The following is a 112860-nucleotide window of genomic DNA, read 5'->3' on the forward strand; positions in this document are numbered from 1 at the left end:
TTTCCCAAGCAGCTGTCGGGCGGCATGCAGCAACGCACCGCGATTGCGCGCGCGCTGGCCAACGACCCCAAGATCCTGCTGATGGACGAGCCCTTCGGCGCGCTCGACAACCAGACCCGCGTGCTCATGCAGGAGCTGCTGCTGAGCATCTGGGAGGCCGAGCGCAAGACCGTGCTTTTCGTCACCCACGACATCGACGAGGCCATCTTCATGGCCAACCGCGTGGCCGTGTTCAGCGCGCGGCCCGGCCGCATCAAGACCGAGCTGGCGGTGGACCTGCCGCACCCGCGCCATTACACGATCAAGACCAGCCCCGAGTTCATGGACCTCAAGGCGCGCCTGACGGAAGAGATCCGCGCCGAATCCATGGCGGCCGATCTGCACTGAACGCCTTCGTCCCATGAGCGCCCGTCCTTCCCGCCGTCCCGCAGCAGCTGCCCCGCGCAGCGCGCCGCTTGCCGCTCCGGCCAGGGCGGTGGCGGCCGTGGCGGCGCCCGCGCAGGCGATGGCGCTGTACGAGCAGATCAAGGACCATATCTCGCGCAAGATCCAGGAAGGCATCTGGCGCGCGGGCGACCGCCTGCCGTCCGAGAACGAGCTGGTCACCCAGTTCGGCATCTCGCGCATGACGGTGAACCGCGCGCTGCGCGAACTGGTGGAGCAGGGCCGCATCGTGCGCGTGGCCGGCGTGGGCAGCTTCGTGGCGGAAGACAAGCCACAGTCCACGTTGCTGCAGATCGCCAACCTCGCGAGCGAAATCCGCCAGCGGGGGCACGACTACCGCTGCGACGTGCTGGCCGTGGAGCGCATCTCGGCCACGCTCGAAGTGGCGGCAGCGCTGGACCTGCGCACGGGGGAGTCGGTGTTCCACTCGCTGTGCGTCCACCGCGAGGACGGCCTGCCCGTGCAGCTGGAAGACCGCCACGTGAATCCGCGCCAGGTGCCCCAGTTCGCCGCGCAGGACTTCACGCTGCTGCAGCCCTCCGAATACCTGGTGCGCAACGTGCCGTTCGACCAGATCGAGCACGTGGTCGATGCCGTCATGCCCACCGCCGAGCAGGCCACGCTGCTGGAGATGTCGCCGCAGGAGCCCTGCCTGCTGCTCACCCGCCGCACCTGGTCGCGCGGGATTCCCATCACCGTGGTGCGTTGTTTGCACCCCGCTACCCGCTACCGCCTGGGCAGCCGCTTTAGAGCCGACGGCAACCCGGTCGCTGGTTGAACGCTTGCCTGAAGAGCACGATTTTTTCCGCTTGTACCTACTTGTATATACAGGATCAACGCCATGACAAAAACCACCGCTTCCTCCCTGATCTTGCACCCCGGCCGGGTCACGCTGGCTGAATTGCGCAGCATCCACGCCGCGCCCGTGCAGCTGTCGCTGGACCCGTCCGCGCGTGCCCTCATGCAGGCGTCGCTGGCCACGGTGCAGCGCATCGTGGACGAAGACCAGGTGGTCTACGGCATCAACACCGGCTTCGGCAAGCTCGCCAGCACCAAGATCGCCCACGAGCGCCTCGCCGAGCTGCAGCGCAACCTGGTGCTGTCGCACAGCGTGGGCACGGGCGATGCGCTGCCCGATCCCGTGGTGCGCCTCATCCTGGCCACCAAGGCCATCAGCCTGGCGCGTGGGCATTCGGGCATCCGTCCCGAGATCGTGGATGCGCTGCTGGCCATGGCCAACGCCAACGTGCTGCCCGTGATTCCGGCCAAGGGTTCGGTGGGCGCGTCGGGCGACCTGGCGCCGCTGGCCCACCTGGCCTGCGTGTTGATCGGCGAAGGGCAGGCCAAGGTCGATGGCGCGGTGGTGTCTGGGGCCGAGGCCATGCGCTCCATCGGCCTTGCGCCGTTCGTGCTGGGCCCCAAGGAAGGGCTGGCGCTGCTCAACGGCACGCAGGTATCCACCTCGCTCGCGCTGGCGGGGCTGTTCGGCGCGGAGAGCGTTTTCGCCGCCGCGCTGGTCGCAGGCTGCCTGTCGCTCGAGGCCATCAAGGGCTCGGTCAAGCCGTTTGACGCACGCATCCACGAGGCGCGCGGCCAGGCGGGGCAGATCGCCGTGGCGGCCGCCGTGCGCGCATTGCTGGATGGCAGCGCCATCGACCCTTCACATCCCCACTGCGGCCGCGTGCAGGACCCGTACTCCATCCGCTGCGTGCCGCAGGTGATGGGCGCGTGCCTCGATAACCTGCACCACGCCGCGCGCGTGCTGGCCATCGAGGCGAACGCCGCGTCCGACAACCCCCTGGTATTCGACAACGGCGACGTGATCTCGGGCGGCAACTTCCACGCTGAGCCCGTGGCCTTCGTGGCGGACATCATCGCGCTGGCCGTGGCCGAGATCGGGGCCATCTCCGAGCGCCGACTGTCGCTGCTGCTCGACCCCGGCCTGTCGGGCCTGCCGGCCTTCCTGATCCGCGACAGCGGCGTGAACTCGGGCTTCATGATCGCCCAGGTCACCGCCGCCGCGCTGGCGGCCGAGAACCAGTGCCTGGCCAACCCCAGCAGCGTGACCAGCCTGCCCACGTCGGCCAACCAGGAAGACCACGTTTCCATGGCCACCTACGGCGCACGCCGCCTGGGCGACATGGTGCGCAATGCGGCGGTGATGGTGGGCATCGAGGCCATGGCCGCCGCGCAGGGCATGGAGTTCGACCGCAGCCTGAAATCTTCTGTGCTCATCGAAGACCAGTTCGCTGCCATCCGCCAGCGCGTGGCCTACCTGGAGCAAGACCGCTTCCTGGCCACCGACATCGAATCCATGCGCGAATGGGCCTCGGAGACGCCATGGCCCGCGCCGCTGCTGCAGTGCCTGCCCAGCCATTCCTGATTTTTTCCTTTCTTTCTCTCTTTGCCACGCCACCCATTCACAGGAGCCCACCATGAACGCCAACGACGCCATCATTGCAGCCGCTTCCAACACCGATCCCCGCCACGACGCCAGCCGCGTGATCCGCGCGCCGCGCGGCAGCCAGCTCACCTGCAAGAGCTGGCTCACCGAAGCCGCCTACCGCATGATCCAGAACAACCTGGACGCCGAAGTCGCCGAGCGCCCGCAGGACCTGGTGGTGTACGGCGGCATCGGCCGCGCCGCGCGCAACTGGGAGTGCTATGACCAGATCCTCGCCTCGCTCAAGGACCTGAACGACGACGAAACCCTGCTCATCCAGTCCGGCAAGCCGGTGGGCGTGTTCAAGACCCATGCCAACGCACCCCGCGTGCTGCTGGCCAACTCCAACCTGGTCCCCAAGTGGGCCAACTGGGAGCACTTCAGCGAGCTGGACCAGAAGGGCCTGTTCATGTACGGCCAGATGACCGCCGGCAGCTGGATCTACATCGGCACGCAAGGCATCGTGCAGGGCACGTACGAGACCTTTGCCGAAGCCGGCCGCAAGCACTATGGCGGCTCGCTCGAGGGCAAGTGGATCCTGACCGCGGGCCTGGGCGGCATGGGCGGCGCGCAGCCGCTGGCCGCCACCTTCGCGGGCGCGGTGTCGCTCAACATCGAATGCCAGCAAAGCAGCATCGACTTTCGCCTGCGCACGCGCTATGTGGACAAGCAGGCGCGCGACATCGACCACGCCATCGAGCTCATTCAGCAGCACACGGCGGCCGGGGAGGCCATCTCCATCGCTCTGCTGGGCAATGCGGCCGACGTGCTGCCTGAACTGGTGAAGCGCGCCCAGGCGGGTGGGTTGAAGCCCGACCTCGTCACCGACCAGACCTCCGCCCACGACCTCGTCAACGGCTACTTGCCCGCAGGTTGGACGGTGGCCCAGTGGCGCGTCGCGCAGCAGGATGTGACGCAGCACGAGGTGCTGAAGAAGGCCGCTGCCAAGTCCTGCGCCGTGCATGTGCAGGCCATGCTCGACTTCCAGCACATGGGCATCCCGGTGGTGGACTACGGCAACAACATTCGCCAGGTGGCGTTTGACGAAGGCGTGAAGGACGCCTTCGACTTTCCCGGCTTTGTGCCCGCCTATATCCGCCCCCTGTTCTGCGAAGGCAAGGGCCCGTTCCGCTGGGTGGCGCTGTCGGGTGACCCGGAAGACATCCGCAAGACCGACGCCAAGATCAAGGAGCTGTTCCCTGAGAACAAGCACGTGCACCGCTGGCTCGACATGGCGGGCGAGCGCATCGCCTTCCAGGGCCTGCCCGCGCGCATCTGCTGGCTGGGCCTGGGCGAGCGCCACATCGCGGGCCTGGCCTTCAACGAGATGGTGAAGAGCGGTGAGCTGAAGGCGCCCATCGTGATCGGCCGTGACCACCTCGATACCGGCAGCGTGGCCAGTCCCAACCGCGAGACCGAAGGCATGAAGGATGGCACGGACGCCGTGAGCGACTGGCCGCTGCTTAACGCCTTGCTCAATACCTCGGGCGGCGCCACCTGGGTCAGCCTGCACCACGGCGGCGGCGTGGGCATGGGCTACTCGCAGCACTCGGGCATGGTCATCGTGGCCGATGGCACCGATGCGGCGGCCGAGCGCCTGGCGCGCGTGCTGGTCAATGACTGCGGCAGCGGCGTGATGCGCCATGCCGACGCAGGCTACGAACTGGCCGTGGAAACGGCGAAGAAGCAGGGCCTGAAGCTGCCCATGGTGAAGTGAAACAGCGTCGGCAAGGAGGTGTGACAGGGATGTGAAAAAAGGGAACGGCATTCCCATTCGGTGGGAATGTTGGGTTTGAATGCCGCTGCAATCCTTTGATACTGAGTCCATGCCCACCCGTGGACCGACCTCCGTTGCCGCCGCCGACCGTGTTCTGCACGTGCTGGCGGTGCTGGCGCAGCATGGCCAACCCATGTCGGCCGCCGAGCTGATGGAGGCCACGGGCCTGGCGCGCAGCACGCTGTACCGGCAGCTCGCGCGGCTCAAGCTGTGGGGCTTCGTGCTGGAGAGCAGCGGGCACTACGCGCCCGGGCCGCTGAGCCTGCAACTGGCCCTGGGCTTTGACATGGCGTCGCACCTGGTGCACCACGCACGGCCGGACATGCAGGCCCTGGCCCGGCAGTCCCACGAAAGCGTGGGGCTGGTGGTGGCCGTCAACGACAGCGTGGTATGCCTGGACATGGTGGACAGCACGCAGGCCCTGCGCTGCTCGTTCGAAAAGGGGCGCAGCGTGCCGCTGCGCGCCGGCGCCTCCGCCAAGTGCCTGCTGGCCCATGTGGCCCCGGCCACGCGCAATGCCATTCTGGACCTGCACTACGGCGCGGGCACCCCCGAGCGCCAGGCGGCGCTGGCCGAGCTGGAAGGCATTGCCAAGGCGGGCTACGCCGTCAGCTCCGGCGAGGTGGATGCCGGTGTCTGGGGTGTCAGCGTGCCCGTGTTCGGCTCTCCCCGGCAGGCCGCGGGGGCCATCACCCTGATGGCCCCGATCTTGCGAGCCCAGGGGCAGGAGGCCGCGCTCACCGGCATGGCCGTCATCGCCGCCGCGCGCATCTCCCGCCAGCTCACTTCTCCCTGATTTCCCTCACCCCTCCCCAGGAGCTTTCCCCATGAACCTTCGTCGCAACCTTCTTCTGGCCAGCCTGGCCGCCGCCGCCTTTTGCACCACGGGTGCGCAGGCCCAGGACAACGTCCTGCGTGTGGGCACCGATGCCACGTTCCCGCCCATGGAGTTCGTCGAGAATGGCAAACGTACGGGCTTTGACGTCGAGCTGGTGGAAGCGATCGCCAAGGCCATGGGCAAGCAGGTCGAATGGGTGGACATCGACTTCAAGGGCCTGATTCCCGGCCTGATCTCCAAGCGCTTCGACATGGCGGTATCGGCCATCTACATCACCGACGAGCGCAAGAAGGTGGTGGACTTCACCGACTCCTACTACGCCGGCGGCCTGGTGGTGATGGTGAAGGCCGACAACAAGACCATCCACAAGCTGGCCGACCTGGACGGCAAGAAAGTCAGCGTGCAGGTGGGCACCAAGTCGGTGGCATACCTGACCGAAAAATTCCCCAAGGTGCAGCGCGTCGAGGTCGAGAAGAACCAGGAGATGTTCAACCTGGTGGACATCGGCCGGGCCGATGCCGCCGTGACCGGCAAGCCCGCCGCGTTCCAGTACGTGCGCACCCGCCCGGGTCTGCGTGTGCTCGATGAGCAGCTCACCACCGAGGAATACGGCATGGCCCTGCGCAAGGACACGCCCGAGCTGACGAAGGCCGTCAACGGCGCCATCACCAGGCTCAAGGCCGACGGTACCTATGCGGCCATCGTCAAGAAGTGGTTCAGCAACAGCGCTGCCAAGTAAGCCACGGACCGTTGCCGGACTGAACCATGGAACTCGATTTTTCTCCTGTCTGGGCCGGGCTGCCCCAGTTGCTGGCGGGCGCGCTGGTCACCGTGGAAATCACGGCCGCCTCGCTGCTGCTGGGCTGCGTCATGGGCCTGCTGGTGGGCATTGGCCGCCTGAACCCCAGGCGCCGCGTGGTCTACGCCCTGTGCACCGCCTACGTGGCCGCGATCCGCGGCACGCCGCTGCTGGTGCAGCTGTTCATCCTGTTCTTTGGCCTGCCGCAGTTCGGCATCCTGCTGCCTGCTTTCGTGTGTGGCGTGATCGGCCTGGGCATCTACTCGGGCGCCTATGTGTCCGAGGTGGTGCGCGGCGCCATCCAGTCCATCGACAAGGGGCAGATGGAGGCGGCGCGCTCCATCGGCATGTCCTCGGGCCTGGCCATGCGCACCGTGGTGCTGCCGCAGGCGGTGGTGCGCATGATTCCTCCGCTGGGCAATGAGTTCATCGCGCTGATCAAGAACTCGGCGCTGGTGTCGCTGCTCACCATCCACGACCTGATGCACGAGGGGCAGAAGATCATCAGCGTGTCGTACCGTTCGCTGGAGGTGTACCTGGCGATCGCGGTGGTGTATTTCATTCTGACCGGGGCCACCACGCTGGTGCTGCGCCGCATGGAACTGCGCCTGCGCGCCGGAGGGATGGTGCAATGAAGACAACGTCTGCAGTGACCGGCGCGAACCCGGCTTCCGAGCCCATCGTGCGCATTCGCAGCCTGCGCAAGTCGTTTGGCAGCCATGTGGTGCTCAGTGGCATCGACTTCGACGTGTTCCCATCGCAGGTTGTGGTGGTCATCGGGCCCAGCGGCTCGGGCAAGAGCACCTTCCTGCGCTGCTGCAACGGCCTGGAGCAGCCCGAGGGCGGCACGGTCGAGATCTGCGGCCGCACGCTGGTGCAGGACGGCCGCATGCTGCCCGACCATGACCTCAACGCGCTGCGCGAGGAGGTCGGCATGGTGTTCCAGTCGTTCAACCTGTTCCCGCACCTGTCGGTGCTCGACAACGTGACGCTGGGCCCACGCAAGCTGCGCGGCCTCTCGCGCAAGGAGGCCGACGAGCGTGCCCAGGCCCTGCTGGCCAAGGTGGGGCTGGCGCACAAGGCGTCGGCCATGCCCGCCAGCCTGTCCGGCGGGCAAAAGCAGCGTGTGGCCATTGCCCGTGCACTGGCCATGGAGCCGCGCGTGATGCTGTTCGACGAACCCACCTCGGCGCTCGATCCGGAGCTGGTGGGCGAGGTGCTGCAGGTCATGAAGCTGCTGGCCAGCGAAGGCATGACCATGATGGTCGTCACCCACGAGATGGACTTCGCGCGCGAGGTGGGCGACGTGGTCGTCGTCATGGACGGCGGTGGCATCATCGAGGCCGGCGCCCCCGCCACCATCTTCACCAACCCCACGCAGGAGCGCACGCGCTCCTTCCTGCAGGCCGTGCTCACCCGCGCCTGAGGCGCTGCGCGGCGCTGTGCACGGTTGCCGTCAACCCCAGAGGAGGAAACCCCGATGTCCCCGCTTTCACCCGTGATGCAGCAGCGCCTGCAAGAGCGCCTGACCCAGGACGACATTGCCCGCTTCGACCGCGACGGCGCGCTGTGCATCAAGCAGTTGCTCACGCCCGGGGAGGTGGCGTTGCTGCGCGAAGGCATCGACGCCAACCTGGCCGCGCCCAGCCCGCGCGCCAAGGTGGCCAGCCGCCCCGACGACCCGGGCCGTTTCTTCGAGGACTTCTGCAACTGGCAGGACATCCCGCAGTTCGGCCGTTTCGTGCGCGAGACGCCGCTGGCCCTGGCCGCGCAGCGCCTCATGCGGTCGCGCACCGTGCGGCTGTACCACGACCATGTGCTGGTGAAGGAGCCCGGCACGCGCCAGCGCACTCCGTGGCATCAGGACCAGCCGTACTACAACATCGAAGGCCTGCAGAACATCAGCATGTGGATTCCGGTCGATCCGGTGTCGCGCGCGGCCACGCTTGAATTCGTGGCCGGTTCGCACAAGGGGCCCTGGCTCATGCCGCGCACCTTCATGGACAACCAGGCCAAGTGGTTCCCTGAAGGCAGCCTGCAGGACCTGCCCGATGTCGAGGCCCGCCGCGAGGCTTTCCCCATCGTCGGCTGGGAGATCGAGCCCGGCGATGTGGTGTGCTTTCACATGCTCACCCTGCACGCCGCGGGCGGGGTGGAGGGCGTGAACCGCCGGCGCGTGTTTTCGGTGCGCTTTCTGGGCGACGACATCCGCCACGCCCCCCGGCCCTGGAAGACCTCGCCCGAGTTTGCGGGCCTGACCGACGTGCTGCCCGCCGGAGCCGAGATGGACCACCCGCTGTTTCCGCTGCTGGTGGCCGAAGCGGTGCAGGCCGGGGAGGGTGCGCGATGAGCGGGGCACCGATGGGGATGCCAGTCTTCTTTGACCTTGCCGCCACCCCCGCCACGCCCTGGAAGAATGGCGGCGGCAGCACGCAGGAACTCGCCTGCTGGCCGCCGGGAGCGGACATGAACGCCTTCGAGTGGCGGGTCAGCCTGGCCACGGTCGACCGGCCCGGCCCGTTCTCGGTCTTTCCGGGCATCGACCGCCAGATCATGCTGCTGGGAGGCGACGGCCTGCACCTGCGCGGCCCGGGCTGGGAGCACGGGCTGGACCAGCGCTGGCAGCCGTTCGCCTTCCCGGGGGACGACGCCGTGGATGGCGCCATGCTGGGCGGCACCTCGAAGGACTTCAACCTCATGCTGCGCCGGGGCGCCTGGCACGGCGCCCTGCAGGTGGCAGGCGAGGCGCGGGCGCCCGCGGGCGTGCACGCCGGCCTGTGCATGGTGCTGCAGGGTGGCTGGCGATGGGTGCCGGGAGAGCAGGGCGGCGAGCCCCGCGTGCTGCACGCAGGGCAGGGCTTCTGGTGGGTGCAGGAGGGTGCTGCCTTGCAGGGGCGCCTGGAGCCCGCCCATGGCGGCAGTGCGGCGGATGCGCCGGCGCTGGCCTGGATCGCGCTGGAGCGTGGTTCCAGCACAGAACTTTGATAAAAATGGCCTCTGGCGCTTGCTGAATAAGCGCTGGAAGCTATTGTTTGCATAGCAATTGATACCATGAACCTTCCGGCAGACAAGCAGATGCAACAGGCGCGGCCCGGTGGCCCTGCCGGCGAGAGCGCCGAGGGCGTGTGGGTGAATCTGAAGCCCGTGGCCGGACTCGTGGCGGCCGATGTGCCCGTGCCCGAGGGCGAACCCACCTGCGTGGTGGTGCAGGACGGCCGCATGGCCTGGATCGGGCCCGAGGCGCACCTGCCGCCGGCCTTCCATCCCCTGCGCCGCTGGGATGGGCAGGGCGCGCTGGCCACGCCCGGTCTCGTAGACTGCCACACCCACCTGGTCTACGGCGGCCAGCGCGCCAACGAGTTCGCGATGCGGCTGGCGGGTGCCACGTACGAAGAAGTGGCCAGGGCGGGTGGCGGCATCGTGTCGTCGGTGAAGGCCACGCGCGGGGCGTCGGAAGACGAGCTCTTTGCCCTGGCCGCTCCGCGCCTCTCGGCCCTGCTGGACGAGGGCGTGTGCGCCATCGAGATCAAGTCCGGCTATGGGCTGGCCCTCGCGCACGAGCGCAAGCAGCTGCGCGTGGCCCGCCGCCTGGGCGAGGCATTCGGCGTGACGGTGCGCACCACCTTTCTGGGCGCGCACGCGCTGCCGCCCGAATACGCAGGGCGCAGCCAGGACTACACCGACCTCGTCTGCAACGAGATGCTGCCCGCGCTGGCGGCAGAAGGCCTGGTGGATGCGGTGGATGTGTTCTGCGAACGCATCGCCTTCACGCTGGCCGAGACCGAGCAGGTGTTCCAGGCCGCGCAAAGGCTGGGCATCCCGGTCAAGCTGCATGCCGAGCAGCTCTCGGACATGGGCGGCGCGGCCCTGGCCGCGCGCTACGGCGCGCTGTCGTGCGACCACATCGAACACCTGTCGCAGGACGGCATCGCCGCCATGAAGGTCGCGGGCACCGTGGCCGTGCTGCTGCCGGGTGCCTACTACACGCTGCGCGACACGCACCTGCCGCCCATTGCGCAGCTGCGCGAGGCCGGCGTGCCCATGGCGGTGTCCACCGACCACAACCCCGGCACCTCGCCCGCGCTCAGCCTGCTGCTCATGGCCAACATGGCGTGCACGCTGTTCCGCCTGACGGTGCCCGAGGCCCTGGCCGGCATCACCACACACGCCGCGCGCGCGCTGGGCTTGCAAGATTCCCACGGCCTGATCGCATCAGGCAGGCCGGCCAATTTTGTGCTGTGGCCGCTGGGCGAGGCGGCCGAGCTGGCCTATTGGTACGGCCACAAGCCCGCTTGCACCGTCGTGCGGCAGGGGCAGGTGGTGGCCGATGGCATGGGCATCCAAACACAGCAGGGGGCCCGCCATGGCGCTTGACGCTTCACACAGCCTTTTTGCGGCCGATGCGCTGCTGCCCACCGGCTGGGCGCGCAATGTGCTGGTGCAGTGGGATGGGGCAGGGCGCATCACCGGCGTGGCCGCCGATGCTGCGGTGCCAGCAGGCACGCCGGTGGCTGCTGGCCCGGTGATCCCCGGCATGCCCAACCTGCATTCGCACGCCTTCCAGCGCGCGTTTGCCGGGCTCACCGAGTACCGGGCAGAAAGCCAGGACAGCTTCTGGAGCTGGCGCAACCTCATGTACCGCTTTGCCGCCCGCATCACGCCCGAATCGCTGGAGGCCATCGCCACCTGGCTGTATGTGGAGATGCTGGAGGCGGGCTACACCTCGGTGTGCGAGTTCCACTACGTGCACCACGACCAGGGTGGCACACCCTATGCCGACGACGCCACGCTGTCGCTGGCCCTGCTGCGCGCCGCCCGCAACGCGGGCATGGGCATCACGCTGCTGCCGGTGCTCTACCAGACCAGCGGCTTTGGCGCCAAGCCACCACGGGCCGACCAGGCGCGCTTCATCCGCAGCACCGGCAATATGCTCTCTTTGTTGGAGCGCCTGGCGCCCGCTGCACGGGCGCAGGGGGCCGTTCTGGGCCTGGCCCCGCACTCGCTGCGTGCCGTGCCGCCCGAGAGCCTGACCGCCGCCGTGCAGGGCCTCGCCGCCCTCGATCCCCACGCACCCATCCACATCCACATCGCCGAGCAGACGCAGGAGGTGGACGACTGCATCGCCTGGAGCGGCCAGCGCCCCGTGCGGTGGCTGCTCGACCACGCCCCGGTGGACGAACGCTGGTGCCTGGTGCACGCCACCCACATGACGCCCGATGAATACGCCGGCGCCGCGCGCAGCCGCGCCGTCGCTGGCATCTGCCCCACCACCGAAGCCAACCTGGGCGACGGCATCTTCGACATGCCGCTGTGGCTGCAGCAGGGTGGGCGCTGGGGCGTGGGCTCGGACAGCCATGCCTGTGTGAATGCGGCCGAAGAGCTGTTGATGCTGGAGTACAGCCAGCGCCTGTCACGCCGGCAGCGCAATGTGCTGGCCTCCGCCGCGCAGCCCGAGGTCGCAACCGCCATGACCTTGCAGGCCGTGGCTGGCGGGGCGCAGGCTGCGGGGCGGGCCGTTGGCGGCATCGCGGTGGGCCAGCAGGCCGACATGGTGGCGCTGGACGCGCAGCATGTGGCGCTGCGCGATCTGCCTGCGCACAGCATGCTCTCGGCCCATGTGTTTGGCAGCCACCGGACCTCGGCCATCGGCAGCCTCTGGGTGGCGGGCGTACGCCGCGTGTCCGGAGGCCGGCATGTACTCCACGAATCGGCGGCCCGGGCCTTTGTGGCAGCCCGGTCGGCCACCATCGCGCCGGATTGAGGCTGTCTTTGTTTTATTTCTGAACCCACCATGACCGATACCGCACCACCTCCGTTTGTCTTTCACCAAGGCACCCAGCCGCTGCTGATCTCCATGCCCCACGCGGGAACCTACGTGCCGCCCGCGCTGGCCGCGCGGTTTACCGAAGAGGCCCGCCAGGTGCCCGATACCGACTGGCACATGGACCGGCTGTACGGTTTTGCGCGCGACATGGGCGCTTCCATCCTGGTGGCCACGCACTCGCGCTACGTGGTGGACCTGAACCGTCCGCCCGACGGCGCGAGCCTCTACCCCGGCCAGAGCGTCACCGGCCTGTGCCCGGTCGATACCTTTGACGACACGCCCATCTACGCCCAGGGCGATGTGCCGGGCGAAGCCGAAGTCGCCGCGCGCCGCGATGCCGTCTGGGCGCCGTACCACGCGCAACTGCGCGCCGAGCTCGATCGCATCCACGCCCGGCATGGCGTGGCCGTGCTGTGGGACGCGCATTCGATCCGCTCGGTGCTCCCGCGCTTCTTCGAAGGCAAGCTGCCGGACCTGAACCTGGGCACGGCCAACGGCGAAAGTTGCGATCCCGCACTGGCCCGGGAGCTGCTGGCCATCGCGGAGGCTGCGGGCGGCTACACGGCGGTGCTCAACGGCCGCTTCAAGGGGGGGCACATCACGCGCCACTATGGCCAGCCGGGGCAGGGCGTGCATGCCGTGCAGCTGGAGATGACGCAGTGCAGCTACATGCAGGAATCCTTGCCGTTCGACTACCTGCCCGACGTGGCGCAGCGCGTGCAGCCGCACCTCGAACGCATGCTGCGGGCCGCGCTGGCATTCGCGCACGCGCGCCAGGCTCCGCGCTGATCCACGGGTCCGCAGGGCCCCCAACGGTGCGGCGGTGTGCCCCTCTGCTCGAATTCTTGTAGCGGCATGGGCCAGGGTGGCGGGGGTTCGGTGCTAGTATGGCTGCAGCGATGGTTCGGAATCGCCCGGCGGGCGCCCCCTGTTTTCACCACCCTGTGCCCGGTCAGCCAATGCGGAAGGAGCCGCACCCCCTCATGGATCCAGCGGCCTACTACTACATGCCCCTTTTCAAGCCCGGAGCCTCCGTGCAATGGGGACAGCAGCGCGAGACGGTCAGCCACGTGGTGGTGCGCCGCAACGCGATGATGATCTACCTGGTGGGGCACGATGCGCCGGTGCACCCCGATGCCCTTCGGGTGGAGCCCACGGCCTTCCACCTCACGCGCGTTCCCGACCGGTTCTGACGCGGCGCCCGGCGCGCCGCCACCGTGGGCTGACGAACCTCAGCGTGCGCCGAACTGCGCCATCGCCTCGCCCAGCTGGATGGGCCGGGCGGGCGCCCACTGCGGGTTGAACTGCAGCGGGCCCTGGGGAAACAGCATCACCACGGTCGAACCCAGCAGGAAGCGCCCCATTTCCTCGCCCTGCCGCAGGCTCACCTGTCCCTGGGCATAGTCCCATTGGCGCGGCGTGCCCGGACGCGGTGGATTCACCTGCCCATGCCATACCGTGGCCATGCTGCCGACGATGGTGGCCCCCACCAGCACCAGCACGAACGGCCCCTGCGCCGATTCAAAGAAGCACACCACACGCTCGTTGCGGGCAAACAGCCCGGGCACGCCGCGCGCCGTGGTGGGGTTCACCGAAAACAGGTCGCCCGGCACATGCACCATGCGCGTGAGCTCGCCCGCGCAGGGCATGTGGATGCGGTGGTAGTCGCGCGGGCTCAGGTACAGCGTGGCGAAGTGGCCGTTGTCAAACCGCGCCGCGGCGGCGGCATCGCCGCCCACCAGCGCGGTGGTGGAGTAGGTGTGGCCCTTGGCCTGGAAGATCTGGTCCTTGGCGATGGGGCCGAACTGGCTGATGGCTCCGTCCACGGGGCAGACCAGATCGGCCTGCGCCAGCGGGCGGGCACCAGGCTTCAACGCACGCGTGAAGAAGTCGTTGAACGATGCGTAGCTGGCGATGTCAGGGTTGGCCGCCTCGGCCATGTTGACGTTGTAGCGGGCCACGAAGCGGCGGATCACCGAGGTCGTGAGGCCACCCAGCCGGGCCGACGCAAATTTGCCGGCCAGGGTGGTCAGGGCCTGCTTGGGCATGAGGTATTGCGGCAGGACTGCCAGGCGATCAGACACGGGTGGGGCCCCTTCAGGAGGAAAGCGGATGATTCTATCGGCGCGGGCTGCCGCCACCGGGGCTTCATACCCCCAGGTACTGCTCCAGCAGCTGCGGCTGCGCATGCAGGGCGTCGGAGCTGCCCTCGAACACCACCTGGCCCTTGACCAGGATGACGTTGCGGTCGGTGATCTGCGTGACGTGTTTCCAGTTCTTGTCCACGATCACGCTGCTGATGCCGCTGTCCTTGATGAGGCTGCAGATGCGCCAGATCTCGCGCGCGATGAGCGGCGCCAGGCCTTCCGTGGCCTCGTCGAGAATGAGCACGTCGGGGTTGGTCATGAGCGCCCGGCCGATGGTCAGCATCTGCTGCTCGCCGCCGCTGAGCTGCTGGCCGCCGTGGCCCAGGCGCTCCTTCAGGCGCGGGAAGGTCTCCAGCACGCGTTCGTAGGTCCAGTCCCGCTGGCCCCGGGTTCCCGCGCGCGCGGCCATCTGCAGGTTCTCGACCACGCTGAGGTTGCCGAAGATGCCGCGCCCCTCGGGCACGTAGGCCACGCCCAGGCGCGACACTTCGAAGGGCGGGCGGCCGGTCATGTCGCGGCCCGCGACGGTCACCGAGCCGGAGCGGGGCTTGACCAGGCCCATCAGCGACTTGAGCAGCGTGCTCTTGCCCATGCCGTTGCGGCCCATGAGGCCGATGGTCTCGCCCTGGCCGACGGTGAAGTCCACGCCGTGCAGGATGTGGCTGGGACCATAGAAGGTGTGGATGCCGCGCGCATCAATCCAGGGAGTCGCCATGTCAGTGATCCTCCCCCAGGTAGGCGGCTTGCACCGTGGCATCGGCGCGCACCTCGGGGGGCGTTCCGTGGGCGATGACTTCGCCGTTGACCATCACGGTAAGGTGGTCGGCCAGCGCGAACACGGCATCCATGTCGTGCTCCACCAGCATGATGGCGTGGGCGGGCTTGAGGCGCTGCAGCAGCTCGACCATGCGTTCGGCCTCGGCCACGCCCATGCCGGCCAGGGGCTCGTCGAGCAGCAGCACCCGCGGTTCGGTGGCCAGGGTCATCGCGATTTCGAGCTGGCGCTGCTCGCCGTGGCTCATGGCGCCTGCAATCGCCATGCGCCTGTCCTTCAAGCCAGAAAGCTCGATGGCGCTTTCCAGGCGTGCGTGGGTAGCTTTGTTTTTGATAGTGTTGGCGCGCGTGTCCTGCCACCAGCGCAGCGGATTCCAGGGCTGCTGCGCATCGCGCGACTGGGCGGCCAGGCGCACGTTTTCGTGCACCGTGAGCGGCAAGAAGATGTTGGTCTTCTGGTAGCTGCGGCCCAGGCCCTGGCGCGAGATGCGCTCGGGGGCCCACCCGGTCACCTCGGTGCCGCCAAGCTGCACCATCCCGGAGGTGGGCGCCAGGTCGCCCGAGAGCAGGTTGGTCAGCGTGGACTTGCCCGCGCCGTTGGGGCCGATCACGGCATGGATGCGGCCACGCCACAGGTCCAGCGACACTCCGTTGACGGCGGCCAGGCCGCCGAACCGCTTGGTGAGCTGGCGGGCCGAGAGCAGGGTTTCATCGGCCATGGTGCGGACCCTCCTCCTGCGCCCTGGCGGCCCGGCGCTGCCCCAGCATGCCCAGCAGCCCGCGCGGCGCGGCCACCACCACCAGCACGATGAAGCTGCCCATCAGCAGCTGCCAGTGCTTGGTGATGTCCTTGAACACGTGCAGCAGGTACTCGAACGCGAAGGCGCCCACGATGGCGCCCGCGAAGTTGCCCATGCCGCCCAGGATGATCATCATGATGGCGTGGGCACTCATGTGAAAGCCCATCAGCTCCGGGTTCACATAGCCCGTCTGCGCGCCCCACAGGTAGCCCGCCAGCCCCGCGAGCGCACCCGCCACGGTGAAGGCGGTGAGCTTGTAGCCGCGCGTGCCAAAGCCCATGGCGCGCATGCGGTGCTCGTTGATGCGGATGCCCGAAAGCGCGCGGCCCAGCGGACTCCAGAGCAGGCGGCGCAGCAGCGCATAGACGATGACCACCAGGGCGAGGGTGAAGTAGTAGAAGGTCTTGCGGCCTTCCAGGTCGAACGGCAGCCAGCCGAAGATGGAGGCGTCGGGCCGGAAGTTGATGTACAGGCCATCCGAGCCGCCCAGGACCTTGTTGTCGAAGAACAGATAGAACACCATCTGCGCGAACGCCATGGTGACCATGATGAAGTAGATGCCGTGCGTGCGCACCACGAAAAAGCCGATGAACAGCGCCACCAGCCCCGCGCCGGCCACGGCCAGCGGCAGCGACCACCACAGGCTCACCGGCATGTCGGCGGGCGTGAGGAACGCGAGCGCGTAGCCCGCCACGCCAAAGTAGGCGGCATGGCCCAGCGAGACCAGGCCGGTCACGCCCTGCAGCAGGTCCAGGCTCATGGCGAAGATTGCCATGATCATCATGCGCGTGACCATCTGCACGTAGAAGTCGCTGCCGACGACCGGGAACAGCAGCAGCGCAGCCAGCCCCAGTGCCAGGGCGAGTTGCACGCTGTGCGGCAGCACCTCGATGTTGGCGCGGGGCGTGCTCATGCGCTGCCGCCGGGCCGCCCCGGGGCGGGCAGCGAAATACACGAAGTGATGAACGTGGGGGGCATCATTGCTTGAAAAGACCTTCAGGTTTCCACAGCAGCACGGCCGCCATCAGCATATAGACCAGCATCCCGGCCATGGAGGGCAAGAGCACCTTGCCGAACGTATCGACAAAGCCCATCAGCAGCGCCGCGATGAGTGCGCCGCGCACGGAACCGATGCCGCCGATCACCACCACCACGAAGCACATGATGAGCACCGAGGAGCCCATGTTGGGATAGACGCTGGACACCGGCGCGGCCACCATGCCCGCGACGGCGGCCAGCCCCACGCCGAGGGCGAACACGATGGCATGGATGAGCTTGATGTTCACGCCCAGCGATTCGGCCATGTCGCGGTTGAACGCGCCGGCGCGGATCTTCATGCCCAGCCGGGTCCTGGAGATCAGCAGGTACAGGGCCAGCGCCAGCGCGATGCAGACCCCGGAAATGAAGAGCCGGTACACGGGGTAGGAAAGGGTGTCGGTGAGCGGGATGGACCATTCCAGCACCGGCGGAATCGCCACGCCATGCACGTCGTCGCCCCAGAGGATGGAGCGCAGTTCCTCGAAGATGTAGATGAGGCCGAAGGTGAGCAGCACCTGGTCCAGGTGGTCGCGGTGGTAGAAGTGGCGAAACAGCAGCCACTCCAGGGCCAGGCCAAAGACCACGGCCAGCACCGTGCCGCCAAGGATGGCGAGCGTGAGGCTGCCGAAGTAGCCCGACAGCGAATAGCCCAGGTAGGCCCCCAGCATGTAGAAGCTTCCGTGCGCGAGGTTCACCACGCCCATGATCCCGAAGATCAAGGTGAGGCCCGCCGCCAGCATGAACAGCAGCAGCCCGTACTGCACGCTGTTGAGCAGCTGGATCAGGAAAGTGGCGAAGTCCATGGCGTGCCGGCGCAAGGGTCAGGCGGCGCGGCGCGTGGCCAGCAGGAGCGTGCCCATCAACGTGAACAGGCCGCCCGAGACGCGGTTGAACCAGCGCATGCGGGTGCCTGAACGCAGCACCGGTGCCAGGCGCGCCACGCCCAGGGCGCACAGCGTGAGCACCGTGAATTCAAAGGCCACAAAGGTGCTTGCCAGCACGGCGAACTGTGGCGCCCACGCCGCTGCCGGATCCAGAAACTGGGGAAAGAACGCGGTGAAGAACAGCAACGCCTTGGGGTTGCTGCCGCCCACGATCAACCCCTGGACGTAGAGCTTGCGCGCGAAGGCCGTGGCCTTGGACTGGTCGCCCTTCGCGGGCATGTGGTCGAACACCGTGGTCTGGCTGCGGAACGTCTTGATGCCAAGCCAGATCAGGTAGGCCGCGCCCGCGGCCTTGAGCACCCAGAATGCGGTTTCGGAGGCCGCCAGCAGCGCCCCCAGCCCCAGGGCGGACAGCAGCATCGTGCCCAGAACCGCTGTCACGCTGCCTGCCGCCGCGGCCAGGGCCTTGCGCGGGCCGTGCTGCAGGGAACTGGTCATGCACATGAGCATCGTCGGTCCGGGGGACAGGACCAGCAGGGCCACTGCGGCGAGGTAAAGCAGGTAGGTACTGAGCGACATGGAAAGAGGTTCGAGGAAGGTGGCCGCAAAGTCCGGGCGCACGGCAGACGGGCCTGCCTCCGGGCAGCCCCTTGGTGCATTGTGTCAAAGTCGCGGGTTGCCGCCACGGAAGGCGGGGCGCGCCTTGGGCGGGCCGTCCGCGGCGCGCGGGGGCTTCAGCCCATTCGGCATCCTGCGCCGCTGTCGGCCAGGGCCTTGGCGGCCACGCCGATCACCTTGTTTTCCTTGTTCTCCACGCGGCGCAGGTAGATGTCCTGCACCGGGTTGTGCGACTTGCTCATCGTCCACTTGCCGCGCGGGCTGTCGATGGTGGCGTTTTCCATGGCCTTGATGACGGCGGGCTTGGCAGACAGATCACCCTTCACGGCATTGGCGCCCTGCACCAGCAGCAGGCCCGTGTCGTAGCCCTGCACCGCGTAGACGTCGGGCTGGCTGCGGAACGCCTTGGCGTATTCCAGGCGGAACTGCTTGTTGCGCGGCGTGTCCAGCGAATCGCTGTAGTGCATGGTGGTGATGATGCCGTCGGCCGCAGGGCCCGCGGCGTCCAGCACGCCTTCGGTCAGGAAGCCCGACCCGTACAGCGGAATCTTGTCCTTGAGGCCTGCCGCCGCGTAGTCCCGGATGAACTTGGCGGCGCCCCCGCCGGCGAAGAAACAGGCCACGGCATCGGGCTTGAGCGCGGCGATCTCGGTCAGCAGCGCCTGGAACTCCACATTGGGGAAGGGCAGGCCCAGCTCCTTGACGATGGTGCCGCCCGCGGCGGTGTAGCTTTGCTTGAAGCCTTCGAAGGCCTCGTCGCCGGCCGCGTACTTCCAGGTGATCCACACGGCCTTCTTGTGGCCCTTCTCGACCATGGCCTTGCCCAGGGCCAGCGTGGGCTGGGAATTGCTGAAGGAGGTTCGGAACACGTTGGGTGCGCACAGGGCGCGCGTGGCGGCATGCACGCCCGCGTTGGGGATGAGGTTGAGCACGCCGGTGTCGCGCGCCACCTTCTGGATGCCCATCTGCACGCCCGAGTGCACGGTGCCGATCAGCACGTCCACCTTGTCGCGCTGCACCAGCTTGCTGGCGTTTTCGACGCCCTTGCTGGGCTCGGACTCATCATCCACCTTGAACCACTCAATCTCGCGCCCGCCGAGCTTGCCGCCTTGCTGGTCGATGGCCAGGCGCACGCCGTTCTCTATGGCCACCCCCAATTGGGCGAAGGTGCCGGTGTAGGGCAGCATGAAACCCACCCGTACCTTGCCGCTTTGCGCACGCACGATGGAGGGCAGCAACAGGCCCGTGGATGCGGCGCCAACGAGGGCGGCGCTGCGGCTGATGACGAGGCGGCGGGTGGTCATGGAATGGAGCTCCTTTGTTTAGGCTTAAAGCAATTTACCCCAACGTCCCCTGCAGGAAACCTATGGCTTACCCGTACCGGGGACACAGCGATGGGGGCTTGGTGGGGCGCCCCGGGATCGCCTGGCATGAAGGCGGCAAAATAGGGGTTGTCCAGAACCTCCTTTCGAACGCCCGCGCCTCATGCCCCTCGTGACGGCGAGGGACTCCGCCCTGAAGCGGTTGCGTTGCCGCGAACCGCTGCTGCTGCTCCATGCCCCCATCCGACTCCGATCATTCCGTGTCTTCTTCTGCCGCCATGGAGGGGGCAGACGCATCTGCGTATGTCCGGACCCTGCGCTGGCTTCGCAATTTCTGGCCTGCGCCGCTGGGCATCGACGGGCGTGAACGCCTGCGCTTTATCGCCGGTGCCGTGATCGGGGTTCTCATCACGGCATTGCTCAGCCGGTGGTGGGCGGGCGATGCGGCCTCGGGCCCCTGGATGGTGGCGTCCCTGGGGGCCAGCGCCGTGCTGGTGTTCGGCATGCCGTCGAGTCCCCTGGCGCAGCCGTGGCCGGTGCTGGGCGGCAGCACGCTGTCGGCGCTGGTGGGGGCGTTGTGCTCGGCGGTGGTGCCTGACCCCGTGATATCCGGCGCCCTGGCCGTGGGACTGGCCATTGCGCTCATGGTGCCGCTGCGCTGCCTGCACCCGCCGGGCGGTGCCATGGCCCTGTATGTGGTGCTGACGGCGGGCGATGGCTTGCATCTGGCCGTGTTTCCCATTCTGTTCAATGTCGTGATCCTGCTGATCGCGGCCATGGTCTACAACGGTCTCACCGGGCGCCGGTATCCTCATCCACAGCGGGTGGCGCCCAGAACCCACGTCGCCAAAGGCGCGTTCACCGCCTCTGACGTGGACGCGGCGCTGGCCCACTACAACCAGGTGCTCGATGTCAGCCGGGCCGACCTGGAGGGCCTGCTCCATCTGGCGGGGCGTGCCGCGTTCCAGCGCACGCTGGGAGATGTGCGCTGTGCGGACATCATGTCCAAGCCTCCGTTCGCGGTGGAGGCGGGTGTCTCGCTCAAGGAGGCATGGACGTTGATGCGCAGCGAGCAGATCAAGGCGCTGCCCGTGGTCGATATGCAGCGGCAGGTCATCGGGATCGTGACCGTGGCGGATTTCATGCGGCTCGCCAACCTGGACCTGCATGAAGGCCTGGGCCAGCGCCTGCGTGCGCTGGTCATGGGCCGCAGCGGCCAGCCCACTGCGGTGGACCAGATCATGTCCCACCCGGTTCAGGTGGCCCGGACCGGGCAGCACGCCATGGACCTCGTTCCCCTGTTTTCGCAGGGGGGCCACCACCACATCCCCATCGTGGACGAAGAAGACCGCCTGGCGGGCGTCATCACCCAGACCGATCTGGTGCGGACCCTCGCCGTGGCCGTGCAGGGGCGCGCCGAAGATGGCATGTCTGCACCGCCCCGGGCGCCTCGTGCGCAGGCGGCCCCGGCCGCCCAGGCAAGGCCGTAGGCAGATTGCTGCACATCGCGGTACAATCGACAGGCTTTGCACAGCGCTCTGCCTGTCCATTGACGCCGTCTCCCCCGGCCCTCTGCCTGATCTGCGCCCCGGGTGCAGCGACTCCCACCGCCCGCAATGCACCGTGTGTCGAGCACCGTCCCACGCGGTAGCTGCCGTGGTGGATGCACGAATCAGGCGCCGATCACAGAATATTTGTTTTGAAGAGATAGAACATGGCCAAAGAAGAACTCATTGAAATGCAAGGCTCCGTGACGGAAGTCTTGCCCGACTCGCGCTTTCGCGTCACGCTGGACAACGGTCACCAACTGATCGCATACACCGGCGGAAAGATGCGCAAGCACCACATCCGCATCCTGGCGGGTGACAAGGTATCCCTGGAAATGTCGCCCTATGACCTGACCAAGGGGCGCATCACCTTCCGCCATCTGGCCGGCCGTGGCCCTGGCCCTTCCAGCAACCGCTGATCCCCTGGGCTTGAGGTCCGCTGGTTTTCTTGCTGTTCCCGTGACCGCGCGCTGCTTCGCACGGGGTGTGATACCTGTCGGTGCCGGTCCCCATGAATTGCTTTCAGAAAAATCACAAAAAGCGGGCATCGAGCCAAAAACAGGCAAATTCCCGGGTTAGAATACGAGCTGTCGGAGCGTAGCGCAGCCTGGTAGCGCATCTGCTTTGGGAGCAGAGGGTCGCGAGTTCGAATCCCGCCGCTCCGACCAATGTTTGAAGGCCTTGCAGCACATGCTGCAGGGCCTTTTTTCTTGCCTGCTGGTTTTCCCGGTTCCTGGTTGCGGTTCCACGCGGCTGCCGCGGCGGCATCGGATTTCCGTACCATCGGGGCTCGCGAGCTGCCATCCGCACCCCCGTCACCGCTCGCCGCCCCTTCGCCTGCAATGCAATGAACCGCGTGCCTTCCCCTTTACCCGCTTCGTTTTTCCATTCGTCGCCGCGCTATGACAGCGTCGATGCCCTGCGCGGCTTGGCGATGGTGTGGATGACGGTGTTTCATTTTTGCTTTGACCTGAGCCATCTGGGTTTCTGGCCCCAGGATTTCCGGGGCGATCCGGTCTGGACCCTGCAGCGCACGGCGATCGTGAGCCTGTTCCTGTTCTGTGCCGGCCTGGGGCAGGCCATTGCACTGCAGCAGGGGCAGGGGTGGCGACGGTTTGGGCGGCGATGGCTGCAGATCGCCGGTTGCGCGCTGCTGGTGTCCGCGGGGTCGTTCGTGATGTTCCCGCGCAGCTTTATCTATTTTGGCGTGCTCCACGGCATGGCGGTGATGCTGCTCATCGCCAGAGGCACGGCGGGCTGGGGGCGGTGGCTGTGGCTGGCAGGGCTGGTGGCGGTGGCGCTTCCGCCGCTGGCGCAGCAGCTTCTGGCCAGCGCATGGTCCGAGGCCGCGCCGTGGTTCAACGGACGTGCCCTCAACTGGCTGGGCCTGGTTTCTCGCAAGCCGTTCACGGAGGACTACGTGCCGGTGCTGCCCTGGCTGGGCGTGCTGTGGTGGGGGCTGGCCGCTGGCCAATGGGCCATGGCGGCGGGGGCGCGGGCCGGGGGGGCGCCGTTTGGGCGGCTTCCGGGGGCTTTTCAGCCCCTGGCACTGCTGGGCCGGTGGAGCCTGAGCTACTACATGCTGCACCAGCCCGTGATGATCGGACTGCTGATGGCCGTGGCCTGGATCACGACGAAGGGCTAGCTAGCGCGCGGGGAGCAGGGGGGCGCTGATGCATGCGCTGCATGCGGCATCGACAGAAACGCGGCTGTGCCACCATGAAAAAACGCGGCCTGGGCCGCGTTCGTTTCGGGCGGGCATCGCAGCAATGCGATGCGGCGGGACCCGTTACTCGACCTTGGCCTTCGCGCGCAGGTCTTCCTGGAACTTCGCCAGCTTTTGCTGTTGCAGCTGCTGTGCCACCTGGGGCTTCACTTCTTCCAGCTTGGGCAGTTCTGCCTGGCGCACATCGTCCAGGCGGATGACGTGCCAGCCGAACTGGCTCTTCACGGGGGCGTCGGTCATCTTGCCCTTTTCGAGCTTGACCAGGGCTTCGGTGAATTCACTCACATAGCTGGAAGGGTTGGCCCAATCCAGGTCGCCGCCCTTGGCACCGGACCCTGGGTCCTTGGATTGCTTCTTGGCGATGTCTTCAAACTTGGCGCCCTTCTTGATGGAAGCGATGATGGCCTTGGCATCCGATTCCTTTTCCACCAGGATGTGGCTGGCCTTGTATTCCTTGCCGCTGTTGGCCGCGACGAACTTGTCGTACTCAGCCTGGATTTCGGCATCGGTCACCGGGTTCTTCTTCTGGTAGTCGGCGAACAGTTCGCGGATCAGGATGGTCTGGCGGGCCAGATCCATTTGCGCCTTGTAGTCCGCCGAGCCTTCCAGGCCGCGCTTTTGCGCTTCCTGCATGAAGATTTCGCGGGTGATGACTTCTTCCTTGATCTGGCCTTCGATGTCCGGTGTCACGGGGCGGCCCGAGCGCTCCACTTGCTGCTTGAGTGCCTCGACGCGCTCTTTCGGCACGGCCTTGCCGTTGACGATGGCGACATTCTGGGCGGAAACGGGCAGGGCCATCGTGCCCAGCACGGCGGCGGCCACGAGGCCGGACAGGAGCTGTTTCTTCATGCGGAATCCAAAAAATGAGAGGTTGTTTGCCAGCTGAGTTCCGGCAACTGGGGACATGGGGGCCGGTTCAGAGAACTTCAATGGCAAGGGCGTGAACCCCTTGGTCAATAAATTCTTGCAGCGCATCATACACAAGGCGGTGCTGCGCGACCCGGGCCTTGCCTGTAAACAAAGGTGACGAAATGCGGACCCGGAAATGGGTGCCGAAACCAGTGCCGTTGGCCCCCGCATGTCCCGCATGGGCGGCGCTTTCGTCGAGCACTTCCAGGGCCGTGGGCGTGAGCCGGTCCGCCAGGGCCTGGTGCATCTGCTGCGCGAGTGTGGTCATGGCAGGTCGTCCTTCAGGCTGCGGGCTCATCGCCTTCGTCGCCCTTGAGGTGGGGCGCCACATAGATGCCCTGGCCCACCAGGAAGACCAGCGGGAAGGCATACCCCCAGAGCTTGAAGTCCACCCAGGCCTCGGTGCTGAAGTTGACGACGACATACGCGTTGATGGCCGACATGAACGCGCAGTACACGATCCAGGCGACGTTCAGCCGGTGCCACACACCCTCTGGCAGGGTCAGCTGGCTGCCCAGCAGCATCTTGAGGAAGTTCTTCTTCATGATCCACACCGCCACCGCGAGCGCGACGGACATGGCGCCGTACAGCACGGTGGGCTTCCACTTGATGAAGCGGTCGTCCTGCAGCACCAGCGTGAGCGTGCCGAACAGCAGGATCAGCACCAGGGTCACCTTGTGCATGGTCTGCAGGCGCCGGTCGATGGCGTAGATCAGGGCCATCTGCGCGACGGTGGCGCCCATGAGCACCGCGGTGCCCACATAGATGCCGTACAGCTTGTAGGCCCCGAAGAACAGCAGGATGGGGAAGAAGTCGATCAGGATTTTCATGGGGTCAGGGGCGGGTCTCGGGGCTCAGTCCTTGTCGGATTCGAAATCCAGCGAGGCCGAGTTCATGCAGTAGCGCAGGCCGGTGGGGGTGGGGCCATCTTCGAAGACATGGCCCAGGTGGGCCCCGCATTGTGCACACACTGTCTCGGTGCGGACCATGCCATGGCTGCGGTCCACGATCTCGGTGATCGCCCCGGGGATGGCCTCGGAGAAACTGGGCCAGCCGCAGCCGGCATCGAACTTGGTCACCGAATCGAACAATTTCGCGCCGCAGCAGATGCAGTGGTAGCTGCCATCGGCCCAGTGGGCCTCGTATTTGCCGGTGAAGGGGCGTTCGGTGGCGGCATGGCGCGTCACCTGCAGGGCGGCGGGTTCGGCGCCCTTGCCCTGCAGGATGGCTTGCCACTCGGCTTCGGTCTTCTGGACGGGGTAGGTCATGATGAACAGCTGATCTCGATGGAAGACGCCCAGTCGGGCGGGAAGGCTGCGTAGGCGTCGTGCCCGGGGTGCTCGTCGAAGGGGTACTCCAGCAGCCGCTGAAGGGTTTGGAGTTCACTGAAGTCGCCAAGTTTCGCCGCACGGATGGCTTGCTCGCCCAGGTGGTTGCGCAAGACGAACTTGGGATTCGTTTTCAGCATTAAATCGGCTGCTGGCGCTTGCCCATCAAGCGTCAGTAGCTCTGAATAGGATAGCAACCACTGGTCCAGGGCGGCGCGGTCGGCAAACAGGTCCCGCACGGGCTCGAAATCGCGCCCGGCCACTGCATGCGACAGGCGGCGCCAGAAGATCGTGTAGTCCACACCGTTGCGGGCGAGCAGCTGCAGGATGCCGTCGATCAGTTGCCCATCGCCTTCGCTGGCGCCCGCAAGCCCCAGCTTGGCGCGCATGCGGGCCATGAATTCCTCGGGGAACACGCTCTTGTAGGACTCCAGGGCCTGCTTGGCCAGTTCCTGGTCGCCGATCAGGGGCAGCAGCGCCTGCGCCAGGCAAAACAGGTTCCAGTACGCCACGTTGGGCTGGCGGTTGTAGGCATAGCGGCCCTGGGTATCGCTGTGGTTGCACACGTGGCCGGGCACGAAGGCATCCAGAAACTGGAAAGGGCCGTAGTCGATGGTCAGGCCCAGGATGCTCATGTTGTCGGTGTTCATCACCCCGTGGCAAAACCCCACGGCCTGCCACTGCGCCATCAGCCTGGCCGTGCGCTCGCTCACGGCCTGCAGCAGCGCGGCGTAGGCATTGCCGCCGACCTCGGTGGTGCCCCGGCATTCGGGGTAGTAGCGGTCGATGACATAGTCGGCCAGGGCCCGAAGCTGTGGCTGCAGGTCGTTGGCGGCGAAGTGCTCGAAATGGCCAAAGCGCACGAAACTGGGGGCCACGCGCGTGACCACGGAGGCTGTTTCGATCTCTTCGCGGCGCACGGGCGCGGGCGAGCCGGTGATGCACAGCGCGCGCGATGTCGGAATGCCCAGGCCATGCATGGCCTCGCTGCACAGGAATTCGCGGATGCTGGAGCGCAGCACGGCCCGCCCGTCGCCCATGCGGGAGTAGGGCGTGCGCCCCGCGCCCTTGAGCTGGATTTCCAACCCGCCGGCGGTTTCCCCCAGCAGGATGGCCCGGCCGTCGCCCAGCTGGCCGGCCCAGACGCCGAACTGGTGCCCGCTGTAGACGCTTGCAAGGGGCCGCGAGCCAGCGAGCAGCACGTTGCCCGTGAAGGCCTGCAGGGCTTCGTCGCTCTCCAGCCATGCAGGGTCCAGGCCGATCAGCCGCGCCACGGCGGCGCTGGTTCCCACCCAGTGCGGCGCGGGCAGCGGGGTCGGGCGCAGTTCGGTGAAAAAGTCCGGTCCCAGGGCCGCGAAACCATGGTTCCAGGCCAGGCCGATGTCGGCGGTGGTGTCGCTGTCGGCGGGCAGGTTCATGGGGTCGATTGTCTCGCACCGGTGATGCCCCGGCCCCGGCAGGGCCATGGGTGGGGGAGGGTGGAACCCGTTGCGCCGCGCGCAGGCCGCCGCGCGGCCCGCGTGGGTTCGCCGGGTGTTCTCAGGCGCCCTGTTCGGATGCCGTGCTTTCGGGCTCCGCGTGCAGTACGTGGGCCCGGTACTGGCCGGGCGGCATGCCGAACCAGCGCTTGCACGCCCGAAACAGGTTGCTCTGGTCGGCGAACCCCAGCAGATCGGCCACCTCCGCCAGGCTGCGGCGCTCATCGCTCAGGTACTGGCCGGCCAGCTCGCGCCGCGTGTCGTCCAGCAGTTGCTGGTAGCTCACGGATTCGGCCTGCAGGCGCCGCTGCAGCGTGCGGTCGGTCAGGTGCAGGCGCGCCGCCACGTCTTCGCGGCGGGGTTCGCCCAGGTGCAGGATGCGGGCCACCTCGGTGCGCACGCGCGTGCTGGCCAGCGTCTGGCCCAGGTGGTCCAGTTCGGTCTCGACCAGTCTTTCGTGCAGGGCCCACAGGCTGGGGTTGTGGGTGGGAATGGGGGCCAGAAGGTCGGCCTCGGCCAGCAGGAAGCGGTTGGCGGGCTGGCTGAAGTGCGGCAGCAGGCCGAAGGCGGAGCGGTAGCGCGCCTCGTCCGCGGGCGGCGGGGTGATGAGTTCGACCGCCAGCGGCGTGAGCTCGCGGCGCGTCAGCCAGCCGCACAGGGTCAGCAGGGTCAGCACGGCGAACTCGACCCGCTGGCGCGGAATGGGCCGGGTGGCGCCGATGTGGCTCAGGACGAGCCAGTACCCGCGCGGCCCGCGCTCCATCTCGAAGGTGGTGGCGTCCGAGATCACCGCCATGTGCCGCTGCAGGTGCTGAAACCCAACAAGGAGATTGGGGCCCGACGCCAGCGCATAGCCCACCAGATCCACGTTGCCGTAGCGCCCGGTCAGGTTGCGGTCGAGCCCCAGCCCCGGCTTGCCATACTGCGCCGCGGCCAGCTCCCACAGGCGGCTCACTCGGTCCACGTCGACGCGGGTCTGGGGCAGGTGCAGCGCGGCCAGGTCGATGCCCGCCTCGGTGCACAGCTGCGCGGCCGGCAGGCCCTCGGCCGCGAACATGTCCGCGATGCCCCGCACCCAGGCGGCCGAACTGGTGCGTGGGGTCATGGGTGGTTTTTCCCCTCAGGGTTAACGCTAGGGTGGTGTTCTGAAGTCACTGTTTTGGCGAGGTTGCGATAGTGGGCCGAAGGCGAAGCATTCACACAATCGTCGCTGAGGACGGGCCCTGCCGCAAGTGTGACGCTTCAGAGAGGCCCGCCCCATTCCTGAAAACCCCAAAGGAGACAAAACATGCCCGATTTTCAGTGGTGTCTGCGGTGGAGTGCCGCCGTGCTGTCGGTGTTGGCGACAACGGCGTGTGGCGGTTCGGACGGCAAGCCCCCCGAGCTGCGGGAAACCCGCTACGGCATGGTGCGTGGCGTGGACGACAGCGCCGCCACCGGCACCTATGCCTGGAAGGGCATTCCCTTCGCGAGGCCGCCGGTGGGCGAGCTGCGCTGGCAGCCGCCGGTGGAGCCCGTGGCGTGGTCGGGCGAACGCAATGCCAGCCAGTTCGGCAATGCCTGCCTGCAGATGGGCCGCATCTACGGTCCCGGCGCCAACAACCGGTTCGACGACACCATCGGCCAGACGCTCAACACGCCCGTGGGGAACGAGGATTGCCTGACGCTCAACATCTGGCGCCCGGCCACGTCGCAGGACAACCTCCCCGTGCTGCTGTTCCTGCACGGCGGCAGCGCCATCTCGGGCTATACCGCCGATCCCGTGTACGACGGCGCGGCGCTGGCCCGCGCGGCCAATGCCGTGGTGGTGACCGCCAACTACCGCCTGGACGTGCTGGGGTTCATGCAGCTGCCCCAGCTGCACGGCGGCGGCCAGCCCTATACAGGCAACTACGCCCTGCTCGACAACGTGCTGGCACTGCGCTTCATCCAGAACAACATCGCCGGTTTTGGCGGCAACGCGGGCAATGTCACCCTGATGGGGCAGTCGGCGGGCGCCATCAATGCGCTGGCGCTGCTGACGGCGCCCCAGGCTGCTGGGCTGTTCCACAAGCTCCTGCCGGTGAGCGGGGGGATTTCGCTGGCGGCGAATCTGCCGCCCGGCTCCATTCCCACGCTCAATCCCGCATCCCGGTATGCCACCCAGTCCGGCATGCTGCTGGCGCATCTGGCGCTGGCCGACGGCCTGGCGCCCGCGTTGCCCGCGGCCCAGGCGCTGGTCGCGGGCTGGCCCGCCTCCCAGGTGGCCGGCTACCTGCGCGGCAAGGATGCGAGCGTGATCCTGCAGACGCTGCTCAAGAACGGGCTCACCGGGTCCGGCCCCATCCCCGACGGCGTGGTGGTGCCCGCCGATCCGATCGCCGAACTGGGGGCCGGGCGCTATCACAAGGTGCCTGTCCTGTCCGGCTACACGGCGGACGAGGGCAAGCTGTTCGCGCCGTTCCTGGCATTGCTGGGGGGCAAGCCAGGGATGAAGATTTCCGACGCGGACCGCTTCGCGATGATGCAGAAGTTCAACCCCGACGCGCCCACCACGCTCACGGCCGGCGACATCCTGGATGCCTCCTATCTGCCCGTGACGGCGCCCGGCACGGGCTACAACGCGCGCACCCGCCTGCTGGGCAGCGTGTTCATCGACCCGAGCCGCGACAACCTGCTCAACACCCTGCGCAGCCAGCAATCCGCGGTATGGAGCTACCAGTTCAACTGGGCGCAGCAGCCCGCGCCCTGGAACGACGTGTACGGCGCGGCGCATGCGTTCGACCTGCCGTTCCTGTTTGGCAACTTCGGGCCCTCGGTCTTTGCCAGGGCCACCAACAGCGCGGCCAACCAGCCAGGGCGCCTGGCGCTCTCCAAGGCCATGATGGACAGCGTGCGCGCCTTCGTCCACACGGGAGATCCGAACAACGCGACGGTGAACCAAAACTGGAAGCCGTGGCCCAGCCGGCTCCTGTTCGACGCCGACCAGAAGGCCGTGCGCCTGAGTGTGCAATAAGGTGAGGGTGCCAGTGCGATCTGCAGGGTGTCAGCGCGCCGCGGTGGCGGCGAGGTACGCGTTCAGCGCCTCGTCGTCCACGATGGCCACACGTCCGAAGTCCAGCGACACGATGCCCATGCCTTCCAGCGCGCGCAGCACCTTGTTCACCGTCTGGCGCGACAGGCCCACCAGCTGGCCCAGCTCGTCCTGCGTGAGGTTCAGCCGCCGCGTGCTGCGCCAGAACAGGCGGCTCAGGTACAGCGCGACGCGGTGCTCGGTGGACTGGGTCCGTCCGGCCTCGATGATCGTCATGGCCTGGCCCAGCCGCATGTTCAGGTGCAGCACCAGAAACTGGTTGAACGCCAGGCTGCTCTCGCGCAGCGTTGCGAACAGCGGCAGCGGCAGGCACAGCAGCGTGGTGGGGCGCAGGGCGACCACGTGGTACCGGCGGGGCTCGGGCTTCATGGCCGATCCTTCGCCGAACCATTCGCCATCGGGCACGCCGATGAAGGCCGAGGAGCGCCCCTGGCTGGCGGGGCTTTGGAGCATCACCAGGCCGGACAGCACCGCGTGCCAGCCTTGCACGGCACTGCCGGCCGGCATCATCACTGCGCCCTTGTCGCCGTGCGTGGCGAATACCTCGGCGCGCAGGCGCTCCTGCAGGGCTGCGGGCACGCTGGCAAACCAGGGCTGGGCCGCGATGAACCGTGGGGCGGAGGGGGCGGAACTGAGCATGGGCGTGATTGTCACCGCCCACGCCAGGCGTTCAGGGTATTCCCTTGGCCTTTGTCAATGGGACGACAGGTGTTGGCAGGCGCGGCCGCCGCGCGCACACTGCGGCCCTGTTGCATGTGCGCCGGCCGGCCAGTCCGCTTGCCCTGGGCGACACCGCAATGAGACACGCCGCGCTACGATGACCATTCCATTCACCACAACATCCAAGGAGCACACATGCTGGGCCTGATGCAGAGCCAACCGTTGCTGATTTCGTCGTTGATCGAGTTCGCAGAGCGCCACCATGGCGATGCCGAAATCGTGTCGCGGCGGGTCGAGGGCGACATCCACCGCTACACGTACCGCGATCTGGGCGCGCGTGCACGCCGGTTGGCCAATGCGCTGGACGAGCTCAAGCTCGCGTTCAGCGACCGCGTGGCCACCCTGGCCTGGAATGGCTACCGCCACATGGAGATGTATTTCGGCGTGAGCGGCTCCGGCAGGGTGCTGCACACCGTGAACCCGCGCCTGCACCCCGACCAGATCGCCTGGATCATGAACCATGCCGAAGACCAGGTGCTGTGCTTTGACGTGACGTTCCTGCCCCTGGTGCAGGCCGTGCATGCCCGGTGCCCCACGGTGAAGAAATGGGTGGCCCTTTGCGATGCGGACAAGCTGCCCGCGGATTCCGGCATCCCCGGCCTCACGAGCTACGAAGCCTGGATCGGCGCGCAGTCGCCGGACTACGCCTGGCCCGCGTTCGACGAGAACTCGGCATCGAGCATGTGCTACACCAGCGGCACCACGGGCAACCCCAAGGCCGCGCTCTACAGCCACCGCTCGACCACGCTGCACGCCTATGCCGCCGCGCTGCCGGACGTGATGTGCCTGTCGGCACGCGACTCGGTGCTGCCCGTGGTGCCCATGTTCCACGTCAATGCCTGGGGCATCCCGTACTCGGCGGCGCTCACGGGCTGCAAGCTGGTGTTCCCCGGCCCGGCCATGGATGGCAAGTCGATCTACGAACTCATCGAATCCGAGAAGGTCACCTACGCGGCCGGCGTGCCCACCGTGTGGCAGATGATGCTGGGCCACATGAAGCCGGCCGGCCTGAAGTTCTCCACGCTCCGGCGCACCGTCATCGGCGGCTCGGCCTGCCCGCCCGCGATGATCCATGCGTTCAAGGAAGACTTCGGCGTGGAAGTCCTGCACGCCTGGGGCATGACCGAGATGAGCCCGCTGGGCACGCTGTGCACGCTCAAGAACAAGCACCTGGCCATGTCCAAGGACGACCAGATGAAGATCCTGCAGAAGCAGGGCCGCGCGATCTACGGCGTGGACATGAAGATCGTGGGCAGCGACGGCAGCGAGCTGCCCTGGGACGGCAAGACCTACGGCGACCTGCTGGTCAAGGGGCCGTGGATCGTGGACAGCTACTTCAAGGGCGAGGGCGGCCATCCGCTCATCCAGGATGCCCAGCGCCGGGGATGGTTTCCCACCGGCGACGTGGCCACCATCGATGCCGACGGCTTCATGCAGATCACCGACCGCAGCAAGGACGTGATCAAGTCCGGCGGCGAATGGATCAGCTCCATCGACATCGAGAACATCGCCATGGCGCACCCCGCGATTGCGATGGCGGCCTGCGTGGGCATGCCGCATCCCAAGTGGGATGAGCGCCCCATCGTGGCCGTGGTCAAGCGCCCCGGCACCGAGGTCACGCGCGAGGAGCTGCTGGCCTTCTACGAAGGCAAGACCGCCAAGTGGCAGATCCCCGACGACGTGGTGTTCGTCGAGGCCATTCCACTGGGCGCCACCGGCAAGATGCTCAAGACCAAATTGCGCGAGCAATTGAAGGACTACAAGCTTCCGGGCCTTTGAAGAAAGCTTGACGGCGGTGGCCTCAATGCATCGCCGTCGTCGTGGCCGTCGAATCTGGCGCAGACCAGACCAGGCCAGGCCAGTGCACCCGTGGAACCGGCTTTGCCGGGCCACCGGGTGCGTCCCCCTCCCGCGCAGCGAGAGAGGGTGAAGGCGCGCAGCGCCACAGGGGGTGACACCGATTCCAGTCACGTGTGCGACGCTGGTAGGGGCAATCCCTGAGCATCGCTTTGTTGCAACGCGGTACGCTGCGTTGTGTTGATTTACAAGGAGACAAGACCATGAAATTTGCTATTAAGGCTGTAGCAGCCTCGGTACTGTTGGCAAGCGCTGGCGGGGCATTCGCTCAAAAGGGCGAGACGGTGAAGATCGCCTGGCTCGACCCGCTCTCCGGCCTGATGGCGGCAGTGGGAACGAACCAGCTCAAGAGCTTCCAGTTCATCGCTGAAGAGTTCAACAAGAAGAACCCGGCGGGCGTCAAATTCGAGATCATCGGCATCGACAACAAGCTCAGCCCCCAGGAGACCACGAGCGCCCTGCGTTCGGCCATGGACCAGGGCGCACGCTACGTCGTGCAGGGCAACGGCTCCGGTCCGGCCCTTGCCATCATGGACGCGCTGGAAAAGCACAACGCGCGCAATCCCGGCAAGGAAGTGCTGTTCCTGAACTACGCGGCCGTGGACCCCGACCTGACGAACAGCAAGTGCAGCTACTGGCACTTCCGTCTCGATGCAGACACCTCCATGAAGATGGAAGCGCTGACGACCTACATGAAGGACTTGCCTGAAGTCAAGAAGGTCTACCTGATCAACCAGAACTACTCGCACGGCCACCAGGTGGCGAAGTTCGCCAAGGAAATGATGCAGCGCAAGCGCCCCGACGTGCAGTTCGTCGGCGACGACCTGCACCCCCTGGCCCAGGTGCGCGACTTCTCGCCCTACATCGCCAAGATCAAGCAGTCGGGTGCCGACAGCGTGATCACCGGCAACTGGGGTTCCGATCTGGCGCTGCTGATCAAGGCGGCCAACGACGCGGGCCTGAACAACGTCAACTTCTACACCTACTACGGTTCCGTCACCGGCAGCCCCACGGCCATGGGCGCCGCCGCGGCGGGCCGCGTGTACATGGTGGCCTATGCGCACATGAACCTGCCGGGTGAGCTCAACAAGATCGTGGTGGACTACAAGAAGAAGTTCAACGACGACATGTACACCGGTGCCGTGTACCACGCGTTCACCATGCTGTCCGAAGGCTTCGCCAAGGCCAAGTCCACCGACCCGGTCAAGGTGGCCGCCGTGTTCGAAGGCATGAAGTTCAAGAGCTTCAACGGCGAGGTCGAGATGCGCAAGACCGATCACCAGCTGCAGCAGGGCCTGTTCATCTCCAAGTGGGAAAAGGCGGGCGCCAAGTTCCCGATCGACTCGGAGAACACCGGCTACACCTTCGTCCCTGTGAAGTACTACGAGCCCTATGTGGCCAGCACGCCCACGTCGTGCCAGATGAAGCGCCCGTAAATCCGGTTCCATCGCTTCGAGGCCCGACCTACTCGGGCCTTTTTTTTACCTTGCAATGAAAAATTCCAATGAATCCTGAGTTTTTCGTGATTTCCCTGCTGAACGGCGTGAGCTACGGGCTCCTGCTGTTCATGCTGAGCTCGGGCCTCACGCTGATCTTCAGCATGATGGGGGTGCTCAACTTTGCGCACACCAGCTTCTACATGCTGGGGGCTTATTTCGCGTTCACCATCTCCGGGGTGGTGGGCTTCTGGCCGGCGCTGGTGCTGGCCCCGCTCGTCGTGTTCGCGCTGGGCGCCGCCTTCGAGCGCTACTGCCTGCGCCGGGTGCACAAATTCGGGCACGTGCCCGAACTGCTGGTCACCTTCGGCCTTTCGTACCTGATTCTTGAAGTGGTGCAACTGGTGTGGGGACGCTCCACCGTGCCCTATGGCCTTCCGGAGCAACTGCAGGGACCCCTGTTCTCCCTGTATGGCACGCAGTTTCCCAAGTCGCGCTCTTTCGTGATGCTGGTGGCGTTGCTGATGCTGGTATCCGTGTGGCTGCTGCTCACGCGCACACGCATCGGCCTGGTGATCCAGGCGGCACTCAAGTACCCCGAGATGGTGGAAGCGCTGGGCCACAACGTGCCGCGCGTCTTCATGCTGGTGTTCGGCGGCGGCGCCGCGCTGGCCGGCCTGGCCGGCGTGATCGGCGGCAACACCTACGTGACCGAGCCCGCGATGGCGGCATCGGTGGGCTCCATCATCTTCGTGGTGGTGGTGGTCGGCGGCATGGGCTCGCTGGCGGGGGCCTTCCTCGCGTCGCTGCTCATCGGCCTGGTGCAGACCTTCGCCGTGGCGCTCGACTATTCGCTGATCCATGTCTTCCAGGCCGTGGGCGTGGCGGTGACCGACCAGACCTTCGGCTATCCCTTGCTCAAGCTCACGATTTCCCAGGTGGCGCCCATCCTGCCCTATCTGTTCCTCGTGCTGATCCTGATCTTCCGCCCCAAGGGCCTTCTGGGCACGCGGGAGGACTGATGCCATGAATTCCACTACGACAACCACCCCCGCTGTTTCCAGCGCCACCTCCTACTACCGGTTCAAGCCGTGGAACGTGGGCCGGTTCATGATCTGGACCCTGTTCGCGGTCATGCTCATCGTCGCGCCCATGCTGTTTCGCAGCAGCCTGGCGCTGACCATGCTCTCGCAGATCGGCTACCTGATCATCATCTGCCTGTCCTACAACATCCTGCTGGGGCAGGGGGGGATGCTGAGTTTCGGCCACGCGGTGTACACCGGGCTGGGTTCGTTCATCGCCATCCACGCGATGAACATGGCGACCAAGGGCTCGGTCAACATTCCCCTGGTGTTCATCCCGCTGGTCGGCGGCCTGGCCGGAGCGTTCTTCGCCATCCTGCTCGGTTTCGTGACGACCAAGAAGTCGGGCACCACCTTCGCCATGATCACGCTGGGCATTGGCGAACTGGTCGCCTCCATGGCGCTGATGTTCCCTGAGTTCTTTGGCGGGGAGGGCGGCATTACCACCGACCGCGTGTATGGCAAGGCCTTCTTCGGCCTGAACTTCGGCTCGGGCATGCAGGTGTACTACCTGATCGCAGCCTATTGCTTCGTCTGCACCGCCGCCATGTTCGCGTTCACCGGCACGCCGCTGGGCCGCATCCTGAACGCCGTGCGCGACAACCCCGAGCGCGTGGAGTTCATCGGCTACAACACGCAGCGCGTGCGCTACTTCGCGTTCATCATCGCGGGCTTCTTCGCGGGCATTGGCGGGGGGCTGGCCACCATCAACTTCGAGATCATCACGGGCGCCGACAGCCTGAGCGTGATCCGATCCGGCGGCTACCTGCTGTTCACGTTCCTGGGCGGTGCCACCTTCTTCTTCGGGCCCATCATCGGCGCGGTGCTGCTGGTGCTGGCGTCGGTGCTGCTGTCCGAGCTGTCCAAGGCCTGGCTGCTGTACCTGGGCCTCGTGTTCCTGTTCATGGTGATGTATGCGCCCGGCGGCATCGCCAGCCTGATCATGATGAACCTGCGGCTGGCCAAGTACGGCAAGCTGCGCCCGCTCTGGAGCTCCTACCTGGCCCTGGCCGGCACGGCGCTGGTGGGCGTGATGGGTGCGGCCTGCATGATCGAGATGACCTACCACCTGCAGCTCAACGCAGCGCTGGGGCCTGAGCTGACGTTCCTGGGCGCGACACTCAATGCCAAGGGCTTCACGAGCTGGTTCGGCGCCATTTTCGTGATGGTCACGGGCTTTGGACTCTTTGAACTCTGCCGTCGCCAGTTCGTGCGCCAGTGGAGCACGATCCAGGAAGAGATCGAACATGAAATCAAGCGTGGGGAGGCGCTGTAAACATGGCGGCTGACAACGCAACCAATACCTATGCGCTCGAACTGCGCGACCTGCGCAAGAGCTTTGGCAAGACGGAAATCATCCGTGGCGCGAACCTGGCGGTCGCTCCGGGCGAACGCGTGGCCATCATCGGCCCCAACGGCGCGGGCAAGTCCACGCTGTTCAACCTCATCAGCGGGCGCTTCGCACCCACCAGTGGGGACGTGATCCTCAACGGCCAGCGCATCAACGGCCTGGCACCGTACGAGATCAACCGCAAGGGGCTGTCGCGCAGCTTCCAGATCACGAACATCTTTCCCAAGCTCTCGGTGTTCGAGAACCTGCGCTGCGGCGTGCTGTGGAGCATGGGCTACCGCTACACCTTCCTGCGTTTCCTGTCGAACCTGCACGACGCCAACGAGCGCGCCAAGCAGCTCATGGAGATGATCAAGCTCGACAAGAAACGCGACACGCTGGCCATGAACCTCACGTATGCCGAGCAGCGCGCTCTCGAGATCGGCATCACCATCGCGGGCGGCGCCAACGTGATCCTGCTGGACGAACCCACGGCCGGCATGAGCAAGAGCGAGACCACGCGCTTCATCCACCTGATCAAGGAGGTGACCGAGGGCCGCACCCTGCTCACGGTGGAGCACGACATGGGCGTGGTGTTCGGCCTGGCCGACAAGATCGCCGTGGTGGTGTATGGCGAGGTGATCGCTTTCGATACACCCGAGAAGGTGCGCGCCAATGCGCGCGTGCAGGAGGCCTACCTGGGATCGGCCGTGGCCGACGAGCAGGGCGCGGGACACTGACTTATGCTGAAAATAGACAATCTCCACGCCTACTACGGCAAGAGCCATGTGCTGCATGGCGTGAGCTTCGACGTGCAGCCCGGCGAGATCGTGGCGCTGCTCGGGCGCAACGGCTCGGGCCGCTCCACCACCGCCAAGGCCATCATGGGACTGGTGGACTGGGAGGGCACGCTGCAGTTCAAGGGCCAGGACCTCAATGGCAAGAAGGCCTATGAGATCGCCCACCTGGGCCTGGGCTACGTGCCCGAGAGCCGGGACGTGTTCCCCAACCTCACCGTGCACCAGAACCTGCTGCTCGGCCAGAAGGGCAACGGCAAGGGCAGCCGCTGGTCGTTCGACGACATGTACGAGATGTTCCCGCGCCTCAAGGAGCGCCAGCACACCGAGGCGGGGGTGATGTCCGGCGGCGAGCAGCAGATGCTCACGCTGTGCCGCACGCTCATGGGCGACCCGGACCTGATCATCATCGACGAGCCGACCGAGGGCCTGGCGCCCAAGATCGTCGAACTGGTGGGCCAGTACCTGCAGACCATCAAGGCGCGCGGCATCTCGGTGCTGCTGATCGAGCAGAAGCTGACCATCGCCATGAAGATCTCGGACCGCGCGCTGGTGATGGGGCATGGCTCCATCGTCTTCCAGGGCACGCCGGACAGCCTGCGGGCCGACAACTACATCCGCAAGGAATGGCTGGAGGTATGAAGGCCCTCCTGAGTCGCTTCGCGCCATCCCCCCACGGGGGGGACGCTCCCAGCGCGGCGGGGCGGCCCTTGCGCGGGAGCGCTGGCCTTGGCCGCGTCCGATTCAAAGGCCATGAGCCCTGCTACAGCCTGTGATTGGCCGAGAGAGGCGCCTGGACTGACCTGGCGCCTCTTTTTTTGCCCGAAGAGACGGGTTGGCGGCCAGGAGCCATGTCCCCACCGGGACAAATTGACACGCCAGCGCCGCGCGAAGTCTCTACAATAAAAACGCACGATCGTTCTTTTTCACTCTCCAAGGAACAACAGCACCATGACCGCTGAATACAAAGTCCACGGCTCCGTTGCCGTGATCACCATGGCCAATCCCCCCGTCAACGGACTCGGTCTGGCGACCCGCCAGGGCATCGTGGACGGCCTCGGCCGTGCCAATGCCGATGCAGCGGTCACTTCCATCGTCATCACCGGCGCTGGCGGGGCCTTCTCCGGAGGGGCCGACATCAAGGAGTTCGGCACCGACAAGTCCCTGCAGGAGCCCAACCTGCTGTCGGTGATCGCCGCCATCGAGAACTCGGCCAAGCCCGTCGTCGCCGCCATGCACACGGTCGCCATGGGCGGTGGCCTGGAGCTGGCTCTGGGTTGCCACTACCGCATTGCCGCGCCTGGCTGCGCCATCGCGCTGCCGGAAGTCAAGCTGGGCCTGATCCCCGGCGCGGGTGGCACGCAGCGCCTGCCGCGCGTGATCGGCGTGGAGGCGGCGCTCAACATGATCGTGAGCGGCGAGCCCGTCAAGAGCGAAATGATTGGTGGCGTGCCAGGCCAGAAGCTGTTCGACAAGATGGCCGCGTCCGCCGAGTCCCTGGCGCAGGAAGCCCTGGCCTTCGCCCAGAGCGTGGCTGACGCCCGTCCGCTGCCCCTGGTGCGCAATTTCCCCTGCAAGCATCCCGAAGGCGACGCGTACTTCCAGTTCGCGCGCAACATGGTCAAGGGCATGGCCAAGAACTTCCCGGCGCCCGCCAAGTGCGTGGACGCGGTCGAAGCCGCCACGAAGAAGAAGTTTGCCGAAGGCATGTTGGTCGAGCGCGAGATCTTCATCAACCTGATGTGGACGGCCGAGTCGCGCGCGCTGCGCCACCTGTTCATGGCCGAGCGTGCGGCCAGCAAGATTCCCGACGTGCCGTCCGACACCCCCAAGCGCGACATCAAGCTGGTGGGCGTGATCGGCGCGGGCACCATGGGTGGCGGCATCTCCATGAATTTCCTGAATGCGGGCATCCCCGTCAAGATCCTGGAGATGAAGCAGGAAGCCCTGGACCGTGGCGTGGCCACGATCAAGAAGAACTACGAAGCCCAGGTCAAGAAGGGCAAGCTCAAGCAGGACAAGTACGAGCAGCGCATGGCCCTGCTGAGCACCACGCTGAGCTACGACGACTTGAAGGACTGCGACCTCATCATCGAGGCCGTGTTCGAGGAGATGGGCGTGAAGGAAGCCGTCTTCAAGCAGCTCGACGCCGTGGCCAAGCCCGGTGCCATCCTGGCCTCCAACACCTCCACGCTTGACGTGGACAAGATCGCCGCCTTCACCCAGCGCCCGCAGGACGTGGTGGGCATGCACTTCTTCAGCCCCGCCAACGTGATGAAGCTGCTGGAAGTGGTGCGCGGCAAGCAAACCGCCAAGGACGTGCTGGCCACCGTGATGGCCATCGGCAAGAAGATCAAGAAGACCTCGGTGGTCTCGGGCGTGTGCGACGGCTTCATCGGCAACCGCATGATCGAGCAGTACAGCCGCCAGGCCGGCTTCCTGCTGGACGAAGGCTGCACTCCGCAGCAGGTGGACAAGGCGGTCGAGAAGTTCGGCTTTGCCATGGGTCCGTTCCGCATGGGCGACCTGGCCGGCAACGACATCGGCTGGGCCATCCGCAAGCGCCGCGCCGTGGAGCGCGCCGACATGAAGTACAGCCGCACGGCTGACAAACTCTGCGAGCTGGGCCGCTTTGGCCAGAAGACAGGCGCGGGCTGGTACGACTACCAGGCCGGCAAGCGCGATGCGATCCCGAGCGACCTGGTCAACAAGATGATCGAAGACCACCGCAAGGAACTGGGCATCACGCCGCGCAAGATTTCGGACGAAGAGATCGTGCAGCGCCTGGTGTTCGCCCTGGTCAACGAAGGCGCGCACATCCTGGAAGACGGCATCGCCAGCAAGTCGGGCGACATCGACATGGTGTACCTCACGGGCTACGGCTTCCCCATCCACCGTGGCGGCCCCATGCACTACGCCAGCGAAGTGGGCCTGTTCAACGTGGTGCAGGCCATGGACCGCTTTGCCAAGAACCCCAACGACGATGCGGCGTTCTGGAAGCCCGCCCCGCTGCTGGCCAAACTCGCCGCAGAAGGCAAGGCGTTCAACTGACATCGATGCGAAGCCGCACCGCGTGCGCAGGCCGCAGGCCGCCACGGGTGCGTTCCACCCCCTGAAAGGATTTCCCCATGACCTCCGCAGTGATTGTTTCCACCGCCCGCACCCCGCTCGCCAAGAGCTGGAAGGGTTCCTTCAACATGACCCACGGCGCCACGCTGGGCGGCCATGCCGTGCAGCACGCCGTGGCGCGCGCCGGCATCGACGGCGCCGATGTCGATGACGTCATCATGGGCTGCGCCACGCCCGAAGGCGCCACCGGCAGCAACATCGCCCGCCAGATCGCGCTCAAGGCCGGCCTGCCCATCACGAGCTCGGGCGTGACGGTGAACCGTTTCTGCTCCTCCGGGCTGCAGACCATCGCCCTGGCCGCCCAGCGCATCATCGCGGGCGAAGCCGACGTGTTCGTGGCCGGCGGCGTGGAGAGCATCTCCTGCGTGCAGCAGGAGATGAACCTGCACATGATCCAGGACCTGGCCCTGGCCAAGCAGAAGCCCGAGATCTACTGGAGCATGCTGCAGACCGCCGAGCAGGTGGCCAAGCGCTACAACATCGGCCGTGAAGCCATGGACGAATACGGTGCCGCCAGCCAGCAAAAGGCCTGCGCGGCGCAGGCCGCCGGCCTCTTCGACGCCGAGATCGCCCCCATCACCGTCACTGCCGGCGTGGCCGACAAGACACTGGGCCTGATCACCAGGCAGGTCACGGTGAGCAAGGACGAAGGCACGCGTGAAGGCACCACTGTCGAGGCGATCCAGGGCCTGCGCTCGGCGCTGCCCGGCGGCCTGATCTCGGCCGGCAATGCCAGCCAGTTTTCCGACGGCGCGGGCGCCTGCGTGGTGACCAGCGAGGAGTACGCCAGCAAGAAGGGCCTGAAACCCCTGGGCCGCTTCCTGGGCTTCGCGGTGGCGGGCTGCGAACCCGACGAGATGGGCATCGGCCCGGTCTTCGCCGTGCCCAAGGTGCTCAAGAAGCTGGGTCTCACGGTCAACGACATCGACCTGTGGGAGCTCAACGAAGCCTTCGCGGTGCAGGTGATCTATTGCCGCGACAAGCTGGGCATTCCGGCGGACCGCCTGAACGTGAACGGGGGGGCCATTGCCGTGGGCCATCCCTACGGCGTGTCGGGCCAGCGCCTCACGGGCCATGCGCTCATCGAAGGCAAGCGCCGCGCCGCCAAGCGCGTGTGCGTGACGATGTGCATTGGCGGCGGCATGGGTGCCGCTGGCGTGTTCGAGGTGTTCTGAGGCATGGCCTCGGACCGCTCCACCGACATGCGGTCCGGGATGGCCTCGCCCGAGGCCTTCCTGGCGCTGGGCCGGCAGGTGCTGGCCAACCAGCCCTTCAGCGTGCTGCTGGGGGCGGAGCTGGCGGCGCTGGCGCCGGGCCGGTGCGAGCTGTCCCTGGCGCTCACGCCGCAACTGCTCCAGCAGCATGGTTTTGCGCACGGCGGGGTGGTGAGCTATCTCGCGGACAACGCGCTCACCTATGCCGGCGGAACGGCCATGCAGGTGCCGGTGGTCACGTCCGAGTTCAAGATCAACTACCTGCGGCCCGCGGTGGGCGAACGCCTGCTGGCCCGTGCAGAGGCGGTGCACCATGGCAAGAGCCAGGCTGTATGCCGCTGCGAGGTGTTTGCGGTCCGGGGCGGGCAGGAAAAGCTCTGCGCCGTGGCGCAGGGCACGATTGCGGCATTGCCCGCTGCGGCGGGGCAGGGCGTGCCGGGCGAAGGGGCCGCGGCGGGCGGAGACTGACGGGATGAAGGGGCGGACTACAAATTGTTTCTTTGTCGGGGCGTGACGTGGAGGTCCGGTGCCGGCCGCACGGGCAGAATCCCCGCGGCCACCGGTGCGCTGGTGGCCCTGGCCTCCGTCCTCCACCCCAACCCGGTACCTTCCATGCGTTGCCTGCTTTCTTCCGCCCCCCTTCTTGTCGCCCTGTCGGCCCTGGCCGTGGCATGTGGCGCCCACGCCGAGAGCTTCAAGCTCCAGCTGCCGCTGGAGTCCGATCCTGACGTGGTGCTGCAGGACATCGTGCTCGACGCGCGGCAGACGCGTGTGACGCTGCTGGTGAAAAACACCACCGACGAGGCGTTTGAGGCCTGCGCGCAGCCCACCGGCTCGGCCGATGCGTTCACGCTCAAGGACCTGGGCAGCGGCGCCGTGCTGCAGCAGCAGGCGATCAGCGGCCTGACGTTCTGCAATGTGAAGATGGATGTGGTGAAGCCCGGCCGCACCAAGATCCTCAAGATCACCTTCCCGCCGCTCCCCGCGGGTGCATCGCGCCTGCAGCTGGGCGAGGCCAGTTGCCAGCCCAGGCCCGATTCGGACATGGACTACTGGTGTTTCAAGAATATTGTGCTGCCCGCACGCTGAGCCCCTGAACGCAGGGGCTGGACCGGGCATTGCACGCAGTGACAAGGAGACCTTATGACCCTGCGTTCCACCCTCGACTTCCTGCTGTACGACTGGCTTGATGCCAAGGCCCTGACGGCCCGCACGCGTTTTTCCGACCATTCGCGCGACACCTTCGACGCGGTGCTCGACACCTGCGAGCGCATCGCGCGCGAGAAGTACGCGCCCTTCAACCGCACGGTGGACATCGAGGAGCCTCATTTCGACGGCGAAAAGGTCACGCTGCCCCAGTGCACGCACGATGCGCAGAAGGCCTACGCGGCCTCGGGCATGCTCAGTGCCGCGCAGGACTACGACATTGGCGGCATGCAGCTGCCCTACACGGTGGAGGCCGCGGCCAACAGCTTCTTCGCCGTGGCGTCGATCAGCATGGGCTCGGGCCTGCTCACGGTGGGCAATGCCAACCTGTTGATGGTGCATGGCACCGAGGCGCAGAAAACCGTGTTCGCGCTCAACGAATTCTCGGGCCGCTTCTCGGGCACCATGTGCCTGTCGGAGCCGCAGGCGGGTTCGTCGCTCAGCGACGTGGCCACGCGCGCCGTGCCCGATGGCGAGGGCTTCGAGAGCGACCCGCTGGGCCCGCGCTACCGCTTGAAGGGCAACAAGATGTGGATCTCGGCCGGCGAGCACGAGCTCACCGAGAACATCATCCATCTGGTGCTGGCCAAGATCCCCGGGCCCGACGGCAAGCTCGTGCCCGGCACCAAGGGCATTTCGCTCTTCATCGTGCCCAAGAAACTGGTGGACACCGACGGCAAGCTCACCGGCGTGCGCAACGACGTGGCGCTGGCGGGCCTGAACCACAAGCTCGGCTGGCGCGGCACGACCAACACGCTGCTCAACTTCGGCGAGGGCAAGTACCCGGTCGATGGCGAGGTCGGCGCCGTGGGCTACCTGGTAGGCCAGCCCGGCAAGGGCCTGCACTGCATGTTCCACATGATGAACGAGGCGCGCATCGGCATCGGCATGGCCGCGACCATGCTGGGCCTGGCGGGCTACTACGCGAGCCTCGACTACGCGAAGAACCGCCCCCAGGGCCGTCCGGTGCAGGGACCCAAGGATGGCGCCGCTGCCGTGGTGAAGGACGTGGCCCAGCCGCAGGTGCGCATCATCGAGCACGCCGACGTCAAGCGCATGCTGCTGGCGCAAAAGTCCTACGGCGAGGGCGCACTGGCGCTCAACCTGTTCTGCGCGCGCCTGGTGGACGAGCAGGCCACGGGCGATTCGGCCGCCGCCGACGAGGCGCGCCTGCTGCTGGAGGTGCTGACTCCCATCGCCAAGAGCTGGCCCAGCGAGTGGTGCCTGGAGGCCAACAGTCTGGCCATCCAGATCCACGGCGGCTACGGCTATACGCGCGATTTCCCGGTGGAGCAGTACTGGCGCGACAACCGCCTGAACATGATCCACGAGGGCACGCACGGCATCCAGGCCATGGACCTGCTGGGCCGCAAGGTGCTGATGGAGGGCGGGCGTGGCCTGCAACTGCTGGCCGGGCGCATCAATGCCACCATCGAACGCGCGATCCAGGTGCCCGCGCTGGCGGCGCATGCCAACGCGCTGGGCGCGGCGCTGCAGCAGGTGGGCGCCGCCACCAAGGCCGCATGGGCCACGGGCCAGCCCGCCGACGCGCTGGCCAATGCCGTGCCCTACATGCAGGCCTTTGGCCACATGGTGCTGGCCTGGGTGTGGCTGGACGTGGCGCTGGTCACGCTGGCCGCCGATGCACAGCTGGCCCGGCCGGCCAGCGTGGGCCGCATGGGCGCTATGCGCTTTTTCTTCCACTACGAGCTGCCCAAGATCGGTGCCTGGCTGCAGGTGGTGAGCGCGCGCGATGCGACCTGCGCCGCCTTTCCCGAAGAGGCGTTCTGATGGTGGCACCCCGAACGCTGCAACGCCTGCACAAGCTCATCTGGACGCTCATCTACGGCGGCCTGCTCACGCTGGTGCTGGGCATCGCCACGGGGCGCACCGATGGTGCGCTGGGCTGGAGCCTGGTGGTGGGCGGCGCCCTGGTGGCCGTGGTGGGCGTGGCGCTGATCGCGGTGCGCGCGCGCCTGAAGGCGGGCTGACCCCGCCGGCCGACGCGGGGGCGACACAATGGCCCCGCGTCGCGCCGCACAATCATTGACTGATTTCCCCTGCCGGAACAGCGCGGCGCGTGGCGCCCCCGTTCCGGGCAGACGACCCATCCAGAGCAACCCAAGGAGACAACCCATGACCCGCACCATCCAACAATTGTTTGACCTGACTGGCAAGACCGCGCTCGTCACCGGCGGCTCGCGCGGCCTGGGCCTGCAGCTGGCCCACGCGCTGGGCGAGGCCGGCGCCAAGATCGTGCTGAGTTCGCGCAAGGCGTCCGACCTGGAAGAAGCCGCCGCCGACCTGCAGGCCGCCGGCATCGACGCCCGCTGGATCGCCGCCGACTGCGCCAACGAGGCGGACATCCGCCGCCTGGCCGATGAGACGCTGGAGCGCCTGGGCCACGTGGACATCCTCGTGAACAACGCGGGCGCCGCCTGGGGCGCACCGGCCGAGGACCATCCCGTGGAGGCCTGGGACAAGGTGATGAACCTCAACGTGCGCGGCTACTTCATCCTCTCCCAGCACATCGCCAAGCACAGCATGATCGGCCGCCGCGGCGGCAGCATCATCAATGTGGCATCCATCGCCGGCCTGGGCGGCAACCCCAAGGGCATGAATACCATTGCCTATAACACCTCCAAGGGCGCGGTGATCAACTTCACCCGTGCGCTGGCGGCAGAATGGGGCGCCTACAACATCCGCGTCAATGCCATCTGCCCAGGCTTCTTCCCGAGCAAGATGACGGTGGGTACCCTGAAGGCCATGGGCGAGGAAGCACTGGCGGCGCATGCTCCCCTGGGCCGCCTGGGCGACGATGAGGATTTGAAGGGCCTGTGTGCGCTGTATGCGTCCGATGCCGGCAAGCACATCACGGGCCAGTGGCTTGCGGTCGATGGCGGCGTGAGCATCGTCACGGGCGGCTAGTTGGAGTACAACCCCCCGAGGCGCTTCGCGCCTTCCCCCCCTCTCTCGGCTTCGCCGGGAAGGGGAACACCGCCAGCGCGGCGGGGCGGCCCTTGCGCGGCGGTCGCTGGCTGGGGCCGCGCCAGTTTTTGAGTTTGTGTACTGAGGAAATGCCGTGAAAAGTTTTGGTGTCGAAATTCCCTTTGTCAGCCACCTTGGCTTCACCCTGCACCGCATGGAAAAGGGCGAATCCGAACTGCGCTACGAAGCCAGGCCCGAGCACCTGAACTCCTTCGACGTGACCCACGGCGGCGCGTCGATGACGCTGCTGGACGTGACCATGGCCACGGCCGCGCGCAGCGAGACGCCCGACATGGGCGTGGTCACCATCGAGATGAAGACCAGCTTCATGCAGCCCGCCCGCGGCCCGCTGGTGGCCAAGGGGCGGCTCATCCACCGCACCGCCACCATGGCGTTCACCGAAGGCACGGTGTACGACGCGCAAGGCAAGGTGTGCAGCCACGCCACCGGCACCTTCAAGTACGTGAAGCGCCTGCCGGTGGACAGCCGCACCGCGAATGGCCTCAAGGTGATTTCCACCGACTGAGTCCGCTCAGAATTTGAGTAAAAATGGCCACTGGCGCTTGATGGATAAGCGCTAGAAGCTATCAAAATAGTAGCAAATGTTCAAGGAGCTTCCCATGCCACGCAACCAACAGATCGTTCTCGACAACCGCCCCCAGGGCGAGGCCGTGGCCAGCAACTTCAAGCTGGTGGCGGTGGACACGCCTGCGCTGCAGGACGGCCAGGTGCTGGTGCGCCACCACTACCTGAGCCTGGACCCCTACATGCGCGGCCGCATGAACGAGAGCAAGAGCTATGCGGCGTCCCAGGGCCTGGGCGAGGTCATGATCGGCGGCACCGTGGGCGAGGTGGCCGAGAGCCGCCACCCCAAGTACGCCGTGGGCGACAAGGTGGTGGGCATGGGCGGCTGGCAGGAGTACAGCGTGGTGGACGGCAATGCCGTGGGCGCGCTGCGCAAGGTGGACACCACCCATGTGCCGCTGTCGCACTACCTGGGCGCCGTGGGCATGCCCGGCGTGACGGCGTGGTACGGCCTGGTGAAGATCATCGCCCCCAAGGAAGGCGACACCGTGGTGGTGAGCGCCGCCACCGGCGCCGTGGGCAGCGCCTTCGCCGCGCTGGCCAAGGCGCGCGGCTGCCGCGCGGTGGGCATTGCCGGCGGTGCCGACAAGTGCCGCTATGCGGTCGAGGAACTGGGCTTCGACGCCTGCATCGACTACAAGGAACACAGCGATGTGAAGGCCCTGTCCAAGGCCTTGAAGGAAGCCTGCCCGAACGGCATCGACGGCTACTTCGAGAACGTGGGTGGCTGGATCATGGATGCCGTGATGCTGCGCATGAACGCCTTCAGCCGCGTGGCGCTGTGCGGCATGATCGCCGGCTATGACGGCCAGCCCCTGCCCATGGCCAACCCCGCGCTGATGCTGATCAACCGCATGAAGATCGAGGGCTTCATCGTGAGTGAACACATGGAAGTGTGGCCCGAGGCGCTCAAGGAGCTGGGCACCCTGGTGGGCACCGGCAAGCTGCGCCCGCGCGAGACGGTGGCGCAGGGCATTGCCGCCGCGCCCGAGGCCTTCCTGGGCCTGCTCAAGGGCAAGAACTTCGGCAAGCAACTGGTGAAGCTGATCTGATGACGCTCCGTTGGGTCTGGGCCCGCTTCGATGACCTGGGCGTGCACGCGCTGCATGACGCCCTGGCCCTGCGCTGCAGGGTCTTCATCCTGGAGCAGGGCCCGTACCAGGACCCGGACGGCGCGGACAAGCAATCGTGGCACCTGCTGGGCTATGGCGAGGCGGGTGCGCTGCAGGCCTGCCTGCGCGTGGTGGACCCGGGCGTGAACTACCCCGAGCCGTCCATCGGCCGCGTGGTCACGGCCCGGGAGGCGCGCGGCAACGGCACGGGCCGGGCGCTGATGCTGGAAGGCATCGCCCGTTGCAGCGGTGCGTGGCCCGGCCAGTCCATCCGCATCAGTGCGCAGGCCCACCTGCAGCGCTTTTACGGCAGCCTGGGCTTCGCGGCCGTGTCGGACGAATACCTCGAAGACGATATCCCCCATATCGAAATGTTGTGGAGCCCATCATGACCACTGCCGCTGCCCGCCCCGCCAGCACCCATGAGGTGTTCAACCAGAGCACCCCCTGGGCCGACGTCAATCTGTTCACCACCAACCGTCCCTTGCAGGATGCGCTGCGCCTGCACAGCCCGGCGCTGCCGCTGGAAGGCCTGACCGCGCTGGGCGCCGAGATGGGCTCCGCCGAGATGCAGGCCCATGCCCGCCTGGCCAACACCTGCCAGCCCCAGCTGCGCACGCACGACCGTTTCGGCCACCGCACCGATGTGGTGGAGTTCCACCCCAGCTACCACGCGCTCATCGGCGCGGCGCTGCGCCACGGGCTGCACGCCACGCCCTGGTCGCGCAAGGATGCGGCGGGCGCGCCGGTGCCGCATGCCCACATCGAGCGCGCGGCGGGCTTCATGCTGTTCACCGAGGCCGAGCCCTCGGTGCTGTGCCCGGTCTCCATGAGCTACGCCGTCACGCCCGCGCTGCGCGGCAACCCCGCCGTGTGGGCCGACTGGAGCGCGGGCCTGGCCAGCACGCGGTACGACCCGCGCCTGGCCCTGTTCTCGCAAAAAACCGCGCTCACCATGGGCATGGGCATGACCGAGAAGCAGGGCGGCTCGGACGTGCGCGCCAACACCACGCAGGCGGTGCCTGATGGCGAGGACGCCTGGGGCCCGCGCTACCGCATCACCGGGCACAAATGGTTCTTCTCGGCGCCCATGTGTGATGCCTTCCTGATCCTGGCGCAGGCGCCCGGCGGGCTCACCTGCTTCTTCCTGCCGCGCGTGCTGCCCGGTGAAGGGGAGGGGTCCGTCAACACCATCCGCATCCAGCGCCTGAAGGACAAGCTGGGCAACCACGCCAACGCGAGTTCCGAGGTCGAGTTCATCGATGCGCTGGCCTGGCGCGTGGGCGAGGAGGGGCGTGGCGTGGCCCAGATCCTGGAGATGGGCACCATGACGCGCCTGGACTGCGCCCTGGGCACCAGCGGCCTCATGCGCCAGGCGCTGAGCATCGCGCTGCACCACACGCGCCAGCGCTCGGCCTTTGGCAAGAAGCTCATCGACCAGCCGCTCATGCGCAATGTGCTGGCCGATCTTGCTCTTGAAAGTGAAGCGGCTACCGCACTATCCATAAGGCTTGCCAGCGCTTTTGATCAAAAAGACAGCAGTGGGCACGAGGCCGTGATGGCCCGCCTGCTCACGCCCGTGGCCAAGTTCTGGGTGTGCAAGCGCGGCAGCGCGTTCGCCCAGGAGGCCATGGAGTGCCTGGGCGGCAACGGCTATGTGGAGGAGGGCGGCGAAGGCACCATGGCCCGCATCTACCGCGAGATGCCGCTCAACTCCATCTGGGAAGGCGCGGGCAACATCATGGCGCTCGATCTGCTGCGCGCCGTGCGCCGCGCCGACACGGCGGCGGCCCTGGCGGACGAGCTGGCCCCGGCGCGCGGCGCCCACCCGGCACTCGACCGCATGGCCAGCGCGCTGCCGCTGCGCGTGGACGCGATGACCACCGAGGCCGAGGCCCGGCGCCTGGCGCAGGACGTGGCCTTGGCCGTGCAGGCGGCGCTGCTGTACAGGAGCGCGCCGGCCAGCGTGTTCGGCGCCTTCTGCGATGCGCGCCTGGGCGGCGACTGGGGCTACAGTTTCGGCACGCTGGGCGCGGGCGTGGATTTCGACGCCCTGCTGGACCGCGCGCTGCCTGCATGAGCGGCACCCCCACCACCACAGCCTTGCCGGAGAGCCCCCGATGACCACCTCCCTGATCCTGCACCACTACCCCTCGTCCCCTTTCTCGGAAAAGATCCGGCTGGCGCTGGGCTACAAGCAACTGGCCTGGAAGTCGGTGATCATCCCCAGCATCGCGCCCAAGCCCGATGTGGTGGCGCTCACGGGCGGCTACCGCAAGACGCCGTTCCTGCAGATCGGTGCCGACATCTACTGCGACTCGGCCCTGGTCTGCGACGTGCTCGAGCACGTGCAGCCGGAGCCCGTGCTCTACCCGCCACACCTCAAGGGCGTGGCGCGGGTCTTCGCCCAGTGGGCCGACACCACGCTGTTCTGGGCCGCCATGGCCTACAACCTGCAGCCCAAGGGCGCATCGGCCATGTTCGCCAACCTGCCGCCGGCCGCGGCCCAGGCCTTTGGCGAAGACCGCCGCGAGATGAGCGCCGGCATGCAGCGCCTGCGCCCGGCCGATGCCACGGCAGCCTACCGCTCCTACCTGCGCCGCATCGCGCACATGGCCGAGGAGCATGACTTCCTGTTCGGCGCCGAGCCCTGCCTGGCCGACTTTGCCGCCTACCATCCGCTGTGGTTCACGCGCCAGTGCGTGCCGGTGATGGCCGACATCTTCAACGCCACGCCCGCGCTGCTCGAATGGATGGACCGCGTGGCGGCCCTGGGCCATGGCCGCATGGAAAAGCTGAGCGCCGAGGACGCCATCACCGTGGCGGCGGGGCTGGACCCGCTGCCCCTGGCGGACGACGTGTTCCAGGACGAGCACGGCATCCCGCTGGGCAGCCCGGTGACGATCGCCGCCGAGAGCTTTGGCACCGAACCCACGGAGGGCGAACTGATCGCCGCCACGCGCACGCGCTACACCCTGCGCCGCACCGACCCGCGTGCGGGCACGGTGCACGTGCACTTTCCCCGGATTGGCTACACATTGCGAAAGGCCGAAGCCACCAAATGATCGACGATTTCAAAGGCAAGACAGCCGTTCTCACCGGCGCGGGTTCGGGCTTCGGCCTGGAATGCGCGCGCATCGGCGCGGGCCTCCACATGAACCTGGTGTTGGTGGATGTGCAGCAGGACGCGCTCGACGCGGCCGCCGCCGAGGCGCAGGCCGCCGGTGTCCAGGTGCTGGCGCGCAAGGTGGACGTGTCCGACGCAACGCAGATGGAGCAGCTGGCGGCGGACGTGGAGCAGCGCTTTGGCGCGCCGCACCTGGTGTTCAACAACGCCGGCGTGGGCGCGGGCGGCCTGGTGTGGGAAAACACCGCCAAGGACTGGGAGTGGGTGCTGGGCGTGAACCTCTGGGGCGTGATCCACGGCGTGCGCCTGTTCACCCCCATGATGCTCGCCGCCGCCAAGAAGGACCCCGCCTGGCGCGGCCACATCGTCAACACGGCCAGCATGGCCGGCTTGGTCGATGCCCCCAACATGGGCATCTACAACGTCAGCAAGCACGCGGTGGTGAGCCTGTCCGAAACGCTGTACCAGGACCTGGCCCTCGTCACCGACCAGATCTGCGCCAGCGTGTTGTGCCCGTACTTCGTGCCCACCGGCATCGCCCAGAGCCACCGCAACCGCCCAGGCGAGCTGCAGGCCGGCAAGCCCACGCGCAGCCAGCTCATCGGCCAGGCCATGAGCGACAAGGCCGTGGGCAGCGGCAAGGTGACGGCGGCCGAGGTGGCGCAGAAAGTGTTCGACGCGGCCTCGCAGGGCCAGTTCTACATCTACAGCCACCCCAAGGCGCTGGCTTCCGTACAGACGCGCATGGAGGACGTGCTGCAGGGCCGCAACCCCACCGACCCCTTCGCGGGCAAGCCCGAGATCGGCGCCCAGCTCAAGGCCGCCCTGCGTGCTGACTGAAAAACGCGGGCCTGCAGCAGCCCAGGGCTTCGCGCTGTTTTCGACGGCGGTGGGGCACTGTGGCCTGGCCTGGAATGGCCCCTTGCTGGTCGGTGTGCAGCTGCCCGAGGACGAGGGCGAGGCGCACACGCGTGCGCGCATGCAGCGGCGCTTTCCGGGTGCGCCTGAATCGCCCATGCCACCCGAAGTGGCCGCCTGGGCGGCCCGCGTGGTGGCCTTGCTCGCGGGCGCGCACGACGACCTGCTCGACGTGCCCTTGGCCACCGAGGGCGTGCCGCCCTTCAATGCCCGTGTCTACGAGCTGGCCCGGCGCATACCGCCCGGCAAGACCATGACCTATGGCGAAATGGCCGCCGCCCTGGGCGAGCCCGGCGCCGCGCGCGCCGTGGGGCAGGCGCTGGGCCACAACCCCTTCGCGCCCGTGGTGCCCTGCCACCGCATCCTCGCGGCGGGCGGCAAGACCGGCGGCTTCTCGGCCGGTGGGGGGGCCGCCACCAAGATGCGCATGCTGGAGATCGAGGGCGCGTTCGCCCATGAGACCCTGGCGCTCTTCGCGCCACGGGACTGATGCCGGCCTCAGGGCCTACCCGCGTTTTCTGAGCAGGGCCGAGCCGCTGCTGGCCATGGCGAGTTCTTGCGTGGTGGCCAGCAGAGCGGAGCCCAGGGCCAGCATGCGCTCCTCGGTCAGGCGCACCAGAGGCCCCGCGATGGTGACCACGCCGATCACCGCGCCGTTGTGGCTGCTGCGGACGGGCGCGGCCATGGCGGTCATGGCGGGGGCGAACACTTCCACGATCATGCTGAAGCCGCGCTCGCGCGCGGCCTGCAGGTAGGCCAGCAGCGCCTTCACGGTGGTGGGCGCATTGGGGCCGTAGTCCTCGGGCTTGCCAAATCCACGCCTGGCGACCAGCGCCAGGGCTTCCTCGTCGGTCATCGTGGACAGCCACGCGTGGCCGGCCGAGCTGCACGACAGGTTCACCGACAGGCCCATGTCCGGGTCGTAGCGCAGACCGCGCATCGCGCCCTGCGCCTTGGCCACGAAGGTCAGTTCGTCGCCATCCACCACCGCGAGGCGCACCAGCTCGCCCGATTCGGCGGCCAGCCGGTCCAGCAGAGGCTGCGCAATGTCCACGATGCCGCTGGCGCTCAGGAACCCGAGGCCCAGCGACACCAGCTTGATCGTCAGCATGTAGTTGCCCTGGTTGTGTTCCTGGCGCACATAGCCGCAGCGGACCAGCTCGGCCAGCAGCCGGTGCGTGGCGCTCAGCGGCATGTCCAGTTCGGACGCGAGGTTCGACAGCGCCTTGCCTTCGGGGTGGGGCGCGAGGTGTTCCAGGACTTTGAAGCTGCGCTCGAGGATGCTGCTCATGGGCAATGGCTTTCGAAGATTTGTGCGGACGCACGCTGGGAGCGTCGGCACCGGTTCGGCAGCAATGTACCAAAAATTGTTAAAGGGTTTCTACTATGGAAACACTTTCCACTTTTTTCTACGATGCCTCCCAAGTGCTGCGGCGGCGACTTCGGTCGTGCCTTGGCAAGCCTTGGTCCCTTTTTGATGGAGATCCCCCGTGAAGAAAACTGCCTGCCTGCTGGCCACCGCCGGCCTGTCCTTTTTGCTGGCCCTGCCTGCCGCTGCGCAGCAAGAGCGCGTGATCCGCTTCGGCCATCTGAACAATGCGGACCATCCGGTGAGCTTTGGCGTGAAGCGCTTTGCCGAACTGCTGGCGGCCAAGAGCGGCGGCAAGCTCAAGGTGCAGGAATACCCTGCCTCGCAGCTGGGCAACGAGCTGCAGCAGCAGTCGGCCCTGCAGGGCGGCGTGCAGCAGATGTCGGCACCGGCGACCACCTCGCTGGCCGGCATCGTCAAGGAATTCGGGCTGGTGGACTTTCCGTTCGCCGTGGCCAACTTCGCCCAGGCCGATGCCCTGCTCGACGGCCCGCTGGGCCAGGCGCTGATCGCCAAGTTGCCTGAAAAGGGCCTGGTGGCCCTGGGCTACTGGGACTTGGGTTTCCGCAACGTGACCAACAGCAAGCGCGCCATCACCAAGGCCGACGACTTCGACGGCCTCAAGCTGCGCGTGATCCCCAACCCGGTGTTCCTCGAGACCTTCAAGGCCTTCAAGGCCAACCCCGTGCCCATGCCGTTCGCCGAGCTGTACGGCGCGCTGGAAGCCAAGGCGGTGGACGGCCAGGAGAACCCGTACGCGGTGATCCTGTCGAACAAGATGTTCGAGGTGCAGAAGTACGTGAGCGCCACCAACCACGTGTACGCCGCCAACATCGTGCTGGTGAGCAAGAAGTTCTGGGACCAGCTTTCGCCCGCCGAGCAGAAGATGATGAACGACGCCGCCAACGAGGCGCGCGGCTACCAGCGCCAGGTGAGCCGCGCCGCAGCGCAGCGCTCGGTGGGTGACCTGCAGGCCAAGGGCATGGCCTACAACGAGATCGCGCCGGCCGAGCTGGCGCGCATGCAGCAGATCGCCAAGCCGGTGATCGAGAAGTTCGCGGCCACCTATGACCCGGCCATGGTGAAGCTCTACAACAGCGAACTCGCCCGCATCCGCAAGTAAGAGCGCCTGGCAAAACTCTTCTGGCGTCGTTGCTGCGTCTTGTCGTGCTATTCGCACTGCCTTCGACGCAGCGCCTAGCCAGAACCGCTTCGCTGAGCTTTGTCAGCCGCTCCCAACCCTGAACACCCCATGAAAATCCTCGTCCTCCACGGCCCCAACCTCAACCTGTTCGGGCGCCGCGAACCCCATATCTACGGCACCACCACGCTGGCGCAGATCAACGAGCGCCTGCAGAAGCTCGCTGCCGAGCTCGGCGTGGAACTCGGCATCCTGCAGTCCAACCACGAAGGCGCGCTGATCGACTTCCTGCACGAGCACATCGACGCGGCGCAGGGCGCGCTGGTGAACCCTGCCGGCCTCACGCAGCATGGCGTGCCGCTGCACGACGCGATCAAGGCCATGCCCTTCCCGGTGATCGAGGTGCACATGTCCAACATTGCCGCGCGCGAGGCCTGGCGCGCGCACTCCATCATCTCGCCGGCCGTCAAGGCCACGGTGCAGGGCTTCGGTCCGCATTCCTACCTGGCCGCGCTGCGCTCGCTGGTGGAAAGCCTGCGCGAAGCCTCCCAGCCCGCCTGAGCGCCGTTCCGCCAGGATTCACTGCGCTGCGCGTTGCGCGCAATGCACAAAACTGGCGCAGCCCAAGCCAGGGCCCCCGTGCAAGGGCCGCCCCGCCGCACTGGGGGCGTCCCCCTCCCGACTCGCGCAGCGAGACGAGAGAGGGGAAGGCGCGAAGCGCCTCAGGGGGTGTTTTTAGGACATACAACATGCATAGATGGATGGACCGCGCCTGTCGCGGCCTGGAGGCGGTGATCGCCGCCCTGCTCGCGCTGATGGTGGTGCTGGTGTTCGGCAACGTGGTGCTGCGCTATGGCTTCAATTCAGGCATCACCGTGTCGGAAGAAGTGTCGCGCTGGCTCTTCATCTGGATGACCTTCCTCGGTGCCATCGTCGCGCTGCGCGAGCATGGCCACCTGGGGGTGGACATGGTGGTGCAGCGCCTGCCGGCGGCCGGCAAGAAGGCCTGCCTAGCCCTCGGGCACGGGGTCATGCTCTACATCGTCTGGCTGCTGTTCCAGGGCAGCCTGGCGCAGGCGCGCATCAACTGGGACGTGACGGCGCCGACCACGGGCGCGTCCATGGCCATCGTCTACGGCGCGGGCCTGGTGTTCGCCGTCTGCGCGGCGCTGATCCTGGCCATCGACCTGTACAAGCTGCTCAGCGGCCAGATCGCCGAGGAGGACCTGGTGATGGTGCAGGAGTCCGAAGAGGCGGTGCAGCTGCAGCAGATCCTGGGCTCGGCAGGCACCACCGATGCGCCGCGCGGCAAGGAGGCCGCGCGATGACCATCTTCGTCTTTGTCGGATCGCTGCTGCTGGCCATGGCCATGGGCATCCCGATCGCGTTCTCGCTGCTGGCCAGCGGCGTGGCGCTGATGTGGCACCTGGACCTGTTCGACGCGCAGATCCTGGCGCAGAACCTGATCGGCGGGGCCGACAGCTTTCCGCTGCTGGCCGTGCCCTTCTTCATGCTGGCGGGCGAGATCATGAACGTGGGCGGCCTGTCGCGCCGCATCGTGGACTTCGCCCTGGCGATGGTGGGCCATGTGAAGGGCGGGCTGGGCTATGTGACCATCATGGCCGGCTGCCTGCTGTCGGCCCTGTCGGGCTCGGCCGTGGCCGATGCGGCGGCGCTCACGGCGCTGCTGCTGCCCATGATGGTCAAGGCCGGGCACGACAAGTCGCGTGCCGGCGGGCTGATCGCGGCCACCGGCGTCATCGGCCCGGTGATCCCGCCCAGCATCGGTCTCGTGATCTTCGGGGTGGCGGCCAATGTGTCGATCTCCAAGCTGTTCCTCGCGGCCATCGTGCCGGGCATCCTGATCGGCGCCGCGCTGTGGCTCACCTGGGCCTTCCTGGTGCGGCGCGAGAAGATCGTGCCGCCGCCGCGCAAGTCCGCTGGCGAGATCCTCACGGCCCTGCGCAAGGCCCTCTGGGCGCTGATGCTGCCGGTGATCATCCTCGTGGGCCTGCGCATGGGGGTGTTCACGCCCACCGAGGCGGCTGTCGTGGCGGCGGTGTACGCGCTCTTCGTCTCGGCAGTGATCTACCGCGAGATCACCTGGCGCGACCTCTACGGCATCTTCGTCGCCGCCGCCAAGACCAGCGCCATCGTGATGTTCCTCATCGCCGCGGCCATGGTGAGCGCCTGGCTCATCACCGTGGCCGACCTGCCGTCCAAGGTGGTGGGCCTGCTGCAGCCCTTCATGGACAACAAGATCCTGCTCATGGCGGCCATCATGGTGCTGGTGATGGCCGTGGGTACCGCCATGGACATGACGCCCACCATCCTGATCCTCACGCCCGTGCTGATGCCGGTGGTCAACGCGGCAGGGATCGACCCGGTCTACTTCGGCGTGATGTTCATCATCAACAACTCCATCGGCCTCGTCACCCCGCCCGTGGGCACGGTGCTCAACGTGGTGGCCGGGGTGGGCAGGATGTCGATGGACGATGTGACCAAGGGGGTCGTCCCGTTCATGGTCGCGGAGTTCGCCATCATGTTCCTCATGGTGGTCTTTCCCTGGCTGGTGACCTGGCCCGCGAAGTGGTTCCACGGCTGAAGCGGGGCGTGGAGGATGCAGGGTAGTTCCGTGTTTTCGCGGGGACAGGGCGGGTGTTACATTCAAAACATGCCTGCTGGCGCGGGCCGCGCGCGGCGGCGCATCCCCCCAGCACCCGACAAGGACCCACCGCATGTCACCGGAACGCGAGCGACTGACCCGCATGCTCTTCGATGAGTACATCGAGATGTATGCCGCGCGCGATGCCCGGCTGCTGGCGCGCTTCAGCGAGAATTTCAGCGGCTTCGCGGGCAGCAGCGACCAGTTGGTCAAGACCCGTGCCGGATGGATCGAGGTAACGCAGCAGGATTTCGCGCAGGTCCCAGCGCGCATCGGCATCGAGATGGTGGAGCTTTTCGTGCAGGACCTGGGGGCCGACCTGCTTGCCGCCACCGCCTTCTTCCACATCCACCTGCCTATTCCCGACGCGCTGTTTGCCCGCGAGACTGCGCGCAAGGTGGTGCTGTTCCGGCGCGAGGGCGGCCAGGAGGCGGGAGGCGACTGGAAGATCGCGCACGTGAGCGTCTCCATCCCGTTCGGCAAGGCCCGTGGCAGCGAGGTGTACCCCATCGAGGAGCTGCGCCAGCGCAACCGCGAACTCGAGGCGCTGGTGCAGGAGCGCACCCAGGCCCTGGCGCAGGCCAATCAGCGCCTGGAGCTGCTGAGCAATACCGACGGTCTCACGGGCATCGCCAACCGCCGGCACTTCGACGATGCCCTGGCGCGTGAATGGGCACGCGCGCAGCGGGCCCGCACGCCGCTGGCCCTCATCATGCTGGACGTGGATGTGTTCAAGCACTTCAACGACCACTATGGCCACCTCGCGGGCGATGCCTGCCTGCAGGCGCTGGCCCTCACGCTGGCGCAGACGGGCGCGCGGCGCGAGGGCGAGCTGGCAGCGCGTTTTGGCGGCGAGGAGTTCGTGGTGCTGCTGCCCGGCTCCGACCTGCAGGCCGCGGCCGATGTGGCGCGCCACATCCAGGAGGCGATCCATCAGCTGGCGCTGCCGCACGAAGGGGCGCCGCTGGGCATCGTCACCGTGAGCTTCGGGGTGGCCAGCGTACAGCCGCAGCGCGACGAGTTGCCCGAGATGCTGGTGCGCCTGGCCGACCGCGCCATGTACCGCGCCAAGCAGGGCGGGCGCAACCGGATCGAACTGGCCGACGGGGCGGGCTGACAGGCAGCGCGCGCGGGCCCGGCGCCTTGCGTCGCAACCGGGGGGCGGCCCCGCTGTTGCGGGTTTTTGCAGGGTTAACCCGCAGGCTTGCACCAAACTGGTGACAATGGCCTACTATGCATGCTTCCCGTTTCTTCAAGATGGCCCTGATCCTGGGCCTGCTGTCGGCCATCGGCCCCTTTGCCATCGACATGTACCTGCCGGCGCTGCCCGAGATCGGCGCGAGCCTGGGCGCGGAGGTGGGCGCCGTGCAGTGGAGCCTGACGGCGTTCTTCATTTCGCTGGGCGTTGGCCAGCTGTTCTATGGTCCGGTGTCGGACATGGTGGGCCGCAAGCCGCCGCTGTACGTGGGTCTGCTGCTCTTCACGCTGGCGAGCGTGGGCTGTGCGCTCGCCACCGACATCCAGACCCTGGTGGTCCTGCGTTTCGTGCAGGGGCTGGGCGCCGCTGCCGGCATGGCGATTCCCCGCGCCGTGGTGCGCGACCTGCACACCGGCACCGAGGCCGCGCGCCTCATGTCGCTGCTGATGCTGGTGTTCAGCATTTCCCCGCTGCTGGCGCCGTTGGCGGGCAGTGGCGTCATTGCGCTGACGGGGTGGCGCGGGGTGTTCTGGGCCGTGGCGGTGGCGGCGGTCGCCGGCCTCCTGCTGGTATCCCGGGGGCTGCGCGAAACGCGGCCGGCAGCCGAGCGCCTCGAAAGCAGCCTGGCGGGCGCGCTCTCGGGCTACTGGCTCCTCCTGCGCGACGGGCACTACCTCGGCCTCGTGTTCATCGGGGGCTGCTCGATGGCGGGGTTCTTTGTCTACCTGGCGGGCTCGCCCTTCGTGCTGATCAACCACTACGGCCTCACGCCCGTGCAGTACAGCCTGGCGTTCTCGGTGAATGCCGCCGCATTCTTTGCCGCCGCGCAGTTCACCGCTCGGCTGGGGCGCCGCTTTGGACTGGTGCCCACCGTCAAGGTGGCGGTCACCGGTGCAGGCGCCGTGATGGTGGCGATGCTGGCTTACTACCTGGCTGGCGGCGACCGGCTGGAAGTGCTGCTGGGCCTGTATTTCGTCGCCAGCGGCCTGATGGGGCTGGTGATTCCCACCACCTCGGTGCTCGCCCTGGAGGAGCACGGCGCCATCGCGGGCACCGCCTCGGCGCTGCTGGGCACGCTGCAGATGCTGATCGGCGCTGCCGCCATGGGCGTGGTCGGTGTGTTCGCCAATGGCAAGCCGCTGCCCATGGTGGTGGGCATGGCCAGCGGCGCGCTCCTGGGCCTGGTGCTGACCTGGGTCACGCTGGGCGGCGAGCGCGCGGCACGGCCGCTGGCCAAGGGCAACGCGCCGTAGTCCGATTGCTATTGAATTGATAGCTTTCTGCGCTTGTGCATCCAGCGCAGGCGGCCTTTTTCGTTCAAACCGCGTGATGCGGGCGAGCCCTGTGGATCACTTCGGCCCGGCATGGCGCCGTGGGGTGGCGCGCGGGCCCAGGGCATGGATCAGCGCAGGCACCTGCGCCGACAGTTCGCGCGCCAGGTAGCCCAGCGTGCCCTGGTCCCGCGCCAGCGCGCTGCCCGCGCGTGCATGCAGGAGCACGCCCCAGGCCGTGGCATGCAGCGGCGGCGTGCCGCGCGCGGCCAGGCCGCCGATGAGGCCCGCCAGCGTATCGCCCGAGCCCGACGTGGCCAGCCCCGGGGTACCGCCCGCAAACCGCAACGAACAGCCGTCGGGCTGCGCGATGCAGGTGGTGCTGCCCTTGAGCGCCACGCAGGCGCCCCAGCGTTGCGCGCCCGCCCGGGCGGCGGCCAGCGGGTCGGCCAGCACGGCGTCCTTGGATGCACCGGTCAGGTGGGCCATCTCCCCGGCGTGGGGCGTCATGACGACGGGCTGGTCGAACGCCGCGCCGACTGCGGCCGACATGGCGTAGGCGTCCAGCACCACCGTGCTGCGGCGAAACAGCGGCAGCATCGTGCGCACGAAGGCCACGCTGCGGGCTTCATCCAGCATGCCGGGGCCCAGCACCACGGCGCTCACCTGGTCGGACAGGGGCCCGAGCCGGTCACAGTCGCGCGCGGCAAAACCCCCGGCCCGCGTCTCGGCAAGCCCCATCACGCGCGCCTCGGGGATGGCCAGTGCCAGGCCCTGCGCCACGCGCTCCGGCGCGGCCACGGTGAGTTTGCCGGCCCCCGCACGCAGCGCGGCGATGGCCGCCAGCAGCGCCGCGCCGGGCATTTCATGGCTGCCCGCGACCACCAGCACGTGCCCGCGCGCTTCCTTGTCCGCATCGTCGCCGGGATGGGGCAGGGGCCAGCGCCGAAGCAGTGCCTCGGTCAGGGCTCTGGGCCGGGGCCAGGTAGGGTTGCGGGGCATGGCGTGCCGTCAGGGCTTGGGGGCGGTGGCGGCGTCGGGCTCCCGCGTCACCGGTGTCCGCGCGTCGCGCAGCGGGGCAAGGAAGTTGGCCTGGATCAACTGCATGGCCTCGTCGGTGCGCCCCTCGTGCGCCCCATGGGCGCGGTAGATCGTCACCGCGCAGTTGGGCACGTCGCCCTGGCGGTCGATCTCCAGGATCTGCTGCTCGTCCATCTGCTCGATGAGGTAGCGCATGCAGTTGACGATGACCTGGTGCGCGACCACCAGCACCCGCTGCCCCCCGTATTCGCGCGTGACCATCTCCTGCAGGCTGCGCAGCCGCAGGATCACGTCGCACCAGCTTTCACCGCCGGGCGGCCTGAAGTAGAACTTGCCCACGTGGGTGCGTTGCTCATGCAGCTGGGCGTGCTGCTGCTGGATGCCGAACTTGGTAAGCCGGTCCAGGATGCCGAACTCCTTTTCCCGCAGCCGCTCGTCCAGCCGCAGGGTGACATGCTCCAGACGGCTGTGTTGCGCCACCAGGCGGGCGGTCTGCAGCGCGCGCACGTAGGGCGAGCACAGGATGACCTGCGGCTGCCCATCCACGGGCTGGCGTCCAAACCATTCCCCCAGCGCCACCGATTGCGCGGTTCCCAGGTCCGACAGCGGCACATCGATGTCCCGCCATGAGAGGTCGATGGTCTGAAGCCCCGCCGCCTCGGCCGCGTCGCGCGCCACGTTGCCGGCGCTTTGTCCATGCCGCACCACCCATAGCCGCGCGGGCCAGCGTGTTTCCATGGCCTCGGGCTACCGAGGGGCGCGAAGGCGGGCCCTGCTCACGGCGCCAGCTGCCGGGGCCTTTTCCGCCGCCCGTGCCAGCTTGCCGGCCACCCCGTCGCGCCCCGATGCGGCGCGCGCGATGAGGGCGCTGCCCAGGGCCCGGCCCGCTGCTCGGCGCACCAGGCCACGGCTGCGGCTGGCGCCGCGCAGCACCAGCAGGCCCGCACCCAGCACCAGCCAGTGCTCGCCCGGAAAACCGGTACGTTCGGCGTCCCATTGGCGCACGCCGCGGAGTTTTTGAAGAAGGTTCATGTGACGGGCCCTGACGTTGACAGCATGCCGCCATCGTCGCGCAGGGTAAGGCCGCCCGGTGTCAGCGCACGGTTTTGGCGCGGGTGCTCCGCGTCCTACACCACGGGGCCGGGCGCTGCGGCGGGCGCCGGGCCTCCAAGCTGCGCCGCCACGCATTCGGCCAGCGCCTGCACGGTGCGCGGCGCGCAGCCTTCCGCATGGTTGCTGATGGCCACGAAGGCGTTGTGCCCCCGCCCGGTGACGCCCGCGATCAGGCTCGCCAGCGCGGCACGCGTGCCAGGGTCGGGGTGGTGGAGCCGGTCATAGGGCGCATAGTTCTTTTCCGCGTCTTCATAGCCATAGGGGCCGTGGATGGGGTGGAGATTCCAGCGGCACACCAGCGGACCGGGCCAGAGCGCGCGCAGCATGGGCAGCTGTTCCTGCAGCGGCGGCATCTTTGCGTGCAGGCCCAGGCAGTAGGTGGCCCCGGCCTCGCGCAGCACCGCCGCGAAGCGCGGGGTGAGCCATTGGGGATCGCGCACCTCCACGGCCATCACGCCGTCCGGCGCGGTGGGGTGCAACGCAGGCTGCGCGCACAGCATGGCGCGCAGGCGCTCCAGCAGCTCGTGCATGCGGTCCAGCTGCGCCAGGGGCAGGGGGCTGATCTGGAACACCAGCGCCCCCAGCTTGTGCCCCAGCCCTTGCAGCGCGGGTTCCACGAATTCACTGAGGGCGAGTTCGGGGCTGAGGAAAGCCGGATTGGGCTGGCGCCCCCGCCCGTCCTCGCTGCGCACGAGGGCGTCGGTCACCAGGCTGGGCGCTTTCACCACGAAGCGGAAGTCATCGGGCACCTGCGAGGCATAGCGCTCGTACTGGCTCACCGTGAGCGGCCGGTAGAAGCTGCGGTCGATGCTCACCGTGCGCAGCAGCGGGTGCTGGGCGTAGACGGCCAGCCCCTGCTTGGAGAGCATGGACTCGGAATGCTCGCCTTCCCACACCAGTCCCTTCCATCCGGGGTATGTCCATGACGACGTGCCCAGCCGCAGTTGGCGGGGGAGGGCGGCGGCCAGGGCGCGCAGACCATCGTGCCCGGGGGCCGGATGCACCCCGGTGCGGCGCGGCCTGGCCGCCGCGGGCTCATCTGCATCGGCCGCGAAGCCAGCGGCGGCGGCCTTGTCGGTGGGAGGGGGCGGCACCGGCGGGCCGCCGAAAAGGTCGTCTTGCATGTGAGGGACGCGGATGGTGTGGCGGGCGCGAGCCGGAATGGGGTGCCGCAGAGGAGGTCACAGGCCCGCGAACAGTCCACCTTCGTTCAGCAGTTCGTAGGTGATTTCCGGGTGCTGGTCCATGCTCTTGCGGATCGCGGCGGGAATCGCCTGGCGGGTCTTGCGACACAGGCCGGGCTGCTCCAGCACCAGGATCGCAATGCCCCGCAGGCTGCGCACCTCATGGGGGCTGGGGGTGATGGAAAGGCGCACGCCCAGCTGGTCTTCCATGCGGCCCAGCAGGCGGCGCAGGTCGCTCAGGCTGGTGAGGTTTTCCAGCCGCTCAAGCAGTTTTTTTTCCTCGTTGCGCGTGAGGCGCAGGATGCGGACATCGCCGCCCGGCGCCTCCAGCAGTGCATCCCGGCCGCACACGCAGGTGCCGGGAGGGCATTCGGTGCGGATGGGGAAGGCAAGAGGGGCGGCGTCCATGCGTGTGCTTGGGGTGGCTTGGTGGCCCGGCACATTCTAAGAGCGGCGGTGCGGGCGTTCGCGGCGTGGTACTTCTTCGGGCCGTTGCTGTGCCCGCACCGGGTGGAGCCTCGCCCTTTGCCGGTGTCCGCTTTCGGTGATGGCCGTGCCCTGCCGCGCCTGCGCGCCCGGGGGACGCTACAGCTCCAGCGCTTGCGCACCGTTGCCAGAAACGACCGGCGCGCCTCGAGGGCGCGCCGGTCTGTTCAATGTCGATGCATCAGCCTCTCGTGAGAGAGACCCGGGTCAGCGAAGGTTGCCCCGCTTGCGCTGCAGCCACACATAGGCCATCAGAGCCAGGCCCAGCAGCATCATTCCGTACTCGCTCAGGGTGGGGATGTTGCTGGCCACGACGGCACCTCGGGTCAAAGTGTAGAGCTCGCCCGTAGTGAAATTTCCATTGCCAGCACCCGGACCACCAAGGGTGAAGCTTGCGGGCGCTGGACCCATGATGGAATCGTTGTCCACGACATCCAATCTGATCGTGCCACTGCCGGTGCCTGTATTCACAGTGACGGTGTAGACGGCTCCTGAACCGCTGACGCCAGTCACCGAGGCGCCTGCGATGCCTCCGGTCGATGTCAACACGAAATCCGACGCGTCCACCCCGGTCACAGCCTGGTTGAACGTCACGGTGTAGTTCACAGCTGCCGCCGTGGTGGGGTCGGGATCGGCCCGCACAATGGATTGCACGTTCGGAAGGCAGGCGGCGTCCGTGCAGCCTGCTATCTCAAAGACGGTGCCGCCTTCTGGCAGGCCTTCGATGACAACGCCCAGCTTGTAGGCACCCGTTTGCTGGATACCCAAAAGGAAGCGCAGATCCAGGGTTGCACCCGGGGCCAACGGAGTGCCAAGGGTTACTGTGCCCGACGACAGCGTCGAGTTGAAGCCACCGCCGTTCGGTTGGGAAGGTGGCTGCTCCAGCGTGGTTCCTTGCACCGTGACGTTGCTGGTGCCCGATCCGCAAGGTGCGCGGTCCACTGTGACCACAACGGCAGTGGACGTGCGGGGGCGCAGGTCCGCGATGCCAGAGGGTGCAGGGAAGGTCGTAAGGTCAATGATCTTGAAGCGCAGCCGCGTGAGGTTGCTGCCACTGGTGTTGGTCAGCGTGCGGCGGACGTCCAGCGTACCGAAGGTGGAGTTGTTGGCCGGATCACTGGTGAAGTCCCGGACCACGTTGGGCGGTGAGCTCGGTGCGACGCAAGGGTCCAGAAGAGCTGGGCTTGCAATGGTGCCGAGTATGGGGCTGCTCAAGTTTGCAGGGGACGGTGCGCCCAGCCGCTGGCCGGCGCCGGCCGAGGTGCCATTGGTGTCGACAAAGATGAAATCGACTGCGTTGTTGTTGGTGTCGATCGCCACGCCCGTGTTCAGGCACGCTGTAAAGCTGGTGATGGAGCCTTGCTTTCCGCAAATGTCGCGGGTGAAGGCGTAGTCGATGGAGAACGGCGTGAGGGCCGGGTAGCCTGCGCCTTCCTTGTACAGCGTATTGGCTTCCGACGTGGAGCCCACGGCGTCAAGGCGGTTTGGCAGGGTGAAGTCCACAGCGACGCTGGTGTTGAACAGCGCGATACCTGCATTGTCGGGAATGTCGGTGGTGTACGTGGCGTCGCCGGTGGCCGTGGTGCCATTGCCCGCTGGATAGGCGGCCAGCGAGTAGCCGACACTATTCACGCACAGGTAGTAGCCAAAGCCAGGAATCACCGTGCCGTTGGGAACAACGCAGCGTGCCACGCCATCCGAGGCCGCGACGGCAAAGCCCGTGCCGCCGCCCGCCACTGTCAGCGGCGAGGCGGTTTCGTTGTAGAGCTTGATGAATTCATCGTTGGCACCGTTGGGGCCGCGGACCCGGAACTCTCCGATGATCAGCGCGGAGGCCTGCGGGGCAGCCACGCACAGCAAGATGAATGCAACCGCGCTGAAGCGTCGGTGCAGGAGATCCAGAAATGCCCGTACCAGGTATTGAAATCCCATAGTGCCTCCGAAAACGCCTTCGGCGTGGTTGCTGTTTGTTACCAATTGACAATTGTTGCCTAATTTTTCGCTGGCGAACAGGATTTAACGGAACTTTCTCAAATCTTCCCTGTAGGACGGCACCGCCTCCCGGTCACACGGTATGCCAGCCACATAGCGACAGGAGCAAATGCAGCCTTCATCCCCTTCGGGAGCAGGGGCGCGGGTCGAGTGTGCTCACAGAATTCTCGGTGCATTGTTTTCACGTTTCCGTGCGCTGTGGGGTGGGGGACGTGGGCCCTCCGGTAACGCGCGGGGCGCCTGGTGGCCCGGAGAAGTTTGCTGGCGCCTGTCAGCCAAAGTCCCTGTGGCAAACTCGCGCGCTTCGCGTTTTGTTTGATTGAGTCTCAGAGAGTTCGCCCACCCATGCAGCAGATCGTCCGGCAGTTGGCCGCAGAAATCAAAGTCAGTGAATCCCAGGTGCGCGCAGCGGTGGAGCTGCTCGATGGCGGCGCCACGGTGCCGTTCATCGCGCGCTACCGAAAGGAAGTGACCGGCGGGCTGGACGACATCCAGCTGCGCGAACTCGAAGCGCGCCTGTCGTACCTGCGCGAACTGGAAGACCGCCGCGCCGCCGTGCTCAAGAGCATCGACGAGCAGGGCAAGCTGACCGATGCCCTGCGCCTGGCCATTGCACAGGCGCCCACCAAGCAGGAGCTGGAAGACCTCTACCTGCCCTTCAAGCAAAAGCGCCGCACCAAGGGCCAGATGGCCCGCGAGTTCGGCATCGAGCCGCTGGCGGACAAGCTGTTTGCCGACCCCACGCTGGACCCGGCGACCGAGGCCGCGGCCTTCACGCGGCCGCCCGAAGTGCTGGACGACGGCAAGACGGGCGCCGATTTCTCGACCGTGCCGGCCGTGCTGGACGGTGTGCGCGACATCCTGTCCGAACGCTGGGCCGAAGACGCCGTGCTGGTGCAGAACCTGCGCGAATGGCTCTGGGCCGAGGGCCTGCTGCGCAGCAAGAAGGTGGAGGGCAAGAACGAGAACGACCCCGAGGTCTCCAAGTTTCGCGACTATTTCGAATACGACGAACCCATTGGCCGCGTGCCGTCGCACCGCGCGCTGGCCGTGTTCCGTGGCCGGGGGCTGGAGATCCTGGAAGCCAAGCTGGTGCTGCCCGTGGAGCCCGAGCCCGGCAAGCCCAGCCTGGCCGAAGGCAAGATCGCCCTGCACCTGGGCTGGAGCCATGCAGGCCGCCCGGCCGACGACCTGATCCGCAAGAGCGTGGCCTGGACATGGCGCGTGAAACTGAGCCTCTCGACCGAGCGCGATCTGTTCGCCCGCCTGCGGGACGACGCCGAGAAGGTCGCCATCAAGGTGTTTGCCGACAACCTGCGCGACCTGCTGCTGGCGGCGCCTGCAGGCCCGCGCGTGGTGATGGGGCTGGACCCCGGCATCCGCACCGGCGTGAAGGTGGCCGTGGTCGATGCCACGGGCAAGCTGGTCGAGACCGCCACCGTGTTCCCGCACGAGCCGCGCCGCGACTGGGAAGGTTCTTTGCACACCCTGGCCAAGCTGGCCGAGAAGCACGGCGTGAACCTGATCGCCATCGGCAACGGCACGGCCAGCCGCGAGACCGACAAGCTGGCGGCCGACCTCATCAAGCTGGCGGCCAAGGTGGACCGTGTGATTGAAAAGGTGGTGGTGAGCGAAGCCGGTGCATCCGTCTATTCCGCCAGCGAATACGCGTCGCAGGAAATGCCCGACGTGGACGTGAGCCTGCGCGGTGCCGCCTCCATCGCCCGCCGCCTGCAGGACCCGCTGGCCGAACTGGTGAAGATCGATCCCAAGAGCATCGGCGTGGGCCAGTACCAGCACGACGTGAACCAGAGCGAGCTGGCCCGTACCCTGGGCACCGTGGTCGAGGACTGCGTGAACTCCGTGGGCGTGGACCTGAACACGGCCAGCGTGCCCTTGCTCAGCCGCGTTTCGGGCCTGTCGGCCAGCGTGGCCAAGGCGGTGGTGCGCTGGCGCGAGGCCAACGGCGCGTTCAAGAGCCGCAAGCAGCTCATGGACGTGGCCGGCCTGGGCGCCAAGACCTTTGAGCAGAGCGCGGGCTTCCTGCGCATTCGTGGTGGTGACAACCCGCTGGACATGACGGGGGTGCACCCCGAGACCTACCCGGTGGTCGAGCAGATCATGGAAAAGACCGGCAAGCCCGTGGCCGAGATCATGGGCCGCGCCGACATGCTCAAGACCCTGAAGCCCGAGCTGTTCGCCAACGAGAAATTTGGTGTGATCACCGTCAAGGACATCCTGTCCGAACTGGAAAAGCCCGGCCGCGACCCGCGCCCGGACTTCAAGGTGGCGCGCTTCAACGACGGCGTGGAGGACATCAAGGACCTCAAGGAAGGCATGGTCCTGGAGGGCACGGTGAGCAACGTGGCCCAGTTCGGCGCCTTCATCGACCTGGGGGTGCACCAGGACGGCCTGGTGCACGTGAGCCAGCTGGCGCACAAGTTCGTGAACGACGCGCGCGAGGTGGTCAAGACCGGCGACATCGTGAAGGTCAAGGTCATGGAGGTGGATGTGGAGCGCAAGCGCATCGGCCTGTCGATGAAGCTCGATGCCGCGCCGCCGCGCCAGGGCGGGGAGCGGGGCGCGCCCCGCGACAACCGGTTCGAGGGCGCTGGCCGGGGCTACGCGCAGCCGCAGCGCCGTGCCCCCGAGCCCGCGCAGCAGTCGGCCATGGCGTCGGCATTCGCCAAGTTGCAACAGGCGAAGGGCCGTTGACGGATTGGGGGGTGATGGGGGCCATAATCGCCAGCAATCGAAACTCTGGCGCCTGACCTCATGGAGTTGAACGCATTGCTGGCACAACCAGTGGCTCTGCCCAGCCTTCCGCGTGCGGTGGCGCTGCTGATGAGCGAACTGGCCCATGAAGAGCCCAGCCTGCGGCGCCTGAACCAGCTCTTTGGCACGGACCCGGCGCTGGCCGGGCGGCTGCTGGAGCTGGCCAATTCCCCCACCTTCCAGTTGCCGCGCCAGATCGCGGGCATCCCGGAGGCCCTGGCGCTGCTGGGCACGGCCCAGGTGCGCTCGCTGGTCAATTCGGCACCGCTGGGCACCACCTCCCGCTCGGTGCCCGGAGTGAACATGCAGCAGTTCTGGCGCTACAGCCTCAACACGGCCAAGCTGGCGCGGTCGCTGGCGGGTATCGCGCAGCAGGACCAGATCGCCGCATACACCGCGGGCTTGCTGCACGCGCTGGGCGAGCTGGTCATTCACCTGGCCGACCCGGAAAAGGCGCAGTCGGTCAACACGCTGGTGGCGCCATTCGATCTGCGGCGCGGCAAGATCGAGCAGCGCATCTTCGGCTACTGCTATGGCCATGTGACGGCCGGGCTGGCGCGCCGCTGGCAGCTTCCCGAGGTGGTGGTCGATGCGCTGCAGCACCAGAGCGTGCCGTTCGACAACAACGCCTACGAGCCCCTTGCGGGAGTGATCCACCTGGCCTCCTGGCGCGCGCGGGCCCGCGAGGCGGAGCTGGGCGAGAAGGAGATGGCCGTATCGTTCCCCGGCGAGGTCGGCCTGACCCTGGGGCTGGACATCGACATGGTGCTGCAGCAGGACCCCATCGACTGGACGGCCCGGCCCGAGGCCGCCGACTACGTGGTCTGACAGCGGGTTTGCGAACCGGGGTGCTTGCGCCCGGCCCGGGCACCTTGCGCGACACGCCGGGACGCGGTGCTTTGCGACAATGCCGTCCATGAAAGCCCTGCGCATCCATGCCGGCCCCCGCGCCCGGCAGCACCTTGAAAACCACGGCCTGCGGCCGGGCGACGTGGGCGTGATCCCCGCGGCGGCCGGTGGCCCCAAGGGGCTCATCCTGGGCCCCCTGGACCGCTTCATCTTCGGCGAATGGCTGGCCCAGTCGCGCCAGCCGGTGGACCTGGTGGGCGCGTCGATCGGCGCCTGGCGTATGGCCACGGCCTGCCTGCAGCAGCCGGTGGCGGCCTTCGAGCGGCTGGAGCACGACTACATCCACCAGGACTACGACCTGCCGCCCGGCAAGAAGCGCCCGTCGGCGGCCCACGTGAGCGAGCGGTTTGGCCAGAACCTGCGGGCGTTCTATGGCGGGCGTATCGACGAGGTGCTGAACCACCCGCGCTACCGCCTGCACATCGTCACCTCGCGTGGGCGGCACCTGCTGGGCCGCGAGCACCGCGTGGCCACGCCGCTGGGCTATCTGGGCGCCTTTCTGACGAACACGGTGCACCGCAAGGCGATGGGGGCGTGGCTGGAACGGGTGGTGTTCTCCTCGTCCGATGCGTCCAGTACCTCCGCCGAGGGGGCGGGGGCTGCGTGTGCTGCATTGCCCTTTGGCACGTCGGACTACCGCACGCGGCAGGTGCTGCTCAGCAACGGCAACTTCATGCAGGCGCTGCAGGCCAGCTGCTCGATCCCGTTTGTGCTGCAGGCGGTGCACAACATTCCGGGTGCACCTCGTGGGGCGTATTGGGACGGGGGCATCACCGATTACCACCTGCACCTGGCCTACGGCCGGCAGAAACAGGATGCTATTGAATTGATAGCTTGTGGCGCTTATCCATCCAGCGCTGGCGGCCAAAAAGACTTGAATTTCGCCTCCGTGGGCTCGCCTGGCCTGGTGCTGTACCCGCATTTCCAGCACCGCGTGGTGCCCGGCTGGCTGGACAAGGGACTCAAGTGGCGCCACCGCTCCACGCCTGCGCTGGACAACATGGTGGTGCTGTCGCCCAGCCCCGACTGGGTGCGCAGCTTGCCCAACGCCAAGCTGCCCGACCGCAACGACTTCACGCACTACGGCGCCGACAGCGCCGCGCGCGCCAAGGCCTGGCTGGCGGCCACGCGGGCCAGCCAGCAGCTGGTGGATGAGTGGCAGGCGTGGCTGGCGCGGCCGGACATGAACGCCGTGCACCCGCTGTAGGGGCCGCTCAGGTCGCTGCAGGCCGCCGTGCCGCATCCTGCACGGCCCGGGCAGCGTGGCGGGCCGTGTGTTGCCGTGCCCAGGTCAGTACCTCGTGCGCGGGCATGGGCCGGGCGATGCCAAAGCCCTGGGCACGCTCGCAGCCCAGCTCCAGCAGCCGTGCGGCCTGCTCGGCGGTCTCCACCCCTTCCGCGACCACGTGCCGCTGAAAGGCCGTGGCGAGCGCGACGATGGCTCCCACGAGTGTGAGGTCGTCGCCGTCTTCCAGGATGCCGCGCACGAACGACTGGTCGATCTTGATGGTCTCGGCCGGCAGGCGCTTGAGGTAGGACAGCGAGGAGAAACCGGTGCCGAAGTCGTCCAGGGCGAAGCGCACGCCCAGCAGCTGGCAGTTCTGCATCATCTGGCGCATGTACTGCATGTCCTGCAGGGCCGCGGATTCCAGGATTTCCAGTTCCAGGCGGGTGGGCGAGACCTCCGGGCAGGTGTGCAGGATGTCCTTGAGCCGCTCAACGAAGTTGGGCCGGTGGAAGTGCGGCGCGGAGATGTTCACGCTCACCTCCCACTGCATGCCGGCATCGGTCCATTGCCGCATCTGCGCCAGGGCCTGGCGCAGCACCCATTCGCCCAGTTCCACCTCCAGCTCTGCGTCCTCGATCAGCGGCAGCACATGCTGCGGGCCCAGCAGGCCGTGGTCGGGATGCTGCCAGCGCAGCAGGGCCTCCAGCCCCAGGATCTCGCCGGTGCGCAGGTGCACCTTGGGCTGGTAGTGCAGCACCAGCTCGCCCCCGTGCAGGGCCTGGGCAACGCGCGTCTGGCGGGTGTGCTGCGTCTGCACGGCATGGTCCAGCTGCACGTCGAACACGTGCATCTGGTTGCGGCCGAAGCCCTTGGCCTGGCACATGGCCTGGTCGGCGTGGCGCAGTAGGGTGTCGGGGTTGGCGTCGTCCTGCGGGAACACGGCCACGCCCACGCTCACGGTGGTGTGCAGCACGCGGTCGTCGATGGCGTAGGGGGCGGCCAGCTGCTGCATGAGCACGCCCACGCGGGCCTCGATGGCGGGCACGTCCGGCAGCTCGCCCAGCAGCAGCACGAACTCGTCGCCCCCCATGCGCGCCACCGCGTCCTGGGGCGTGATGAACGCGCCCAGGCGCCGCGCGGTTTCCTTGAGCAGCCGGTCGCCCACACGGTTGCCGTGGATGTCGTTCACGGCCTGGAAATGGTCCAGGTCGAGCATGCACACGGCCAGCAGCAGGCCTTTCTGCCGGGCGACGAAGATCGCGTGCGTGAGGCGCTCGGCCAGCGCCGTCCGGTTGTACAGGCCTGTGAGCGCATCGTGGCGGGCATGCCACGAGATCTGGTGGCGCAGGTTGCGCGTCTCGGTCACGTCGCGGAACACCAGCACGCAGCCCACGGCCGTGCCGTCGCCCTTGCGGATCGCCGACGCGGTGTACTCGATGGCGTAGCGCTCGCCGGAGCGGTGGATCAGCACCTCGTGCGCGACCTGGTGGAGGGCGCCCGGCACGGTCTCGCGCTCCGCGGCCGAGCTGGCATTGCGGCTCGCGAGCTCCTGGTACAGCCGGAACACGTCGTCCAGCTGACGGCCCAGGGCCTGGTCCGCCGTGAAGCCGGTCATGAGCTGCGCGGCTTCGTTGATGGTCTCGATGCAGCCGGCCAGGTCGGTGGTGATCACGCCGTCGCCGATGGAGGCGAGCGTGACCTCGGCACGCTCTTTCTCGGCGCGCAGGGCCTCCTGCGCGCGCTTGCGTTCGGTCACGTCGACTAGCGTGCCGATGGTGCCGGCCAGTGTGCCCCGCGTGGTGGTGAACGGGGCTTCGTAGTAGGCCATGTCCCGGGGCGGCTGGTGGTTGGCGGGGTGGATGCGGATCTCGTTGTCCTGCGCCTGCGCGATCTGCGCGGAGCGCGCGGGCGCCAGCTCTTCGGGGTACGCCGGGGGGGATGCGGGGGCCGTGCCCGCGCTGGCGGGCGTGTGAAAGAGCCGTTGCCAGGCCCGGTTGACTTCCAGGTAGGCGCCATTGGCGTCCCGCACGAAGACGGGCAGGGGCAGCGCGTCGATCAGCTGGCGCGTGAAATGCAGCTGCTCGCTTTGCAGGTGCTGGGTTTCGCGCAGCGACAGCACGAGCGACTGGACCTTGCCGGCCATGTCGTTGAAGGTGGCCGCCATGGCGCGTGATTCGAGCGTGCCGGTCACTTCCATGCGCGTGTCCAGATGGCCGTGGCGGAACGCGTCCGTGGCTTCGGCCAGCCGCCGCAGCATGCGCGCATTGGCCCGCAGCAGCAGCGTGAGCAGGAACAGGATCGTGAAGATATTGAGCGCCGAGATGCGCAGCTGCACCACGACGGTGCTCCAGATCTGGCCCACGAGGGGCGCGGATTGCAGCGTCACCGTCAGCCGCCCGGTCTGGCCGCCGGGCACGGCCTGCCCGAACTGCTGCGTGGGCGGCGCGATGCGCACCCATTCGGCGAACCATCCCGGGGCCGATGCGCGCAGGGGCGGCGCCTGGACATCGATGACGGGCCCGCCGCCCACCTGCCATTTCACCGACTGGACGCCCGGCCCGAAGCGGGCGACCCCTTCATGCAAAAGCGTGGCCTGGGCTTCGTGCTCCGAGGGGGGCAGGGCTGCCACCCCGGGCAGCAGCGCATCGCCCGCCCGGCGCAGCTCGGTGGCGGCATGGCGGCGGACTTCGTCGGTTTCCGCGGCCACCAGGTAGTGGTAGCGCACGGCGCTGACCAGCAGGATGATCAGGACAATCGGAACGTACAACCGGGGATAGGTGCCCCGCAGGAGCCAGGTACTGAGATTTCCGGTGCGCATCGGTCGTGGCCCTCCCTCCAAAACCCCAGGGTAATGAATTGTTAATTAATTGTTGACCGACCGGAGTCTAGCGTGTGGGCAGGGAGTGTGCGGCACCCGGGGTAGCGCAATCCCGCCGGGCGTCGCCCGGGGGAAGGCTGGGGGTGCGTTGCGGGCGCGCGGGCGCGGCGAGGGGGGGCCGCGCCCGCTGGCCGCGCGCCGCGCCAGCGGGGCAGGCGCGGTGGGGGGCTAGTGAAAAGCCGGGGGGACGGGAGCCGGCCCTACAGCGACTGGCTCAGGATCTCGCGGTACTCCTCGGGCGTGGCGATGCGGGGGTTGGTCTTGTGGCAATGGTCGGCCAGCGCGCCCCTGATGATGTCGTCGAACATGCCTTCGGTCACGCCCATGGCGGCAAGGCCCGTGGGCAGGCCCAGGCGGGCGTTCATGTCGCGGATGGCCTCGGGGATGTCGCCCGCCGCGCCTAGCCCCATGGCGTGGGCCATGCGCTCCAGGCGTTTTTCGTTGCGCACCGATTCGGCCCCGGCATTGAACCGGACCACGGCGGGCAGGAACATGGCGTTGAGCGTGCCATGGTGCAGGCGCGGGTTCACGCCACCCAGGCTGTGGCTGAGCGAGTGCACGGCGCCCAGTCCCTTCTGGAAGGCCATGGCGCCCTGCATGCTCGCGCTCATCATGTGCAGGCGCGCCTCGCGGTCGCTGCCGTTGCGCGTGGCCGGCTCGATGTGGGCCCAGCCACGCGTGAGGCCGTCCAGGGCAATGCCGTCGGCCGGCGGGTTGAAGGCGGCCGACATGAAGGTTTCCATGCAGTGGGCGATCGCGTCCATGCCCGTGGCGGCGGTCAGCATGGGCGGCAGGCCCAGCGTGAGCTCGGGGTCGCAGATGGCGGTCTTGGGCACCAGGTTCCACGAGTGGAACCCGAGCTTGCGGTGGTCGTCCACGATGATGATGGCGCCGCGCGCCACCTCGCTGCCGGTGCCGCTGGTGGTGGGCACCGCGATCAGCGGCGCGGCGCGCTCGGTGATGCGGGGCGAGCCGCCTTCGATGGTGGCGTAGTGCGTGAGCGGCCCGTCGTGCGTGGCGGCGATCGCGATGCCCTTGGCGCAGTCGATGGCCGAGCCGCCGCCCACGGCGATCAGGCCGTCGCAGCCCTCGGCCTGATAGATCGCCACGGCGGCGCGCACGGCGGCCTCGGTGGGGTTGGAGGGCGTCTGGTCGAACACCGCCACGGTCATGCCAGGCAGGGCGTCCAGCGCCTTTTGCAGGACACCAGCGGCCTTCACGCCGGGGTCCGTCACGAGCAGGGGGCGTGTGATGCCGACGCGCTCGCATTCCTGTCGCAGCAGCTTGACCGCGCCGAACTCGAACTGGATCTGGGTGACGTAGTAGATGAAAGCCATGGTGAAGGTGGAAGTTACGTTTACGATTGCTGCAAAGACTCTACAACCCGGAGGCACCGATGACCACGAAGCAAACCCTCATTCCGCTCGCACTGGCCGGTGCATTCGTCGCGTTTGCGACATCCGCGCAGGCCGGCTGCCTGACCGATGCCCAGGCCGCCGAGCTGGTGGCCCACTACACCGCGAAGACCCCGGCCGCCAACCCCGAGGACCTGTCGGACGCCGATGGCGCCTGCACCCGCGCCAAGGTCAACCAGTTGCTGGCGCAGCGTCTGGGCAAGGTCGTGGGCTACAAGGCCGGCCTTACCAATCCCGCGGTGCAAAAGCGCTTCAACACCGACAAGCCCGTGTGGGGCAAGCTCTATGAAGGCATGGTCCTGCCCAGTGGCGCCACCGTGGACGCGGCCTTCGGCGCCCGGCCGCTGTACGAAGCCGACATGCTGGTGCGGGTGAAGAGCACCGCCATCAACCATGCCAGGACGCCGATGGAGGTGCTGGAGGCGGTGGACCAGGTCATCCCTTTCATCGAACTGCCTGACCTCATGGTGCAGGCGCCGCCCAAGCTCAATGGCGCCGGCGTGACGGCCATCAACGTGGGTGCGCGGCTGGGCGTGGCGGGCGCGCCGCTGCCCGTGCCGGCCTACCGGGCCGAGCGCTTCGCGATGCTGCAGGCCCTGGCCGACATGAATGTGTCGCTGGCCGACGGCGCGGGTGCGCGCCTGGGCGGCGGCAAGGGCAGCGACATCCTGGACCATCCCCTCAATGCCGTGGTGTGGCTCGCGGGCGCCCTCGCGCAGGAGGGGCTGGCGATGCAGCCGGGCGACCTGATCAGCCTGGGTTCGTTCTCGCCGCTGCTGCCGCCCAAGGCGGGCCTGGCGGTGACAGCGACCTACGACGGCCTGCCGGGCGCCGCGCCCGTGCGCGTGACCTTCAAGTAACAACAAACAAACAATCGACCCGCGGGCTGCCCGCCTGCGCGGCCTTCCTCCTGTTGCCGAGATCCTGACCGTTGGCCGACCTGCACATCCACCACACCCGCCTGACCCCCCAGATGCGCAGCGTGCTTGAGCGCATGGCGCGCGCGGGGCACCCCCCGCTGCACACCCGCTCGCCCCAGGACGCACGCACGGCCTACCAGGCGGGCGCCGATGTGCTGGAGGTGCCCAAGGCGGCCCTGGCGCGGGTGGAGGACCTGCACATCCCCGCGCGCGACGGCCATGCGCTGCCCGCGCGGCTGTACGCACCGACCACGGAAGCGGGCCTGCCAGTGCTGTTGTACACCCACGGCGGCGGCTTCACCATCGGCAGCATCGCCACGCACGACATCCTGTGCCGCGAGCTGGCGCGCCTGGGCCGCTGCATGGTGGTGTCGCTCGACTACCGGCTCGCGCCCGAGCACCGGTTTCCCACCGCGAGCAACGATGCCTGGGATGCGCTCGCATGGCTTGCTGCCCACGCCCGCGAACTGGGCGCCGACCCGGCGCGCATGGCCGTGGGCGGAGACAGCGCGGGCGGAACACTGGCCGCCGTGAACGCCATCCTGGCGCGCGACGCGGGCCTGCCGCTGGCGCTGCAGCTGCTGTTCTACCCGGGCTGCGCGGCCCACCAGGACACGCCCTCGCATGCCACGTTCGCGCGCGGCCTGGTGCTGGAAGAGCCTGCCATCAGCTGGTTCTTTGGCAACTATGTGCGCAGCCGCGCCGAGCGCGAGGACTGGCGCTTCGCCCCGCTGCACGCCCCCGACGTGGACGGCGTGGCCCCCGCCTGGATCGGCCTGGCCGAATGCGACCCGCTGGTGGACGAGGGCGTGGACTATGCGGACAAGCTGCGGCTCGCGGGCGTGCGCGTGGACCTGGAGATCTACCGCGGGGTGACCCATGAATTCATCAAGATGGGCCGTGCCATTCCCGAGGCGCGCACCGCCCATGCCGATGCGGCCCGGGCGCTGCGCCAGGCGTTCTTTCAAACCACGGAGTGAATCTATCCATGCAACGCAGTGACTTCCGCTGTTTTCACCGCCTGCGCGTGCGCTGGGCCGAGGTGGACATGCAAAAAATCGTGTTCAACGCACACTACCTCATGTACATCGACACGGCGATGTCCGACTACTGGCGGGCGCTGGCGCTGCCGTATGAAGCGGGCATGCTGGCCCTGGACGGCGAGATGTACGTGAAGAAGGCCACGCTGGAATACCATGCGTCGGCGCGTCTGGACGACACGCTGGACGTGGGCCTGCGCTGCGCCAGGGTGGGCAATTCGTCCAGCCTGTTCCAGGCGGGCATCTTCAGCGGCGACCAGCTGCTCGTCTCGGGCGAGCTGGTCTATGTGTTCGCCGACCCGGCCACGCAGACTTCGCGCCCGGTGCCTGACAGCCTGCGCTCCATCTTCGAGGGCTTCGAGGCCGGCGCCGCGATGGCCGAGGTCAAGACCGGCGACTGGAACACGCTGGGCCGCGATGCCGGGCGCCTGCGCACCGCGGTCTTCGTGCGCGAGCAGGGCATTCCCGCGGACATCGAGGCCGATGCCCTGGACGCCAGCGCGCGCCACGCCGTGCTCTACAACTGCCTGGGCATGCCCGTGGCCACGGGGCGGCTGCTGCAGGAGGCGGCCGGCGTGGGCCGCATCGGGCGCATGGCGGTGGACCGCTCCGTGCGCGGCGCGCAGTGGGGCCAGCAATTGCTGGAAGCCTTGGTGGCCGCCGCGCGGGCCCGTGGCGACGGCGAGGTGCGCCTGCACGCCCAGCGCAGCGCGGAAGGCTTCTACCGCCGCGCGGGGTTCGCCGTGGTGGGCGAGCCCTGGGAAGAGGCGGGCATCGCCCACATCGCCATGGCGCGGCGCTGGTAGATTCTGCTATCAAAAAGAAAGCGCCTCGCGCTTTCCTGCAAACGGCCCTGGGGGGATTCGTATCTGGATCCGCCCTGCATCAAGCGCGGGATGCTCCTGAATGCATAGCGGCGTGGCCTGATCCCGCAGCGGCCCGGTCCTGCCCGCGGGCGTCAGATGTCCGCGAGCAGCTCGTACGGCAGGGGCGCCAGCGCCAGCGGCACGCCCTGCACGTTGCCCACCTGCAGGGCACCACCCTGCGCCGCGGCGATCTGCAGCGACACGAGGGCGTCGGTGCCGCCACCGGGTGCCGGGGCGGCCTGCACGACGGTGCCGCAAGGCTGTTCCAGGTCCGGCACGGCGAACACTTCGGCCCCCACCGCCACATCGGCTGGGGCGTGGGCAATGTAGGTGCGGCGCTTGAGCGTGCCCCGGAACTGGCTGCGCGCCACCACCTCCTGCCCGGGGTAGCAGCCCTTCTTGAAGTTCACGCCGCCCACGGACTCGTAGTTGAGCATCTGGGGCACGAAGGCCTCGACAACCGGGGTGGTCAGCGTTGCCACGCCGCTGCGCACTTCGCTCCAGAGCCACAGGGCGGGTTCCATCGCGGGACCGGCGGGCGCGGGTTCTGCCGCGGGGGCCACCCAGAGCGCGCGCGGCCGGCCGTCGGCGGGATACAGGTGGACCACCGAGGCGGCACCCACGTCGGCCTTGGTCCAGGCGGGCTGGCCGCCGCCGGGCACCACATCGCCCGCCAGGCCGTACAGGGCGAAGTCGGCGGTGGCGTCGGTCAGCCTGGCCTTGGAGCGCAGCACGAACATCGACAGGCGCTTGAGCGTGGGCGGCAGCAGGTCGCGGCTGCAGACCAGCAGGATCTCGCTGGCGCTGCGCTTGAAGCCGATGAAGGTGGCCTGCATGCGGCCCTTGGCGGACAGGAACGCTGCCAGGCGGGCCTGGTCCATGCCCAGCAGGGCGAAATCCTGGGTGAGCTGGCCGTGCAGGAACTTTGCGGCGTCTTCGCCTTCCACGCGAATCACGCCCAGGTGGGACAGGGGGGCTATGCCGTTCAAGGGGGTAGTCATCGCTGAATTATGATGCCCGGTTCTACACACACATTCATCAGGGTTGTGCGACGTCTATTGGCTTTGATTGCGTTGGTTCTGATCGCCTCGGGCGGTGCGGCCTTCTGGTGGCTGCACCAGCCGTTGGTGACGGGCAGCGAACCCCTGGAGCTGGCCATCGAGCCCGGCACCACGCCGCGGGGCATTGCGCGCGACGTGGTGGCGGCAGGGGCGCGGGTCGATGCGCGCATGCTCTACGCATGGTTCCGCTTCTCGGGCCAGGACCGCGCCATCAAGGCCGGCAACTATGAAATCCCGCCCGGAACCACCCCGCGGGGCCTGCTGCAGAAACTGGTGCGCGGCGAGGAAACCCTGCGCGCGCTGACCCTGGTGGAGGGCTGGAACTGGCGCCAGGTGCGCCAGGCCCTCGCCAGGGAAGACCAGCTCAAGCCCGACGCGGCGAACCTGAGCGACGAGGCGCTGATGGCCCAGCTGGGCCGCCCGGGCGTGCCTCCCGAGGGGCGGTTCTTTCCGGACACCTACGCCTATGCCAAGGGCTCCAGCGACATCGCCCTGCTGCGCCGGGCGCTGCACGCCATGGACCGCCGCCTGGAGGCCGCCTGGGCCCAGCGCGCGGCCGACACGCCGCTCAAGTCGGCCGATGAAGCATTGATACTGGCCAGCATCGTCGAGAAGGAAACCGGCCGTCCGGGCGACCGCGCCCAGATTGCCGGGGTTTTTGCCAACCGCCTGCGCGCCGGGATGCTGCTGCAGACCGACCCCACCGTCATCTACGGCCTGGGCGAGCGGTTCGACGGCAACCTGCGCCGGCGCGATTTGCTGGCCGACACGCCGTGGAACACCTACACCCGGGCCGGCCTGCCTCCCACGCCCATCGCCATGCCCGGCAAGGCCGCCCTGCTCGCGGCGGTGCAGCCCGAGCCCACGCGTGCGCTGTACTTCGTGGCCAAGGGCGACGGCACCAGCCATTTCAGTGCCTCGCTGGAAGAGCACAACCGTGCGGTCAACCGCTACCAGCGCGGCCAGTAGCGCATGCGGCCTGGTGCGCGGGCGGCCGCGGCGCCCCGAGCCATGCGCCCCTGCAGATTCAACCCAAGGCTTTCATGTCACGACCCGGTCTTTTCATCACCTTTGAAGGCATCGACGGCGCGGGCAAGTCCTCGCACATCGAGGGCCTGGCGGCGGCTTTCCGTGCGCAGGGCCGCGCGGTCACCGTGAGCCGCGAGCCCGGTGGCACGCCGCTGGCCGAAAAACTGCGCGAGATGGTTCTCAACGACCCGATGGACCCGCTCACCGAATCGCTGCTCATCTTCGCCGCGCGCCGGGACCACCTGCGCAATGTGATCGAGCCCGCCCTCGCGCGTGGCGACGTGGTGCTGTGCGACCGTTTCACCGATGCCACCTTCGCCTACCAGGGGGCCGGCCGGGGCTTCGATCTTGGCGTGCTATCGATATTGGAGCGGCTTGCGCAGACGGGTCTTTCGCCAGAGGCCGATCTGATGCGTGAGCCCGATCTGACCGTGTGGTTCGACCTGGCGCCGGAAGTGGCTGCCCAGCGCCTGGCCGGCGCCCGCGTGCCCGACCGTTTCGAGGCCCAGCCCGCCGAGTTCTTCCGCCGGGTGGCCCAGGGCTATGCCGACCGCGCGGCCGCCGCACCCCAGCGGTTTGCACGGCTGGACGCCGCGCAGGACCGCCACCGTGTGTGGCAGCAGCTCACCAGCGTCTTTGTGCGCAAGGGCTGGCTGGCCATCATGGTGGCCACCCAGGGAGGAGCGGCATGAGCGAGCCCGCCAACGCCCCTGCGACGGCCCTCGCGCCCTGGATCGCCGCGCAGCGTGCCAGCCTGCTGGCCCAGCGCGGGCATGCCTGGCTGCTGCAGGGCCCGTCGGGCATGGGTCAGTACGCGCTGGGCATGGAGCTGGTGCGCGCCTGGCTGTGCGATGCACCGACCGCGCAGGGTGCCTGCGGCCAGTGCGGCAGCTGCCATGCGGTCAACGTGCGCACCCATGCCGACCTGTGCGTGCTGATGCCCGAGGTGCAGATGATGGCGCTGGGCTGGCCCCTGTCGGAGAAGGCCCAGGCGGACATCGACGACAAGAAGCGCAAGCCCAGCCGCGAGATCCGCGTGGAAGCGATGCGCGACGCGGTGGAGTTCTCGCAGCGCACCTCGGCCCGTGGCCGGGGCAAGGCCGTGCTGGTGTATCCCGCCGAGCAGATGAACCACATCACGGCCAATGCCTTGCTCAAGACCCTGGAGGAGCCGCCGGGGGATGTGCGCTTCGTCCTGGCCAGCGAGGCCGCGCACCAGTTGCTGCCCACCATCCGCAGCCGCTGCCTGGGCCACACGATGGTCTGGCCCGCCGAGGACCAGATGCTGCAGTGGCTGCAAGGGCAGGGCGTTGCCGGCGCCGCCGCGACGGCGTTCCTGCGCGCTGCCGGCGGGCGGCCCGACGATGCGCTGGCGCTGGCCCAGTCGGGGCGCAGTCCGCAGGCCTGGTCCGCGCTGCCCCAGGCCGTCGCCAAGGGGGATGTGACCGCGCTCGGGGACTGGGCGCCTGCGCAGGCCATCGATGCGCTGCAAAAGCTCTGCCATGACCTGCTGGCGGCGAGCGTGGGCGCCGCTCCGCGCTACTTCGCGGCGGCGGACCTCCCGAAGGCGCTGCCGCCGCTGGGCGCGCTGACACGCTGGTCGCGCGCGCTGGCCAAGGCCGCACGCACGGCGGACCATCCTTTCAATGCCGGCCTCATGCTGGAGGCGCTTGTCGCCCAGGCGCGAAACACCCTACACTCCAAGCACTGAGCCGTACCCACCCATCCATGAGCAGTCCATCCACCGCCCCCCGCCCCAGCGTCATGCAGCTGGCCATCAAGGAAAAGGCGGCCCTGTACGCGGCCTACATTCCCTTTTTCGCCGAAGGGGGCATTTTTGTCCCCACCCAGCGGGACTACAAGCTGGGCGATGATGTCTATGTGCTGCTGACGCTGCCGGACGACACGCAGCGCTACCCGGTGGCCGGCCGCGTGGCCTGGGTCACCCCGGCGCGGGCTGCGGGCAACCGCACGCAGGGCGTGGGCATCCAGTTTCCCAAGGACGAGAAGTCGCGCCAGCTCAAGGCCAAGATCGAGGAACTGCTCGGCACGGCGCTGGGGTCCGACCGGCCGACACAGACCATCTGAGCCGGCACCCGCCCACCGTGCCGACCCGTGCCAGGCGGGTCGGCATTTTTGTTTGCTGGCTGCGGCGGGCGGGCGGGGCTGCTGCCCACCCCGGAGGCTGCGATGGCCACCGGTGGCCCGCGTGGCGCGCAAACACGATTATTTTGAAACCGCATGTTCACTGATTCGCACTGTCATCTCAATTTTCCCGAACTGGCGAGCCAGCTGCCCGCCATCCGCCAGGCCATGGCCGACGCGCGCGTGGACCGGGCCTTGTGCATCTGCACCACCCTGGAAGAGTTCGAGGGCGTGCATGCCCTGGCCATGGCGCACGACAACTTCTGGAGCACGGTGGGCGTGCACCCGGACAACGAAGGCATCGCAGAGCCCACGGTGCAGGACCTGCTGGAGCGCGCCGCCTTGCCGCGCGTGGTGGCCATTGGCGAGACCGGGCTCGACTACTACGGCATGGAGGACCGCAAGGGAGGGCGCAGCATCGCCGACCTGGAGTGGCAGCGCGAGCGCTTTCGCAACCACATCCGCGCGGCGCGGGCGTGCGGCAAGCCGCTGGTCATCCACACCCGCAGCGCGTCGGACGACACGCTCTCCATCTTGCGCGAAGAGGGGGAGGACGGCCCCGGCAACCGCGCGGGCGGCGTGTTCCACTGCTTCACCGAATCGATGCAGGTGGCGCGCGCGGCGCTCGATCTGGGCTACTACATCTCCTTTTCGGGCATCGTCACATTCAAGAGCGCCCAGGAACTGCGCGACGTGGTGGCCTTCGTGCCGCTGGACCGCACCCTGATCGAAACCGACAGCCCCTACCTCGCGCCCGTGCCATACCGTGGCAAGACCAACAACCCGTCGTATGTACCCTACGTGGCCAGGCAGGTGGCCGAAACCAAGGGGCTGGCGCTCGAGGCGGTGGCCGAGGCCACGAGCCGCAACTTCGACGCCTTGTTCAAGGGAGTGACCGAATGATCCACCATCGCCGCAACGTGTTGGCGACCCTGGCGCTGGGGCTGGCTGCTCCCGCTATCTGGGCAGGAGCCTACGAGGATTTTTTTGTCGCCATCCTGCGCGATGACGGTGGCGCCATCACCGCGCTGCTGCGCAGGGGGTTCGACCCTGATACGCGCGACCCGAAAGGCCAGGTGGGCCTCACCATCGCCTTGCAAAACGGCGCTTCCAAGGCCTTCTTTGCGCTGCTGGCCGCACGGCAGGTGAATGTGGATGCACGGAACGCACAGGACGAGAGCCCCTTGATGATGGCCGCGCTCAAGGGCAACGTGGAGGCCGTGAAGGCGCTTCTTGCACGCGATGCGGATGTGAACAAGACGGGCTGGACGCCCCTGCACTACGCGGCGTCCGCCGGCTCGCCCCAGCATGCGGCGATCATCGCGCTGCTGCTGGAAAACCATGCGTACATCGATGCCGCTTCGCCCAACGGCACGACCCCCCTCATGATGGCGGCGCACTACGGCTCCATCGAGTCCGTGCAGCTTTTGCTGGACGAGGGCGCCGACCCCACGCTCAAGAACCAGCTGGGCCTGACCGCCACGGACTTCGCCATGCGCGTGAGCCGCACCGATTCTGCGGAACGGATTGCCGCTGCCATACGCAAGCGCCAGCCCAACCGGGGCAGGTGGTAGGGCTCCTGCGAGGGTTTCCCGCGCGGGGTGGCGCGGGTTCAGTGGAGTGCGGCGGTTTCGCCCGAGGCCGGCCGCGCCTGCAGGCGCGCATACAGCCCGCCCCGCGCCATCAGTTCGCCATGGGTTCCTTGCTCGGCAATGCGTCCACGCTCCATGACGATGACCCGGTCCGCATGTTCGATGGTGGACAGGCGGTGGGCAATGACCAGCGTGGTGCGCCCCTGCATCAGGCGCTGGAGGGCGTCCTGCACCAGCCGTTCCGATTCGGTGTCCAGCGCCGAGGTGGCCTCGTCCAGGATCAGGATGGGGGCATCCTTGTACAGCGCCCGGGCAATCGCCAGCCGCTGCCGCTGCCCGCCTGACAATTGGGTGGCGTTGTGGCCCACCACGGTGTGGATGCCCCGTGGAAGCGCCGCCACGTGTTCCGCCAGGTTCGCTGCGGCCAGGCATTCCTGCACGCGCAGGTCGTCCACCTCGCGCCCCAGCGCCACGTTGGCGGCGATGGTGTCGTTGAACATCACCACGTCCTGGCTCACCATCGCGAACTGCGACCGCAGCGATCCCAGGTCCCACTCGGGCAGGGGGCGGCCATCCACCAGGATGTCGCCCGACGCGGGCATCACGAACCGTGGCAGCAGGTTGACCAGCGTCGTCTTTCCGGCGCCGGAGGGGCCGACCAGGGCGACGATTTCACCGGGCTCCACGCGCAGGCTGACCTGGTCCAGTGCCGGGGCATGGTCGGGGCCGTACGACACCGTCACCCGGGACAGCTCCAGCGCGCCCCGCACGCGGTCCGTGCGGTACTGGCCGCCTGTTTCGGCGCCGGTGTCGCCCAGCAGCGCGAGTCCCCGTTCAAGGGCCGCCACCCCCCGGGTGATCGGGCTGGCGACATCGGCCAGGCGGCGGATGGGAGCTATGAGCATCAGCATGGCCGTGATGAACGACACGAAGCCGCCCACCGTGACGTCCTTCGCGTCCACCGCGCCACGGCTTTGCCACAGGGCGATGCAGATCACCACGGAGAGCGCCGCGGCGGCCAGCAACTGCGTGAGCGGTGTCATGGCCGCGGATGCAATCGTCGACTTGATGGCCAGGCGGCGCAGGCTCTGGCTCAGCCCGGCGAAGCGCCCGGCCTGGCCGGCCTGCGCGCCGTGCAGCCGCACCATGCGGTGCGCCAGCACGTTTTCCTCCACCACGTAGGCCAGCTCGTCGGTCGCCTGCTGGCTGCTTTTTGTCAGGTGGTAGAGGCGCCGGGAAAGTGTCTTCATGATCCAGGCCACGCCCGGCACCACCACCGCCACGATCAGCGTGAGCTGCCAATTGAGGTACAGCAGGTAGGCCAGCAGCGCCACCAGCGTGAACCCGTCACGCGATACGCCCAGCAGTGCCTGCACGAGCAAGGTTGCGCCGGTCTGCACTTCGTACACCACGGTGTTGGACAAGGTGCTGGCCGACTGCCGCGAGAACAGGCCCATTTCCGCCGCCAGGACCCTGTCGAACAGCGATTGCCGCAGCGTCAGCATGCCCTCGTTGGCTATGCGTGCCAGCGCGTACTGGCCGACGAACTGCGCGACGCCGCGCACGAAGAAAACGCCCAGGATGGCCAGGGGCACCATCCACAGCTGCAGGGTTCCCTGGGTGAAGCCGCGGTCCAGCAAAGGCTGCAGCAGCGCGGGAATCAGGGGCTCGGTCACGGCGCCCACGAGGGTGGCGACAACGGCAAGGCTCCAGGCCATCCGCTGGTTGCCGAAGTAGACCGATAGCCGCTGAAGGCGCGTGGTCAGGCTTGCGGCAGGAGGAGGAGGGGGGGAGGCGGGCGTGGCGCCCGGGCCTGAATCTGTGGCTTGCATGTGGCCCGGATTCTACGGTCGCGGGCTGCCCGGGCCTGCACGCTCCTTTGAGCAGTGCCCATTGATCGGATGCGGGCCGGCGCGGCAGGAAAAAGCCAGTGCCGGAAGGCCATGCGCACGGTTGGCTCGAAATCAAGGCCGATGGCCCTCGTGGCCGCACAGTTTGTCACAGGGGTTTTCCCGCTGTGTGTAACATTCGGGTTTGCCCTTCGGCATTTGTTCGGCTACCGCTGGATGCCAATGACCACAGATCGAATCTCTACACACCCATCTCCTGCGGCTTTGCCGCATCCCTTGCGCCGCCAGGTACTGGCCGCGCTCATTGCCACTCCCGCACTGCCAGCACTGGCGCAATTTCGCGTCGAGGTGACGGGCGTTGGCCTGACCCAGCTGCCCATTGCGATCGCTCCGTTCCGGGGCGAGGCGCAGGCGCCCCAGAAGATGTCGTCCATTGTCCAGGCCGACCTGGAGCGCAGTGGCCAGTTCCGTGCGGTGGATGCGTCGGGCGCGGTGCTGGACGAAACCGCGCGCCCCGATGTGGCCCTGTGGCGCCAGAAAAGCGCGGATTCCCTGGCAACCGGCAGCATCACGCGCCTGGCGGATGGCCGCTTCGACATCCGCTTTCGCCTTTGGGATGTGGTGAAGGGGCAGGACCTGGGCGGGCAGAGCTTTGTGGTCACGCAGGGCGATCTGCGCCTGGTGGCCCACCGCATCGCCGATTTCATCTATGAAAAGCTGACGGGTGAACGCGGAATTTTCTCGACCCGCATTGCCTACGTCACCAAGACCGGCCCCCGCTACAGCCTGTGGGTGGCGGACGCCGACGGCGAGAATGCGCAGTCGGCCCTGTCGAGCCCCGAGCCCATCATCTCGCCCGCGTGGTCACCCAATGGCGGCCAGCTCGCCTACGTCTCGTTCGAATCACGCAAACCCGTTGTCTACGTGCACGACGTGGCCTCCGGCCGCAGGCGCCTGATCGCCAATTTCCGGGGCTCCAACAGCGCGCCCGCCTGGGCTCCAGACGGACGCTCCCTGGCCGTGACGCTGAGCCGTGATGGCGGCTCCCAGCTCTACACCATCGACGCCAATGGCGGCGAACCGCGCCGCCTCATGCAGAGCTCGGGCATCGATACCGAACCCGTGTTCTCCGGCGACGGCCGCAGCATCTACTTCGTGAGCGACCGGGGTGGCGCACCGCAGATCTACAAGGTCCCTGCCTCTGGCGGCAATGCGGAGCGTGTCACTTTCACGGGCAGCTACAACATTTCCCCCAGCATCAGCCCGGATGGCCGCTGGCTGGCCTATATTTCCCGCGTTGGCGGGGCTTTCAAGCTGCACGTCATGGACCTGTCCTCCGGCACCGTGAATGCAGTCACGGACACCACGGCGGACGAGAACCCCAGTTTTGCTCCCAATAGCCGCCTCATCGTCTATGCCACCCAGCAGCAAGGGCGCGAAGCGCTCATGACCACCACGCTGGACGGCAAGATCAAGGCCCGGCTCGCGGGGCAGGCGGGAGATATCCGCGAGCCCGACTGGGGCCCATTTCAAAAGCAATGAACTTATCCGCACTTTCAGTTACCAAGCTTTCAGGAGAATTTTGGATGATCAAACGCATTACCCTTGCCCTTACCGTTGTCGCATTGATGGCCGGATGCAGTTCCGGCGTGAAGCTGGATGACGTGCCTGTCGAAGACAAGAACGCCACGTCCACCATGGGCACCAACAGTGGGGCCAACTCCGGCAACACTGCCCAGAGCGGCGTGGCCGGCGTGGACCTTGGCCAGTCGGGCCGCGATGCGGCCGGCCCCGTGGGTGTGAGCCGCATCGTCTATTTCGACTACGACAGCTACGTGATCAAGCCTGAATTCCAGTCCCTGATCGAAGCGCATTCCCGCTTCATCAAGTCTGGCAACGGCCGCAAGGTGATGATCGAAGGCCATACCGACGACCGTGGTGGCCGCGAGTACAACCTGGCCCTGGGCCAGAAGCGCGCCGAAGCCGTGCGCCGTTCGCTGGCGCTGCTGGGTGTGCCAGACAACCAGATGGAAGCCGTGAGCTTTGGCAAGGAAAAGCCCGCCGCCCAAGGCAATAGCGAAGACGTGCACGCACAGAATCGCCGGGCAGAACTGTCCTATCGTTGATGCGCACGTTGTCTTTTCCTGTGTCCTACCTGTTCAAGGCACTGGCGGCCGGGGCGCTGTCGGCGGCCTTGCTGCCCGCAGCGCATGCAGCCCTTTTTGAGGACGACGAGGCCCGCCGCGCCATCATCGAAATGCGCCAGCGTGTTGACGGGCTGCAAATGTCCCAGCAACGCGCAGCCGAAGAAATGCGCAGGCTTGGCGAAGAGAACGGCCAGCTCCGGCGCAGCCTGCTTGATCTGCAGGGGCAGATCGAGACGCTGCGCATGGAGCAGTCCAAGCTTCGGGGCCAGAACGAGCAGTTGCTGCGGGACGCTGCGGACCTGCACCGGCGCCAGAAGGACATTGCCCAGGGAGTGGACGAGCGCCTGAAGCAGTTTGAGCCGGTGAAGGTGACGGTGGACGGCCAGGAGTTCCAGGCCGACCCCGCCGAAAAGAAGGACTTCGAAGCGGCCCTGTCCGTGTTCCGTTCGGGCAAGTTTTCCGATGCGAGTTCGGCATTTGCGGCGTTTGTGCGGCAGTACCCGCGCAGTGGCTTCGTGCCTTCCGCCCGCTTCTGGCTGGGGAACGCCCAATATGCCACCCGCGAGTACAAGGAGGCCATCAACAACTTCAAGCTGATGCTGGCTGATGCCCCCTCCCATGCCCGTGCGCCGGAAGCGGCTCTGTCCATCGCCAACTGCCAGATCGAACTCAAGGACACGCGGGCCGCGCGCAAGACGCTGGAAGATCTTCTGCGCGCCTACCCGCAATCTGAAGCTGCGATGGCGGCCAAAGAACGCCTTTCCCGCTTGAAGTGATGCCCGGCGCACCGTCTTTTCAAGCGGCGCCGTCCCCCATTGTCGTGCCTGAGTCCGCCGCCCCGGATCGCCGTTTCGGCGGACTGGAGCGGCTGTACGGCGTGCAGGGCGCCGCCCGGATCCGCCAGGCACACATCGCGGTGGTGGGGATTGGTGGCGTAGGCTCATGGGCCGCCGAGGCCTTGGCGCGCAGCGGGGTGGGGCAGATCACCCTGATCGATCTCGACCATGTGTCCGAGTCAAATATCAACCGCCAGATTCATGCGCTCACCGGGACCATTGGACAAGCCAAGGTTCTGGCGATGCGGGATCGGATCGCACAGATTCACCCGGAGTGCACGGTCCATTGCATCGAGGACTTCGTGGAGCCGGAAAACTGGCCTGGGTTGCTTCCCGTGCCCGTTGATGCGGTGATCGATGCCTGCGATCAGGTCAAGGCCAAGACGGCCATTGCGGCATGGGCCCAGGCCAGCGGGGTGCTGCACATCACCGTGGGTGCGGCGGGTGGCAAGCGGCATGCGCACAAGGTGGATGTGGACGACCTCGCGCGGACGACCCACGATCCTTTGCTGGCGCAACTGCGCTATCGCATGCGCAAGCACCACCGTGCCGCGCGCGAGGGCAAGAAGATCGGCGTGGACTGTGTCTTCAGCCGAGAGGCTGTGGCTCCGCCGGATGCGTCATGCCAAATCGATGGGGATGGCTCCCTGAATTGCCATGGGTATGGTTCGGTCGTCGCCGTGACGGCCACCTTCGGCCAGTGTGCCGCGGGCTGGGTGCTGGACAAACTTGCCGCCACTTCCAGGAAGGCCGTAAAAACAACGCTATAATCCAAGGCTTTGCAGCCATCGGCCACGATTGCTGCAACAGGTCGGGACGTTAGCTCAGTTGGTAGAGCAGCGGACTTTTAATCCGTTGGTCACAAGTTCGAATCTTGTACGTCCTACCACCCGTTTTTTTGTGTGATATGAAAAGCCTGCTATTGAATAAATAGCAGGCTTTTTTGTTTTGGGTTCAGGAATGGCCTCAGATGGGCTCATCACTACCCAAAAAAGGTAGCGTGCTACCCGGCGCCCCGGTAGGGTCCCCGTACCATGGCAAGCATTCAAGAAAGACCGGGTGGCGAATGCGGCTGTCAGCGGTCATCAGGATCGCGGCCCGAACCCTTTCAGCTACACCACTGCGGGTCGGAACGAGAAAGGTCTGCCGGCGGAAGTGGCTTGGCGCTGCGTGCCGCCATGGCAGCTCCCTATAGGTAGCAAGTGAATTCAACCGTCCGATACACTTGAACACATATGTATTCATATGGAGGAGCGGAGATGAACTTGCGCAGTGCCTGCGTCGGCTTGGCGTTCTTGGCCGCGGCGAGCGCGGCCCAAGCCATTTACACAATCAACATCGATCAGGTGGGCGCGGATGTTGTGATGACAGGCTCCGGCTCGCTCAATACGAGTTCAATGTCTGCGTTGACAACCATCGGGTTGTGCGCTGCAGGACACGGGTTGATCCACAACAACGCTATCTGCATTGGGACTGAAACGACTGCCGACATGTTCAGCGGTGTGCTATTCCCAAGCTTGGCCGGCGTAGCCTCCACACCACAAGCCGGCACTGGTTCCATGGGGCCTGGCGTCTACATTCTCGGTGCCGATCTTTATTTGCCCGAGAACTACATCTCTGAGGCTTCCATCTCGAACTCAACGACGTTCGCGGGGACAACCCTCGCGGGAGCGGGGCTGACCGTCGGAACCCGAACGCTCTTTTTGCCCTCGGGCGACGAGATCATCATCAACATCGGGCTGGCTCCGCCGCCAGTTGTCCCCGCCGCCAGCATTCCTACCTTGAGTGAGTACGCCTTGATGGCCATGGCGTCAATGATGGCCATGCTGGGCATCGCAGCAGTGAGACGCAGGAAGGGCTGAAGGCTGCCCGGGCTTTCCAGCAGGAACCCCGATCAGCGGCAGCGCCATTGCCGGGCCCCAGCTATCCACACAGGACCCGAAGTTGACGTGTCGGTTGACTTTTGAGGTTGGCGGCTGCACGCCATCTGGCAGTTTCAGGCTGCTTGCTGCTGTCAATCAACCAACGTCCGCCCCAGGTCTTTTGGGTGGCCACGAGGACCGCAGCGTGTTCCTGGATCGCTGTGGGCCAGCTTCCGCACATCGACAACAGCCACGGCATCGCGCCGCGGGGGAACCTCCAGGCGGCGTGCACAGCGTTAGGCCACACGGCCATTCTTGAAGAACGTGCGCTCGGTTTCGCGCGGCTGGCTGCCGTCGGGCTGGCTTGTCATGCGCACCACGGGGCCCTGCAGAAAGCCTGCCACCAGTTGGCCTTCGCGCCATTGGCGCATGTCGGCATCGAGGCTCAGCATTTCGAACAGGCGCCCCGTGCCCTGGGGGGCCAGGTCGTTTCCCTGCGCGTCCAGGCAGCGCAGGTAGCGCGTGGCGCCATCATGGCCCTCGATGCTTTCGGTGTTGAGTGCGCCGCTGGGCCAGTAGCGCAAGTGATGTTCGCCCTTGTCTTGGCGGCTGCAGCGCAGCAGTGGTACGCCGCAGGGGTAGAAGTGCTCGCTGCACAACTCCTCTCCGTACCAGTACAACTGCGTGCTTTCGCGCTGGCCCTGGGCGTCGAAAGCCTCATGCAGGCCATGGTGGCCCAGGCCCAGTGCCAGCCGGTCGCTGCGCACGGACTGCAGGGCGCCACTCATGAAGTGCTCGCCGCTGGTCCAACTGTTGCTGGCCTGGCTGGGGTAGTGGATCCAGTGGCGACTGCGCTCATTGCCAAAGCCCTGTGTCTCGCACTGCAGCAGCGTGCGGTCGGGCGAGAACCAGACCACGTCACAACCGCAGTCCTGATTCTCGAAGACGTTGGGGCCGATGGGAAAACCATCCACGAAGCGCAGGCGGTGCGCACCGTCTGCAAGCGTCACATGCTCGACACCGCTGCCACGCAACCCGGGCACGGCCGCCAGGGAGAAATAGCGGTGTGGGTCGCGCACGATGTCCTGCTCCAGCCGCTGGCGGACGGCGTGGTGCAGGGCGAAGAATTCGGTGGCGATGGCTGCAAGGCGCTCCCCGTGCGGGGCGAGCAGATCCTGGTAGGCGTCCCGGGCATCTTCATCACCGCCTTCTTCTCCCTCATCATCATCATCATCATCATCATTTTCTTGATCCGGATACGCCTGCGCGACCATATTCCAGATCGCGTGCGCTTCCTCGATCAGCGGCAGCACGGACGCATAGACGGGATTGGCCGCGATGATGCCCGGCACCGCGCTTGCATCGTCCAGATGCGCGGCCACGTTGTCGAAGTACTGATCCACGCCGCCGTTGGAGACCTGCGCGTCGAACAGGTCGAAGTAGTACACCGCCCGCGCCAGCGGCGCGAAGCCGTCAGGCCCGGATGCGTGCAGCGCATCGACGACGGCACGGCTGAAGTACGGGGCGCAGCGCAGCAGCGCGGGCCAGTCGGCAAGGGGCAGTCGTGGGCTCATTCCATGTCCTTGTGCTGTTTCAGGAAGGTCTCGCAGACCTCGGGCCGGTTCAGCCACCGGGCCGATTGGTCCTCCATCGCTTCGGCATCATCGGAGCCGGGCGAGGTGATGAACAGAACCGAAGCGTTGGCCCCTTGGCGGTGCCGGCCCAAGAAGCCCTCGTTGTCCAGCCGCTTCAATGCCTCGATCAGGGCGTGAGGCTCCTGGGCCTTGACGGTGTCGGATGAAGCCACGTCACCGGAGCCATGGCCCTGTCCATGGTGTTCATTCTTTATGCTCCCGTATTGATAGCGGCTTGCGATTTGTGGACGGGCGCTGGTGGCCATTTTCATTCACGTCACCTGTACGAAGAAGAGGCCGCTGCAGTCGGTGCTCTCGCTGGCCTGCGTGGGCAGGTACAGGTAGCCTACCCCGTCGGCCAGGTAAAACAGGTTGCGCAGCGGCGCGGGCAGGTTGCCGCCGTCGATCTGCAATGCGAAGGCCAGGCCGCCGAGTTCCAGGTCTTCGTTTTGCAGCCATTGCGGCGCACCGCCGATGAAGGACCGCGCGTCCCCGCTGGCCTGCGCGTGGATGCCGTGCGGGGGCAGTTCCAGCGCGCTCTGCACCAATGTGCCGGCCTCGTGCACCAGCACTTGCGTGGTGCCCCGGCGCAGCAGTGCCAGTTCGGCCGGGTCGCCGTGGTAGGTGATCTCGTCGAGGAAGTACGTGCCCGGCGCGTAGGTGGTGAAGACCGAGGCGATGCGGCCCGCGCCGATGTCAATGCCCGCATGCTCGGCCAGGAATGCCGCGGGCAGCGATACGGCGAGCACCAGCGGCCGGCCCGAGGGGCCGTGCGGCCAGTGGGCCACGCCGCCGATCAGCGCGCCGCCGCCCAGGCGGGGCGCCAAGGGGTGAACGCCGTCAGGGGTGATGGTGAGGGGTGTCGGCATGGTTTTGCTTCACATGTGATGGCTGCTTGCGCTTGCTGGGAGGGTGGTGGAGGTCGGTTTAGATCAAATCACTTCTTTCATCACACGCAGCGCCAGCAGTGCATACGGTACTGGGAGATGCTGGTCAATCGCAATCTGCGAAGCAAGGTGCGAAGTAGTCTTCGTAGAAGTCGATAAAGCTGGGTCCGATGCGATCGACATGGCCGCTGTGCGAGCTGGGGTAGAAGTGCACCACGGGATTTTCGCCGTCCACCACGCGCGATGTGTCCAGGCAGGACGGCTCGTTGTCGTCCCCATTGCACTGAATGGCCACGAGGTAGCAGTGGCGTGAACCCGCGTCTTGCCGCCAATGCAACGTGTCGTCGTGCGCGGTGCCGCGCCCGCCCAGTGGCTCGCCCGCGGGTATTGCGGAAATCGGGAACAGATCCAACCCACCGTCGCCGGTGCGCAGGATGAAGTTGCGGACTGAGCCGGAGATGCGCAGGTTGAGTGCCGCCTCGACGTTGGCGATGGCCTGCTCGATGCTGGCACCGGCTCAGCTGACTTCGGCATCTGTATCCTGTCGCGCAAGATCATGCAGACGGATAACCAAAGTGCCGATGCGTTCACGGGAGCGTGAATTCCTGATGTTCTCTTTGGCAGTGGCATCTGATCTGGGGTTCATGGCACATCCTGCCTCCGTGCCTCCGTGCCTCCGTGCCTCCGTGCCTCCAGACCCAGGCTGGCGCCAAAGGTCCGGCGTGGATGTGGCGCAGCGCGGAGGCTGCCAAGGAAATCAAGATACTGATTGGTGAGAGCGTTTCACGGGTTGGCCAGGGCGCCACACTGGTTGACCAGGCCGGCACAACGATGACCGAAGTGGTCAGCGCCATCAAGCGCGTGACGGACCTCACGGGAGAGATCAGCGCCGCCAGCGAGGAACAGAGTCAAGGCGTGGCGCAGGTGGGAGAAGCGGTGATGCAGATGGACCAGGCCACCCAACAGAATGCGGCGCTGGTCGAAGAGATGGCGGCAGCGGCTAGCAGCTTGAACAATCAAGCGTCAGAGTTGGTCAATGCGGTAGCGTTTTTCAAATTGTCAGGCGCAGATGGAGCCGTCGTGCGCAGCCGCAAAACCGAGGCGTTCCCCGAACAACGACCTACCGTTGCCGCTCGTCTAAGGTAGCTCGCCGAGGAGGGGACCGCCTTGGTCGATGGCCAGGCGCGGGCTGCGGGCATCCTCCACGACGGCTTTCAGCGATGCCATCCCGCGCGCCCGCAACTGTCATCTCCGGGCCCTCCAGGGGCATATCCAAGATTGCCTACCTCCTCGGCTCAACCACCGGGAACATCGTCTCGAAGCTGTCGAACATTGCCAGCAGCTCGCCAAGCTTGGCGCGGTCACCCTCGACCTTGATCTGCCCGGTCTGCACCGCTTCGGGGAAGGTGGTCTGCCTGAGCGTAATTGCGTCCAGCGTGGCACGGCTCAGGGTGAGGGTTGTGTCTGCATTGCGGGCTTGGCCACTGGCATGGGTGAGCGCCGAGTTCTCCAGCGTCAGCGCGAACTGCTGCTTGGAATCGGTGAAGTTCCAGTTGATCACCATCTTCTTGCCTTCGGCCTTGGCCGCATCAAGGCGCACAGCCAGGTAGTCGAAGTACAGCTCGTTGCTCACCGCCTTGAGCGTGTCGGGGGTGCTGCTGCTGCGCGCAGGGATCTTCGGTACTCCGCCGCGCAGTTCCATCGCACCCGCCAGGTAGGCGTTGCGCCAGGTGCTGGCCTCGGACTGATAGCCCAGCTGCTCCAGGGCATCGGCGCCCAATTGGCGCGCCGCGCTGTTGTCCGGATCGGCAAACACCAGCTGATTCATCACGCTGGCCACCCAGCGGTACTCGCCTTTCTTGAAGTCATCGCGGGCACGGGCCAGCACGGCATCAGCGCCACCCATGTATTCGACCGTCTTTTTCGCATGGGGCACGGGTGGTAGCGGGTCCAGGTTGGCCGGATTGGCGTCGTACCAGCCCAGGTACTTCTGATAGACCGCCTTGGCGTTGTGGCGCAGTGTGCCGTAGTAGCCGCGTGCCGACCATTCACGCTCCAGGCTGGCGGGCATGCGCAGTTGCTCGGCGATGTCTTGCGGCCCCAGGCCGTGGTTGAGCAGGCGCAGCGTCTGGTCGTTGATGAATTTGTACATGTCGCGCTGCTTCTTCAGCAGGTCGGCGACACGCTCGCGCCCCGTCACCGGCCAGTGGTGCTGCGTGATCATCACGTCGGTCTTGTCGCCGAAGTCCAGGCGTGCCCGATCAATGTATTTGGCCCACAGGTTGCCGTCGCGCACCTCTGCTCCGCGGATGGTGTAGAGGTTGTGCATCGTGTGCGCCACATCCTCTGCCATGTTGAGCACGCGCTGTTGCGGCAGGTGGATCAGCATCTCTGCTGGAGCCTCTGAACCCGGCACCAGCTGGAACACGAAGGCCACGCCGTCGATGGTGCGCTCCTCCGTGGTTTTTTCGATAGTGCTGGTAGGCGCGATCAGGGTGGTGGTGCCGCTGGCCAGACGTTTGCCCAGGCCGGCGTCGACCTGACCGCGCGGGCCCGAGGGCAGCAACACGCCGAACTGGTAGTGCGCACGGCGGCTCATCGCGGTGCCGGCCAGGATGTTCTCGGCCACGGCCGACTCCATGAAGCCCGACGGCGCGATCACTTGTACCTTGCCGGCCGCGACATCGGCCTCGCTGACCACGCCCTTGACGCCACCGAAGTGGTCGGAGTGGCCGTGGGTGTAGATGACGGTGCCCACTGGTTTCCTGGGTCGGTGCTGGTAGTAAAGATCGAGCGCGGCGCGGGCGGTCTCCACGGAAAGCAGCGGGTCGATCACGATCAGGCTGGTGTCGCCTTCAACAATCGTCATGTTCGCGAGGTCAAAGCCGCGCACCTGATAGACCTTGTCGACCACCTTGAAAAGGCCGTGGATGAGATTGAGCTGGGCCTGGCGCCAAAGGCTCGGGTTGACGCTGTCAGCCGGCGCGTCGGCCTTCAGGAAGTCGTAGGGCTTCAGGTTCCAGACCGGGCGCGCGCCGGTACCCGGCACCAGCGCATCGGGCACCGTTCCGATGAAGCCGCGCATCGCATCCTGGAAATCCTGGCGATCGGCGAAAGGCAGCGCCTTCGCCATCTCTGCATTGGCCTTCAGCGTGGCGGGCTCGGGCGCCTTGGGTGTGGTCTGCGCCAGGACCGGCGCGGTGGCGAGCATGCAGGCCCAGGCGGCGAAGGCAATGGGAAGGAGGGAAGAACGGGGCATGGTTGTCTGCTTATGTGAACGAGGAACAAGCGAGCGACCCATTCTCGAGAGCATTCAAATCGTTGGCAAATGCAAAATATGTGCTGACATTTAAAGAAAAACGCAAAATGCAACTACGACAGCTCGAACACCTTGTTGCCCTCGCCGACCACGGCAGCTTCGGCCGCGCCGCGCTGGCGGTGCATTTGTCGCAGCCCGCGCTTTCGCGCAGCATCGACACCCTCGAGGACAGTCTGCGGGCGCGCCTGGTCGACCGCGCCTACGGCACCGTGCGCTTCACGCAAGCTGGAGAGCTGGTGCTCGCGCGCGCCCGCGAATTGATCGCTGATGCGCAGCAGATCCGGCGCGATGTACTGCAGCTCGAAGAGCTCGCAATCGGCCGCCTCGCGGTCGGGCTGGGCCCGTTCGCGGCTGGCACGCTGGGCCGTGCGGCGTTGTCGCTGATGACGCAGCGTTATCCGCAGCTGACGATGCAGGTGCAAGTGGCACATGCGAATTCGCTGTGTGAACGGCTGTACAACCGACAGCTGGACCTGTTCGTGGCCGACACACGAGACCTGAAGAAGCAGCCTGGCCTGAAGATCGCGCGTCTGCCCAACCAGCCGGTCTCGTTCTTCGTGCGGCCCAAACATCCGCTGAGCCAGCTCAAGCAGGTCACGCTGGCGCAGGCCATGCAATATCCCATGGCCGGTCCGCACCTTCCTGCCGAAGTGGCCATTCAATTCCATCGGCAGTCTCCTCGGGCTGACCGGGCTGTCTTCAACGTGGCCTGCGACGACGAAGGCACACTGCAGCACCTTGCCCTGACCGCGGATGCGGTGATCCTCGCACCGCATGCCGCGGCACTCAAAGCGAATACCGACACTCTCGTGCAGTTGCGGATCGTGGGCTTCACGGACATGCAAACGCACTACAGCCTGGTGACGCTTGTGGGACGCACGCCTTCGGCCGCGGCCAGCGCCTACATCGGCGTCCTGGCCGAATTGCTCGGGCCTACAAGGTAGCGTGCGCACAGGCCGCGGCGCCGGCAGATTGGTCAAGTGCGTTTTTTCTGCACGCCCAGCCGCACCGGCTGGGAAGAATGGACCTTGGCACCGTACCCGCTGCGCGGGGACTGGGCGAACGATAGTGGCCAGCTTGCGATGTTTTCTTACAAAGCACTGGTTCACATAGCGTTGACAATTTTTCCTCCACACGCCACCGGAGGTTGGTCATGCCATTTGAGTACCTGCAAGAACTCGCCGCTTGCGAGCTTCCATTGACTGTCCACGACCCTGCCTGCATTGACAAACTCAGGGTACTTCGGGCGGCCGATCTTGTCGCGGTGCTGGTGTCCAATGATGAAAGCCCGGTGCCATTTGCACGGGTGCTCTCGCTCACGGACAAGGGGCGAACGATGCTGGCCCAGGGCGAGGCGCGTGAAATCCTGTGACAGGGTATGGGGTGGGCAGCTCTGTGCCCGCGGTGTGGACCTCTCCGTGCGACCCCCTGCGACAAGGGCCCCGACGATGTCGGCCGATGGAGACCCCGCCAGGCGGCGATGGCTTGGTCACGCAGGCCGTCGCCCTGGCTCTTCAGGCAAGCGCCATGTCATTCTGTCGACGCTGATCCCGTCGTGCTGGGGGAGAAGAGATCCCAGCTGGCGATGAACAGGGCGGCGATGACAGGGCCGATCACGAAGCCTGTCAGGCCAAAAAGCGCCATGCCGCCCAGGGTCGAAATGAGCACAACGTAGTCAGGCATCTTGGTGTCCTTGCCCACCAGAATCGGCCGAAGGACGTTGTCCACCAGGCCGATGACCCCGATGCCGAACGCGGTCAGCACCACCCCTTGCCATACAGCGCCGGTGGCCAGGAAGTAGATCGCCACGGGCACCCAGATCAGTCCTGCGCCCACGGCGGGCAGCAGCGACAGGAATGCCATCGAAACGCCCCACAGCACGGGTCCCTGGATGCCCAGGATCCAGAAGATCAATCCGCCCAAGGCGCCCTGCGATGCGGCCACGACGATGTTGCCCTTGACCGTTGCGCGGATCACGGTGGTGAATTTGCTGACCAGCTGCCGCTTGTGCGTGTCATCCAGCGGTGTGGCCTGGCCGATGCGCAGCGCGAGGCTTGATCCATCGCGCAGCAGGAAAAACAGCAGGTACAGCATGATGCCGAAGCTCACCAGGAACTGCAGCGTGTTCTGCCCGATGCTCAATGCTTGCGCGGCCACGAACTGGCTCGCCTGGACGGCGACCGACGAGAACTTCTGTTGCAGTTCGCCAACGGTTGTGAGGTTCAGCCGGTCCAGCAGGTTGGCCGCCCAGGCGGGCAGGGCGGCGATCACCTGTTGCAGATAGAGCCCGAAATTGAGCTGGCCGGAGCGCATCCGCTCATAGATCACCGTGGCTTCTTGCACCAGCGACACCGTGATGGCGGTCATGGGCAGGATGACCACGATGAGGCACAGCCCCAGGGTGCACAGTGCGGCGAGATTGCGCCGCCTGGGCATGCGCCGCAGCAGCTTGCGGTGCAGGGGGGCAAAGAGAATCGCCAGGATGACACCCCAGAAGACGGCCCCGTGAAACTGCCACAGGATCGCCCCGAAGGCGATGGTGACAAGGGCCAGCAACAGCAAGAAGGCCTTGTTCTGGGGGGTGGGTGGTGTCATGTTGGTGCGTGGCAATGGGATACCCGGAATGTACGCGAGCGCGGGTTCCCGCTGCTGGCCGGCCCGCTCGTGAAAACCTTTCCCGTTGGGCGGCACGCTGTTCGGTGGCACAATGGCGCCCGTACCAAGGCCCTTCCCCAGCCACAGTCGCATCCGCCAATCGGTTCAGCCGTGTCGCGGAAGGTTTCTCAACCAGCTAATGCTTTCCCAAGGAAAGCGGAGGTCAGCGGAATATGAGCGATACGACGTCCGTCTATCAAGCCTACCAAGGCAACACCTACCTCTTCGGCGGCAATGCGCCCTATGTCGAAGAGATGTATGAGAACTACCTCGCCAATCCAGGCAGCGTGCCAGACAACTGGCGCGAGTACTTTGACGCACTGCAAAACGTGCCCGCGGTGGACGGCAGCAATGCCAAGGACGTTCCCCATCTCCCCGTGGTCAATGCCTTTGCCGAGCGCGCAAAGCAGGGTGGAACCAAGGTCGTCGTCGCCACCGGCGCGGATTCGGAACTGGGCCGCAAGCGCACCGCCGTCCAGCAGCTGATCGCCGCTTACCGCAACGTGGGCCAGCGCTGGGCCGATCTGGACCCCCTGAAGCGCACCGAGCGCCCCGCCATCCCCGAGCTCGAACCCTCCTTCTATGGTTTCAGCGATTCCGACCAGGAAGTGGTGTTCAACACCAGCAACACGTTCTTCGGCAAGGAGTCGATGCCGCTGCGCGAGCTGATCAACGCCCTGCGTGAAACCTACTGCAGTTCCATCGGTGCCGAGTACATGTACGCCACCGACCAGAACCAGAAGCGCTGGTGGCAGGAAAAGCTCGAAACCATCCGCAGCAAGCCCAGCTTTGGCGCGGACAAGAAAAAGCACATCCTCGACCGCCTGACCGCGGCCGAAGGCCTGGAGCGCTTTCTCCACACCAAATACGTCGGCCAGAAGCGTTTCTCCCTCGAAGGGGGCGAAAGCTTCATTGCCGCCATGGACGAACTGATCCAGTCCGCCGGCGCCAAGGGCGTGCAGGAAATCGTGATCGGCATGGCCCACCGCGGCCGCCTGAACGTGCTGGTCAACTCCCTGGGCAAGATGCCTGCGGACCTGTTCGCCGAATTCGACCACACCGCCCCCGAAGACCTGCCATCGGGCGACGTGAAATACCACCAGGGCTTCAGCTCCGACGTGACCACCCCCGGCGGCCCGGTCCACCTGTCGCTGGCGTTCAATCCGTCGCACCTGGAAATCGTGAACCCCGTGGTCGAAGGCTCCGTGCGTGCCCGCATGGACCGCCGCGCCGACCCCCATGGCAAGCAGGTGCTGCCCGTGCTGGTGCACGGCGACGCGGCCTTTGCCGGCCAGGGCGTGAACCAGGAAACGCTGGCGCTGGCGCAGACCCGTGGTTATTCCACGGGCGGCACGGTGCACATCATCATCAACAACCAGATCGGGTTCACCACCTCCGACCCGCGCGACGCACGCTCCACGCTGTACTGCACCGACATCGTGAAGATGGTCGAGTCGCCCGTGCTGCACGTGAACGGCGACGATCCCGAAGCCGTGGTGCTGGCCACCCAGCTCGCCCTCGAATTCCGCATGGAGTTCCAGAAGGACGTGGTCGTGGACATCATCTGCTTCCGCAAGCTGGGCCACAACGAGCAGGACACGCCTGCGCTGACCCAGCCGCTCATGTACAAGAAGATCGGCCAGCACCCCGGCACGCGCAAGCTGTACGCCGACAAGCTGGCCACGCAGGGCCTGGGCGAAACGCTGGGCGACGACATGGTCAAGGCCTACCGTGCCGCCATGGATGCGGGCAAGCACACGGTCGACCCGGTGCTGACCAATTTCAAGAGCAAGTACGCCGTGGACTGGAGCCCGTTCCTGGGCAAGAAGTGGACGGACGCTGGCGACACCGCCATTCCCCTGGCCGAGTGGAAGCGCCTGGCCGAGAAGATCACCACCATCCCTGAAAGCGTGACGCCGCACCAGCTGGTCAAGAAGGTGTACGACGACCGCGCCGCCATGGGCCGTGGCGAGATCCCCGTGGACTGGGGCATGGGCGAGCACATGGCGTTCGCCTCGCTCGTGGCCAGCGGCTATCCCGTGCGCCTGTCGGGCGAGGACTGCGGCCGCGGCACCTTCACGCACCGCCACTCGGTCATCCATGACCAGAAGCGCGAGAAGTGGGACATCGGCACCTATACGCCCCTGCAGAACGTGGCCGAGAACCAGGCTCCGTTCGTCGTGATCGACTCCATCCTGTCCGAAGAGGCGGTGCTGGGCTTCGAGTACGGCTACGCGTCCAACGACCCCAACACGCTCGTGATCTGGGAAGCCCAGTTCGGCGACTTCGCCAACGGTGCGCAGGTCGTGATCGACCAGTTCATCGCCTCCGGCGAAGTGAAGTGGGGCCGCGTGAACGGCATCACGCTGATGCTGCCGCACGGCTACGAAGGCCAGGGCCCCGAGCACAGCTCGGCACGCCTGGAGCGTTTCATGCAGCTGTCGGCCGACGCCAACATGCAGGTGGTGCAGCCGACCACGGCCAGCCAGATCTTCCACGTGCTGCGCCGCCAGATGGTGCGTGATCTTCGCAAGCCGCTGATCATCATGACGCCCAAGTCGCTGCTGCGCAACAAGGATGCCACCTCGCCGCTGTCCGAATTCACCAAGGGCAGCTTCCAGACGGTGATCCCGGAACAGGACGAGGCCATCGTGAAGAAGGCCGCCAAGGTCAAGCGCGTGATCGCCTGCTCCGGCAAGGTGTACTACGACCTCGTGAAGAAGCGCACCGAGCGCGAAGACGATGACGTGGCCATCATCCGTGTGGAACAGCTCTATCCCTTCCCGCACAAGGCGTTTGCCGCCGAACTCAAGCGCTACCCCCATGCCACCGACGTGGTGTGGTGCCAGGACGAGCCGCAGAACCAGGGCGCCTGGTTCTTCATCCAGCACAACATCCACGAGAACATGCTCGAAGGCCAGAAGCTGGGCTACTCCGGCCGCGCGGCATCGGCGTCGCCTGCCGTGGGTTACTCGCATCTGCACCAGGAACAGCAAAAGGCGCTGGTGGACGGCGCGTTTGCCAAGCTCAAGGGGTTTGTCCTGACCAAGTAAGGCCAGCTACCCGAACGAACACAGAACAAACAGAACCCTACTGAAAGAATTCAAAATGGCTATCGTAGAAGTCAAAGTCCCCCAGCTGTCCGAATCCGTGGCGGAAGCCACCATGCTGACCTGGAAGAAGAAGGCCGGTGAGGCCGTGGCCGTGGACGAAATCCTGATCGAGATCGAAACCGACAAGGTCGTGCTCGAAGTGCCCGCGCCGTCGGCTGGCGTGTTGTCCGAAATCATTCAGGGCGACGGCGCCACCGTGGTGGCCGAACAGCTCATCGCCAAGATCGACACCGAAGGCAAGGCTGGCGCAGCCGCCCCCGCACCGGCTGCCGCTGCGCCGGCTCCCGCGGCCGCAGCGCCCGCCGCCGCACCAGCGGCTGGCGGTTCGAAGGGCGATGTGGCCATGCCCGCAGCCGCCAAGCTGCTGGCCGACAACAACCTTTCGGTGTCGGCCGTGGCCGGCACGGGCAAGGATGGCCGCGTGACCAAGGGCGACGTGCTGTCCGCCGTGGCCGGCGGCGCCAAGGCTGCTGTGGCTCCGAGCGTGATTCCCACGGGCGTGCCGACCAAGACGCTGCCCCAGGTGTCCGCGCCTGCCGCCAAGGAAGACCTGAGCGGCCGTCCCGAGCAGCGCGTGCCCATGAGCCGCCTGCGCGCCCGCGTGGCCGAGCGCCTGCTGCAGTCGCAGTCGACCAACGCCATCCTGACCACGTTCAACGAAGTGAACATGGCCCCCGTGATGGATCTGCGCAAGAAGTTCCAGGACAGCTTCACGAAGGAACACGGCACCAAGCTGGGCTTCATGTCCTTCTTCGTGAAGGCCGCCGTGCACGCCCTCAAGAAGTACCCCGTGCTGAACGCCTCGGTGGACGGCAACGACATCGTCTACCACGGCTACTTCGACATCGGTATCGCCGTGGGTTCGCCCCGTGGCCTGGTGGTGCCCATCCTGCGCAATGCGGACCAGATGAGCTTCGCCGACATCGAGAAGAAGATCGCCGAGTTCGGCAAGAAGGCGTCGGAAGGCAAGCTGGGCATCGAAGAAATGACCGGCGGCACGTTCTCCATCTCCAATGGCGGCACGTTCGGCTCCATGCTGTCCACTCCCATCATCAACCCGCCCCAGTCGGCCATTTTGGGTGTGCACGCCACCAAGGACCGCGCCGTGGTCGAAAACGGCCAGATCGTCATCCGCCCGATGAACTACCTGGCCATGTCGTATGACCACCGCATCATCGACGGCCGCGAAGCCGTGCTGGGCCTGGTGGCCATGAAGGACGCGCTGGAAGACCCATCGCGCCTGCTGTTCGACATCTGATCCCCTGACTGTATCGACCCACCCGCGTGGCCCGGCCTCTGGTCCTGCCCGCCGGTGGGTCTTTCTCCAACAGACTGAACGAGATTTCCCATGAGCAAACAATTTGATGTGATCGTCATCGGTGGTGGCCCCGGCGGCTACATCGCCGCCATCCGCGCTGCCCAGCTGGGCTTCAACGTGGCCTGTATCGACGAGTGGAAGAACGAGAAGGGTGGCCCCGCGCCCGGCGGCACCTGCACCAACGTGGGCTGCATTCCGTCCAAGGCGCTGCTGCAATCGTCCGAGCACTTCGAGCACGCCAACAAGCACTTCGCCGAACACGGCATCACGGCCACCGGCGTGAAGATGGACGTGGCCAAGATGATCGCCCGCAAGGACACCGTCGTGAAGCAGAACAACGACGGCATCCTGTACCTGTTCAAGAAGAACAAGGTCAGCTTCTTCCACGGCCGCGGTTCGTTCGTGAAGGCCGCCGAAGGCGGCTACGAGATCAAGGTGGCCGGCGCCGCCGAAGAGGCGATCACGGGCAAGCAGATCATCATCGCCACGGGCTCCAACGCGCGCGCGCTGCCCGGCACGCCGTTTGACGAAGAATTGGTGCTGTCCAACGACGGCGCGCTGCGCGTGGGCGCGGTGCCCAAGAAGCTCGGCCTCATCGGCTCGGGCGTGATCGGCCTGGAAATGGGCTCGGTGTGGCGCCGCCTGGGCGCTGAAGTCACCATCCTCGAAGGTCTGCCCACTTTCCTGGGGGCCGTGGACGAGCAGATCGCCAAGGAAGCCAAGAAGGCGTTCGACAAGCAGGGCCTGAAGATCGAGCTGGGCGTGAAGGTCGGCGAGATCAAGACCGGCAAGAAGGGCGTCTCCATCGCCTACACCAACGCCAAGGGCGAAGCCCAGGCGCTGGAGGTGGACAAGCTCATCGTCTCCATCGGCCGCGTGCCCAACACCATCGGCCTGAACACCGAAGCCGTGGGCCTGGCCCTGGACGAGCGCGGCGCCATCGTCGTCGATGCAGACTGCAAGACCAACCTGCCCGGCGTGTGGGCGGTGGGCGACGTGGTGCGCGGCCCGATGCTGGCGCACAAGGCGGAAGAAGAGGGCGTTGCCGTGGCCGAGCGCATTGCCGGCCAGCACGGCCACGTGAACTTCAACACCGTGCCGTGGGTCATCTACACCAGCCCCGAGATCGCATGGGTGGGCCGCACCGAGCAGCAGCTCAAGGCTGACGGCGTGAAGTACAAGGCCGGTACCTTCCCGTTCCTGGCCAACGGCCGCGCGCGCGCGCTGGGCGACACCACCGGCATGGTCAAGATGCTGGCCGATGCCGACACCGATGAGATCCTGGGCGTGCACATCGTGGGCCCGCAGGCCAGCGAGCTGATCTCCGAAGCCGTGGTGGCCATGGAGTTCAAGGCCAGCAGCGAGGACATCGCGCGCATCTGCCACGCGCATCCGTCCCTGAGCGAAGCCACGAAGGAAGCGGCCCTGGCCGTGGACAAGCGCACGCTGAACTTCTGATATTTGAATAAAAACCGGCTCCAGCGCTTGACCATCAAGCGCTGGCAGCTATTAAATTCATAGTATCAGGACAACCACCACGTGACCGTCAAACAGGCTTACCTGGCCGAGCTGGCCGCCAAAGGCTTTCAAAGCGACCCTGCCCAGCTGCGTGCCGTGGATGCCCTCCAGCGCTGCGCCGATGAATGGGCGGCCTACAAGGCCCGCCGCTCCAACGCGCTCAAGAAGCTGATCAACCGGCCGGACATTCCGCGCGGCGTGTACATGTATGGCGGGGTGGGGCGCGGCAAGAGCTTCCTCATGGAGTGCTTCTTCGACGCCGTGCCCCTGAAGCGCAAGGTGCGCCTGCATTTCCATGAATTCATGCGCGAGGTCCACCGCGAGCTGGCGGCGCTGCAGGGCACGGTGAACCCGCTGGACGTGCTGGGCGAGCGCATTGCGCGGCGCTACAAGCTCATCTGCTTCGATGAGTTCCACGTTGCCGACATCACCGACGCGATGATCCTGCACCGCCTGCTGGCGGCACTGTTCGACAACGGCGTGGGTTTTGTCACCACCTCCAATTTCAAGCCCGACGACCTGTACCCCGGCGGCCTGCACCGCGACCGCATCCTGCCCGCGATCGCCCTGCTCAACGAGCGGCTGGAAGTCGTCAATGTCGACAACGGCACCGACTACCGCCGGCGCACCCTGGAGCATGTGAAGCTGTACCACACGCCACTGGGGCCCGAGGCGGACGCCGAGATGGGTCAGGCCTTCGACCAGCTGGCCGAAGTGCACGACGAAGACCCGGTGCTGCACATCGAGGCCCGCGAGATCCGCGCCCGCCGCAAGGCCGGCGGGGTGGTGTGGTTCGACTTCAAGACGCTGTGCGGCGGTCCCCGTTCGCAGAACGACTACCTGGAGATCGCGACGCAGTTCCATACCGTGCTGCTGTCCGACGTGCCCCACATGCCCGTGAGCATGGCGTCGCCCGCGCGGCGTTTCACCTGGCTCGTGGACGTTCTCTACGACCGGCGGGTCAAGCTCATCCTGTCCGCGGCGGTGCCGCCCGAACAGCTGTACACCGAAGGCCCCCTGGCGCACGAGTTCCCGCGCACGATTTCGCGGCTCAACGAGATGCAGTCCAAGGAATTCCTGGCGCTGGAGCGCCGCACTGTCGATACGGGGCTGACATGATCATGCTGAAGCGCCTGGCCCTTGTTGTCCTCGCAGGCTTTGCCTGTGTTTTCGCGGCCCCTGCACCGGCGCAATCCGGTGCGCCAGCGGGTGTGCCGCAGGGCAGCCCACAGGCCGCGGCCGCCCAGCGCAAGGCGGAGCACGACCGTATTCGCCACGAGCGCGATGCCATCAAGGCCCGGCGCCAGCAGGACGAAGCGGCCTGCTACCAGCGCTTCTCGGTGGAGGACTGCCTTCGCGGTGTCCGTGCGGGAGCGCGTGACGCGGAATCCCGCCTGCGTGCCCAGGAGATCGAACTCAACGACGCGGAGCGCAAGGAAAAGGCGGCGGAGCGCCTGAAATCGATCGAGGAAAAGCAGCGGGCGGTGGTGCCGGAGGGGCCGTCGGCGGGTGCCAGCGCGCCGGATGCCTTGCTGCGCAAGCCGCACGATCCGCAGGGCATGAAGTCCCAGCGCGACCAGGAGGCAGGGCAACGGGCGCAGCAGCAGCGCGACCGGGTGCAGAAGCAGGCAGAGGAACGGGCTGCCCACAATGCCACGAATGCCGAGCGTGCCGCGCAGGCGCGCGAACGCCACGCGGCCGCGCTCAAGGCCGCGCAGGAACGCCGCGCACGGATAGAAAAGTCGCAGGCAGAGGCCGCTGCCCAGGGGCGCAAACCCGCCGCGCCGCTACCCGCCGCTTCGGCGGCGCGCTGAGAACGGTTCTGGCGGAGGGCATGCGCAGGCGCGCCGCGCAGGGATCTGGCGGGGCGGCCTGGATCTGCTGGCGCAGGCGTGAGCCCACCAACCAGCGTCAGCCGGGCCCCGGGGCGTATCAGGGCCGGCCTGCGTCGGCGGGGACCAGGCGCGCCACCTTCTTTTCTTCCACCAGCGCTTCCATCTTCACGATGACCAGGGAAAGGTTGTCACCGCCGCCGCGCGCCCGGGAACGGGCTTTCTCGATCAGGAACTCCGTGGCTTCCCGTGGCGACAGCGAGTCCACCACGGAACCCAGTTCGGTGGGCGAAAAGTAGTGCCACACGCCGTCGCTGCAGGCCATGAGCACGTCGCCCGGCTGCAGCTGCGGAATCACATGGGTGGTGATAGGCGGGTCGCTTTCGGTCCCCAGGCAGCCCACCAGGATGTTGGAATGCGGATGGTTGTTGGCCTCCGCCTCGGTGAGCTCGCCCCGGTCCACCAGTGCCTGGACATAGGAATGGTCGCTGGTGCGAAACACCATGCGCGCGCCCTGAAAGTGGTAGATGCGCGAATCGCCCGCGTGCACCCAGTGGCAGTCGCCGCGCGGGTTGATGAGGAAGGCCGCGATGGTGCTGTGCGGCTCCTGCTCGGCCGCGATGGCCGTGAGGCGGATGACGATGTGGGCTTCCTCGACCATGCTCTTGAGCATGGCCACCGGGTCGTCGGTGTCCGGAGAATAGCGTTCGAACAGCTGGCGCGCCGTCATCATGACCTGGTCGGATGCCTTGCGCCCGCCGCTGCGGCCGCCCATCCCGTCGGCAATCACGCCCAGCACGCAGCCGTTGTGCCGCTCGTGCGAGATCAAGGTCACCTGGTCTTGCTGGTACTCCCGGTCACCCTTGTGGATACCGGTGGACGCGATGAGGCGAAACGCTTTGGTCATGCTGGTGATTGTGGGGGCGCGTACGCAAACGGCCGTCGCGGAATGCGGGCCAAGCGCGTATTATCCGCCCGCCTGTGGCATTTTTGCCATCCTGCGGCCCCCACGCCTTGAACCTCAGCCTCCATTCTCCGCACCGGCAGCTCATTGCACTGCGCATCGAACATGCCGATCTCGATGCCCTGATCGACCTGTGTGCTCCAGACGGGGCACCTGACGAATTCACACTGCGCCGCCTCAAGAAGCGCCGCCTTGCGCTGCGCGATGCCATGCATCGCCTGGAGCGGGCCCTTCAACCCCAAGAGCCCGCCTGATGGCGCTGGCGGAAATGGTTCAGGAGGTGTTCGCCGCCGATGGCGTGCTGGCGCGGGCGGACGTGCATTTCCAGCCCCGCGCGGGACAGACGGACATGGCGGTGGCCGTGGCGCGCACCATCGAGGCCGGTGGCGCCCTGGTCGTGGAGGCGGGCACGGGGGTGGGCAAGACCTTCTCCTACCTCGTGCCGGCGCTGCTCAGCGGCGAGCGCGTGCTGCTGTCCACCGCCACCAAGGCCCTGCAGGACCAGCTGTTCGCGCGCGATCTTCCGCGCCTGGCCCAGACGCTGGGCCTGCCGGTGCGCATGGCGCTTCTCAAGGGCCGGGCGAGCTATCTGTGCCTGTACCGCATGGAGCTGGCGCGCCAGGACGTGTCTGCCCGTGAGCCCGGCGTGGCGCGCGTGCTAGCCAAGGTGGAGAGCTGGTCGCACGGCACCCGCTCGGGCGATCTGGCGGAGCTGACAGGGCTGGACGAGCGGTCGCCCGTGATCCCGCTGGTCACATCCACCCGGGAGAACTGCCTGGGCTCCCCGTGCCCGCGTTTCCGCGAATGCCACGTGCATCTGGCACGGCGGGAGGCGTTGGCGGCGGACATCGTGGTCATCAACCACCACCTCTTCTTTGCCGACCTGGCGGTCCGCGAATCCGGCATGGCCGAGCTCTTGCCGTCGGTGCGCGTGGTGGTGTTCGACGAGGCGCACCAGATCAACGAGACCGGCGTGCAGTTTCTGGGGCTTGCGCTGTCCACGGGCCAGCTGATGGACTTCGGCAGGGACCTCCTGGCCGTGGGGCTGCAGCATGCGCGCGGCCTGGCGGACTGGACGGGGCTGGCCAGCCTGGTGGATCTTTCGGCCCGGGACTTGCGCCTGACGGTGGGAGAGCGGCGGGGCGGGGCGAAGCTGCGCTGGACGGATGAGGCGCCGCAGGGCGTGGCGGGTGATGCGTGGCATGCGGCCATCCGCAGCGTGGCGGTCGCCTGCGCACAGGCCCAGGAGGCGCTCGACACGGTCAGCGAAATGGCGCCCGACTTTGTGCGGCTGTACGAGCGCGGGACCGAACTGCTGGCGCGGCTGGCGCATTTCGCCGGCCCTGGCAACCCTGACGCCGTGCGCTGGATCGATGCGGGCGCGCAATTGCGCCTGATGGAGTCGCCCCTGGACATCGCTGAGGCCATGCGCACCCGCCTGCTGGCCGCGCCGGCCGAACCGGCGGGCGAAGATGGCTGGCCCGGGGAGTCCGCGGCGGGCCCCGGCAGGGCATGGATCTTCACGTCGGCGACGCTGGGCGATGACGAGCGGCTGAGCTGGTTCACGGAGCGGGCCGGGTTGCAGGATGCCGAGATCCTGCGGGTCGCGAGTCCCTTCGACTATGCGTCGCAGGCGGCACTGTACGTCCCGCGCCACCTGCCGTCGCCGGCCGACCCCGCGCACAGCGGCATGCTGGCGCAATGGGTGGCCCAGGCGGCGGGGCAGCTCGGTGGCCGCACGCTGGTATTGACCACCACGCTCAAGGCCTTGCGCACGATCGGCGATGCGCTCGGAGACCGGTTTGCGGCATCGGGCAGCCTGGAGGTCCTGGTGCAGGGCGAGTGGCCCAAGCGGCGGCTGATGGAGCGTTTTCGGGAAGGGAGCGAGCACGGACAGCGGGGCTGTGTGCTGGTGGCGTCGGCCACGTTCTGGGAAGGATTTGATGTGCCCGGCGACGCATTGCAGCTTGTTGTCATCGACAAGCTGCCTTTTCCGCCTCCAGGCGATCCCCTGGTGGAAGCGCGCACGCAGCGCATTGAAGAATCGGGCGGGAAGGCGTTCAAATCCTACGCGCTGCCGGAGGCGGCCGTCGCGCTCAAGCAGGGAGCGGGGCGCCTGATACGCCGCGAGTCCGACCACGGCATTCTCGTGGTGGGCGACACCCGCCTGGTCACCATGGGCTATGGCAAGCGCCTGCTGGCGGCGCTGCCGCCGATGCGGCGCCTGGAATCACAGCAGGAATTCGAGGCCGCGGTTCAGGCGCTTACCAGAACTTCCACCACGGATCGGCCTTGGCCCTGAGGCCGCCGCGCACGTACTCGCTCTGGGGGTACGAGGTGTCCATCACCCGGCGCGCATCGTCGCGCAGCTGCGTCATGCCCAGCGCGTCATAGGACTGGATGAGGATGTACAGCGCTTCTTCCAGCGCGGGCACGCCCTGGTAGTCGGCCAGCGCCACCTGCGCGCGACTGATGGCCGCCACATAGGCGCCGCGCTGGAAGTAGTAGCGCGCCACATGCACTTCGTATTGCGCGAGCGAATTGACGATGTAGGTCATGCGCTGGCGCGAGTCCTGCGCGTAGCGCGATTCCGGAAAGCGGGTGACCAGCTCGCTGAAGGCTTCGAACGAATCCTTGGCGGCTTTCTGGTCGCGCTCGGAGAGGTCCTGGCGCGAGATGAACGAGAACAGGCCCAGGTTGTCATTGAAGTTCACCAGGCCCTTGAGGTACAGCGCGTAGTCGAACGCCGGACTGGCAGGGTGTAGCTTCATGAAACGGTCCAGCGTCGCGATGGCCTGGGCCTTCTCGCCGGCCTTGTAGTGCGCGTACGCCTTGTCGATCTGGGCCTGCTGCGCCAGCGGAGTGCCTGCCGCGCGGCCCTCCAGCTTTTCCAGCAGGGGAACGGCCTTGTCGTAGGCGCCGCTGTTCATCTCGTCCTGCGCTTCCGAATGAATGCGGTTGGGGCTCCAGTTGGCCGTTTTGTCTTCGGTCGTGCTGGAGCAACCCGCCAGCAGACCGGCAAGCAGCAGGGCGGAAACGAGGGGCAGTGGGGCACGCAGCATCGCAAGCAGCTTTCAGCAAAAGAGGAGGCAGGGGGTGCAGGATATCTGCGCCGGTCCAGCGGGCCGGGCGCCGTTGGCATCCGGGGCACGGAAAGGCATTGTACCGGTGGCCGTCCCTGTCAAGAGGCGCCGTGCGGCTGGCTTTCGTGGCGAGGCGCGTGGGGCTTTCTACAATGCTCCCATGTTTGTTCACCTGCGCCTGCACACCGAGTTTTCCGTCGTCGACGGTACCAATCGAATCGATGAGGTGGCCAAGGCCGCCGCCAAGGACGGCCAGCCCGCGCTGGCCATCACCGATCTCAACAACCTTTTTGGCGCGATCAAGTTCTACAAGGAGGCGCGGGGCAAGGGCGTCAAGCCCGTCCTGGGGGCCGAGATCTTTCTGGAGGGCGAGGCGGGCGCAGCGCCCTCGCGCCTCATCGTGCTGGTGCAGAACCGCCAGGGCTACCTCAATCTGTCCGAACTGCTGGCGCGCGCCTGGACGCGCAATGTCGTCAAGAACCTGGCGCTGTGCACCTGGGACTGGCTGCAGGAGCTTTCGGAGGGGCTGATCGCCCTGGCCGGGGCACAGGCAGGGCCCGTGGGGCAGGCCCTCCTGAAGGGGGATGAGTCGGGCGCCGCCCAGGTGGCCTTGCGCCTGGCGGGGCTGTTTCCACACCGGTTTTACATCGAGTTGCAGCGGGCGGGCCGCGTGGACGATGAAAGCCACGTGGTGGCCGCGGCGCAGCTGGCGGCGCGCCTGAGCTTGCCCGTGGTGGCGACGCATCCGGTGCAGTTCGCCACGGCGGACGACTACGAGGCGCACGAAGCGCGCATCTGCATCGCTGAGGGCGAGATCCTGGCCAATCCGCGCCGCGTGCGCAAGTTCACGCGCGACCAGTACTTCAAATCGTCCGCGGAGATGGAGGCGCTGTTTGCGGACGTGCCCTCGGCCATCGCGAACACGGTGGAAATCGCGCAGCGCTGCAACCTCACCCTGGTGCTGGGCAAGCCGCAGCTGCCGGACTTTCCCACACCCAACGGCATGCCGATCGACGAGTATTTCGGGCTTGCATCGTTCGATGGCCTGGAGGCGCGGCTGAAACTGCTGTTTCCCAAGGAGGCCGAGCGCGACCAGCAGCGCCCGCGTTACGTGGAGCGGCTGGAGTTCGAGATCGGCACCATCCTCAAGATGGGCTTTCCGGGTTACTTCCTCATCGTGGGGGACTTCATCCAGTGGGCCAAGGCCAACGGCTGTCCCGTGGGGCCGGGCCGGGGCTCGGGCGCCGGCTCGCTGGTGGCCTATGCGCTCAAGATCACCGACCTGGACCCGCTGCAGTACAACCTGCTGTTCGAGCGCTTCCTGAACCCCGAACGGGTGTCCATGCCCGACTTCGACATCGACTTTTGCCAGTCCAACCGGGACCGGGTGATCGACTACGTGAAGGACAAGTACGGCAAGAACGCGGTGAGCCAGATCGCCACCTTCGGAACCATGGCCGCCAAGGCGGCCATCCGCGACGTGGGCCGGGTGATGGACATGAGCTACATGTTCTGCGACGGCATCTCCAAGCTGGTGCCGGGCAAGCCCGGCATGTCGTACACGCTGGCCTACCCGCCCGAGGTGAAGAAGGAAGGCGACAAGAACAACTACGCGCTGGAACTGGAGCCGCAGCTGTACGAGCGCGTGCAGAAGGAAGAGGACGTCAAGACCATCATCGAGATGGCCCAGAAGCTCGAGGGCATGACGCGCAACATCGGCATGCATGCGGGCGGGGTGCTGATCGCACCGGGCAAGCTCACCGACTTTTGCCCGCTGTACCAGCAGCCGGGCAGCGAATCGGCCGTGAGCCAGTACGACAAGGACGACGTGGAGGCCATCGGCCTGGTGAAGTTCGACTTCTTGGGCCTGGCCACGCTGACCATCCTGGAGATCGCGCGCGAATTCATCATGAAGCGCCACAAGGGGCAGGAGAACTTCACGTATGAAGCCGTCCCGCTGGACGACGGGCCCACCTACCGCCTGTTCTCGGAAGGCAAGACCGAGGCGGTGTTCCAGTTTGAAAGCCGGGGCATGCAGGGCATGCTCAAGGAGGCGCGCCCCAGCCGGCTGGAGGATCTGATCGCGCTCAACGCGCTGTACCGCCCGGGCCCCATGGACCTGATCCCCAGCTTCGTGAACCGCAAGCACGGCAAGGAGGTCGTGGAATACCCGCACCCGCTGGTGGAAAAGGTGCTCGCCGAGACCTACGGGATCATGGTGTACCAGGAGCAGGTGATGCAGACCGCCCAGGTGCTGGGGGGCTACAGCCTGGGCGGCGCCGACATGCTGCGCCGCGCCATGGGCAAGAAGAAGGCCGAGGAGATGGCCGAGCACCGCGAGATCTTCCGCAAGGGGGCCGCTGAGAAGGGCATTGGCCAGGAGAAGGCCGACGAAGTGTTCGACCTGATGGAGAAGTTCGCCGGCTACGGCTTCAACAAGTCGCACGCTGCCGCGTACTCGCTGCTGGCGTACCACACCGGCTGGCTCAAGGTGCACTTCACGGCCGAGTTTTTCTGCGCCAACATGACCGTGGAAATGGACGACACCGACAAGCTCAAGGTGCTGTTCGAGGACGCGCAGAAGATGGGGCTCTCGTTCGAGCCGCCGGATGTCAACCGGGGCTTCTACCGCTTCGAGCCGGTGACCGACAAGATCATCCGCTACGGCCTGGGGGCCGTCAAAGGCACGGGGCAGCAGGCCATCGAAGCCATCGTGGCCGCGCGCGAGGGGCGGGGCGAGGGGCCGCAAGGCTCGACCACCGGCCCGTTCAAGAGCCTGTTCGACTTCTGCGTGCGGGTGGACCGGGCGCGCCTGAACAAGCGCACGGTGGAGGCGCTGATCAAGGCGGGTGCGTTTGACTCGCTCCATCTCAACCGCGCCTCCCTGGTGGCTTCCATCGACCGTGCGTTCGATTTTTCGGCGGCCACGCTGGCCAATGTGAACCAGGGAGGGCTTTTCGACATGATGGGCGACGACGCCCATGGATCGAGCACGCAGGAGCCGGATCTGGTGGATGCCATGCCCTGGGGCATCAAGGAGCGGTTGACGCAGGAGAAAACGGCGGTCGGCTTCTACCTCTCCGGCCATCTGTTCGACGAAGTCGCCACCGAGGTGCGGCGCTTCGTGCGCACCTCCATCGACGAGCTGCTGGACAGCCGAGAACCCCAGGTCCTCGCCGGGATCATCAGCGACTTCCGGGTGATCAATGGCCAGCGCGGCAGGCTGGGCCTCTTCCGCCTGGACGACAAATCCG

Annotated in this window: 104 protein-coding genes, 2 tRNA genes and 1 pseudogene (2 of these 107 cut by a window edge); 74 read left to right on the forward strand and 33 right to left on the reverse strand. The window is 66.9% G+C overall.

The window, feature by feature from the left end; all coding sequences use genetic code 11:
* The 14 genes from AC1RVY_RS01045 to AC1RVY_RS01110 all read left to right on the forward strand — a co-directional run.
* On the forward strand, positions 1–387 hold the 3' portion of the coding sequence (locus AC1RVY_RS01045; protein ID WP_218294731.1) for an ABC transporter ATP-binding protein. Its footprint begins 393 nt before the window's first position; 387 of the gene's 780 nt are visible here — the last part of the coding sequence; its start codon lies beyond the left edge, outside the window; the stop codon is at positions 385–387.
* A gap of 13 nt (positions 388–400) precedes the next feature.
* Positions 401–1222, forward strand: coding sequence for a histidine utilization transcriptional repressor HutC (gene hutC / locus AC1RVY_RS01050; RefSeq protein WP_218294732.1), 822 nt, complete (start codon positions 401–403; stop codon positions 1220–1222).
* A gap of 63 nt (positions 1223–1285) precedes the next feature.
* Positions 1286–2827 (forward strand): histidine ammonia-lyase, encoded by a 1542-nt coding sequence (gene hutH, locus AC1RVY_RS01055; protein ID WP_492804933.1) that lies wholly within the window; start codon positions 1286–1288, stop codon positions 2825–2827.
* 52 nt (positions 2828–2879) lie between these two features.
* Positions 2880–4604, forward strand: coding sequence for a urocanate hydratase (gene hutU, locus AC1RVY_RS01060; RefSeq protein ID WP_492804934.1), 1725 nt, complete (start codon positions 2880–2882; stop codon positions 4602–4604).
* A gap of 109 nt (positions 4605–4713) precedes the next feature.
* Positions 4714–5460, forward strand: a complete 747-nt coding sequence (locus AC1RVY_RS01065) for an IclR family transcriptional regulator (RefSeq protein WP_369642648.1) — start codon at positions 4714–4716, stop codon at positions 5458–5460.
* 31 nt (positions 5461–5491) lie between these two features.
* Positions 5492–6241, forward strand: coding sequence for a transporter substrate-binding domain-containing protein (locus AC1RVY_RS01070; protein ID WP_218341087.1), 750 nt, complete (start codon positions 5492–5494; stop codon positions 6239–6241).
* A gap of 26 nt (positions 6242–6267) precedes the next feature.
* Positions 6268–6936 carry an amino acid ABC transporter permease gene (locus AC1RVY_RS01075; RefSeq protein WP_218341088.1) on the forward strand — a complete coding sequence of 223 codons (669 nt, stop codon included), beginning with the start codon at positions 6268–6270 and terminating at the stop codon, positions 6934–6936.
* Positions 6933–7727 carry an amino acid ABC transporter ATP-binding protein gene (locus AC1RVY_RS01080; protein WP_255591477.1) on the forward strand — a complete coding sequence of 265 codons (795 nt, stop codon included), beginning with the start codon at positions 6933–6935 and terminating at the stop codon, positions 7725–7727. Before AC1RVY_RS01075 ends, AC1RVY_RS01080 begins: the two co-directional genes overlap by 4 nt.
* A 54-nt stretch (positions 7728–7781) precedes the next feature.
* Entirely contained in the window at positions 7782–8651 is an 870-nt protein-coding gene (locus tag AC1RVY_RS01085) for a phytanoyl-CoA dioxygenase family protein (protein WP_492245383.1), read from the forward strand.
* Between the two features lie 17 nt (positions 8652–8668).
* Positions 8669–9286 carry a HutD/Ves family protein gene (locus AC1RVY_RS01090; protein WP_492804937.1) on the forward strand — a complete coding sequence of 206 codons (618 nt, stop codon included), beginning with the start codon at positions 8669–8671 and terminating at the stop codon, positions 9284–9286.
* Between the two features lie 90 nt (positions 9287–9376).
* The gene (hutI, locus tag AC1RVY_RS01095; RefSeq protein WP_492805366.1) at positions 9377–10675 is read left to right on the forward strand and encodes an imidazolonepropionase; all 1299 of its coding nucleotides are present in this window, start codon (positions 9377–9379) and stop codon (positions 10673–10675) included.
* Positions 10665–12062, forward strand: coding sequence for a formimidoylglutamate deiminase (locus AC1RVY_RS01100; protein ID WP_492804938.1), 1398 nt, complete (start codon positions 10665–10667; stop codon positions 12060–12062). The genes hutI and AC1RVY_RS01100 overlap by 11 nt, the downstream gene beginning before the upstream one ends.
* A 30-nt stretch (positions 12063–12092) precedes the next feature.
* The gene (hutG, locus tag AC1RVY_RS01105) at positions 12093–12914 is read left to right on the forward strand and encodes an N-formylglutamate deformylase (protein WP_369642644.1); all 822 of its coding nucleotides are present in this window, start codon (positions 12093–12095) and stop codon (positions 12912–12914) included.
* 194 nt (positions 12915–13108) lie between these two features.
* On the forward strand, positions 13109–13318 hold the full coding sequence (locus AC1RVY_RS01110; protein ID WP_218294742.1) for a hypothetical protein: 210 nt from the start codon (positions 13109–13111) through the stop codon (positions 13316–13318).
* A 39-nt stretch (positions 13319–13357) separates the two neighbouring features.
* Here AC1RVY_RS01110 and asd read toward each other — a convergent pair whose 3' ends face one another.
* The 7 genes from asd to AC1RVY_RS01145 form a co-directional block, all read right to left on the reverse strand.
* Positions 13358–14209, reverse strand: coding sequence for an archaetidylserine decarboxylase (asd, locus tag AC1RVY_RS01115; RefSeq protein WP_218294743.1), 852 nt, complete (start codon positions 14207–14209; stop codon positions 13358–13360).
* A 64-nt stretch (positions 14210–14273) separates the two neighbouring features.
* On the reverse strand, positions 14274–14987 hold the full coding sequence (locus AC1RVY_RS01120; RefSeq protein ID WP_369642642.1) for an ABC transporter ATP-binding protein: 714 nt from the start codon (positions 14985–14987) through the stop codon (positions 14274–14276).
* A 1-nt stretch (position 14988) separates the two neighbouring features.
* A complete protein-coding gene (locus AC1RVY_RS01125) occupies positions 14989–15765 on the reverse strand; it encodes an ABC transporter ATP-binding protein (RefSeq protein ID WP_492804940.1) in 777 nt (258 codons plus the stop codon).
* On the reverse strand, positions 15755–16759 hold the full coding sequence (locus AC1RVY_RS01130) for a branched-chain amino acid ABC transporter permease (RefSeq protein ID WP_492804941.1): 1005 nt from the start codon (positions 16757–16759) through the stop codon (positions 15755–15757). Before AC1RVY_RS01130 ends, AC1RVY_RS01125 begins: the two co-directional genes overlap by 11 nt.
* 64 nt (positions 16760–16823) lie before the next feature.
* Positions 16824–17687, reverse strand: coding sequence for a branched-chain amino acid ABC transporter permease (locus tag AC1RVY_RS01135; RefSeq protein ID WP_492804942.1), 864 nt, complete (start codon positions 17685–17687; stop codon positions 16824–16826).
* Between the two features lie 18 nt (positions 17688–17705).
* Entirely contained in the window at positions 17706–18347 is a 642-nt protein-coding gene (locus tag AC1RVY_RS01140) for a LysE family translocator (RefSeq protein WP_218294748.1), read from the reverse strand.
* Positions 18348–18502: 155 nt separating this feature from the next.
* Positions 18503–19690: an ABC transporter substrate-binding protein gene (locus AC1RVY_RS01145; RefSeq protein WP_218294749.1), complete on the reverse strand. Its 1188-nt coding sequence runs from the start codon at positions 19688–19690 to the stop codon at positions 18503–18505.
* A gap of 251 nt (positions 19691–19941) precedes the next feature.
* Between AC1RVY_RS01145 and AC1RVY_RS01150 the strand changes: the two genes are divergently transcribed.
* From AC1RVY_RS01150 to AC1RVY_RS01165, 4 genes are all read left to right on the forward strand, one after another.
* Entirely contained in the window at positions 19942–21198 is a 1257-nt protein-coding gene (locus tag AC1RVY_RS01150; protein ID WP_218341097.1) for an HPP family protein, read from the forward strand.
* Between the two features lie 224 nt (positions 21199–21422).
* Positions 21423–21674, forward strand: a complete 252-nt coding sequence (gene infA / locus AC1RVY_RS01155; protein WP_218294751.1) for a translation initiation factor IF-1 — start codon at positions 21423–21425, stop codon at positions 21672–21674.
* A gap of 172 nt (positions 21675–21846) precedes the next feature.
* Positions 21847–21923 (forward strand) — tRNA-Pro (locus AC1RVY_RS01160).
* A gap of 179 nt (positions 21924–22102) precedes the next feature.
* Positions 22103–22900 (forward strand): acetyltransferase domain-containing protein, encoded by a 798-nt coding sequence (locus AC1RVY_RS01165; RefSeq protein ID WP_218341098.1) that lies wholly within the window; start codon positions 22103–22105, stop codon positions 22898–22900.
* Between the two features lie 144 nt (positions 22901–23044).
* Here AC1RVY_RS01165 and AC1RVY_RS01170 read toward each other — a convergent pair whose 3' ends face one another.
* The 6 genes from AC1RVY_RS01170 to AC1RVY_RS01195 form a co-directional block, all read right to left on the reverse strand.
* Positions 23045–23830, reverse strand: a complete 786-nt coding sequence (locus AC1RVY_RS01170) for a foldase protein PrsA (protein ID WP_218294753.1) — start codon at positions 23828–23830, stop codon at positions 23045–23047.
* Between the two features lie 67 nt (positions 23831–23897).
* Positions 23898–24158: a BolA family protein gene (locus tag AC1RVY_RS01175; protein WP_218294754.1), complete on the reverse strand. Its 261-nt coding sequence runs from the start codon at positions 24156–24158 to the stop codon at positions 23898–23900.
* Between the two features lie 13 nt (positions 24159–24171).
* Positions 24172–24720: a septation protein A gene (locus tag AC1RVY_RS01180; protein ID WP_218294755.1), complete on the reverse strand. Its 549-nt coding sequence runs from the start codon at positions 24718–24720 to the stop codon at positions 24172–24174.
* Between the two features lie 24 nt (positions 24721–24744).
* On the reverse strand, positions 24745–25158 hold the full coding sequence (gene msrB / locus AC1RVY_RS01185; RefSeq protein WP_492804946.1) for a peptide-methionine (R)-S-oxide reductase MsrB: 414 nt from the start codon (positions 25156–25158) through the stop codon (positions 24745–24747).
* Positions 25155–26636, reverse strand: a complete 1482-nt coding sequence (locus AC1RVY_RS01190; protein ID WP_492804948.1) for a protein adenylyltransferase SelO — start codon at positions 26634–26636, stop codon at positions 25155–25157. Before AC1RVY_RS01190 ends, msrB begins: the two co-directional genes overlap by 4 nt.
* 121 nt (positions 26637–26757) lie before the next feature.
* Positions 26758–27801, reverse strand: coding sequence for an AraC family transcriptional regulator (locus AC1RVY_RS01195; RefSeq protein WP_218341100.1), 1044 nt, complete (start codon positions 27799–27801; stop codon positions 26758–26760).
* A gap of 183 nt (positions 27802–27984) precedes the next feature.
* Here AC1RVY_RS01195 and AC1RVY_RS01200 point away from each other — a divergent pair, with 183 nt between their 5' ends.
* Positions 27985–29691 (forward strand): carboxylesterase/lipase family protein, encoded by a 1707-nt coding sequence (locus tag AC1RVY_RS01200; RefSeq protein WP_492804950.1) that lies wholly within the window; start codon positions 27985–27987, stop codon positions 29689–29691.
* Between the two features lie 30 nt (positions 29692–29721).
* On the opposite strand, the gene AC1RVY_RS01205 is transcribed toward AC1RVY_RS01200, so the two are convergent.
* Positions 29722–30408, reverse strand: a complete 687-nt coding sequence (locus AC1RVY_RS01205) for a Crp/Fnr family transcriptional regulator (RefSeq protein WP_218341101.1) — start codon at positions 30406–30408, stop codon at positions 29722–29724.
* 216 nt (positions 30409–30624) lie between these two features.
* Between AC1RVY_RS01205 and AC1RVY_RS01210 the strand changes: the two genes are divergently transcribed.
* The 20 genes from AC1RVY_RS01210 (at position 30625) to AC1RVY_RS01305 (ending at position 51760) form a co-directional block, all read left to right on the forward strand.
* Complete coding sequence (locus AC1RVY_RS01210; protein WP_218341102.1) at positions 30625–32268, forward strand: 3-(methylthio)propionyl-CoA ligase; 1644 nt, start codon at positions 30625–30627, stop codon at positions 32266–32268.
* Between the two features lie 281 nt (positions 32269–32549).
* Positions 32550–33782 carry a branched-chain amino acid ABC transporter substrate-binding protein gene (locus tag AC1RVY_RS01215; protein WP_218294762.1) on the forward strand — a complete coding sequence of 411 codons (1233 nt, stop codon included), beginning with the start codon at positions 32550–32552 and terminating at the stop codon, positions 33780–33782.
* Positions 33783–33850: 68 nt separating this feature from the next.
* The gene (locus AC1RVY_RS01220) at positions 33851–34804 is read left to right on the forward strand and encodes a branched-chain amino acid ABC transporter permease (protein ID WP_218294763.1); all 954 of its coding nucleotides are present in this window, start codon (positions 33851–33853) and stop codon (positions 34802–34804) included.
* Between the two features lie 4 nt (positions 34805–34808).
* Entirely contained in the window at positions 34809–36140 is a 1332-nt protein-coding gene (locus AC1RVY_RS01225) for a branched-chain amino acid ABC transporter permease (protein WP_218294764.1), read from the forward strand.
* Between the two features lie 2 nt (positions 36141–36142).
* Positions 36143–36934: an ABC transporter ATP-binding protein gene (locus AC1RVY_RS01230; protein ID WP_218294765.1), complete on the forward strand. Its 792-nt coding sequence runs from the start codon at positions 36143–36145 to the stop codon at positions 36932–36934.
* A gap of 3 nt (positions 36935–36937) precedes the next feature.
* On the forward strand, positions 36938–37633 hold the full coding sequence (locus AC1RVY_RS01235; protein ID WP_218294766.1) for an ABC transporter ATP-binding protein: 696 nt from the start codon (positions 36938–36940) through the stop codon (positions 37631–37633).
* 309 nt (positions 37634–37942) lie between these two features.
* A complete protein-coding gene (locus AC1RVY_RS01240; protein ID WP_492804954.1) occupies positions 37943–40042 on the forward strand; it encodes a 3-hydroxyacyl-CoA dehydrogenase NAD-binding domain-containing protein in 2100 nt (699 codons plus the stop codon).
* Between the two features lie 77 nt (positions 40043–40119).
* Positions 40120–41295, forward strand: a complete 1176-nt coding sequence (locus tag AC1RVY_RS01245) for an acetyl-CoA C-acyltransferase (RefSeq protein ID WP_218294768.1) — start codon at positions 40120–40122, stop codon at positions 41293–41295.
* A 3-nt stretch (positions 41296–41298) separates the two neighbouring features.
* Positions 41299–41802, forward strand: a complete 504-nt coding sequence (locus AC1RVY_RS01250; RefSeq protein WP_492804956.1) for a PaaI family thioesterase — start codon at positions 41299–41301, stop codon at positions 41800–41802.
* Between the two features lie 144 nt (positions 41803–41946).
* The gene (locus AC1RVY_RS01255; RefSeq protein ID WP_492804957.1) at positions 41947–42423 is read left to right on the forward strand and encodes a hypothetical protein; all 477 of its coding nucleotides are present in this window, start codon (positions 41947–41949) and stop codon (positions 42421–42423) included.
* 54 nt (positions 42424–42477) lie between these two features.
* Positions 42478–44331 (forward strand): acyl-CoA dehydrogenase, encoded by a 1854-nt coding sequence (locus AC1RVY_RS01260; RefSeq protein ID WP_492804959.1) that lies wholly within the window; start codon positions 42478–42480, stop codon positions 44329–44331.
* Positions 44331–44531, forward strand: a complete 201-nt coding sequence (locus AC1RVY_RS01265; RefSeq protein ID WP_218294771.1) for a hypothetical protein — start codon at positions 44331–44333, stop codon at positions 44529–44531. The genes AC1RVY_RS01260 and AC1RVY_RS01265 overlap by 1 nt, the downstream gene beginning before the upstream one ends.
* 145 nt (positions 44532–44676) lie before the next feature.
* Positions 44677–45468 (forward strand): SDR family oxidoreductase, encoded by a 792-nt coding sequence (locus tag AC1RVY_RS01270; protein WP_218294772.1) that lies wholly within the window; start codon positions 44677–44679, stop codon positions 45466–45468.
* Between the two features lie 154 nt (positions 45469–45622).
* Positions 45623–46054 (forward strand): PaaI family thioesterase, encoded by a 432-nt coding sequence (locus AC1RVY_RS01275; protein WP_218294773.1) that lies wholly within the window; start codon positions 45623–45625, stop codon positions 46052–46054.
* A 94-nt stretch (positions 46055–46148) separates the two neighbouring features.
* The gene (locus tag AC1RVY_RS01280) at positions 46149–47165 is read left to right on the forward strand and encodes an NADP-dependent oxidoreductase (RefSeq protein ID WP_218294774.1); all 1017 of its coding nucleotides are present in this window, start codon (positions 46149–46151) and stop codon (positions 47163–47165) included.
* The gene (locus AC1RVY_RS01285; RefSeq protein WP_218341107.1) at positions 47165–47617 is read left to right on the forward strand and encodes a GNAT family N-acetyltransferase; all 453 of its coding nucleotides are present in this window, start codon (positions 47165–47167) and stop codon (positions 47615–47617) included. The genes AC1RVY_RS01280 and AC1RVY_RS01285 overlap by 1 nt, the downstream gene beginning before the upstream one ends.
* Positions 47614–49305, forward strand: a complete 1692-nt coding sequence (locus tag AC1RVY_RS01290) for an isovaleryl-CoA dehydrogenase (RefSeq protein ID WP_492804962.1) — start codon at positions 47614–47616, stop codon at positions 49303–49305. Before AC1RVY_RS01285 ends, AC1RVY_RS01290 begins: the two co-directional genes overlap by 4 nt.
* A gap of 40 nt (positions 49306–49345) precedes the next feature.
* The gene (locus tag AC1RVY_RS01295; protein ID WP_492245368.1) at positions 49346–50290 is read left to right on the forward strand and encodes a glutathione S-transferase family protein; all 945 of its coding nucleotides are present in this window, start codon (positions 49346–49348) and stop codon (positions 50288–50290) included.
* On the forward strand, positions 50287–51192 hold the full coding sequence (locus AC1RVY_RS01300; protein WP_492245367.1) for an SDR family oxidoreductase: 906 nt from the start codon (positions 50287–50289) through the stop codon (positions 51190–51192). Before AC1RVY_RS01295 ends, AC1RVY_RS01300 begins: the two co-directional genes overlap by 4 nt.
* Positions 51182–51760, forward strand: coding sequence for a methylated-DNA--[protein]-cysteine S-methyltransferase (locus AC1RVY_RS01305; RefSeq protein WP_218294779.1), 579 nt, complete (start codon positions 51182–51184; stop codon positions 51758–51760). Before AC1RVY_RS01300 ends, AC1RVY_RS01305 begins: the two co-directional genes overlap by 11 nt.
* A gap of 15 nt (positions 51761–51775) precedes the next feature.
* Here AC1RVY_RS01305 and AC1RVY_RS01310 read toward each other — a convergent pair whose 3' ends face one another.
* Positions 51776–52561 (reverse strand): IclR family transcriptional regulator, encoded by a 786-nt coding sequence (locus AC1RVY_RS01310; RefSeq protein ID WP_492804964.1) that lies wholly within the window; start codon positions 52559–52561, stop codon positions 51776–51778.
* Positions 52562–52760: 199 nt separating this feature from the next.
* Between AC1RVY_RS01310 and AC1RVY_RS01315 the strand changes: the two genes are divergently transcribed.
* The 6 genes from AC1RVY_RS01315 (at position 52761) to AC1RVY_RS01340 (ending at position 58896) form a co-directional block, all read left to right on the forward strand.
* Entirely contained in the window at positions 52761–53762 is a 1002-nt protein-coding gene (locus AC1RVY_RS01315) for a TRAP transporter substrate-binding protein (protein ID WP_492804966.1), read from the forward strand.
* Positions 53763–53891: 129 nt separating this feature from the next.
* A complete protein-coding gene (locus AC1RVY_RS01320) occupies positions 53892–54341 on the forward strand; it encodes a type II 3-dehydroquinate dehydratase (RefSeq protein WP_218294782.1) in 450 nt (149 codons plus the stop codon).
* Positions 54342–54529: 188 nt separating this feature from the next.
* Positions 54530–55108: a TRAP transporter small permease gene (locus AC1RVY_RS01325; RefSeq protein ID WP_492804968.1), complete on the forward strand. Its 579-nt coding sequence runs from the start codon at positions 54530–54532 to the stop codon at positions 55106–55108.
* Positions 55105–56385, forward strand: a complete 1281-nt coding sequence (locus AC1RVY_RS01330; protein WP_492253337.1) for a TRAP transporter large permease — start codon at positions 55105–55107, stop codon at positions 56383–56385. The genes AC1RVY_RS01325 and AC1RVY_RS01330 overlap by 4 nt, the downstream gene beginning before the upstream one ends.
* Positions 56386–56518: 133 nt before the next feature.
* Positions 56519–57562, forward strand: a complete 1044-nt coding sequence (locus AC1RVY_RS01335; RefSeq protein ID WP_492245363.1) for a diguanylate cyclase — start codon at positions 56519–56521, stop codon at positions 57560–57562.
* Between the two features lie 116 nt (positions 57563–57678).
* Positions 57679–58896, forward strand: a complete 1218-nt coding sequence (locus tag AC1RVY_RS01340; protein ID WP_218294786.1) for a multidrug effflux MFS transporter — start codon at positions 57679–57681, stop codon at positions 58894–58896.
* Between the two features lie 96 nt (positions 58897–58992).
* On the opposite strand, the gene AC1RVY_RS01345 is transcribed toward AC1RVY_RS01340, so the two are convergent.
* From AC1RVY_RS01345 to AC1RVY_RS01370, 6 genes are all read right to left on the reverse strand, one after another.
* Positions 58993–59916 carry an NAD(P)H-hydrate dehydratase gene (locus tag AC1RVY_RS01345; protein WP_492804971.1) on the reverse strand — a complete coding sequence of 308 codons (924 nt, stop codon included), beginning with the start codon at positions 59914–59916 and terminating at the stop codon, positions 58993–58995.
* Between the two features lie 9 nt (positions 59917–59925).
* Complete coding sequence (locus AC1RVY_RS01350; RefSeq protein WP_492804973.1) at positions 59926–60693, reverse strand: histidine phosphatase family protein; 768 nt, start codon at positions 60691–60693, stop codon at positions 59926–59928.
* A gap of 9 nt (positions 60694–60702) precedes the next feature.
* Positions 60703–60987 carry a hypothetical protein gene (locus AC1RVY_RS01355; protein WP_492804975.1) on the reverse strand — a complete coding sequence of 95 codons (285 nt, stop codon included), beginning with the start codon at positions 60985–60987 and terminating at the stop codon, positions 60703–60705.
* A 95-nt stretch (positions 60988–61082) separates the two neighbouring features.
* Entirely contained in the window at positions 61083–62192 is a 1110-nt protein-coding gene (locus AC1RVY_RS01360) for a DUF72 domain-containing protein (RefSeq protein ID WP_492804977.1), read from the reverse strand.
* Between the two features lie 57 nt (positions 62193–62249).
* Positions 62250–62660, reverse strand: coding sequence for a hypothetical protein (locus tag AC1RVY_RS01365; protein ID WP_218294790.1), 411 nt, complete (start codon positions 62658–62660; stop codon positions 62250–62252).
* 285 nt (positions 62661–62945) lie between these two features.
* Complete coding sequence (locus tag AC1RVY_RS01370) at positions 62946–64670, reverse strand: IPTL-CTERM sorting domain-containing protein (RefSeq protein WP_492804978.1); 1725 nt, start codon at positions 64668–64670, stop codon at positions 62946–62948.
* Between the two features lie 405 nt (positions 64671–65075).
* Between AC1RVY_RS01370 and AC1RVY_RS01375 the strand changes: the two genes are divergently transcribed.
* The 3 genes from AC1RVY_RS01375 (at position 65076) to AC1RVY_RS01385 (ending at position 69621) form a co-directional block, all read left to right on the forward strand.
* On the forward strand, positions 65076–67445 hold the full coding sequence (locus AC1RVY_RS01375) for a Tex family protein (protein WP_492804979.1): 2370 nt from the start codon (positions 65076–65078) through the stop codon (positions 67443–67445).
* Between the two features lie 60 nt (positions 67446–67505).
* Positions 67506–68333: an HDOD domain-containing protein gene (locus AC1RVY_RS01380; RefSeq protein WP_218294793.1), complete on the forward strand. Its 828-nt coding sequence runs from the start codon at positions 67506–67508 to the stop codon at positions 68331–68333.
* Positions 68334–68421: 88 nt separating this feature from the next.
* Positions 68422–69621 (forward strand): patatin-like phospholipase family protein, encoded by a 1200-nt coding sequence (locus AC1RVY_RS01385; protein WP_492804981.1) that lies wholly within the window; start codon positions 68422–68424, stop codon positions 69619–69621.
* Between the two features lie 7 nt (positions 69622–69628).
* On the opposite strand, the gene AC1RVY_RS01390 is transcribed toward AC1RVY_RS01385, so the two are convergent.
* Positions 69629–72460, reverse strand: a complete 2832-nt coding sequence (locus AC1RVY_RS01390) for an EAL domain-containing protein (RefSeq protein ID WP_492804983.1) — start codon at positions 72458–72460, stop codon at positions 69629–69631.
* Positions 72461–72720: 260 nt separating this feature from the next.
* Positions 72721–73857: a 4-hydroxybutyrate dehydrogenase gene (gene gbd, locus AC1RVY_RS01395; RefSeq protein WP_218294796.1), complete on the reverse strand. Its 1137-nt coding sequence runs from the start codon at positions 73855–73857 to the stop codon at positions 72721–72723.
* A 59-nt stretch (positions 73858–73916) separates the two neighbouring features.
* On the opposite strand from gbd, the gene AC1RVY_RS01400 reads away from it, so the two are divergent.
* The 3 genes from AC1RVY_RS01400 to AC1RVY_RS01410 all read left to right on the forward strand — a co-directional run bounded on the left by AC1RVY_RS01400 (position 73917) and on the right by AC1RVY_RS01410 (position 76701).
* Complete coding sequence (locus tag AC1RVY_RS01400; RefSeq protein WP_369642617.1) at positions 73917–74795, forward strand: 2-keto-4-pentenoate hydratase; 879 nt, start codon at positions 73917–73919, stop codon at positions 74793–74795.
* Positions 74796–74908: 113 nt separating this feature from the next.
* A complete protein-coding gene (locus AC1RVY_RS01405) occupies positions 74909–75835 on the forward strand; it encodes an alpha/beta hydrolase (RefSeq protein WP_492255386.1) in 927 nt (308 codons plus the stop codon).
* A gap of 8 nt (positions 75836–75843) precedes the next feature.
* A complete protein-coding gene (locus AC1RVY_RS01410) occupies positions 75844–76701 on the forward strand; it encodes a YbgC/FadM family acyl-CoA thioesterase (protein WP_492804984.1) in 858 nt (285 codons plus the stop codon).
* Between the two features lie 152 nt (positions 76702–76853).
* On the opposite strand, the gene ygfZ is transcribed toward AC1RVY_RS01410, so the two are convergent.
* The gene (ygfZ, locus tag AC1RVY_RS01415) at positions 76854–77762 is read right to left on the reverse strand and encodes a CAF17-like 4Fe-4S cluster assembly/insertion protein YgfZ (RefSeq protein ID WP_369642615.1); all 909 of its coding nucleotides are present in this window, start codon (positions 77760–77762) and stop codon (positions 76854–76856) included.
* Positions 77763–77807: 45 nt separating this feature from the next.
* Here ygfZ and mltG point away from each other — a divergent pair, with 45 nt between their 5' ends.
* The 6 genes from mltG (at position 77808) to AC1RVY_RS01445 (ending at position 82570) form a co-directional block, all read left to right on the forward strand.
* Positions 77808–78791 carry an endolytic transglycosylase MltG gene (gene mltG, locus AC1RVY_RS01420; protein WP_370627848.1) on the forward strand — a complete coding sequence of 328 codons (984 nt, stop codon included), beginning with the start codon at positions 77808–77810 and terminating at the stop codon, positions 78789–78791.
* Between the two features lie 74 nt (positions 78792–78865).
* Positions 78866–79543, forward strand: coding sequence for a dTMP kinase (gene tmk, locus AC1RVY_RS01425; RefSeq protein ID WP_218294802.1), 678 nt, complete (start codon positions 78866–78868; stop codon positions 79541–79543).
* Positions 79540–80562, forward strand: a complete 1023-nt coding sequence (locus tag AC1RVY_RS01430) for a DNA polymerase III delta subunit-related protein (protein WP_492245354.1) — start codon at positions 79540–79542, stop codon at positions 80560–80562. Before tmk ends, AC1RVY_RS01430 begins: the two co-directional genes overlap by 4 nt.
* Before the next feature lie 17 nt (positions 80563–80579).
* Positions 80580–80939 carry a PilZ domain-containing protein gene (locus AC1RVY_RS01435; protein ID WP_015013859.1) on the forward strand — a complete coding sequence of 120 codons (360 nt, stop codon included), beginning with the start codon at positions 80580–80582 and terminating at the stop codon, positions 80937–80939.
* A 153-nt stretch (positions 80940–81092) separates the two neighbouring features.
* On the forward strand, positions 81093–81899 hold the full coding sequence (locus AC1RVY_RS01440; protein WP_218341126.1) for a TatD family hydrolase: 807 nt from the start codon (positions 81093–81095) through the stop codon (positions 81897–81899).
* Positions 81896–82570, forward strand: coding sequence for an ankyrin repeat domain-containing protein (locus AC1RVY_RS01445; protein ID WP_492245352.1), 675 nt, complete (start codon positions 81896–81898; stop codon positions 82568–82570). Before AC1RVY_RS01440 ends, AC1RVY_RS01445 begins: the two co-directional genes overlap by 4 nt.
* 38 nt (positions 82571–82608) lie before the next feature.
* Here the strand turns inward: AC1RVY_RS01445 and msbA are convergent, their stop codons facing one another.
* The gene (gene msbA, locus AC1RVY_RS01450; protein WP_369642612.1) at positions 82609–84420 is read right to left on the reverse strand and encodes a lipid A export permease/ATP-binding protein MsbA; all 1812 of its coding nucleotides are present in this window, start codon (positions 84418–84420) and stop codon (positions 82609–82611) included.
* Positions 84421–84660: 240 nt separating this feature from the next.
* On the opposite strand from msbA, the gene tolB reads away from it, so the two are divergent.
* The 6 genes from tolB (at position 84661) to AC1RVY_RS01480 (ending at position 89283) form a co-directional block, all read left to right on the forward strand.
* Positions 84661–85980 carry a Tol-Pal system beta propeller repeat protein TolB gene (tolB, locus tag AC1RVY_RS01455; protein ID WP_218294807.1) on the forward strand — a complete coding sequence of 440 codons (1320 nt, stop codon included), beginning with the start codon at positions 84661–84663 and terminating at the stop codon, positions 85978–85980.
* Between the two features lie 44 nt (positions 85981–86024).
* Complete coding sequence (gene pal / locus AC1RVY_RS01460) at positions 86025–86564, forward strand: peptidoglycan-associated lipoprotein Pal (protein WP_218294808.1); 540 nt, start codon at positions 86025–86027, stop codon at positions 86562–86564.
* An 8-nt stretch (positions 86565–86572) separates the two neighbouring features.
* Positions 86573–87361 (forward strand): tol-pal system protein YbgF, encoded by a 789-nt coding sequence (gene ybgF / locus AC1RVY_RS01465; protein ID WP_492804986.1) that lies wholly within the window; start codon positions 86573–86575, stop codon positions 87359–87361.
* Positions 87361–88191 carry a tRNA threonylcarbamoyladenosine dehydratase gene (locus AC1RVY_RS01470; RefSeq protein WP_492253324.1) on the forward strand — a complete coding sequence of 277 codons (831 nt, stop codon included), beginning with the start codon at positions 87361–87363 and terminating at the stop codon, positions 88189–88191. Before ybgF ends, AC1RVY_RS01470 begins: the two co-directional genes overlap by 1 nt.
* A 43-nt stretch (positions 88192–88234) precedes the next feature.
* Positions 88235–88310: transfer RNA gene (locus AC1RVY_RS01475), tRNA-Lys, on the forward strand.
* A 370-nt stretch (positions 88311–88680) separates the two neighbouring features.
* Positions 88681–89283, forward strand: a complete 603-nt coding sequence (locus tag AC1RVY_RS01480; protein WP_492804988.1) for an IPTL-CTERM sorting domain-containing protein — start codon at positions 88681–88683, stop codon at positions 89281–89283.
* A 296-nt stretch (positions 89284–89579) separates the two neighbouring features.
* Here the strand turns inward: AC1RVY_RS01480 and AC1RVY_RS01485 are convergent, their stop codons facing one another.
* The 4 genes from AC1RVY_RS01485 to AC1RVY_RS01500 form a co-directional block, all read right to left on the reverse strand.
* Positions 89580–90857 (reverse strand): DMP19 family protein, encoded by a 1278-nt coding sequence (locus AC1RVY_RS01485; RefSeq protein WP_492804990.1) that lies wholly within the window; start codon positions 90855–90857, stop codon positions 89580–89582.
* Positions 90854–91189: a hypothetical protein gene (locus tag AC1RVY_RS01490; protein ID WP_492804992.1), complete on the reverse strand. Its 336-nt coding sequence runs from the start codon at positions 91187–91189 to the stop codon at positions 90854–90856. The genes AC1RVY_RS01485 and AC1RVY_RS01490 overlap by 4 nt, the downstream gene beginning before the upstream one ends.
* Positions 91190–91786 carry a hypothetical protein gene (locus tag AC1RVY_RS01495; RefSeq protein WP_492804994.1) on the reverse strand — a complete coding sequence of 199 codons (597 nt, stop codon included), beginning with the start codon at positions 91784–91786 and terminating at the stop codon, positions 91190–91192.
* A gap of 124 nt (positions 91787–91910) precedes the next feature.
* Positions 91911–92309: an SMI1/KNR4 family protein gene (locus tag AC1RVY_RS01500; protein ID WP_492805368.1), complete on the reverse strand. Its 399-nt coding sequence runs from the start codon at positions 92307–92309 to the stop codon at positions 91911–91913.
* Between the two features lie 227 nt (positions 92310–92536).
* Between AC1RVY_RS01500 and AC1RVY_RS01505 the strand changes: the two are divergent.
* A pseudogene (locus AC1RVY_RS01505) lies at positions 92537–92950 on the forward strand (methyl-accepting chemotaxis protein); the annotation flags it as partial.
* Between the two features lie 136 nt (positions 92951–93086).
* Here AC1RVY_RS01505 and AC1RVY_RS01510 read toward each other — a convergent pair.
* Positions 93087–95063 (reverse strand): alkyl/aryl-sulfatase, encoded by a 1977-nt coding sequence (locus tag AC1RVY_RS01510; RefSeq protein ID WP_492804996.1) that lies wholly within the window; start codon positions 95061–95063, stop codon positions 93087–93089.
* 14 nt (positions 95064–95077) lie between these two features.
* Between AC1RVY_RS01510 and AC1RVY_RS01515 the strand changes: the two genes are divergently transcribed.
* Positions 95078–96067, forward strand: coding sequence for a LysR family transcriptional regulator (locus AC1RVY_RS01515; protein WP_492804998.1), 990 nt, complete (start codon positions 95078–95080; stop codon positions 96065–96067).
* A gap of 209 nt (positions 96068–96276) precedes the next feature.
* Entirely contained in the window at positions 96277–96495 is a 219-nt protein-coding gene (locus AC1RVY_RS01520; RefSeq protein ID WP_218294817.1) for a hypothetical protein, read from the forward strand.
* A gap of 158 nt (positions 96496–96653) precedes the next feature.
* Here AC1RVY_RS01520 and AC1RVY_RS01525 read toward each other — a convergent pair whose 3' ends face one another.
* Positions 96654–97718 (reverse strand): AI-2E family transporter, encoded by a 1065-nt coding sequence (locus tag AC1RVY_RS01525; RefSeq protein WP_218294818.1) that lies wholly within the window; start codon positions 97716–97718, stop codon positions 96654–96656.
* Positions 97719–97951: 233 nt separating this feature from the next.
* Here AC1RVY_RS01525 and AC1RVY_RS01530 point away from each other — a divergent pair, with 233 nt between their 5' ends.
* The 5 genes from AC1RVY_RS01530 (at position 97952) to AC1RVY_RS01550 (ending at position 105541) form a co-directional block, all read left to right on the forward strand.
* Complete coding sequence (locus AC1RVY_RS01530) at positions 97952–100831, forward strand: 2-oxoglutarate dehydrogenase E1 component (RefSeq protein ID WP_218294819.1); 2880 nt, start codon at positions 97952–97954, stop codon at positions 100829–100831.
* Between the two features lie 55 nt (positions 100832–100886).
* On the forward strand, positions 100887–102149 hold the full coding sequence (odhB, locus tag AC1RVY_RS01535; RefSeq protein ID WP_218294820.1) for a 2-oxoglutarate dehydrogenase complex dihydrolipoyllysine-residue succinyltransferase: 1263 nt from the start codon (positions 100887–100889) through the stop codon (positions 102147–102149).
* A gap of 90 nt (positions 102150–102239) precedes the next feature.
* Complete coding sequence (lpdA, locus tag AC1RVY_RS01540; RefSeq protein ID WP_492805000.1) at positions 102240–103667, forward strand: dihydrolipoyl dehydrogenase; 1428 nt, start codon at positions 102240–102242, stop codon at positions 103665–103667.
* An 81-nt stretch (positions 103668–103748) separates the two neighbouring features.
* Positions 103749–104846 (forward strand): cell division protein ZapE, encoded by a 1098-nt coding sequence (gene zapE / locus AC1RVY_RS01545; protein WP_218294822.1) that lies wholly within the window; start codon positions 103749–103751, stop codon positions 104844–104846.
* Complete coding sequence (locus AC1RVY_RS01550) at positions 104843–105541, forward strand: hypothetical protein (protein WP_492245348.1); 699 nt, start codon at positions 104843–104845, stop codon at positions 105539–105541. Before zapE ends, AC1RVY_RS01550 begins: the two co-directional genes overlap by 4 nt.
* A 118-nt stretch (positions 105542–105659) precedes the next feature.
* Here the strand turns inward: AC1RVY_RS01550 and AC1RVY_RS01555 are convergent, their stop codons facing one another.
* Positions 105660–106466 (reverse strand): PP2C family protein-serine/threonine phosphatase, encoded by an 807-nt coding sequence (locus tag AC1RVY_RS01555; RefSeq protein ID WP_218294824.1) that lies wholly within the window; start codon positions 106464–106466, stop codon positions 105660–105662.
* Between the two features lie 107 nt (positions 106467–106573).
* On the opposite strand from AC1RVY_RS01555, the gene AC1RVY_RS01560 reads away from it, so the two are divergent.
* Together AC1RVY_RS01560 and yoaA are read left to right on the forward strand one after the other, a co-directional pair.
* On the forward strand, positions 106574–106777 hold the full coding sequence (locus AC1RVY_RS01560) for a YdcH family protein (protein WP_218294825.1): 204 nt from the start codon (positions 106574–106576) through the stop codon (positions 106775–106777).
* Complete coding sequence (yoaA, locus tag AC1RVY_RS01565; RefSeq protein WP_492805002.1) at positions 106777–108825, forward strand: DNA repair helicase YoaA; 2049 nt, start codon at positions 106777–106779, stop codon at positions 108823–108825. The genes AC1RVY_RS01560 and yoaA overlap by 1 nt, the downstream gene beginning before the upstream one ends.
* On the opposite strand, the gene AC1RVY_RS01570 is transcribed toward yoaA, so the two are convergent.
* Positions 108788–109585 carry an outer membrane protein assembly factor BamD gene (locus AC1RVY_RS01570; RefSeq protein WP_218294827.1) on the reverse strand — a complete coding sequence of 266 codons (798 nt, stop codon included), beginning with the start codon at positions 109583–109585 and terminating at the stop codon, positions 108788–108790. The two genes, yoaA and AC1RVY_RS01570, sit on opposite strands and share 38 nt — an antisense overlap.
* A 181-nt stretch (positions 109586–109766) precedes the next feature.
* Here AC1RVY_RS01570 and dnaE point away from each other — a divergent pair, with 181 nt between their 5' ends.
* On the forward strand, positions 109767–112860 hold the 5' portion of the coding sequence (dnaE, locus tag AC1RVY_RS01575) for a DNA polymerase III subunit alpha (RefSeq protein WP_218341139.1). Its footprint extends 440 nt past the window's final position; 3094 of the gene's 3534 nt are visible here — the first part of the coding sequence; it begins with the start codon at positions 109767–109769; its stop codon lies beyond the right edge, outside the window.

This window comes from Acidovorax sp. GW821-FHT11A03 (assembly GCF_058809075.1).

Bases quoted from the DNA above. Each gene is read 5' to 3' on its own strand.
- hutI (WP_492805366.1), top strand. From the start codon at position 9,377: ATGCAACAGGCGCGGCCCGGTGGCCCTGCCGGCGAGAGCGCCGAGGGC.
- AC1RVY_RS01080 (WP_255591477.1), top strand. From the start codon at position 6,933: ATGAAGACAACGTCTGCAGTGACCGGCGCGAACCCGGCTTCCGAGCCC.
- AC1RVY_RS01285 (WP_218341107.1), top strand. From the start codon at position 47,165: ATGACGCTCCGTTGGGTCTGGGCCCGCTTCGATGACCTGGGCGTGCAC.
- AC1RVY_RS01250 (WP_492804956.1), top strand. From the start codon at position 41,299: ATGGCCTCGGACCGCTCCACCGACATGCGGTCCGGGATGGCCTCGCCC.
- AC1RVY_RS01110 (WP_218294742.1), top strand. From the start codon at position 13,109: ATGGATCCAGCGGCCTACTACTACATGCCCCTTTTCAAGCCCGGAGCC.
- AC1RVY_RS01090 (WP_492804937.1), top strand. From the start codon at position 8,669: ATGCCAGTCTTCTTTGACCTTGCCGCCACCCCCGCCACGCCCTGGAAG.
- AC1RVY_RS01410 (WP_492804984.1), top strand. From the start codon at position 75,844: ATGCAACGCAGTGACTTCCGCTGTTTTCACCGCCTGCGCGTGCGCTGG.
- AC1RVY_RS01195 (WP_218341100.1), bottom strand. From the start codon at position 27,801: ATGACCCCACGCACCAGTTCGGCCGCCTGGGTGCGGGGCATCGCGGAC.
- AC1RVY_RS01355 (WP_492804975.1), bottom strand. From the start codon at position 60,987: ATGAACCTTCTTCAAAAACTCCGCGGCGTGCGCCAATGGGACGCCGAA.
- AC1RVY_RS01385 (WP_492804981.1), top strand. From the start codon at position 68,422: ATGAAAGCCCTGCGCATCCATGCCGGCCCCCGCGCCCGGCAGCACCTT.
- AC1RVY_RS01375 (WP_492804979.1), top strand. From the start codon at position 65,076: ATGCAGCAGATCGTCCGGCAGTTGGCCGCAGAAATCAAAGTCAGTGAA.
- tmk (WP_218294802.1), top strand. From the start codon at position 78,866: ATGTCACGACCCGGTCTTTTCATCACCTTTGAAGGCATCGACGGCGCG.
- AC1RVY_RS01075 (WP_218341088.1), top strand. From the start codon at position 6,268: ATGGAACTCGATTTTTCTCCTGTCTGGGCCGGGCTGCCCCAGTTGCTG.
- AC1RVY_RS01400 (WP_369642617.1), top strand. From the start codon at position 73,917: ATGACCACGAAGCAAACCCTCATTCCGCTCGCACTGGCCGGTGCATTC.
- AC1RVY_RS01085 (WP_492245383.1), top strand. From the start codon at position 7,782: ATGTCCCCGCTTTCACCCGTGATGCAGCAGCGCCTGCAAGAGCGCCTG.
- AC1RVY_RS01495 (WP_492804994.1), bottom strand. From the start codon at position 91,786: ATGCCGACACCCCTCACCATCACCCCTGACGGCGTTCACCCCTTGGCG.
- AC1RVY_RS01065 (WP_369642648.1), top strand. From the start codon at position 4,714: ATGCCCACCCGTGGACCGACCTCCGTTGCCGCCGCCGACCGTGTTCTG.
- AC1RVY_RS01365 (WP_218294790.1), bottom strand. From the start codon at position 62,660: ATGGACGCCGCCCCTCTTGCCTTCCCCATCCGCACCGAATGCCCTCCC.
- AC1RVY_RS01330 (WP_492253337.1), top strand. From the start codon at position 55,105: ATGACCATCTTCGTCTTTGTCGGATCGCTGCTGCTGGCCATGGCCATG.
- AC1RVY_RS01520 (WP_218294817.1), top strand. From the start codon at position 96,277: ATGCCATTTGAGTACCTGCAAGAACTCGCCGCTTGCGAGCTTCCATTG.
- odhB (WP_218294820.1), top strand. From the start codon at position 100,887: ATGGCTATCGTAGAAGTCAAAGTCCCCCAGCTGTCCGAATCCGTGGCG.
- AC1RVY_RS01300 (WP_492245367.1), top strand. From the start codon at position 50,287: ATGATCGACGATTTCAAAGGCAAGACAGCCGTTCTCACCGGCGCGGGT.
- AC1RVY_RS01280 (WP_218294774.1), top strand. From the start codon at position 46,149: ATGCCACGCAACCAACAGATCGTTCTCGACAACCGCCCCCAGGGCGAG.
- AC1RVY_RS01190 (WP_492804948.1), bottom strand. From the start codon at position 26,636: ATGAACCTGCCCGCCGACAGCGACACCACCGCCGACATCGGCCTGGCC.
- AC1RVY_RS01230 (WP_218294765.1), top strand. From the start codon at position 36,143: ATGGCGGCTGACAACGCAACCAATACCTATGCGCTCGAACTGCGCGAC.
- AC1RVY_RS01570 (WP_218294827.1), bottom strand. From the start codon at position 109,585: ATGCTGCGTGCCCCACTGCCCCTCGTTTCCGCCCTGCTGCTTGCCGGT.
- msrB (WP_492804946.1), bottom strand. From the start codon at position 25,158: ATGACCTACCCCGTCCAGAAGACCGAAGCCGAGTGGCAAGCCATCCTG.
- AC1RVY_RS01490 (WP_492804992.1), bottom strand. From the start codon at position 91,189: ATGAAAATGGCCACCAGCGCCCGTCCACAAATCGCAAGCCGCTATCAA.
- infA (WP_218294751.1), top strand. From the start codon at position 21,423: ATGGCCAAAGAAGAACTCATTGAAATGCAAGGCTCCGTGACGGAAGTC.
- AC1RVY_RS01525 (WP_218294818.1), bottom strand. From the start codon at position 97,718: ATGACACCACCCACCCCCCAGAACAAGGCCTTCTTGCTGTTGCTGGCC.
- AC1RVY_RS01555 (WP_218294824.1), bottom strand. From the start codon at position 106,466: ATGACCAAAGCGTTTCGCCTCATCGCGTCCACCGGTATCCACAAGGGT.
- AC1RVY_RS01145 (WP_218294749.1), bottom strand. From the start codon at position 19,690: ATGACCACCCGCCGCCTCGTCATCAGCCGCAGCGCCGCCCTCGTTGGC.
- AC1RVY_RS01135 (WP_492804942.1), bottom strand. From the start codon at position 17,687: ATGGACTTCGCCACTTTCCTGATCCAGCTGCTCAACAGCGTGCAGTAC.
- AC1RVY_RS01180 (WP_218294755.1), bottom strand. From the start codon at position 24,720: ATGAAAATCCTGATCGACTTCTTCCCCATCCTGCTGTTCTTCGGGGCC.
- AC1RVY_RS01070 (WP_218341087.1), top strand. From the start codon at position 5,492: ATGAACCTTCGTCGCAACCTTCTTCTGGCCAGCCTGGCCGCCGCCGCC.
- AC1RVY_RS01125 (WP_492804940.1), bottom strand. From the start codon at position 15,765: ATGGCCGATGAAACCCTGCTCTCGGCCCGCCAGCTCACCAAGCGGTTC.
- AC1RVY_RS01430 (WP_492245354.1), top strand. From the start codon at position 79,540: ATGAGCGAGCCCGCCAACGCCCCTGCGACGGCCCTCGCGCCCTGGATC.
- AC1RVY_RS01480 (WP_492804988.1), top strand. From the start codon at position 88,681: ATGAACTTGCGCAGTGCCTGCGTCGGCTTGGCGTTCTTGGCCGCGGCG.
- AC1RVY_RS01530 (WP_218294819.1), top strand. From the start codon at position 97,952: ATGAGCGATACGACGTCCGTCTATCAAGCCTACCAAGGCAACACCTAC.
- AC1RVY_RS01405 (WP_492255386.1), top strand. From the start codon at position 74,909: ATGCGCAGCGTGCTTGAGCGCATGGCGCGCGCGGGGCACCCCCCGCTG.
- lpdA (WP_492805000.1), top strand. From the start codon at position 102,240: ATGAGCAAACAATTTGATGTGATCGTCATCGGTGGTGGCCCCGGCGGC.
- AC1RVY_RS01335 (WP_492245363.1), top strand. From the start codon at position 56,519: ATGTCACCGGAACGCGAGCGACTGACCCGCATGCTCTTCGATGAGTAC.
- AC1RVY_RS01265 (WP_218294771.1), top strand. From the start codon at position 44,331: ATGGTGGCACCCCGAACGCTGCAACGCCTGCACAAGCTCATCTGGACG.
- AC1RVY_RS01345 (WP_492804971.1), bottom strand. From the start codon at position 59,916: ATGCCCCGCAACCCTACCTGGCCCCGGCCCAGAGCCCTGACCGAGGCA.
- AC1RVY_RS01360 (WP_492804977.1), bottom strand. From the start codon at position 62,192: ATGCAAGACGACCTTTTCGGCGGCCCGCCGGTGCCGCCCCCTCCCACC.
- pal (WP_218294808.1), top strand. From the start codon at position 86,025: ATGATCAAACGCATTACCCTTGCCCTTACCGTTGTCGCATTGATGGCC.
- AC1RVY_RS01260 (WP_492804959.1), top strand. From the start codon at position 42,478: ATGACCCTGCGTTCCACCCTCGACTTCCTGCTGTACGACTGGCTTGAT.
- AC1RVY_RS01440 (WP_218341126.1), top strand. From the start codon at position 81,093: ATGTTCACTGATTCGCACTGTCATCTCAATTTTCCCGAACTGGCGAGC.
- hutU (WP_492804934.1), top strand. From the start codon at position 2,880: ATGAACGCCAACGACGCCATCATTGCAGCCGCTTCCAACACCGATCCC.
- AC1RVY_RS01435 (WP_015013859.1), top strand. From the start codon at position 80,580: ATGAGCAGTCCATCCACCGCCCCCCGCCCCAGCGTCATGCAGCTGGCC.
- AC1RVY_RS01120 (WP_369642642.1), bottom strand. From the start codon at position 14,987: ATGGCGACTCCCTGGATTGATGCGCGCGGCATCCACACCTTCTATGGT.
- AC1RVY_RS01200 (WP_492804950.1), top strand. From the start codon at position 27,985: ATGCCCGATTTTCAGTGGTGTCTGCGGTGGAGTGCCGCCGTGCTGTCG.
- AC1RVY_RS01245 (WP_218294768.1), top strand. From the start codon at position 40,120: ATGACCTCCGCAGTGATTGTTTCCACCGCCCGCACCCCGCTCGCCAAG.
- AC1RVY_RS01150 (WP_218341097.1), top strand. From the start codon at position 19,942: ATGCCCCCATCCGACTCCGATCATTCCGTGTCTTCTTCTGCCGCCATG.
- hutH (WP_492804933.1), top strand. From the start codon at position 1,286: ATGACAAAAACCACCGCTTCCTCCCTGATCTTGCACCCCGGCCGGGTC.
- AC1RVY_RS01350 (WP_492804973.1), bottom strand. From the start codon at position 60,693: ATGGAAACACGCTGGCCCGCGCGGCTATGGGTGGTGCGGCATGGACAA.
- AC1RVY_RS01470 (WP_492253324.1), top strand. From the start codon at position 87,361: ATGCCCGGCGCACCGTCTTTTCAAGCGGCGCCGTCCCCCATTGTCGTG.
- AC1RVY_RS01165 (WP_218341098.1), top strand. From the start codon at position 22,103: ATGAACCGCGTGCCTTCCCCTTTACCCGCTTCGTTTTTCCATTCGTCG.
- AC1RVY_RS01255 (WP_492804957.1), top strand. From the start codon at position 41,947: ATGCGTTGCCTGCTTTCTTCCGCCCCCCTTCTTGTCGCCCTGTCGGCC.
- tolB (WP_218294807.1), top strand. From the start codon at position 84,661: ATGACCACAGATCGAATCTCTACACACCCATCTCCTGCGGCTTTGCCG.
- msbA (WP_369642612.1), bottom strand. From the start codon at position 84,420: ATGCAAGCCACAGATTCAGGCCCGGGCGCCACGCCCGCCTCCCCCCCT.
- AC1RVY_RS01390 (WP_492804983.1), bottom strand. From the start codon at position 72,460: ATGCGCACCGGAAATCTCAGTACCTGGCTCCTGCGGGGCACCTATCCC.
- AC1RVY_RS01340 (WP_218294786.1), top strand. From the start codon at position 57,679: ATGCATGCTTCCCGTTTCTTCAAGATGGCCCTGATCCTGGGCCTGCTG.
- AC1RVY_RS01320 (WP_218294782.1), top strand. From the start codon at position 53,892: ATGAAAATCCTCGTCCTCCACGGCCCCAACCTCAACCTGTTCGGGCGC.
- AC1RVY_RS01325 (WP_492804968.1), top strand. From the start codon at position 54,530: ATGCATAGATGGATGGACCGCGCCTGTCGCGGCCTGGAGGCGGTGATC.
- AC1RVY_RS01445 (WP_492245352.1), top strand. From the start codon at position 81,896: ATGATCCACCATCGCCGCAACGTGTTGGCGACCCTGGCGCTGGGGCTG.
- AC1RVY_RS01100 (WP_492804938.1), top strand. From the start codon at position 10,665: ATGGCGCTTGACGCTTCACACAGCCTTTTTGCGGCCGATGCGCTGCTG.
- AC1RVY_RS01510 (WP_492804996.1), bottom strand. From the start codon at position 95,063: ATGCCCCGTTCTTCCCTCCTTCCCATTGCCTTCGCCGCCTGGGCCTGC.
- AC1RVY_RS01485 (WP_492804990.1), bottom strand. From the start codon at position 90,857: ATGAGCCCACGACTGCCCCTTGCCGACTGGCCCGCGCTGCTGCGCTGC.
- yoaA (WP_492805002.1), top strand. From the start codon at position 106,777: ATGGCGCTGGCGGAAATGGTTCAGGAGGTGTTCGCCGCCGATGGCGTG.
- AC1RVY_RS01225 (WP_218294764.1), top strand. From the start codon at position 34,809: ATGAATTCCACTACGACAACCACCCCCGCTGTTTCCAGCGCCACCTCC.
- AC1RVY_RS01235 (WP_218294766.1), top strand. From the start codon at position 36,938: ATGCTGAAAATAGACAATCTCCACGCCTACTACGGCAAGAGCCATGTG.
- hutC (WP_218294732.1), top strand. From the start codon at position 401: ATGAGCGCCCGTCCTTCCCGCCGTCCCGCAGCAGCTGCCCCGCGCAGC.
- AC1RVY_RS01370 (WP_492804978.1), bottom strand. From the start codon at position 64,670: ATGGGATTTCAATACCTGGTACGGGCATTTCTGGATCTCCTGCACCGA.
- AC1RVY_RS01175 (WP_218294754.1), bottom strand. From the start codon at position 24,158: ATGACCACACTCGCGCAGCAGATGCACCAGGCCCTGGCGGACCGGCTC.
- AC1RVY_RS01295 (WP_492245368.1), top strand. From the start codon at position 49,346: ATGACCACCTCCCTGATCCTGCACCACTACCCCTCGTCCCCTTTCTCG.
- AC1RVY_RS01215 (WP_218294762.1), top strand. From the start codon at position 32,550: ATGAAATTTGCTATTAAGGCTGTAGCAGCCTCGGTACTGTTGGCAAGC.
- AC1RVY_RS01240 (WP_492804954.1), top strand. From the start codon at position 37,943: ATGACCGCTGAATACAAAGTCCACGGCTCCGTTGCCGTGATCACCATG.
- AC1RVY_RS01210 (WP_218341102.1), top strand. From the start codon at position 30,625: ATGCTGGGCCTGATGCAGAGCCAACCGTTGCTGATTTCGTCGTTGATC.
- AC1RVY_RS01205 (WP_218341101.1), bottom strand. From the start codon at position 30,408: ATGCTCAGTTCCGCCCCCTCCGCCCCACGGTTCATCGCGGCCCAGCCC.
- AC1RVY_RS01220 (WP_218294763.1), top strand. From the start codon at position 33,851: ATGAATCCTGAGTTTTTCGTGATTTCCCTGCTGAACGGCGTGAGCTAC.
- AC1RVY_RS01380 (WP_218294793.1), top strand. From the start codon at position 67,506: ATGGAGTTGAACGCATTGCTGGCACAACCAGTGGCTCTGCCCAGCCTT.
- gbd (WP_218294796.1), bottom strand. From the start codon at position 73,857: ATGGCTTTCATCTACTACGTCACCCAGATCCAGTTCGAGTTCGGCGCG.
- AC1RVY_RS01290 (WP_492804962.1), top strand. From the start codon at position 47,614: ATGACCACTGCCGCTGCCCGCCCCGCCAGCACCCATGAGGTGTTCAAC.
- AC1RVY_RS01310 (WP_492804964.1), bottom strand. From the start codon at position 52,561: ATGAGCAGCATCCTCGAGCGCAGCTTCAAAGTCCTGGAACACCTCGCG.
- AC1RVY_RS01140 (WP_218294748.1), bottom strand. From the start codon at position 18,347: ATGTCGCTCAGTACCTACCTGCTTTACCTCGCCGCAGTGGCCCTGCTG.
- hutG (WP_369642644.1), top strand. From the start codon at position 12,093: ATGACCGATACCGCACCACCTCCGTTTGTCTTTCACCAAGGCACCCAG.
- AC1RVY_RS01170 (WP_218294753.1), bottom strand. From the start codon at position 23,830: ATGAAGAAACAGCTCCTGTCCGGCCTCGTGGCCGCCGCCGTGCTGGGC.
- AC1RVY_RS01130 (WP_492804941.1), bottom strand. From the start codon at position 16,759: ATGAGCACGCCCCGCGCCAACATCGAGGTGCTGCCGCACAGCGTGCAA.
- AC1RVY_RS01270 (WP_218294772.1), top strand. From the start codon at position 44,677: ATGACCCGCACCATCCAACAATTGTTTGACCTGACTGGCAAGACCGCG.
- ygfZ (WP_369642615.1), bottom strand. From the start codon at position 77,762: ATGACTACCCCCTTGAACGGCATAGCCCCCCTGTCCCACCTGGGCGTG.
- AC1RVY_RS01550 (WP_492245348.1), top strand. From the start codon at position 104,843: ATGATCATGCTGAAGCGCCTGGCCCTTGTTGTCCTCGCAGGCTTTGCC.